This is a genomic window from Streptococcus sp. SCPM-O-B-15294 (M123) (genome assembly GCF_058200455.1).
Genome location: NZ_JBYQGU010000001.1, coordinates 1 through 115343, shown reverse-complemented (window position 1 = coordinate 115343; position 115343 = coordinate 1). Strand labels below are relative to the sequence as shown.

The following is a 115343-nucleotide window of genomic DNA, read 5'->3' as shown; positions in this document are numbered from 1 at the left end:
GCTTCCTCTAAGCTTCCTGAGAAAGAATGCATGATGCCACCGCGTGGACCCACTCCTTCACTCTTGATAATGGCATAAGTGTCTTCGAGAGCATCACGCGTATGCACTACAAAAGGCAAGTCCAAATCCTTAGACAGTTGGATCTGACGACGAAAAACCTTTTCTTGAACGTCTTTTGGTGCCGTCATCCAGTGGTAGTCCAGGCCGATTTCTCCTAAGGCGACAACTTTAGGATGTTTCAACTGTTCCAGTAGGTAAGCCTCTACCTCAGGACTATAGTCGCCCGCCTCAGTGGGATGCCAACCAAGTGTGAGATAAACTTCCGGATACTGGTCGGCCAAGGCTATTGCTCGTTCGATGGTTGGTTTATCAAAGCCAACAACATTATGGGCAGTGACTCCCAGCTCTTTAGCCAGTTCTAATTCCTCTTTTTCTCTCCCTGCAAACTCTTCAACGTTGAGGTGAGTATGGGTATCAAAAATTTGCATATGGATCCTTTTCTTCGATTTTTTCTCACTCTATTATAACAGAAAGCCTAGCTGAATACACTTTTGGCAAAACAAAAACCAGTAGTCTCGAGTTTCTACTGGTTTTTAGTTTTTTATCTGAATTACGCAGCCAAAACTTTGCGTCCTTTACGACGACGAGCTGCCAATACGCGACGACCGTTTTTAGTTGCCATACGGTGACGGAAACCATGTTTGCGCGCACGACGAAGTTTACTTGGTTGATAAGTACGTTTCACGATGAATACCTCCTCATAGATTTTGTATTCGTTTAGCCGGCTATAATGTGATCAGTTACTAAACATACTTTACTATTCTATCTGATTCACGCCTGTTTGTCAATAGCTATGAAAAATTTGTTGGGTCTGGTTCAATGATACCGCTTTTATTGGGCTTCTCTTTCTATCCTTTAACGAGTCGCTTCATAGTAAGGAAGCAAGCTAGCCATTCCTTTTTTTAATTCCTCAAGAATGGCATCTCGACTCGTCGCTTGCGATAGATTGACATCGACTTTTACCAAGACCTTTCGGACCTGGCCAGTTTCCACACCTTTTTGAAGTCTCAGGCGATTGGCTTCTGTCCCTTGGAATCGTTGACTGACACCTTCTATTTGCGCGAAGTAATAGATCGGTGAAGAAACCGGAAGATTTAAAACGCGGTTCTGCTTTTGTAGACTCTCCTCATCCTTCTTGCGTTCGATAAAACTTACTTCCAGGGACACACCAAAGTCCTTCGCATCTCCATAAAGTCGCAAGGCAAACATCGGATCCGTGATCTCTCCCTCTCCTTGGAGATAAGCCCAAAAATGAGGGCGAAGAATTTGAGCTTGATTCATCCACTGACTGGTCCGATCTTGTTTTAAATGCGGAAAGAGCTTCTGAAAATCGCTGACCAAACGGGTGAATTCCTGCCGAGCTTCTTGCCCTAACTCGCGATACCCAACCATTCGCTCTGCTTCCTCACCAGCTTTAGCAGGAGCCAGGTACTTGATCCCCTGACAATTCAAAAAGTCTCTCATCTTACTATACATTTTGGTCTTCCTTTCTCAGACAGAAAAGGAGAGAGCAAGCTTTCACTCCTCTCTCCCTTTAGCATTTTCCTTTTTAGACGGCAGATTAACCTTCAATATCGACGACAACGTAACGATTTGGTTCTTCTCCTTCAGAATAGCTGGTGACTCCATCCATTTTTGATACAATGCGGTGGATGATCTTGCGTTCGCTATTAGACATTGGATCTGTATGTTGCGCTCGACCTTCTTCTAGAGCACGACTTGCCAATTTTTGCGCATAGCTTTGAAGGACTTCTGCACGGTGTTCAACATAATCATTAACGTTGATCGCAATGTAGAAATTCTTAGAATACTGATTGTAAAGGTAGTTCTGTGCCAACAATTGAAGGGCCTTGAGAACTTTCCCGTGGTAACCAATGACACGGCCTGGCTCATTGGTATCAATCTGCATATTGATGGTGCGACGGTTGTAGCTACTTGAGATGCTAGCTTCGACATCCATTTCATCAATAACGGTTTGAACATAGGCAGTGACATCAGAGACAACCTTTTCAATGTCATAGCTTTCTTCTACTTCAATGCCCAAGTCAGCAAAATCAGACGTTTGGCGGGTCTCGGTCTCAGCTTCTTTAAGACTTGAATCGAGAATTTCTCCATGACCTTGTTCTTCAAGAATGGTTTCAGGAGCCTTCTCATGCTTGAGAATCTCAGCCTTCACCTCTTCAGAAACTTCTTGGCCTTCTTCTTCAACTTTTTTAATCGCTGCTACCACGCGCCCCAAATCAACAGTCTCTTCACTGACACTCTTGACAGGTTCGTTTTGAGCATTAATTTCCTCAGGAACTCCCTTAACAGCTTGTTGATTGGCTTTTGTCACTGTAGTCTCTGCAATCGGTTCGATGTCTACCACAGCTGGCTTCTTACCAAAGAGACCGAGGAACCCTTTCTTTTCACGAGAAACGACAGTAATATGTGCTTTCATGCGCGGGATATCTAATTCTTTCAAACCATTTTGAATGGCTTCTTCAACATTGACTCCTGTATATTGGACCATCTGTCAAACTCCTTCTTAGTTTTTCTTTTTCTGTGCTTTGTTAAATGCACGTCGTTTTTGTTTTTCTAGATCTTTGATTGCCTGTTGCTCTGCTTCACGCGCCGCAATAATCTTAAATGGATTGTTCAACAGGTAAGTTTGCCCAACTTGGTAAGCATTGGAAACTACCCAGTAGAGAGCAACCCCGCTGGCTGAGTACATAGCGAAGAAGAAAATCATCACGGGCATCGCATACATCATGGCTGTCATTCCACCATTTTTTTCTGGCATGGCTTTGTTGCTCAACCAGGTACTAAAGAAAGTGAAGACGGCTGCCAAAACTGGCAAAATAAAGGTTGGGTCTGTTGCACTCATATCCAACCAAAGAAAATGACCGACTTTTAGGAATTCTACCCGACTCAAGGCTTGGAACAAGGCCATCAAGACTGGCATTTGTACAAGCAATGGCAAGAAGGCAGAGGAAGTCTTGACACCTTTTTCTTTGTAGAGGGCCCGCATTTCTTCTGACATGCGAGTGCGGCTTTCCAAATCCTTCCCAGGATACTTGGCCTGGATTTCTTTTACAAGTGGCTGAATCTCCTGCATTTTGCGTGAGGAGGTCATTTGGTATTGGAAAACTGGCAAGAGAATGGTCCGAATCAAGAGAGTGAAGAGGATAATCCCGACTCCGATGTTTCCTCCGATAGAAAGGAAACGAATGACTTCTGCAAAGAAGTAAACGAATTTTTCCCAAACTCCTGATGATTGGGAAGTCACTTCAGACGTTCCACAGGCTGTTAATAATAGGAGGGCCCCTCCGAGTAAGCTAGCTACTTTTAGTTTCTTTTTCACGTAATTACCTTTCCTGACGATAGACTTGCGCTAATTTTAATACATGGACTAGATTTTTTTCGACCTGATCAAAATCCAGTTCTTCAACTCCCTTTCGAGCAATCACAACAAAATCATCTGCTACAAGATGATCCTGGTGCTTCATTAAAACATGACGAATCAAGCGCTTGATTCGGTTGCGTGTCACAGCATTTCCTAGTTTTTTACTCACGGATAAGCCGACACGGAAATGGGGCTGCTCTTGTGGCAAACGGTAGATGACAAATTTTCTATTTGCACAATTCTTGCCGCTTTTAAAAATGGCATTGAAATCTTTTTCTCGCTTGACACGATAGCTTTTTCTCAAACTCCCACTCCCTCTTTTAAATTTATTCTATTATACCATAATTTCAAAAAAAACCAACGACCTTATGGCCCTTGGTTTGAAGCCTCCACCAGTGCCGTCAAAACGACTAGGAGAAGTGATGCTGGATGGTTGATAAGACGATGGGTAAGCTATAAATAAAGTTCAAGCCGATATGAGCAAGGATAGGATAATACAAGGAGCCCGTCTTTTCATTCAATAATCCAAACATCAGGGCGGGGATGGTATAGATCAAAAAACTCAAAACAGTAAAGGGATGGTGAAGGAATTGAAGTCCACTATAGATAAGAGCTGGCGCCCATACACTTGCATAGAAGGGCCATTTTTTAAAATAGGCTTGGACGAGCGCTCCACGAAAGATCAATTCCACGGTCATCGGTCGGATGATGACCACTAGGATAAAAAGGATGAAAGATCCTAAGGCTTCCAAGGTCACCGGAAAAGAGTGATAAATAGCTAGACGTCCTTTGGTGAACCCACTGAGAAAATAGTCCAGCCAGTAGATGGCACAGCTGGAGAATATAGTTGCGTAGATAGCGGGAAGGAATTGTTTCTTCTTCGCCCACTGAAAGACCGTACGTGGACTATACTTCTTTACCAATGAAAAAACAAGCATCAAATAACCTGCCTCTAAAAAGAGAAGGGTCCAAAAATAGCTAAGGGCTTGGCCGACTTGGTTGCTGACTAGTTGGGCCAACTCGCGAAATTGCGGCCGAACTAAGATATAGAAGACCAGTAGTAAAAGTGGATAAAAGAGCTTGGCCTTTGTCTTTATAAATTTCATACATTCCTTTCGAGGGAGATTAAAAATGATTTATTGCATCTTACCATAATCATTCCTAGGATTCAATTAGAAAGCGAACCAAAAAAGGTCGAGACAACCGTCTCTGACCTCTAGTTTCTATTGGAATGCTCGTTCTCCCCTTTTCTGTAAGTCACAAAGCCTACAAGCACAGACACAAGAATGGCTAGACACAGAATGGTCTCTAACCAGACAAGGGGCCTTAACAGAGAACTGTGCAATAAACCTTGGGCCATTTTCAGGGAAGTAGCTGTGATGACTGTGGGAAAGGTTAAGGCTGAAAAGGCTGGTTGAAACCCTTCTTTTATCATTCTGGGCAGACGCGTTAAAACGAAGAAATAAAAAGCTTGAGAGAGACCGATCATGATATATAAGAGCCAAACCGGCAGACTAGCTCCACCAAGACGAACGAGGGCCGCTAACAGAAGAGAAAAGGGGGCACAATAAATGCCTTCTTGCCCCAATAAGTGGCTCGGTAAAGGGGTAGTTTTCAATCCCTGATAGATTAGCGGGTAAAGAATCAAGGTTAAGACAAAGCCAAACCCGAGAGTCAGATAGGCCAACTCAACCACCCCTACCACTGGATAGGTCAAGGCTGCCACAGCAATCCCTACATAAAGGACGGTCCAACTAGGGGTGGCATTGGCTCTTGGTTTTGCAAAAATATGGGTCTTGGTAAAGTAGAAAATTAAGCTACAATCTAAAAGGAAAGCAGACCACCAAACTGTCTGGGCAAGTCCTCCAAATGTAGGAAACAGTCGTAAGAGATAAGTCGATAGAATCATCCCAGCCATAGGGAAGGTCGCCATCCCAGATAGAAGGGCCGGTTCTTGTAGTTCGATCTTGGTTTCTGACCAGTAGATCAGATGGTGACATAAAAAGAAAACCCATAGGATCAAACCCGTCAAACTGAAGAAATGAGCCAGAACTGGGAAGGTATCAGACAGAAGGTTTCCAGCCCCTGCTAAACCTAACAGGCAGCCTGAAAATGCTAAAGGAATCTTTTTCATCTTGATCTCCAATCATTTTATCGCTTTCAGTATACCATAAAAGAGAAGGAAGCATATCAAAAAAAGAAGTAGGCATAAAAGCTACTTCTCATTTCCTTATTGTTTAGCTCAACTCCATCATGTCACGCACAAGCTTTTTCGGTTACGCGTAGGGTTGCAATTCTGGGTTGATGGGTGTGTTTGCTAGGTTATTGGCATAGTTACAGAGACTAGCTAGACTCACACCTAGCACCACATCCAAAGCATTTTGGTGACTATAACCTGCTTCCAAAAATTCAGCTAAGGCTTCATCCCCAACGCGCCCCTTGGTATTGATCACTGCTAGGGTGAATTTAGCCAAGGTGTCCAGTTTCGGATCAGTTTCGATTGGAGTACGATTGCGCAGAGCTTGAAGAAGGTCATCGTTCATTTGGATTTGCTTGATCGAAAACGCTGTATGACCTGCCACACAGAAGGCACAACCATTGGTCACCGCTGCAGTGATTTGGACCACTTCACGTTCAACTGGTGTCAAACTGTTGCGGCGGTTAATCGCACCGACTGTACGATAAGCTTCCAAAGCTGTCGGTGCATTAGCTAAAAGACCGATGAGATTCGGAATGTAGCCGTTATTATCTTTTTGGACGGTTTCAAGAACCTCTTTTACCTCTTCTGGTGCTGTCTCAACTGTATGAATCTGGAATGTTGTCATAAATGTACCTCTTTTTTCTCTTGGTGACACTTAGTCTATCATAGAAATGGAAGCTTGAAAAATATATATTTCATATAACTTCCATAAAAAATAGTTATCACCAGGAAGAAAAGATTGAGACGTGACAATCCCACTTCTGTTCCCATTCAAAGCCGCTACTTCAAGAAGAAGGTCCTTCCTATCCTTCTAAACCCGTGCAAAGAGCAGATAGATAAACAAGATTAAAAAGAAGAGGACACTAACGATCAGCGTCGCTAGCTTGATCCCTCGACGGGCTAGCCAATAGCTTGGTTTCCCTAGGTTACTGGTCGCATCTGTTGACAGCGATTGTTGTTGACGAGGTTGAAACATCACCAACAAGATTAGACTGATCGATAAAAGAAAAATCAGCACAACAAATAGCATTTCCATCTTAGCCTCCAAAAACTCGGAAAAGGGTAAGCAACACCCCCAACAAGATAACGAAACCGATGACAACATTTAAAGTCAGGTTGACGGTTTCTGAGCGCGTTGCTTTCTCTTTTTCTGCGGATCGTCGCTTCAGCGCATTCATCCGTCCTTCTACTTCTTTATAGAACAAGTCCTTCTTCTGATCAGACATCTCTATCACCTATCCCTTCTTGGAATCTCGAACGGAACTCTGCCTGTTCGATCGCATTAGACTGTGCAATTTGATTTGAAACTGCGTGTCGGTAGTTCTCTATTGATTGATAAACTTCCTTGATGCGTGCCACGAGTTCGTCTTTTTCTCCTTGCCTAAAGACATTTTCTTGAGCAAGATAAGGCGGGTCATGTAAGGTCTGTTCAAAGCCTAGGATCAGCTGTTGGTGCTCAAAGGCCTTACGAACAATTCCCTGTACCTCCCCAAAATGATTGATATCTAGATAGATACTGGATTGGTGAAGGAGCTCCTTGATCCGTTTCTGGCTAATATTCTGATACAAGACCAAATTGGGGTAGCGGACCAGAGACATGAGTTCTGGTGACATTTCTGTCACAGCAGCAACTCGGAAGGTCACATCCGGTAAGTGCTCTAACAAATAAGGCAAGGCTTCAATCTGATCTGAATTTGTTAATACAAAAGCATCCTTGCGAATATCGTCTTTGACAGCAAAATCATAGATATAACCAAGAGGGGCAAAACAATCCTTTTGCTCTGGTGATACCAACTCTAGGGCACGGCGATAGGTCTCCCTTTGAGGGATGAAAATCTTCTTCGTCCGTATCTCTGGACTATTAAGGATCAGTTGCATATTGCCTGGCAGACTATCCTGTAATGTCTCTTGCCAAACCAAGACATCCCGGCCTACCAGTCCCATTTTGCCAAGTTGCAAACTCAAAGCAAAAGACTGAGCCAGCGTATTAAAGAGCACTTGATCCAGAGCAAATCCTCGGTATTGGACATAAAAGACATAGAAATCTAGTCGATTTTTGAAAATCCGCATGGGCTCATGATCCAGCGTCAAAATCAGATCACCTGTTTGATGATTTTCTGTTAGGCGCTCCATCTCTTCTTCAAAGTAGGTGGTTAACAAAGGATTGCCCTGACCATCACAAGTGGTCACCGCTATTTTTCGACCGTATTGATCATAGTGATCCACTGCGCTTACTTGTCCCTCTTGATGGAACCACTCTACCCGTTCGACGATTCGTTTATGAGTAGTATCTTGGTAATAGATGCGTGCTTTTTCTTGGCCGTAGTAGGAAATCCGTCCACCAGATGCATCACCAGTGATTTCCCAAAAATCAGGGACTAAAATTTCGTTAAAGAAGCGCCCCCGTTTTTCACCTGTTGGTCGACCTAAAAAGTAAAGAAAAGGCGACTCTACTCCATCAGGTAAAAAGCCATTCGGTTCCAAGACGATCGTTGGATGCATGTAACCTGCTCTTTGTAAAGAATAGAGCAGATCTTGGCTTTCACGCGAAAACCGATCAAATACGTTCAGCATGGGTCACCTCCTCAATCAATTGAGACCAAGCTTTTTCAACCTTACTGGTTAGAAAATCTTCTGCACGCGCATAAGATGCTTGACGCATGGATGGCATCTTTTGGCTCTGGTATAGCAAGCAGATCATTTCAGCAAAGGACCTCGCTATCCTATCCACAACCTGGTCTGGTTCAGTCGGAAGCAGGTAGCCATTTCCCCCATCTCTAACAAAGTTCTGATTGCCATAAGGCACATCAAAGCCAATGATCGGAAGACCAGAACCAATGGCCTCCATCAAGGTCAGGCCAAAGCCTTCACTGGTAGAAGCCGAAAGGTAGACTTCATAATCTTTGTAAATATCGGTCAAGTCCATATGGCCTTTGAGCTGGATATAGTCCGTCGCTCCTAACTCTTCAATTAGTGATTGCAACTTACCTTCCTCTCCGCCTTTTCCATAAATATCAAAAGAAAGGGACGGTAGCTCTTTTTTTGCTTCGACAACTGCTCGAACTAACCAGTCGATGTGTTTTTCTGTCGCCAGACGCGAAGCAGTCATCAGAGAAAAAGGTTTACGAGAGTCGTTTTGCGGTAGACTGGCGAGACTTCCTACCGGAATGGTGTAAATAACAGGAGCATGAGGGGTATATTTGGCAAACTGCGCTGCTAAAACTTCCTTTTGCCGATCGGTTGCGACAATAAAGAAGTCCACCTTGTCCGCATTGGTAAATTGGTAATCGTAATAATTGTTCCACAAAATATATTGATCATCGGTATGATTGACACTATAGTGCTCCGCATGGACCACGACTCCTAGACAAGCTTTTTGGGCCTCTTCAAAAATAGGTTGGCCGATGTCAGTCTCCCGATCCAAAATCACCAGATCTTGTTTGGTCAAGTTGAGACTTTGCATGAAGTAGCGGATCAATTCCTGCCGACCCAGGAGATAACGATCTGGAAAACGGTAAATCTCCTGACCATCTGCCAACTGCATCCGATAGGCCACACTTCCATCTTCATTGTAGAAACGTCGTTCAATCAAGTTGGCTTGATTATTTTTAGGGATAAAGTACTCTGTACAGTAGCGAGTATAGGAAAAATAGTCTTTTCTGACTAGAATCCCTCTGGAAACATACTCACAGCGCTCTACATAAGGACTCTTTTCGTCCCGAAGATAGCAGGTCAAAAAACTGTCTTGGTCTTCATAGAAATAGCGCTTCACCTTCCCCGTGGTCTCTTCTCGCGTTAGCTTCCCAGCGAACCCAGCCAGGACTTGATCCACCGTATAAGTGGTTGGCGCAATTTTGATATCCGTAAAATGGGTGTAGAGCCATATGATTTCATGGTCTTTAAATCCAATATTCCCTGTTAAGTGTTGAATATTGTCTGCTAATATCATATCCATAAAAATAAATTTTGCAGGTTCTTGGATCTGTCTTAGCAACTTGGCCCGATAGGCTTGTGCATACTCGACGCCACTGCTGGCCCATCCAATCCCAAGATTGATATTGTATACTGTCATAAATCCTCTTTTATGGGAAATACAGGACAATTTCCCCTTTTGTATTGATTTCTACTCGACTGAGTAAGAGATTGCGAACCATCTGCTCTTTTGCCAAAGCCTTCATCCGATCAAAAGATAAAGAGGCTTCTTGGTAAAATTCGACCAGTGGATTCTTTTGACTGGCGTACTGACCAGACAAGGCCACCCGTAATTGTTGCAAATAATCCACTTGTTCCACCCAATTTTCGTCAATAGCTTTTAAGAGCACCATCCGTTGAAACTGAGCAATTACCTCATCGGATTCCAGCCTTTGATATTTAGCAAGCAACTCCGAGCGGGCTAGCTCCCAGAGGAAATCCTCTTTTGCCTGCCTGGAAGGAAAGGCTTGATGGATCTGAGCAGGATTAACCTGATAACTGATATGATCTAAAATATAGTGATAGAAGGCAATCGGGTCTTGATACTTCTTATTTTTAGCCACTTGGGCAAACACTTCCCGAGCAATTTTCTCGATTAATCCATCCAAACGTCTGTCCAGCCTGATCAACCGATCCCGTTCCTTATAAACCAAATCGCGTTGAATATTCATACTCTCTGCGAACTCCAAGGTCAATCGACGACTAGTTTGCGCAGCACTTTCACTCGCATCCTGAGCTTGAGCGACGATGCGTTGGTATTTCCTCCGGGTTAGAGGTTTGGCTTTTCGAAGTCGATCCTCTACGTCGTAATCTTGACACCTATCTTGGATCCAGTTTGGCCCCCAGTGTTTGATTAAATCATCCTCCAGAGAGACAAAAAACTTGGTTTTTCCAGGATCTCCTTGACGTCCTGATCGTCCTCGAATCTGGAGATCTATCCGGCGATTCATCATCCGCTCCGTCCCGACGACAACCAAACCACCTAAGGCAGCTACACCCTGCCCTAATTTGATATCTGTCCCCCGACCTGCCATCGAGGTCGCAACGGTCACTGCACCTTTTTGCCCAGATTCAGCAATGATCTGTGCTTCACGAGAAGCCTTATTGGCATTCAACAGATTATGGGGAATTCCTTCACGAAGGAGAAGGTTTGAATACAAGACAGACATCTCAACCGAGCCGGCAAAGATCAAAATCGGGTTTCCCTTTGCATGGACTTCTTTGATGTAGGCCATAGAAGCATAGACTTTTTCTGGCAAGGTCTGGTATATCTCATCTGGAAGATCCTGCCTAACCCGTTTTCGATTGGTTGGAATCTGAATCACTGACATGGCATAGGTCTCCAAAAATTCAGCTTCTGCAACCTTCCCGGTTCCCGTCATACCGCCAAGTTTTTGAAACATCTTGAATAAATTTTGGTAAGTAATCGAAGCCATGGCCCGTGTCTCTGGTGTCAATGAAAGTCCTTCCTTAGCTTCAAGAGCCTGATGAAGTCCCCCTTGAAGACGAGTCAATTCCATCAGACGCCCCGTTGCTTGATCCAAAAGTACAAGCTCCTGTTCTCCTTTTTTATTCGAACGGACGACATAGTCCTTGTCCCTTTTATAGTGTTGATGTGCTTGTAAAGCCAGACTAATATGGCGGACAAGATCACGGTGCTCAGGATCATACAAATGCTGCAGGGATAGAAAAGCCTCGGCTGCTTTTACACCTTTTGGGGTCAACCACACCTGTTTCTTGTCCCCGTCGGCCTTGTACTCTTCACCTTCTTTGAAGGTTCGGATCAAGGTGTCTACAATCCCATATAGATTGGACTGCACGCGAGGAGAGCCCGAAATCACTAAGGGTGTCTGAGCACTATCCAATAAGATAGAATCGATTTCATCTACAATCGCATAGTTTAAATTTGCCAGGAATTGGCCATCAACAGAGGCGCTTAAATTTTCTGAAAGATAATCAAACCCCAAGCTGCTATTGGTGGTATAGACAATGTCAGATTGATAGAGCGACCGCTTCTTAGCTGGGGAGAGTTCGCCCTCAGTATCTTGAAGTGGAACTCCAACTGTCAAACCTAGAAAACGATAAATCTTACCCATTTCTTCCGCATCACGAGTTGCCAGGTAAGTATTGGGGGTAATCACCATAACCCCCTTCCCTTCTATTGCATTCAGGTAGGCGGGCATGGTTGCCGTTAGGGTCTTTCCTTCCCCGGTTTCCATCTCTGCAATATTTCCTTGGTGGAGGACGATCGCTCCCATGACTTGAACATCGTAAGGAAACATCCCCAAGACTCTCTGAGAGACTTCTCTCACGACTGCATAAGCTTCTGCTAGCAAATCGTCTAGTGACTCTCCTTGTCGGAAACGGCGGCGGAATTCCTCTGTCTTTTCTTGTAACTGCTGGTCTGTCAACTGGGACATCCGATCTTTCCAGCTATTCACCTCATTTAAGATCTTTTTTATTTTTTTCAATTTTATAGAATCCACTGGGTCCTCATTTACTATCCATCTGCTTGATCTATATCAGAATAACTCATTGTTCAGACGAAATTGGTGAAATTGTGAAATAGCGAAAGGTAAACTCTTGCATCCCTGCACTGAGGAGACGCACTTGGTAAGAATAGGCTTGCTCTGGATATACCAACTTAACTTGCCCTTCTGTACTGACCTGCCGGTCCACTATCTTGCCAAAACGATCCTGGCAAACAACTTCTAGCATAACCGTATGAGCAGGCCTAGAAGTCATCTGAACTTCAACTACATAGGTCCGGCCTCTCTGTAAAAGTGGCAGACTGGGTGCCATCCGATCCTCCCCATAGCTTGTGAGGGATTTCCAACTTTTTAAGACTTGACCAGAAGGCATCAAAGGATTCGTAAATCGAATCTGATCTTCTGCTAGTCTTTCTATCACAGACCCCCACAAATAATCAACTGAAGAGATCGGCCCCCAATAAAGGTGACGATCTTTTTGCTTTCTCATCCTAATCATCCACTTCTTCCAAAATCTCTTTCCATGATTTCTTTGTATTGGGTCAAGAACCACTCAATGATAGACTCCGTTGCATCATTGTGGCGACCCGGGCGACTTGAACTAATGATCCGAATAGGCTGGTGATAAAGAGCTTCTAAAATATCCGAATAAGCCTTCTGGTCGTAGTCATCGTCTCTCATATAAGCCAAGGCTAAGAGGGTATCCTTTAACTCTGCCTGATGAAATCGATCCCAAAAACGCTTGTTCAAGGCCTCTATCCCTTCACTTGACACTCGACCAAGAAGCAATTGCATCATATCGAGCGAGGTTCCAAATTCATCTGGCCGTTTAAACTTCAGATTGGCAGCTACATCCCCAAGGTTGACAATCGGTTTCCCAACCAAAATCGCATGAGGTGAGTAAGAGGCTCCATAGTAGAGAGCTCCATAAGTGCCCATCGATAGACCTGAAAAGTTCAATTCTTTGGGACCAAATCCTAAGGATTGAAGATGGTGATCAATAAAATCCTGAATCTTCTTTTCCAACTCTGGAGATCCTAGATAGAAGCATCCCCCCTCTAGACGTGGATCCGAAAAGAGAATAAAGGGCGCTCCCATATTTTTCATCATGCTAAAGCCTTCAAAGCCCTCTGCAGGACGATAACCGGAGAAATAGACATTCAGTGGTGGCTTCAGGTCTCCTGGATGGAAATAAGCAAAAATTTCCTGACGCTTGCTGTCTCTGAGAGTCTGCGAACCAAGAGCAATTTCTCCAAAAGGACCATGGGAGAAGCGCTTGTGCAAAGCACCGATTATGAGTCGCCCCTGGCCCTTCGCTTCTAGTGAAAAGGATAGGTAATAACGATCGGGCTCGTCAATCAGAACCGGCCTTTCCAAATCTGCTTCTGAATAAACAAGCTCCTTCACTAAAGATCCCAAGGTCCCACTCTGGAAAAATTGGACCCGCAACTGGATCTGGCAGTCTGGCGTTTTCTCGTACTCTAGCCATAGATCCCTAGGAAGGCCCCCATCATACGAATAGGTGTTGACCCACTGGGCTATGGGAGTATATTCTTCTCCATATGAGCCCTCTAACTCCAAAAAGTGTTTCCCTCTGACCGTTTGACTGCCTGCAAAGTCAGCTCTAACTCGTAACTCTCTGACACTAAAGGCATCCCCATACTGGCCGTCATAAAGGAAACGATGAAGTTGATAGAGAAAGGGAGCCTTATCGGAAAAATCCCAAGCCTTAGCCTGAACTAGGTGCATCAAATGATCCAGTTCTTCTGTAACTGACTCTTGATCATATACTTGATCATAAAAAACAGTGTAGGGCTGAAAGAGACTCAGCTCTTCTTTGAAGCTCAATAACCTCTCAGGATGATCCAGCACCAAGGCCTTAAACTGCTTGATGCCTTGCTCCGCCATGTAGTCCTCTATCTGTAAAGGAGTTTGGATAGAAAAATAATGCCAGTTCAGACCTTCTGGGATTGTCACTTCTTCCTGCCAATTTGTAGGTCCAATTTGAAGAATATGACCTGTTTCCAACTTCCTGTCCATCCTAGTCTTTCATCCATCCTTCCCATTTGGCGATCAAGCGCTGGCCTGTGTATTCTTGGATCTTTTCGACGGAATAAATCAGCGCTTCATTCCATGGTTTCAGATCTCTAAGGAAATAGTCTATCGCTGTTTCTAGCTCTTCCTCCATCTCCCCCAAGACATATCCATTTTTTAAATGGTCTACATACTCCGTATGGGTACGATTGATCTGAGGAATTCCTGCCGAAATGCCTGCAATTTGTGTATACAGATCGGGTTCCTCACTTACGTCTACTATTAAGCGAGTCTGTTCTAATTCTTTGATGATATCATTCTCGTTAAAGAAATTTCGAACCTTATAACGATCTAACTTCTTTTCAAAGAGAGAGGCATCTTCGAGGAGGTGGTTTTCTCCCAGTTCTCGAGAATCAACCTGACCCCCTAGAGAAGCTATCCCCATCTTGCTTGCCAAGTCTTCTAACTGATGATCTAGTGTCGCTACTGTTTCATCAGAAGCATTGTAAATCGCGAAAACGACCTCAAACAAGGGATTTTTCGCTAAGATTTCAAACATTTTCTGTAAAACGGATTGAGAGGGGAGATCCTTTTCATCCAGGTGGAAAAAGATTTTCGACTCCTTCCTCTCCTGACTGCTTCCCAATCTCAGCCGTGAATCAAAGGACGTCAGGCAATGGATCTTAGAAGCAAGACTTGGAGCAAGACCAAGCAAGTCCTGTTTCGTTTTTTCACTATCCGTTATCACCAAATCAACCTCTTTTAAAGAAAAATGAAGCGACGAATCTTCTTGAGATAAGGGCTGGCGTTGTCCATAAAAAGAAAGAACCTTTGAAACACCTAGTCCCACTTGTTGGACAAAGGGGAGATTGGCTGGATGGGCTGCAATCACCAGACGATCTTGATCCGGAACCAGGACTCCTAGGTTGGCTTTCATTTTTTCAGCAATCACTTCTCCCATGTCCGGGTAGGTTTCTCGTTTAAACTGCTTCTGAAAGGCTTCATTGACAAAGACCATGTGGCTAGCATCTGTCAATAACTCTCTCAAGACCCAGTCTCCTTCGGGGGTTAGATAGTCTTGGAAATAGGGACTTCCCTCTTTGTAGTAAATAACACTGGAAATAAAGCCTCGGTCATCCAGATACTGCACATAAACCGTTTCCTTATCCTTTACCCGTCTCACTGAGAGGATATTCCCGTCTACCCCCAGATCGATACTAGCAATCTCCTGGCCGCGACAGAACGCCACTATTTGAAAGGGCGTATAAGTAAAGCTTGTCTGAGCAGGCCATTCCAAATCCTCGACCTGAATCGGGAGCATCTCTTGATGAGGGGAAATCCCCTGAATGTGATCAAAAATCGACAGATAGTCTGTTTCTAACAAATCTTGTCGATGGAAGTCATAACGCAATTGCGGGCAATAGTGCGGAATCACTAATTTCCGCTCCACTCCCGCTTCCTGGAAGACCCGAAGCTGGTGAATAGTCTCATCAAATTCAATCGTAGCTTGCGTCCAATACCAAGGCGTCATCCTACTGTGCCAAATCCGCTCACTGCCATACCAGGCTGGTATAAAGTAATACATAACAACTCCTAAAACAATCTTGTATAGCCTTGATTCACGCGAAGTGCTCGAACTTCCTCTCGGATGGTCGACATCATCCCAACAAACATGAGAAAACTCCCTGGAATCATAGCCAAACGTAGAAGTCCTCTATCCCAAAGCAGAAGGAGGAAAGGCAACACTGTAAACAGAATTAAATAAAGTGTCCCAAAAACTGTTAGGCGAAAGACAATTCGATTGATGTACCGACGTGTCTCTTCTCCAGGATAAACGAAATCAATATACTCTGAGTTTTTCATCATCTTGTCGGCAATTTCTTCCCCATTGACCGTCACAAAGGCAAAAGCAAAGGACAAAATTGCTATCATCAGACCGTAGAGCAGGATCCACGCTGGCGCTCCTATTACCAACTCCTTGGCGATACTGGCAGCCCATGAAGCACGGGGATTGATAGCTTGAACCAGCAAAAAGATATACTGCGGGATAGAAACCAAGGTCATGGCATACATAAAGGGCATACCCCCAGCTGGATTGAGCTTGACCTCTAAAAAGGTGTGAGGTTTCAAACTATTATGAATCCCCAGCTTATTCACAGGGATCCGATAGCGAGCATTCTCGATGCATACGACCATGAAAATAAATGCTAACAAGAGAGGCACTAGAAACAGGAGGCTGTATGCTGAACCCCCACTCTTTGACAAGGTTTCAAGGACATCCTCTGGCAAGTACAGGAGCATCCCCGCCATCATGATCACAATAGAATTCCCCAATCCTAGAGCCGTATTTAAATCAGCTAACCAGACCAAGAAAAAGGTTCCTGCAATCATTATCAAGGCATTGAGCGAGACAACTAGAAGGGGGCTCAGATCTGTTTGTAAGGGGAGATAAAGAGAGATGGCCAGAGATTGAACAAGAGCCAGAGCAAGTGTCAGGTACATCTTTCGTCGCTCCACAAGGTCCGAACTGGTCCTCTCCAGGTTATGACGTTTAGATACCGTAAACAACCGCCACAAAATCATGGAAGACATCCAGGGAGAAAGTCCAAGAGCGAAGATGGACATGCCACGAAGGTTCCCACCCATGATAGCACTCGTCAACTCCAGCCCCCTTGTAGCACCTTCATTCACATTTAGAACCTTCGCTAGGTCTACAAAGGGCAAGGTGATTTTACTTCCTAAAACATAAACAAAAACGAATAGGATTGTCCAAAATAATCGTTTCCTAACTCCAGATTGTTTCATCATATCCTGCTCTTCTACTCCCCCTTCTTTCGAATGCTTATCCTAACTAAGTCCTCTCATCAAATTTGACCATTTCACCTAAACGATCTCTGATCTATAAGAGAAAAAAAGTTCTTCAGAAGATGATCTGAAGAACCACTATTCATCTAGCTTTTCTCCATTCATTATACCATATTTCACTAGGCTTTTCACCCGACATTCTCAAAGAAAACCGACAAATCCTCTCATGGATCTGCCGGTATATCAGAAGAATCGAAAGAAGCAAATTTTCAATTTAAGAAAGATGATTGTATTTACTTTTTACGATGGAAAAATGAGGCCAAGCCTGCAAAGAAAGCTACTACAAGCGTGATGAACAGCTCACGTGACGTCACTCCTAGAGAGTCCGACGTCGATTTTGCTTCAGAGACAGAAGCAGCCGATTTCTCACCAGAGGAGCTCATCTGAGGAGTCGCTTGACTTTGTGAATGGGATTGGCTTGCTGAGCTAGAGGTAGAACGACTCGTTGAAAGAGAAGTCGATTCTGAGGAGAGTTGGCTTGCTTTGGATGAAACAAGTGTGCTCGCTGGCTCCTGTAGACTCGCCGAAGCAGACCCGTACACCACTGTAGATTCGTTTACCGCATTTGAAGCCAAGGCAGAAGCGGATGACCAATTTGATGCCTGTGACATAGAATGAGTAGACGAAGTCGATCTATCTGTCGAAGTCGAAGACTGATCAGAAGTACTCGTTTGATGCGATGCTGAAGCCAATTTAGAGGCTTGTTTGTTTGAAGCTGATTCTGATGCGCTTGCTGAAACAGATGCTGAATTCAAGACCGATTCAGATACGCTTGCTGACGCACTTGTCGATGTTGAAACGTAAACGCTGATTGATTCAGAAATCAACTCAGATACAGATGTAGACTGAAGTTCAGAAGATTTCATTTGAGCTACAGATGCTGAAGCGCTGGTTGAAACAGATGCTGAATTCAAGACCGATTCAGATACGCTTGCTGACGCACTTATCGATGTTGAAACGGAAACGCTGATTGATTCAGAAGTCAATTCAGACACTGATGCAGACTGAAGCTCAGAAGATTCAATTTGAGCTACAGATTCTGATATGCTGGTCGATGTTGACTCAGAGACACTGTTTGAAACATACTCGGAATTCAAGACTGATTCTGACACGCTTGCTGAAACTGACTCAGAGACCGAAGCGGACGCCAACTTAGATGCTTGTTTACTTGAGATTGATTCAGATCTACTTACTGAAACGGACTCGGAACTCAAGACAGATTCTGATGCGCTACTTGAAACTGATTCAGAAGTTAAGACTGATTCTGATACGCTTGCCGAAATCGACGCACTTGCTTCTGAAGCACTTATCGATGATGAAGTTGACACGCTAATTGATTCCGAAATCAACTCAGATACTGAAGCGGATTGAAGTTCAGAAGATTTCATTTGAGCTACAGATTCAGATGCACTGATTGAAACAGACTCGGAATTCAAGACTGATTCTGATGCACTTGCTGACGCGGAAACGGATGCCGAAGTCAACTCAGACACTGATGCAGACTGAAGCTCAGAAGATTCCATTTGAGCTACAGATTCTGATATGCTGGTTGAAACTGACTTTGATGTTGATGTCGACTCCAACTCAGAGGCTTGCTTGCGAGAAGCAGATTCCGATGCACTTGCTGAAACAGATGCAGAATTCAAAACAGACTCTGAACTACTTACTGATAGCGACTCACTAGTTGACACTGAATCAATCGTTGATGTTGACTCTAACTCAGAAACTTGCTTGCTTGAAGCTGATTCTGATGCGCTACTTGAAACTGATACAGAGGTTAAGACTGATTCTGATGTTGAAGCAGACGCCAATTCAGAAACTTGCGTGCGTGAGGTCAACTCAGAGACACTGTTTGAAACAGACTCGGAATTCAGAACCGATTCCGACGTACTTGTTGAAGCTGAAACGGAAACACTAGTTGATTTAGAAGTCAACTCAGACACGGAGGCTGATTCAAGTTCAGACGACTCCATTTGAGCCACAGATGCTGAAGTGCTGGTTGAAACTGATTCTGAGGCTGAAGCTGAAACACTAGTTGATTCAGAACTCAACTCTGATGTTTGCTTACTTGAGGCAGACTCAGAAGCACTTGCTGAAACCGATGTAGAATTCAATTCCGATTCGGATGCGCTGACTGAAATCAATGTACTTGTTTCTGACACACTTGTCGAAGCCGAAGTTGAAACGCTTGTTGATTTCGAAGTTAACTCAGACACTGAGGCAGATTGAAGTTCAGAAGATTCCATACGAGCTACAGATTCTGATGTGCTAGTTGAGACTGATTCAGACGCCAAAGCGGACGCCAACTCAGAAGCTTGTTTACTTGAGATTGATTCAGATCTACTTACTGAAACGGACTCGGAACTCAAGACGGATTCTGAAGCGCTACTTGAAACTGACTCAGAAGTTAAGACTGATTTAGATAGGCTTGCCGAAATCGACGTACTTGCTTCTGAAGCACTTATCGATGATGAAGTTGACACACTAGTTGATTCCGAAATCAACTCAGATACTGAAGCGGATTGAAGTTCAGAAGATTTCATTTGAGCTACAGATTCTGAAGTACTTGCCGACGTTGATGCAACCAATTCAGATGCAGACAAGGAATTACTCAAGGATTCGGAAACTGACTTCTCTGAAGCAGATAAAGAGTTGCTTGCTGAAGCCGAAACAGATACTTCTGATGCTGATAACGATGCGCTTGTCGATGCGGAAGAAATCGATTCTGATACAGACAAGGAGCCGCTCAAGGATTCGGAAGATAACTTCTCTGATGCTGACAATGAACTGCTTGCTGAAGCTGAAACAATTGACTCTGATACAGACAAGGAGCTACTCAATGATTCGGAAACTGACTTCTCTGAAGCAGATAAAGAACCGCTTGCTGAAGCTGAAACTGATACTTCTGAGGCTGATAACGAAGCACTTGTCGATGCTGAAGTAATTGACTCTGATACAGACAAGGAGCCGCTCAAGGATTCAGATGCAGACTTCTCTGAAGCTGACAGAGAAACACTTAACGATTCTGAAACGACTACTTCTGATGCTGATAACGATGCGCTTGTCGAAGCAGAAGAAATCGACTCTGATACAGACAAGGAGCCGCTCAAGGATTCAGATGCAGACTTCTCTGAAGCTGACAGAGAAACACTTAACGATTCTGAAACGACTACTTCTGATTCTGATAACGATGCGCTTGTCGAAGCTGATGAGATTGACTCCGACACAGACAAGGAACCACTCAAGGATTCAGAAACGGATTTCTCTGAAGCTGACAACGAACTACTTGCTGAAGTAGAAACAATCGATTCTGATACAGACAAGGATGCACTTACCGACGCTGAGGCTGAGACCTCTGAATCATTCTGCAAATCAGACTGAGAAGAAGATAATGATTGAGATTCACGTACCTGTGAAATCAATAGACTATCTGATACTGAATCGCTACTTGACATCGACTCAGATAATGACCTTGATTGACGATCCGATAGAGAAACAGCTGCAGACAGAGATTGAGACTCTGAAGCAACTACTGATGAGTTGCTTTCTGAGTACGAACGACTATCTTGTGCTGATATCGAATGAGAAGAGGAATAATTGAGTGATTGAGATGCCAATTCAGAAGCATTCATTCTTCGATAATAGTAATTCACACTCTTCGATGGCGAGTAGCTAACTCCGGTCGAAACTGTATGATAAAACTTAGAAAATCCATCAGCGCCTTGCAGAGATGCATCATCTCCCACAATATGGCTACCACTCGACTGCCCTTGAGCTTCTGGGGCGGAAGTATACGGTTTTCGGAAAGAATATTCTTTACCCGTTTTTTCATCCGTATAGCTTACCTTTTCTTTCAAGGAGAACCAACCTGAGATCTTTAACTTAAAGTTTTTTCCATCCGAAAACTCAGGAGTAACTGTAAGAGAATAATCTTCTTTCTTACTTTTTACCTCTCGCGTCTCAAGATGTTCAAAGGTTTCATTCCAATGATCATGTCTAAAGGCCTTTTCATACACCAAGGTATAATTTGCAAGGTCGAATACAGTTCCGTTATCACTTTTCCGGTAATACCATTGTTTAGAAGGATCTAAGACATAATATTTTAAGGTGTAATCACCATTTGGGCTCGTCACTTCTCGGACAAGCTTAATATAGTGGTCTCTTGCCCCTCCTCTATAGGATTCGACAGTCTGTTTCCCAACTTCACTAAGATCAAAGACGCCAGACATTTTATTCTGATGATAGTCTACTAGCGGAACTTGAACAAAACCATCCAATTGTCGAGCAGCTGAAGCTGTGTACTCCTGACCTTCAATACCAACCTGGGCATAAGAGGCCAAAACAGTTTCCCTACCATTCGGGACGTAAGCTCCTTGCCGGAACTCACCCTTGTCGCGAATGAGCTTGTAATAGGTGACATGTTCAGCACTTCGTGATGGAACAATGGCTGATACTATCGATGGTGCATAAAGACCTACATTTTTAGGTTCTACCACATCATAAAGCTGTTGAATCATAAATTTAGGAGTCTGGTAGCTCACACTTTGCATCCGTATAACTCCAGGTTTCCCATCATCATAAATTGAGTAAAAGACCCTGTATTGGCGGTTTGTATCTGAACCAACTAATTCCTTTGGTAAATCAAATTCAACTACACTATTTGCTTTAACTGTTTGAGCATAAACCTCCGTACCACTAGACTTTTTAACCAAGCGGAAGTATACGTCGACACCTTTAGGAGTCGTTGAACCAATCGAGCTACGATCGACGGATAAGGTTGCATAATAATCTAGAGGATCCGGCTTCACTCGATTAACGAAATCCCAAATAGCAAAGGTATAACGCGTCACATCATGGGTTTCAGACAGAGACTTAAGAGTCGCAGGATCGAGATTTATTACAGATTTATCTAAATGCGGATCCTTTTCGATGTCTTCATATTCCAAAGCAGGGTCTTTTACGCTAGCCCCATTTCGATCATCCAAATTAGGAGTGATATTGGACAACTCTTTAGAATCCGTAACGATTTCATAAATCGGTGCCAACTGAGCTGCAATGGCAGGTTTGCCGTTTACACTGCTATTCCCCACAAAACCTGATGCTTTCAGAGCAAGCATCATTTCATCAACAGACTCATTTAACCGTTGACGCTGCTCCACATATGCTTGCGTCGCAACATTTTCATGAAGCAACTGAGTACTGGTTGACAATTCTGTTTGCACCTTAGCGATCGCAACCGAGAGAGCTGCTTTCTGATCCGCATCTGTAAGGTTTGAGGCATAGTTCTCGGCCATCTGGGTCAATAAGGTCGCCTCTGACAGATTCTGTTCCAGACCAACTTTATCCGTTGCTCCTAGCACCCTTTCGGTCGTTTCCACGCTTGACTCTGATGTCGTCGCAGCTTCTGAGGTAGATTCGCTCAGAGACACAGCAAGGCTCTCAGAACCGTGCTCGCTTAAAGAGACAGAAGCACTTGTCGATTCTAGGCCTGCTTCTGACATTGATCCAGCTTCAGAGACAGAACCAATCACTAAGCTATGGGCCTCTGCTAAGGTTTCTTTCTGTAATTCAGAGGTTGTCACCACATCAGCACTTGCTTCATCCGCATAAGCTGTATTGATAATAGTGGTGGCGCCAACAGCTGCTCCCGTCGCCAATAAGCCTTTCAGTACGAATTGACTTGTAGAACGGATCCCATCCCGCTCCTTCTCTGACTTCGTTATGACTGTTGTTTCTACTTCTCCACGAACAATTTTAAATAAACCTAAGGTAGAATTTTCAGAACGAACCCAGTGCTTCCCAGACTTGATTAATTTAAAACGAGTCGTTCGGTCCATCTCCCTAACTTTTCCATTCAAACGTTTAAAAAACATGAATATCCCCTCAACATTATAGTCATTAAATATTATACATTATTACTATACATATTCAAGTAATTTGATGTAGATAACAATTCCATTTTCAAAAAAATTCCTCCCCAAAAGCAATTGAGTTTTATTTTCCTAAAATCCATAAAATCTAGTAGGGTAAAACAGAAAAAAGAACCTCAAAATGAGATTCTTTTGTAAACACGCTGAAAACTAGATGGCTGTTTTCTCATAGAGAAACGTCATTATTCTTCCTTTTCTTTTTTACGGCGCCCCAATGCAGTTAAGCCTATAAAAGATGCTAGGGTACCCAATACGGTTAAACTTGCAGAGCCCTTTTCACCAGTTGCTGGAAGAACTGCTTTCGATGAGCTTTCTTTGTTGGATAAGGACTGGGCGATCAATCCTGAAGTCCCATCAGATTGGACTTCGCTTGTTGAATCCAAACCTGAAAGAGACTGAGAATGACGGATTGACTCTGAGTGACTTTGCGAGTCAAATGAGGACTCAGGGCGGGTTTCACTTGTTGAGATTGAACCGCTCAGGGATCCCGATGACGACTCGGTTAGACTGACTGAATCAGACTGACTCTCAGACCTAGACTCCGGTGTCGAGACAGACTCGCTTGTTAGAGCAGATTGACTCAAAGAACTCGAGATAGAATCTGAATTCCTTACCGACTCGGATTGAGAAGTTGACATAGATTCACTTACGGAAATTGGGGCACTCATTAATTCAGAGACTGACTCGGATAACACGGCTGATGTCAACTGGCTAGTTGAAGAAAATTGGGAAGCTGAGACCGACTCTCTTGTAGAATCCGAGATACTCAAAGAGACTGACTCTGATTCCAACTCAGAAGTCGAAGCTGAGTCACTTGTGGAAACGGATGTACTCAAAGATTCTGAAACTGACTCGGAGATACTTTGCGATGTCGAGTGACTGACTGATTCTGAGGTTGAGATAGACTCACTGGCGGAAAGCGAAGTACTCAATGATGCTGAAATTATCTCCGAAACACTCGCCGATGTAGACTGACTAATCGAATCGGATTCAGAGGTCGAAAGAGATTCACTGGTGGAAACCGAAGTGCTCAACGATTCTGAGACTGACTCGGAGACACTTGCCGATACCAACTGACTTAACGACTCAGATTCAGAGGTAGAAACGGACTCACTTACGAAAACCGATGTGCTTAACGATTCTGAGATTGACTCGGAGGCGCTTTCCGACACCGACTGGCTGACAGATTCGGATCGAGACCTCGAAACGGACTCACTGGCGGAAACTGAAGCACTCAACGATTCTGAGACAGATTCAGAAACACTTTCTGATGCAGACTTACTTAACGACTTGGACTCAGAGGTAGAAATGGAGTCGCTTGCGGAAACCGAAGCACTCAAAGAGTCAGAAACTGACTCGGAAAAACTTACCGATACTGACTGACTAATAGATTCGGATTGAGAGGTTGAAACAGACTCACTGGCGGAAACCGAAGTACTCAAGGAGTCAGAAACTGACTCTGAAACACTTTCCGATACTGACTGGCTGACAGATTCGGATTGAGACCTCGAAACGGACTCGCTTGAGGAAACCGAAGTACTCAAAGATTCTGAAACAGACTCGGAGACGCTTGCCGATACAGACTGACTAATCGAATCGGATTCAGAGGTCGAAAGAAATTCACTGGCGGATACAGAGGTGCTTAATGATTCGGAGACACTCGCCGAGGTCGACCGACTGACTGATTCGGATTCAGAGATCAAGATAGACTCACTTGTCGAAACTGAGATACTCAACGATTCTGAGACTGACTCAGAGGTGCTCAACGATTCTGAAACTGATCCTGAAACACTTTCTGATGCGGACTGACTAATAGACTCGGATTGAGACCTAGAAACTGACTCACTGGCGGAAACCGAAGTACTCAAGGAGTCAGAAACTGACTCGGAAACACTTGCCGAGGCAGACTGGCTGACAGATTCGGATTGAGACCTAGAAACTGACTCGCTTGTGGAAACCGATGTGCTTAACGATCCTGAGATTGACTCGGAGGTACTTTCTGAAGTAGACTGACTGATCGATTCAGAGATTCTTAATGACTCCGACTCGCTGACTGATGCAGACTGACTCTCCGATACCACCTCACTGACTGATTTAGACTCACTAACAGAAACCGAAGCAGATTCCGAAAGGCTCTCTGATTCTAGAACACTCAAAGATTGAGATGCTGCTGTTGATACCGATAGACTTGTAGAGAGCGAGCTGCTTTGAGAAGCGACGATTGAGGTTGATGCACTCTCCGATTCTGAATAGCTCTCAGACAGAGACTCTGATAGCTCAGCCGATTGTGACCGCATTTGAGAAGTACTTTGCGCTTCAGATACACTCTGGGAATAACTGATCGAGAGCGACTGCGTACGAGGATCCTCTGTCAAAGGCACCTTCACAGTATTAGACGTCAAATCCTTGAAGACAACCGTAATTTCTCCAGTTGCAGAGACTGAATAGCTCTTAAAGTCTTTAGACGCTAACAGACGTGGATTGGCCGCTTTGAACTTTTCCCAAACCTGCGCTTTTTCAGACTCAGTCAGATTGGTCAAATCAGTCACCTGAGTATTAGAAGTCACTGGAGCAATCGGATTTCGGATACCATCATTTTGAGGCAAGACCTTAATGCGGAAAGAACGATCGAGAAACTGATTTCTAGCATTGGTAAAACGAACGGTTATCGTATACGTCTTCCCTGGTTCTACAACCTCTGTGCCTCCGACTTTTCCTTCGATCAACATAGGAGCAAAAGGTGATTTCAAGGTTGCATTGGGAACGAGAACCCCCTCGACCCGTTCACTGTTGGGAGCATAACCCATATAGGTGAGAATAACACCACCATTCTGCTCTCTAACAATGTACTGCAACCGAATCGGATCTGAATTATAAGCTGTGATCAGATGATTATTTGCTGGACCACTCATGACAAAAGGAGCACGAAAAGCACTGTCCGCTTCTAAGGCACTACCTGTACGCGGATCTCTCTTCCCTGATTGCTCTCTTAACACAGCATTGACCAAGCGATTCCGAACAGACTTGACCTGAAGGAGCGTCGCCTCTCCAACTTGACCCGGATTGGCTAATTGGTTGCGGATGGCCTCCAGAGCCTCTTCCGCTTCCAAAACCATCCCCTCTCCATCCTTCAATTCTTTCGCTTGCTCTATATACAAATAAAGATCTCGAGCAATACTTTGAAGCTGTTTGTCCCGAGCAGGATCTGAGACGGCTACAGACTCCTGATCCCCATTTGAAAGGACGCTAGTTTCCGCCATTGAAGTAGAGGGAACTGCTGAACTCGTCGCGGATAATGTAGTAGAAAGCGAATCACTCTGTAGCTCTGATTGAGACCACTCGCTCGTAGACAGACTGGTCGTGGACGACTGTTCCACACTGCTCAACACCAAGCTATCCTTACCTACTACGCCCACTTCCGAAGTCACTTCTGACTGTAAAGTTGGACCTGCTAGCTCGTCAGCATCCGTTGGATGCGCAATTGACGTCGCACCCATAATGGATCCAGCAGCAATCAATCCTTTTAAGGCTATGGAGCTTGGAGCATCCATACTAGAATGATTGGAAACACCTCTTTCTTTTTTAACACGCAAAAAAGAAGCATTCGAGCAGGCTACTCGAATCCAATGTTTCCCCGATTTTATTAATTTAAACCTCGTCACTCTATTCCATGTTTTTTTCAGCAAGGTAAGGATGCCCCTCTCTCCTCAAAAATTATTCTCTCTTGATTATACATGATTGAATCCTATTTTCAATCATTTTGGCTAAATCTATGCTCGATCTCAGCAAAAAAGCCATCGAATCGATGACTTTTTAAAAATGAACAGCATGTTTTTAAAAGCTGGTTCCTATTTTGCAATTTCTTCTAACATTTTTTCAATATGTTGGATGGATTTTTCACGTCCAAGCAAATAGATGGTATCTGGCAATTCAGGACCATGCATTTCTCCTGAAACGGCGATACGGATTGGCATGAAGAGGTTTTTCCCTTTGATACCTGTTTCCTTTTGGACTGCTTTTATTTGTGGGAAGATATTTTCTACCACAAACTCTTCGTCTGACATGGCTTCAAGTTTTGCTTTGAAGGCTTCAAGTACCGTTGGCACTGTTTCACCAGCCATGACTTCTCGCTCAGCTTCTGTCAATTCTGGGAAGTCTGAGAAGAAAAGGTCTGTCAATGGAACAATTTCATCCACTGACTTCATTTGTGGTTTGTAGAGTTCCACCAATTTCTCAGCCTTGTCTGTCAAACGGCCTGCTGCTTCAAGGAATGGTTTGGCCATTTCAAAGATGGTCGCAAGATCTGCATTCTTGATGTAGTCATTGCTCATCCAGTCAAGTTTCTTCTGGTCGAAGGCTGCTGGGGACTTGCTGAGGCGGTTTTCATCAAAGAGCTTGATTAGTTCTTCGCGAGAGAAGATTTCATCTTCCCCACCAGGGTTCCAACCAAGAAGAGCGATAAAGTTAAAGACTGCTTCTGGAAGGTAACCTTTCTTCCGGTAATCTTCGATGAACTGAAGGGTATTGGTGTCACGTTTAGATAACTTCTTACCTGTTTCAGAGTTGATGATCAAGGTCATGTGGCCAAATTCTGGTGCTTCCCAACCAAGCGCTTCATAAACCATGAGCTGTTTTGGTGTATTGGCAATGTGGTCGTCTCCACGGATAACGTGAGAGATTTGCATATCGTGGTCATCGATCACAACGGCAAAGTTGTAAGTTGGGTAGCCATCTTTCTTTTGGATAACCCAGTCCCCACCGATATTGCCACCTTCAAACTCGATATCGCCTTTGACCATATCATGCCACTTGTAGATACCTGACTCATTGACTGCCAAACGAACCGTTGGAATCACACCCGCTGCTTCCCGTTCTGCGATATAAGCTGCTTTTTCTTCTTCGCTCATGCCGAGGTATTCATTGATGTAGCGAGGTGTTTCACCAGCAGCTTCTTGGCGTTCACGCTCTGCTGCCAACTCTTCTTCTGTAACGTAAGACTTGTAGGCTTTCCCTTCGGCCAAGAGTTGGTCGATGTATTTTTGGTAGAGTTCCAAACGCTCAGATTGGCGGTAATTTTCATGAGTCTCTGGACTTTCATCCCAGTCCATGCCCAACCAACGAAGGTTTTCCAACTGGGAACGTTCGCCGTCTTCGACGTGGCGCTTACGGTCCGTATCTTCGATACGAATGATAAAAGTTCCACCATGGTGGCGCGCATACAAGTAGTTAAACAATGCTGTACGGGCATTTCCGATGTGTAGTAGTCCTGTTGGACTTGGTGCATAACGCACACGAATATCTTTAGTCACGTATGTTTCTCCTAATTGTTCATTGATTCTGGGCTTCTCGTCTAACTGGCCCAGGCACTTTTCACTCTATTATAGCACATCTCCAAAGGAGTAGCTTCCTAATCGAGTCGTTCTTCTAGTTCAAAATCAATTGGCAGGGTTGCTAAGAAATGCTCCAACTCCCGCTCCCAATAAAACCATTCATGTTTTCCTGGTCCATGGCTATAAGTGATATCAAAACCGAGGTCCTTCAGATGATCCACAGCTGTATTGTTGGCCTCATACAGAGCATCCTGCTCGCCACACCACGCCCATAAGACCGTCTTTTTATCTGAGTACTTCTCAGCAATGCTCTCCAAGGAATAAGGACTTGTCGTCCAATCTTCTAACTCTCCAAAGACCCCTTGCCAATAAGCCTTACTGCCAAAGTCGGTATCTGCTAGTTGACGCCCCTCAAAGCTAAGAGCACCAGAAAAGCTAGCAGCATGCGAGAAGCGATTGGTTTGAAGGGCCAGTTTAAAAGATCCATAGCCCCCCATCGATAGGCCAGCAATAAAGGTCTTCTCCCGCTTCTTAGTCATATTGGGGAAAAAGCGGGCCAAGGTCTTAGGCAATTCCTCTGCGATGGCTGTGTAGTAGGAATAACCATACTGGGTATCCGTATACCAACCATTATTGGTATTAGGCAAGACAACAATCAGATTGGTCGAGCGTAGGATCCGTTCGACATTGGTCCGTTTCAACCAAGAGTACTGATTGCCATTCATCCCATGAAGGAGATAGAGGACCGGGATATCTTGATCATCTGGATTTTCCACCCGAGACGCATCTGGGTAGAGGACGTTGATCCCCCACTCCATTGCGAGCGCTTCTGAATAGTATTCAATTTGCATTACTGCCATCTATCTTTCCTCACTATTTCTTCTTTTCCTTGACAAGAAAAAGCCGACGATCGACTTTTCCTCTTATCTTAATCCTAGCGTACTTCCATGACGACTGGCAAGATAGCTGGTCGACGTTTGGTCTGGTCAAAGAGGTACTTGGCCAAACTATCACGAACAGCACCCTTGAGCTCGCCCCAATCGAAGCTGTCCTGGGCTAAGTATTCTTCCACACTTTGGTTGACGATCTCTGCACTTTCGCGCAAGATATCGCGACTCTTCTTCACATAGATAAAGCCACGGGTGTGAACTTTTGCCTTCGAGATAATGCGTTTTTCACGACGGTTAACCGTAATAGCCACAATAAAGATACCATCTTCTGAAAGGACTTTCCGGTCACGGAGCACGACATTTCCAACATCTCCAATAGCATTCCCATCGATGAGGACATCTCCAGCAGAGACGCTACCTGCAGGAACGAAGTCACCATTGTCATATTCCATGATGGTGCCTTTTTTCGGAATGAAAATATTTTCAGGCAAAATCCCCACTTCCATCGCAAGCCGTGCATGGGCATCCAATTCGCGGTATTCCCCTTGGATTGGGAAGAGATACTTGGGACGAAGGAGGTTGATCATCAATTGAAGATCACGCGCATTTCCGTGTCCTGATACACGCAAGCTTTGAGTAATCGCTTTAACGACTCCGCCTGCTTGATAGACCATGTTTTCGACACGTGCCATAACCGCTTCTTTGGCGATAGATGGAGTTGTTACGATATAGACCAAGTCACCATCTTTGATTTCAACATAGCGGTGACGGCCAATGGACATTTTACGGAGTCCATTGATGGGCTCACCCATCCGCCCCGTTTCAAGAATAATCAATTCATGATCCTCAAAACGAGACATTTCTTTTGGCTTAATCAATATTTTTTCGTTGGCCAAAGACAGTTTATTTAAACGAATCCCTGTCCGGACAATATTTTCTACGTCAAACCCAGTCAAGACAACCCGACGTCCTGTCTCTGCAGCTGCGTCAAAGACTTGCTGGATCCGTGATAGGTTACTTGCAACAGCGGCTACAATGATACGGCCATCCCAGTCAGCAATCGTATCTAGGATTTCATCCCCAACCTCTTGCTCACTAGCCACTTGAATCTTACTATCGGCATTGGCAGAGTCACTCAAGAGAGCGAGGACGCCTTCTTGTCCAATCTCTGCCAAACGAGCAAAGTCAGTCGCATAAAACTCACTCGCTGTCTGGTCAAACTTGAAGTCTCCGGTATAGACGATATTTCCTTCAGAAGTCTTGATGACAATTCCTAAACTTTCTGGAATAGAGTGGGTTGTCTGGAAGAAGGACACAACCGTTCCTCCAAAATCAATCTCTGAGTTGGCATCGATCACATGGAAGTCATTGAACTTCTTGACACTATCATTGCTCTTGACAAAGAGCTTGGCCAACTCGATGGTCAACTCTGACCCAAATACGGGAACTTTAGCCTCCGCTAAAAGATAGGGAAGGGCTCCAATGGCATCCGCATGCCCGTGCGTTAAAAAGACTCCTGCGATACGATCGCTATTCTCAAAGAGGTAGTCCATGTTGGGAATAACGACATCGACCCCTAGTTGTTCATTTTCTGGATACTTGAGACCAGCATCCAAAACAAAAATAGAGTCATTTACTTCAGCTATGTAGAGGTTTTTCCCGTTTTCACGGACTCCACCTAAAGTAATCAACTTAATGTTACTCATGTTTTCTCCTTTATGTGATGGTTCATACTTACGGTCCTTGGCTCACCAAGTCGAATTACAGTTTTGCAAATTTCTTGCATATCTAGAACATTATACTATTTTTTCACGATTTTTTCAAAAGTCAGATCAAACAAAAGCCCTCCATCATCTGATGGAGGAACCTTTATTAAGACCAAAGACGATAGCCCAGATTGTCAACTTTGTCAAAAAGAGACCCTAATCCGTATGATAGTCATTTTTCTTATTCTCAATCACCCGTATCGCTGCCTTGATGACATGAAACTCATTAAGCAGTTCTTCTAAGTGCTGGTAATTCCGATCGCTGAGCGCCCCCTTCTTAAGGGTTTGAGACAAGCTATAAAACCGATCAACATGCTCATCAATATTGGCCAACAATTCTTTGGCTTCTTTCAACCGGTAGCGATTCAGGAGCTTGCTTTGGCTATGCTTATAGGCGAGCACATTCTCACGATGAATGTCTTGACAGACTTCCTTCTGTTCTTCATCCACCGTCAAATTGACCGCTTGGAAGCAAGTAATAAATTCCCGATTCTTCAGATCACACACAAAGACGATACCGTCCTCTGCCACGTAAGCTTCCGTATCAGGTCGTTGATCAAAACTGCTGTCAAAATGATGAAGCGAGGGCACGTGTTGATTGACCCAACGTCTCAACTGCTCTTCATCGACCCCAAATCGTTCCATTGCTCTTTCTTTAAAGTGATCGCGACAGCTATATTCATGTGCGTATGGCAATCCCACTGACCTCACCTCGACTTTCCACCACGACAGACAAAAAGACCTCCAGTCTTACGGGACTAGAGGTCTGGTCTGCTTCACTGACAAGAGGCGATTAACCATTTAGGCTAACGAAAACAACAGTTATGATTTTCATTTCTTTTCATGGTACGTTTTCACATACCAGTGGTTTTCTTTGCAATTTCTCTTTCAGTTTTGTTACAAAGTACTCAGTTGAGCATACCGAAGTTCGAAAACCATCTAAAGCTTCCACTACTATTTCCACGTATTTCAATGTCATTTAGTAAGTTAAGCAGACTTACTTGACGGCTCAACCGATTTAACATTTCCGACGTTCTGGCTTTTTTATAAAAAGCACATTCAAGTGTCAGCGAGGCAAACCTAAAACGAAGTAACCTAATGTATGAATCTATAAGGCATTGGTATCAACCCCTTCTCCCTTATCTTCACCTATAGTATACTCCTTTAATATTGGTATTGCAAGCGATTACACACTGAAACTAGTTTCTAAATTTACTCAAAGAAACGGTAGTAATCAGACAGGTCCATCTTGGCCTTTTCCTCTTGGTTCAAGTCCTGGATAATCTTTCCATCCTTCATGACAATCAAGCGATTCCCGTACTTGAGGGCATCTTCCATATGGTGGGTAATCATCAAGGCAGTCAGTCGATCCGTTTTGACAAATCGATCCGTCAGCTCCATCAAGGCCTGACTCGTCTTGGGATCGAGAGCAGCTGTATGCTCATCCAAGAGCAAGAGTTCAGGACGCTTCAGGGTAGCCATCAACAGGCTCAGAGCTTGACGTTGCCCACCAGACAAGAATTCTACCGCCGTATCGACATGCTTCTCTAAACCATTGCCAATCTGGCTTAAAACCTCTTTAAACTCGTCTTTGTACTGGGCAAGGCGACGAGGAACCAAGCCACGCTTTTCTCCTCGGAATTTTGCAATCAGGAGATTCTCGGCCACTGTCATACGAGGGGCTGTCCCCATCTTTGGATCTTGGAAGACCCGGGATAGGTATTTGGCCCGTTTTTCCGGACCATGGTGAGTAACGTCCTCTCCTTTAATCAGGACTTGACCACTGGTCAGAGGCAGGGTTCCAGCCAGGGTGTTGAAGAGGGTTGACTTCCCAGCACCATTGCCCCCAAGAATGGTGATAAAGTCATGCTCATGAATCTCCAAAGAGACATTGTCCAAAATGACTTTTTCTTCATTCAAGCCATTATTCACCACGATCGTGGCATTTTTTAATTCTACAATTGCGGTCATTTGCTGAGTTTGACTCCTTTCAGCAGTTTCTCTTTAAAGGTTGGAATCATGAGACAGATCGCCAAGATGATAGCACTAAAGATACGGATGTAGCTAGTATTGACACCGATGGCAATCACAGCCCAAATCAAGAATTGATAAATGATTGATCCAATAACAATACTGAGCAAACGTTCTGCTAAGGTCAGTTTTGAGAAAAGGACCTCTCCGATAATCAAGCTAGCCAAACCAACGACGATGACCCCGATTCCTCGAGAAGCATCTGCATAGCCTTCTTGCTGGGCCATCAAGGCACCTGACAAGGCAATAATCCCATTAGAAACCACTAACCCCATCAACTCCATCCGGCTGGTATGGATCCCAAAACTTTTAGCCATCTCAGGATTGTCCCCTGTCGCAATATAAGCTTGCCCTAATTTAGTATCTAAAAAGAAGAGCATAGCAGCAATCACCAGGGTCACAAAGATGATCCCGATGATAATCTCGTTTACGCCACTCGCGATAGGAATCATATCTTGAATTTTTGAGTAGCCAAGCAAGCCCAGGTTGGCCCGTTGCATCACAAAGAGAATGACTGAGTTACAGGAAGTCATCACCAAAATCCCCGATAACAGCGTCGGAATCTTTCCTTTGGTATAAAGAAGACCTGTAGCCAATCCAGCCAAGCATCCCGCACCAACGGCCACCAGGGTGGCTAATAAAGGATGAACCCCTTTGGTGATCAGCGTTACCGCAACGGCTCCTCCTAATGGAAAGGAGCCCTCTGTGGTCATATCTGGGAAATCCAAGATACGGAAGGTCATAAAGATCCCTAGCCCCAAAATAGCCCAGATTAAGCCTTGTGAAATAATCGAAATAAGCATATCTTTGTCCTAACTATTGTAAATATCCTCTATTGTATCATATTGCGAGACGTGATTTCAATGCTTTCAAGAAATAACAAAAAGGCCCCACTCCTTAGAGCGGGGCCTCCTTGTGGAAAACTAATCCATTTCCGATCCTAGTGCGAATCGTTGGTTTCTACCACTTGTTTAGTCTTCGTTTTTCTTGCGTCTTGCAAGACCAGCAAGTCCTACCAAACCAAGAGCAGCACCTAACAATGCAGCAGAAGCTGATTGTTCTTCACCTGTAGCAGGGAGTTGTGGTGTTGTTGGTGGTGTTGGAGGTGTAACTGGTGGTGTTGGTGGCGTTGGAGGTGTTACCGGTGGTACTGGAGGAACAACTTTGTTGTTGAACTCTTTGTCCACTGGATCTGTTACGTTAGTAACAAGAGCTTTCGCGCTACCATCACGTTTCACTTCAACAGTTACAACAGCTTTCATTGTATCATAGATAACTGTAGCATCAGTACCTTTAACTTCTTCAACTGTGTAAGTGTAAGTGCCTTCTTCACCCTTCTTGTACTCAATTGCTGAGAACTTAACGTTACCAGAAGCATCGTTTGTAACTGTTTCAATCACGTTACCATTTTGATCCTTCAAGGTGAAGCTGAACTCACCAGCTTTCAATTCACGGCCTTCAAGTCTCTTAGTAAAGTTGAACTCTACTGAGATTGGAACGTTGACGACACGTTTTTCAGTTGGTTTGTTTGGCTTGTTCACTGACTTGCTAGTTGGATCGTATTGGTGAACGATTTGAGCCGCAGTATTTTCGATGTCTACTCCACCTGCAACGTCTGCTTTAACAGTTGCTGGGATATCGAACTTGTAGTAACGTCCGAAGGCGAATTTAGTTGTATCGATGACTGGTGTATTTTCTGCATCTCCAAGTGACTTAGTCAAGTCTGCCTTAGAAGTTGCAGTGATTACTCCACCTTCAACCTTGATATCGAACTTAGCAGTGACATCTTCTCCTGTTACAGAGTCGTAAGCTTTGATGTTCGCAACGTCGATGTCTACCTTGTTTTCTTCGTAGTCATCAGAGATTCCTACTGATTGGATATTGTGAGCTTCTGTGAACTTAGTAGTATCCAACCATACTTGGTAAACAACTTTATCGCCACGTTTAACAGTCTTAGTATTGATGTTTTCTGCTTCGTTGTTATCAGTCTTATCAGCATAAGGATCTACGTTTGTATCCGCAACCTTATCAGCCAATTCTTTGTCATCATCAAGAAGCTTCGTACCAGTGATATCGAATTTCTCTGCATTCAAGATATACTTCTCTGGTTGGAACTCAGGAGTTTCAGGAGGAGTTACCTTATTGTTGAATTCTTTATCTTCTGGTTCAGTCACAACTGTTACAAGAGCTTTCGTAGCTGCGTCATGTTTCACTTCAACAGTTACAACAGCTTTCATTGTATCGTAAGCGACAGTACCATCAGTACCTTTCACTTCTTCAACTGTATACTTGTGAACGCCTTCTTCACCCTTCTTGAACTCAAGAGCTGAGAACTTAACGTTTCCTTCTGCATCGTTACTTACAGTTTCAAGAACCTTGCCTGATTCATCTTTAAGAGTAAAGCTGAATTCGTTAGCTTTAAGTTCACGACCTTCAAGTCTCTTAGTAAGGTTGAAGTTTACAGAGACTGGTACGCTGTTCACACGTTTTTCAGTTGGTTTTTCAGGTTTTTCAACTTTCTTCGTAGTTGGGTTGTAGTAGTTAACTACTTGCGCTGCAGTGTTTTCGATATCTACTCCACCAAGGACATCAGCTTTCACTGTTGTTGGAATATCGAACTTGTAGTAGCGTCCAAATGCGAATTTAGTTGTATCGATGATTTGAGTGTTATCTGCATCGCCAAGTGACTTAGTGAAGCCAGCTTTAAGGGTTGCAGTGATGACACCATTGTTTACAACGATATCGAACTTAGCAGTGACATCTTCACCTGTTACTGAGTCATAGGCTTTGATTGCAGAAGCATCAAGTTCCAATTTCGCTTCATCGTAGTCATCAGAGATAGCTACAGATTGGATATTGTCCTTGTTGTTTGCATCAAATTTAGTTGTGTCTAACCATACTTGGTAAACCAACTTATCGCCACGGTTAACTGACTTAGTATTCAAGTTTTCTTTTTCGTTGTTAGATGCATCGTCTGCATATGGGTTCGCATTTGTATCTGCGTACTTGTCTGCCAACTCTTTATCATCATCAACGAGCTTGTCACCAGTGATATCGTATTTCTCTTCAGAGACAACGTATTTCTCTGGTTGGAACTTAGGCTCTTCTGGAGGAGTTACCACGTTGTTGAACTCTTTATCAGCGATTTCGCCAACAGTTGCCACAAGAACTTTAGCTGTTCCGTCGTGTGATACCGTAACTGTTACATTCGCTTTCATTGTGTCGTATGTAACGGTTCCGTCAGTACCTTTCACTTCTTCAACTGTGTAGTTGTGAACACCTTCTTGATCTTTCTTGAACTCAAGTTTAGAGAACTTAACGTTACCAGCCGCATCGTTGCTTACAGTTTCAACAACTTCACCTGCTGCATTCTTAAGAACGAAGCTGAATTCGTTAGCTTTAAGCTCACGACCTTCCAAACGTTTCGTGAAGTTGAATTCTACTTCAACTGGTACACTGTTCACACGTTTTTCAGTTGGTTTGCTTGGTTTTTCAACTGTCTTAGAAGTTGGGTTGTAGTAGTTGACTACTTGAGCCGCAGTGTTTTCGATATCTACTCCACCTGCAACGTCTGCTTTAACAGTTGCTGGGATATCAAACTTGTAGTAACGTCCAAATTCGAATTTAGTTGTATCGATGATTTGAGTATTGTCCGCATCGCCAAGTGACTTAGTGAAGCCAGCTTTAAGGGTTGCAGTCATTACTCCACCTTCAACTGTGATGTCGAATTTATCTGTTACGTCTGCTCCTGTTACAGAGTCGTAAGCCTTGATATCAGAAGCTACTACATCAACTTTCGTTTCATCAAAGTCATCAGAGATGCCTACTGATTGAACGTTGTCTTTGTTGTTTGCGTCGAATTTAGTTGTATCCAACCATACTTGATAGTAGATCTTTTCGCCGCGTTTAACAGTCTTAGTATTGATGTTTTCTGCTTCGTTGTTAGTATCTTTGTCAACGTATGGGTTAGCATTTGTATCTGCATACTTGTCTGCCAACTCAGCATCATCATCAAGAAGCTTGTTATCAGTGATAGAGAATTTCGCTGTGTTCAATACGTATTTCTCTGGTTGGAACTTAGGCTCTTCTGGAGGAGTTACACGGTTGTTGAACTCTTTATCAGCGATTTCGCCAACAGTAGCTACAAGAACTTTAGCTGTTCCATCATGTGATACTGTGACTTTCACTGCAGCCTTCATCGTATCGTAAGTAACTGTTGCGTCTGTTCCTTTCACTTCTTCAACAGTGTAGTTGTAAACGCCTTCTTGGCCTTTCTTGAATTCAAGAGCTGAGAACTTAACGTTTCCTTCTGCATCGTTCGTTACAGTTTCAACGACTTCACCTGCTTCATTTTTAAGAACGAAGCTGAATTCGTTGGCTTGAAGTTCACGACCTTCCAAACGTTTTGTGAAGTTGAATTCCACTTCAACTGGAACGTTGTTCACACGTTTTTCAGTTGGTTTGCTTGGTTTTTCAACTTTCTTAGTCGTTGGGTTGTAGTAGTTGACTACTTGCGCCGCAGTATTTTCGATATCTACACCACCAGGAACATCAGCTTTCACTGTTGTTGGGATGTCGAACTTGTAGTAACGTCCAAATGCGAACTTAGTTGTATCGATGATTTGAGTGTTTTCTGCATCGCCAAGTGACTTAGTGAAGCCAGCTTTAAGAGTTGCAGTGATCACTCCACCTTCAACTGTGATGTCGAATTTATCGGTTACATCATCGCCAGTTACTGAATCGTAAGCTTTGATCTTAGTAGCATCAAGTTCCAATTTAGCTTCATCGTAGTCATCTGAAATTCCTACTGATTGGATATTGTCCTTGTTAGCTGCGTCGAATTGAGTTGTATCCAACCATACTTGGTAAACCAACTTATCGCCACGTTTAACAGTCTTGGTATTGATGTTTTCTGCTTCGTTGTTTGAAGTTCCATCAACATATGGATCAGTATTTGTTTCACCATATTTATCAGTCAACTCAGCATCATCATCAAGAAGTTTGTTATCAGTGATAGAGAATTTCTCTGTATTCAATACATACTTCTCTGGTTGGAACTTAGGTTCTTCCGGAGGAGTTACACGGTTGTTGAATTCTTTATCTGGAGCATCAGTAACGTTTACAACCAATACTTTAGCTGTTCCGTCGTGTGATACTGTTACAGTTACTTCTGCTTTCATTGTATCGTATGATACTGTTGCATCTGTTCCTGCGACTTCTTCAACTGTATACTTGTGAACGCCTTCTTGACCTTTCTTGAATTCAAGAGCTTTGAACTTAACGTTTCCTGCTGCATCGTTGCTTACAGTTTCAAGAGTATTACCTTCTGAATCTTTAAGTACGAAGCTGAATTCATTGGCTTTAAGCTCACGACCTTCCAAACGTTTAGTGAAGTTGAACTCTACTGGTACCGGAACGTTGTTCACACGTTTTTGAGTAGGTTTTTCTGGAGTTTCAACCTTCTTAGTTGTTGGGTTGTAGTAGTTGACTACTTGCGCTGCAGTATTTTCAATATCTACACCAGCCGCAACATCAGCTTTCACTGTTGTTGGAATGTCGAACTTGTAGTAACGTCCGAATTCGAACTTAGTTGTGTCGATAACTTGAGTATTTTCTGCATCTCCTAGTGACTTAGTGAAGCCAGCTTTAAGAGTTGCTGTAATAACTCCGTTAGTAACAGTAATATCAAACTTATCTGTTACTTCAGCACCTGTTACTGAATCGTAAGCTTTGATCTTAGTAGCATCAAGTTCCAATTTCGCTTCATCGTAGTCATCTGAGATTCCTACAGATTGGATGTTTTCTTTGTTAGTTGCTGAGAATTTAGTTGTATCCAACCATACTTGGTAAACCAACTTATCTCCACGGTTAACAGTCTTGGTATTGATGTTTTCTGCTTCGTTGTTGGTATCTTTGTCAGCATATGGGTTTGCATTTGTATCTGCATACTCATCTGTCAACTCATCATCGTCATCAACGAGTTTCGAACCAGTGATATCGAATTGTTCTTTGTTAAGAACGAATTTCTCTGGTTGGAACTTAGGTTCAGTTGGAGGTGTTACTACGTTGTTGAACTCTTTATCAGCGATTTCGCCAAGCTTAGCTACTAAAATTTTAGCTGTACCTTTGTGTTCAACAGTGATAGTTACAGTTGCTTTCATTGTGTCGTATGTCACAGTAGCATCTGTACCTGCAACCTCTTCAACAGTGTAGTTGTGAACGCCTTCTTCACCCTTCTTGAATGTAAGAGCTGAGAATTTCACATTACCATCTTTATCGTTGGTTACAGTTTCAAGAGTTTTTCCTTCTGAATCTTTCAATACAAAGCTGAATTCGTTAGCTTTCAATTCGCGTCCTTCTAGACGTTTAGTGAAGTTGAATTCTACTTCAACTGGTACGTTGTTTACACGTTTTTCAGTTGGTTTGCTTGGTTTTTCAACAGTCTTGCTTACTGGGTTGTAGTAGTTAACTACTTGAGCCGCAGTATTTTCGATGTCTACTCCGCCTGCAACGTCAGCTTTAACAGTTGCTGGGATATCAAATTTGTAGTAACGTTCAAATGCAAATTTAGTTGTGTCAATGATTTGAGTGTTTTCTGCATCACCCAATGACTTCGTGAAGCCATCTTTAAGAGTTGCAGTCATCACACCATTTTCAACTTTAATGTCGAATTTGTTTGTTACATCCTCACCAGTTACTGAATCGTAGGCTTTAATTTCAGAAGCAACGACATCAACTTTTGTTTCATCGAAGTCATCAGTGATTCCTACTGATTGAACGTTTTCTTTGTTAGTTGCTGAGAATTTAGTTGTATCCAACCATACTTGATAGTAGATCTTATCTCCGCGGTTAACAGTCTTGGTATTGATATTTGCTGCTTCGTTGTTGTTTGTTTTATCAACATATGGATCAGTATTTGTTTCACCATATTTATCAGTCAACTCAGCATCATCATCAAGAAGTTTGTTATCAGTGATTGAGTATTTCGCTTCATTCAATACATACTTCTCTGGTTGGAACTTAGGTTCTGTTGGAGGAGTTACTGTATTGTTGAACTCTTTATCAGCTGGTTCAGTTAGGTTAGCAATCAATGCTTTCGCTGTACCGTCGTGTGATACTGTTACAGTTACTTCTGCCTTCATTGTATCGTAAGTGACAGTTGCGTCTGTACCTTTCACCTCTGTTACAGAGTAAGTGTAAGTACCTTCTTGACCCTTCTTGTACTTAAGGGCTGTAACTTTTTCACCAGCTTTATTTGTGTACTCTACTGGAGAGAATTTAATCTTACCAGCTGCATCGTTGGTTGCAGTCGCAATCGCAACATTATCACTGTCTTTCAACTCGAATGTAAATTCGCCAGCTTTAAGCTCACGACCTTCCAAACGTTTTGTGAAGTTGAATTCTACAGTGATTGGGACACTGTTCACACGTTTTTGAGTTGGTTTTTCTGGAGTTTCTACAGATTTGCTTACTGGGTTGTATACGTGAACGATTTGGTTAGCTTTGTTTTCGATGTCTACTCCACCTGCTACTGAATCTTTAACAGTTGCTGGGATATCGAATTTGTAGTAGCGACCAAATGCAAATTTAGTTGTGTCGATAACTTGAGTATTTTCTGCATCACCTAAAGATTTGTTCATTGATGCTTTAGATGTTGCAGTAATGACACCATTTTCAACCTTAATGTCGAATTTAGCTGTCACATCTTCACCAGTTACGCTGTCATAAGCTTTGATGTCACCAACGTTAACAGTCAATTTCTCTGCATCGTATGTATCAGAGATACCTACAGATTGGATGTTGTTCTTGTCAGTGAAGTTCTTAGTATCCAACCATACTTGGTAAACTAATTTTTCACCGCGTTCAACAGTCTTGGTATTGATGTTTTCTGCTTCGTTGTTAGCAGTTTTGTCAGCATATGGGTTTGCATTTGTATCTGCATACTCATCTGTCAACTCATCATCGTCGTCAACGAGTTTTGTACCAGTGATGTCAAATTTTTCTTTATTAAGAACGAATTTTTCTGGTTGGAACTCAGGAGTCTCTGGAGGAGTGATCTTGTTGTTGAACTCTTTATCCTCTGTTCCATCAGTAGCGTTACCGTTCGCATCTACCCCACCTGTTGATGATACGTTGGTTACAGTTGTAAGAGCATGACCGTTCTTAGCAACTTCAACAGTGATCGTTGCTTTCATCGTGTCATACGTCATACCTACTTCTTTGGTTGCAGGGATTACTTCTTCTACAGTATAAGTATGAGTACCTACTTTAGTGTTGTCAAATGAAATTTCTGTAAAGGTTACAGTTCCATCTTTTTTGTTGGCAACCGTTTCAACTTCTTGACCGTTTGCATCTTTAAGGATGAACTTGAATTCGCCATCTTTAAGCTCACGTCCAGCCAATTTCTTAGTGAAGTCAAATTTCACTTTAACAGGAGCTACAACATAGTTGTTGAAGATCTTATCATCAGCACTTGCGCTAAATCCGCCTTCAGCACTGTATTTAACAGTTGCTTGCAAGTCACCTTTAGAATTCTCAGTTACAGTAACTGTCATGGTAACAGTCATTGCATCGTAGTCAACGTTTGTATCAGAACCCTTTTGTTCAGTGATCTTGTATTTATAAGTACCAGCTTTGTTAAAAGTAAGCTTGCTGAATGTCGCTTTGCCGTCCTTGTTAGTAACAGTTTCTTCGTGTTTATCAGGACTGCTACTATCTTCTGTTAACTTGAATGTGAACTCGCCATCTGTTAAGACACGTCCATCTAATTGTTTTTCAACTTCTGGAGTTACCTCAACTGGCTCTTGTTTAACATAGTAGTAAATTGGTTGTTTATATGGTGTTAGTGAGTTTAATAAGTCAACATTTACACCAATACCAGGAACTCCACGTTCTAACTGTGAATTTGGTGAAGAGTGACCAATACCATCCCCTAAGAATGGTACAAATACTGTTTTCTTAGGTGTATATCCTGCTGCAGTTTGGAAACCAAAATCAACTTCTACTCCATTAGGATGATTAACACCGTCAGTACCAGTGAAAGCAATTGTGTTAAGAGGTGATTTCTTAACTACTAAATCTTCTTTATTGTAATCACCTGGTTTAATCGGTTTAGTTTCTGCTAGTAACATATATCCATCTGTGCTTAATGTACCATCAGAACGTTTGCTTTGTTGTTTTGGATCTAGTAAGTAAACTCGAACTACTACGGTTCCATCTTCACCTACGATTTCTTTAATACGTTTAATACCATAACGGTCCGCATCCATGAATTTAGTACCAACTGTATAAGGACGGCTTACAAAACCTGATTTATCGTTCGCATCAGCTGTTTGATACAATTTATAGCCATCGAATTGACGCTCTCCAGATGCTGTAAAGCTTTGGCCTTCCATAGCTTTAAGAGTGTATCTAGCTAAGTCTACTTCATTACCATTTGGTACGTAGTCTTGAACAGTTTTATCTGTTTTATTAGCGTTAAATGTTGGGTTATTTTTATCAACTACTCTATAGTAAGTTGTTTTGTCAACTGACACTGGAATTTTAGCGTTAGTTTCAGTAATTGAACGCCCATTGTAAGCTGGTTCTACAACGTTAATAATATCTGTTGATCTACGAGCAGCATAAACAGCATCGTATAATTTTTGCTCATCTGGAGTAAGGTTATGTCCAGAAGCTACAAAAGCTTGGATATGAGCACCAACTTCATACTGCAATTGAATAAATGGTTGGTTAGTTTTCCCAGGTCCAGCACCTTCTCCTTTATCGTATTCAACTTGCCAAGTTAATTCTCCATTAGACGCTGCTGTAGTAGTCGTGAATTTTTGAACACCACTAGATGCATTAACAGTTCTAGTTTCTACTACATTACCAGTAGTTTTATCAATTAATTCTACTATAGTTTCTGTAGATTCATCAAATCTCTTGTACGCACGTGTATAATAATTTCTACCATAACGTTCATTAAACTTAGTAAGATCTACGATACTGTATGTATACCAATCTCCTTCTTTTCTTGCGTACCCAGCTGGTACAGGTTGAGAACTTACAGTTGCTCCATTAGGATTTGTAATGGTTGGATCTACTGTTTCACCATCTTTTAAGTAAGTGCTTACGCTTACTGGGTTAGTATTGTGATCTGCAGAAACTGCTTCATTAGTAACAGCACGACGTCCACGTACGCGTGGTTTATTTGATTCAGCTGTTGCTGGTTTTGCTTCAGTTGCTGGTTTTGCTTCTTCAGCTTTTTCTGCTGGTTTAGCAGCTTCTTCAGCAGTAACACCTGCTTCAGCTGTTGCTGGTTTTGCTTCCTCAGCTTTTTCTGAAGTTGCAGTTGGAGTTTCCGTTGTTGCTTTAGCTTCAGTTGCTAAAGTAGAGTTTGAGAGATCCACTTTAGGTGCTGTTGCTCCCTCAGCATATGTCCCAGTTGGAGCTGTAGTCGCAGTATCTTGCGCCGCTTGAGTCGACTCAGGTTGAACGCTTGCTACTGTTTCCTTGTTTGTGTCAGTAGGCGCAATAGAGTCATCCGCAGCTACTGTCGGAGCTCCTACAGCAAAAAGCGCTGTCCCAAGTAATACAGAACAAACGCCAACGCTATACTTTCGCAAAGAAAAGCGCTGACGTCTATTAAACATTTCCTTCATTTATTTGTATCTCCTTTTTCATATTTATATTCTTTGATACATAACAAATATTACCAGACTTGTTGACCACCGTCAACTAAATATATCAGAGTTGTTACTTATCCTCAAACTTTCTGAATATTCAGACGAGGATTCCCTCTATTTTTTAACATTTTTTTACTTTTTTTCCCATTTAGTCCATTTTTTTATCATACGTTTTTTGACACTTTTTGTTCTTAATAATATAGAAAAAAGTTGAGACTGAAGTCTCAACTTTTTTAACAAATCATTTACTTACTGGGAACCTTAAGAATGCTCCTCTTTCCATCTTTTTCTAATAACGACGAGACTCACAACTGCGACAATAGACAGTAGGGCACCGATAAAACTTCCTCTGGTTTTGAAGACAAACTCGACCTGATGTTTCCCTTTGGTGATTGGGAAAGATAGGAAGCTATTCCAGGCTCTTTCGGTCGTGACAGCTTGACCATCCACTTTTACCTGCCAGCCGGCACTGTATGGGATGGAGGTCATCATGACATTACTATCATCTGTAATGGTGACATCCCCCTCGATATGAGTATTGCTGAACTTGGTCACCTTCAGACCTTGTTCCTTGCGCTTCTCAAGTACTTCTTGGATCTGATCCAGCTCGGCTCGATAGACACCCGCCTGGCTCATGTCGATGGTATCTGTTCTAAAGCGGAACTCAATCACCGACTCTTGATTTTCGGTCATGTCCGTCAATTGCCAGATTTGTCTTTGAGTAAAGGTCTTGGTGTTTGGCAACCATTTGTTGTTGACCAGGACAGAGTAATCTTGCTTAGGAATCAAAGACGCTGGCACAAAGAAGTAATAGGTATTGTTGGAACGTGGAATGACCTTATAGCGGATAATACCTTCCTTAGAAGAATCTGCCCGTCGATAGATGGCCTCTCCTGTCTCCTTGTTGACCTTTTCTTCTATCAAATTCTCTGTTTCAATCCCAGTAAAGGCCAAGGGTTTGAAATACTCTACATAATCGCCCGTATTCTTTTGATGGCCTTCCATCGAGTTGAGGATAATGTTTTGGTTGGCAAAAGCATTATTGGCCCCAAACTGAATGTTCTTCACGAGGGAATTAGTCCCATAGGCCAAAGGGAAGGAATGAGGGTTTTTATAGACGACAAAGCGGTTGTCTTCGTAGACCTTCTCTGTGTAGTAACGCCCCATGTCAAAGCGGTTGGTAAAGCGATAGAAATACATCTTTTCTGGATGAGCTTCCATCTCTTTCGGATCGAACTCCTTGGCATGCATGTAATAGCGAACACCGTACAAAGCATCCGTCAAAGGCGTCCCATTGGTATACTCTGTGGCTGCATTGACCCCCAGATCCCCCATGTAGGCAAAGTGGTCCATGGTCGACCGTTCTAAGCTCGAGCTGAAGGTGCTTAAGCCCGGATAAGATACCAAGGATGGAACTGTTCGAGAATAGGCAAAGTCGGTCGCAATCCGGTAAAATTTCTCATCTGCATCTGCCTGGACTTTGTCCGTCACACGCTTGACCGATACAGCAGCATCTGCAAACTTATGGACACTGTCATAGCCTAAGGTCACCTGAGAAAGATAGGCATTGTAGCCCAGCTCAAAGAAGGTCAAGGCTGATAAGATCACGACGGACAAGCGAGACCATTTTTGGTTCAAGACCAGAAGGACAAGCAAGTACATCAAAACGGTAATCCCAACCTGGGATAACAAATAGCCTGCTTTTAAAAGGATGAGGGCAAGGACAAGGAAACCGGCCGTCCAGCCAATCCGAGTAAGCTTTTCTTTCTGGCTCTTCTTGGACTTGTCCCAATAGCTATAAAAGCCATAGGAGGCAACAACCAGAAGGGCCAACAAATGAAGGGCGGTAAAGCGGGTGATGTAACGGGATACACCAGACGGTTGAAGCTTGGCAATGAAGCTATAGTTCTGCGAATAGACATAGACAACTGCCAACGCTAACACCAGACCAATCACTAGGTTGGCGATACGTGAAAGCACAATTTTTTCTTTCATCGCTTGATAGGCTAGAATGAGCATAAAGAAAGAGAATAGCCAAGAGAAGCGGAAAAAGAAACCAGCTGGGTTTTGCCCCATATGCCAAATCTTGCTGACAAATTCATTGACAAAGGAAATAAAGAAGACAAGGGTGACCAGACCAGCAGCCCACTTCTTGACTCTGACAACTTTTTTCGACAAGAAATAGGAGACAAAGCCTAGTAGCCCCAAGGCTCCAATATAGATATTGGGAAGATTTGGCCCTGCAGACCAGCCTGAGGTGTTATCAAAGCCACCCACAACTAGCTTAGCAAACATATCCAATGGGTTAATTTGGAAGGCCAATGAGAAGGTCATCCCGCCTCCGACCTGGCCCTTACTTTCAATGAGGTTGAAGAAGACCGGCAAGAGGATGACAGAGGCTAGTGCAATCCCGATAATCGAATAGATCACTGCCTGCAAGAGGGGAAGACTGACGTTTCTAATTTTCTTCTTCCAATCTCCTTCGACCATCAGCTTTGGCGATACATAATAGCAAGCATACAAGGCGATGAAAATGGAGATCATATAGCCCATATAAAATTGGAGCAAGACCGTCAAGCCTAAGGCAAAGGCATAGCGATAAGGAGCGCCTCCATCCAGTAGTTCTTCTAGGTAGACGATGACGATGGGAAGCATGATCATGGCATCATAAAAAATGACATTCATCTGATAAGACACCAGCATCCCAGACAAGGCATAAGCCGTCGCAAAGAGGGGCACCAGCCATTTCCTAGACTCCAAGCCCTTATACCGCTTGATCAAGAGGAAGGCAAAGGCCATCCCAATAGCTCCGTAACGAAGCCAAATGGTCAAGAAGACCGCAAACCCAAAGTACTTGAGGGGTGTCAAAATATAGATGATATTAAAAGGACTCATCAAATAGTAGCCGAGTACCCCTATCATATCTCCCCCCAGAGACTTGGTAAAGGAATAGCTCAAACTAGATAAATCTCCGGAGAGCACGGCATGTTTCAACAAGCCAAAGAAGCTGATGTATTGTTGACCAAAGTCAACAGCCATCAAGCTTTTGTCTCCAAATGGAAAAGTCCCCATAAAAGCCCAAACGACCAACATGATGGCCATTGGGAGCATGGCGCTAAAAGCATACAGCAAGCTCTTGGGATTTCTCTTCCAAAGTTCTTGCCAAGGCTTGGTCCAGACAAACATTTTTCTATCTCCTATCTTCCTTATCCGATGGTATCTTCTTTAGCCTTTTCAATATTGGTGTCTTCAATAATGAAATGAGGGCGACGCTTCACTTCGTAATAAATCTTCCCGATATATTCTCCAAGAATTCCGATAAAGATTAGCTGCACCCCACTAAAGAGAATGATGGCCGCAATGGTGGTGAAATACCCACTCACATAATCCCCCGGAGCAAAGATATACTTCATCAATTCAAAAGCCAAGTAAAGAATAGCCAAGCCCAGACAGATAAAGCCAAATTGGATACAAACGCGAAGAGGGCGGTCGTTAAAGGAAATAATCCCTTGAATGGCATAGTTCATGGATTTCTTGAAGCCAAACTTACTCTTTCCAGCCTTACGAAGTTCATTTTTATAGGGGATGACTTTCTCCTTGAAGCCAATCCATTCGTACAGACCTTTATTAAATCGGTTGTATTCCGGCATGGATACAAAGGCGTTGATAGCCTTGCGACTAAGAAGTCTGAGCTCGGATTTCCCATCCGTCAAATGGACATCCATCGATCGGTTAGATAGGAAGTAAAAGAGACGAGCAAAGGTACTACCCACAAAGGATTCACCGTCACGAGTCCGCTGGCCACTGACGATATCGTAGCCTTCCTTGTAGGCCTCCAAAAAGAGCGGGATGAGATAGGGCGGATGTTGCAAATCACCATCCATGACCATGACCGCATCTCCCGTCGCATACTTAAATCCAGCCAAGATGCCGCTCTCCCGGCCGAAGTTTCGACTAAAGCGAATATATTTGACCCGATTATTGTCTCTGGCAATCCCTTCGATCAGCTCAAAGGTTCGGTCATTGCTCCCATCATCAATATAAAGGATTTCATAATCCGAAAGATCTTTCCCAAGCATGTCTTCCAGCTGGGCCGAAATAGCTGCATGCGTCTGAGCTAGTACTAATTCCTCATTGAGTAGTGTAATGAGTATTGATAATTTCATCCCTTTTCTCCATCTAGATATCTCCCAAAAAAGAGAGAGCTTTCGCTCTCTCCATCATACGGAAACTCTTTGTTTATTTATTAGAAATTTTACGTTTTAACACGATCGCACCGATGAGGACAATGACTCCTGAAATTACAAGACCAGTTGCCACGACTTCACCTGTACTTGGAAGAAGTTTCTTACGACCACCACCTGTACCGCCACCTGGTGTTGACTCAGTCGTGTCACCGGTGGTTGGCCCACCAGGAGTTGTTGTAGTGGTTGGTCCTTCAGTTGTCGTTGTGGTTGTGGTGGTTGTTGAATCCTCTGTTGTCGTTGACGTAGTTGAAGGCTCCTCCGTTGTCGTGGTTGACGTGGTCGTTGGTGCCACAGTTGTCGTCGTTGACGTAGTTGAAGGTTCCTCAGTCGTCGTGGTCGACGTTGTTGTAGGCTCCTCAGTCGTCGTTGTTGACGTGGTCGTTGGTGCCACAGTTGTCGTCGTTGTAGTGGTTGTTCGATCCCCACTACCGCTACCTGAAGCAGTTTCCAAACGTGTCAAGGCGTTGACTGAGCGAGACTTGTCAAAGTTGCTAGCTGACCATTCTAGGACGTTGGCCACTTTACTTCCTTCAGGAAGTGCTGACTTCAACTCTGTTGTGTACTCAATGTACATAGCCCAGTTCCAGTTATCCCCAAAATTAATCGTGAATCCTGTGATGCCGCCATCAGCATTTCTGGTAAACTCGGCTTTGTTCGTGAAGTTATCAATTGGTTCCAACTTAAGAAGAGCTGCCTCATTCGGAATCTTCTCTGGTTGAGTCGCATAACGAACTGCACGTAGAGAACCTTCTACTAAGACTTGTCCGCTGTCGCTGAAGTCATCCTTGATGACCATGTTGTTCAACTTGTCTTGAACCGCATTCAAGACAATGCGCCATTTAATCCGGTTAGGATTTTCTGGATCTTGGTAACCATACTTCATTTCATAGTCACCAGCTTCACCATCGTCCTTGTTGTAGTTCAATGTGAAGTTAGTGCTACCAAATGTAAAGTAGTAAGTTCCCGTCTTTGGCAGGTTTGCCGCATTTGGACGGACGTTGTACTTCAAGGTCATTACCTTATCTTTGTAATTCTCAGTGAAATAGTCTGTAAAGGTAATGGTCACCTTTTGCGTACTTGGATCTGTCACTGCATTCGCAATTACTTCACCATTTTCATGTACAATTGGAAACTCAAGCTTGGTCACCAGACCTAGTTCTTTTGGAAGATCTAGAACCAATGTGTCACCAGCATTGATCTGCTGTGAGTCAGGGAAACTAATCTCGTTTGTCGCCTCCATCGTTTGACCAGTAGTGATCTTCGTGTCGGCAGTTAACGGTTGGTTATCAACCTTAATTTCAGTTTTTATCGTATAACTGGTTACTTCAGTCGCAAAGACTGTCGTAAAAACTGTCAAGGATAAAACTAAAAGACTCATAAATGCTAAAACTCGCTTCACGCGTGCTTTTGTGGTCTGCATATTATGCTCCTTTATAAATTATTTGATTATTATTGTAACATATCTGTTTATAAATGCAAGATTTTTTAATGTTTTTTCACTAATTGTTCAGTTTTTTGTCAATCCGATTTTATAGGAGAGCCAAAGCCTCTCAAACACTGAAACAAAGGCCATCGACAGCCTTTCAATTTCAAAATAAAAATTATCTTAACGTTCATTTTTTCATTAAATTTTCACAAACTTTTCCCGGCTTTTTAGATGTCATTTTCATCACTTCGAGAATAAAAGAAAACAACCTATATAAAAAGGCAGTAGCTACTATATACTACTGCCTCTATAATTGTTCATTATGAAAAAATATCGCACAGCATATGTTTATTGCTGCTGATCAAACAGACGAGGGAACCACTTCTTTTACTTCGTCTTCTCTAAAATATAAACGTGAGAGGACGAATACTGACTCTCCCGGTATCCTAAAGCTTCGTAACTCACCAGCAATTGATTGTATTCTTCGTTTTGATCCTTTTGAGATTGAGGAATCACAATATAATCAATTGTCGGATCCGCCTTCTTATCATTGTGATAGAAAATATCAAAGAGTTTTTTATGTCCTCTAAGAGACGGCGTATAGGCTCCCTCAGCTAGGACTGAAGCATCCTCTGGCAAACTTCCTAAAGTCTTTTGGATTTCATCAAACATGTCTTTATTTTGACGGTAATAGCCGATATTAAAGGACCAATTATTAGTAAAGTGGTGTAGAAGACTACCAGAAAAAATAATTCCTACTATCACGATAGCTACCGCTATTTTTTCCTGTAGGATGTTAGTTTCCTTAAGATCCTCTAATGCTAGAAGCGTCATGATGAAAACTAAAGCACCACTTCCATAGCTATATTGGAAACCAATATCATACTGATAGGGCCAATTAGGCAGTAGGTTAATCACTATCAGTGGAATCAAGAGGAAATAAGTCGACCAACGACGTTGGAGCAAGCCTAAGAAGCACACCGGAGCAAACATTAAAAATAAATACCCTAATCTTTTGGCAGTCAGTAGCGTACTAATGACATAGCCTGGATGGAAGAATAGATTCTTAATCACCATTAACATCCCGCTTTCTCCATTAAGCAAGAATGCGTCGAATCGTGATACCATTCCCCCCTCACCATAGGCGCTCAGAAGGTACATGGCAAAAATGAAATAAGCGATTGGCAAGACAATCTCTGTAAAGAGAAGCCATCTTTTTGTCTGTTTGGATAAATCAAATCGTTTTTGGAAAAGGAAGTACAAGCCCATGCTCAGTACATAAATGAAGGCATCCTCTTTTACCAACAATAGCAAGATGGTAGCTAGTAGGATCTTCCATTTTTGTTCCGAAATAATGAAATAAAATACCCAAAAGACCAGTGGGACTAAAAAGCAATTTTCATGCAGATGGAATCCCCCTGCCGTTGTCATCACCGGCAACAACACAAACCATAGGAGGGTCAAGGTATTTGTAAGAGCAGAAAACTTCAATTTGCGAAGGATCAATCTCAAAGGGATAATCCCTGAAAAGACTACGATCAGTTGTAAAATTTCTAAAGTCTCCACATATGGGAAAAGCTTATAGAATGGCAACATTAGATAAAAAATCGGTGAAATATGGACGGCAAAATGAGAGAGTACTCTATCTCTTTCTAAGGTCGTTATCGGAGTCAAATCGTGATTCATCCGTTCAAACATTTGAGAAAAGATCCCAATATCAAACGATGACAACTCATTTGTCTTCACTTTGTAAACCACTACAACAGAAAGATAAAGGACGTAGATCAGAACAAGCGAAAACACGATTGTTTGAACGATTTTTTTATGTCCCTCCAAGTAGTTATATATCGGAAATTTGAAATAAAGAATAATAAACGCAACTGAGATAATGGAGGCAATAGCAACCGGCCAGATGATTGAAAGAAATCGGGTGCTGGAAAGATCAATAGCATGAAAGCCAAGTGCTTGATCTTGAAAATTCGAGCTTCCTAAGGTTAGTAAACGCGGTGTGGCTAGCAAGATGACCGATACATACAAATAGGATGACTTTTCTTTGTTAAACATCCCCCCTATAAACAAAATTAGAGCCAAAAGAATCAAGCCCAGCGATAAAAAGAAGGACATACTCTTATAAATAGCTACGAGGAGAGTCACACAAGAAAGAATGATGGTGATACTACGTATATCTGACTTCATCAACTTGTCATGTAAACAAATTAAGGCACCTCCCACAATAAAAAAGATTCCCATTTTTAATACGGACAAGGGGGCGAGTGTCAAAAACAGATCCTGTGAGGCCACACTCAACAAGTCTACCAATAACATTGTCAAATAGGCACTGATACCGCACATGATAGCATATTCCGTTTTCGCAAACAAATCGCTAAAAACTTTTTTCATCATAAAATCCCTCCAACTGATATTTTATCATAATTTTATACTTCAAACCTAGTTTGGACTAATATTTTTGTAACCTCTCTAACCATTTGATGCCTTATGTTTTCAACCCCTATCAATTTTCAGTTTCGTCTTTGCAAACAAAAACCGTTAGCCGAAAAGCTAACGATTTACGTTAATCTATCACCTCAGTGATCAATCCTGTATCGACATCATAGACAGCTCCTGAGATAATGACATCATCTGGAATCAGCGGCGATGCTTTTAAGAGAGCGACATCCTCCCGGACGCTCTCGTAGATATCCTGAAAGGGTAGGAAGTCTTGGTCTCCAACATCAACTCCCAGTTCCTTCTTCAGATGCTGACGGAAGCCTTCATTCTCAAAGGTTTGCGCTCCACAGTCTGTGTGGTGCAAGACGACGATTTCTCGAGTCCCCATCTGTTGCTGTGAGATGACCAAGGAACGAATCATGTCCTCTGTCACGCGCCCTCCTGCATTCCGCAAAATATGGGCATCCCCCAGAGCAAGCCCCAGTGCTGGTGCCACGTGAAGACGAGAGTCCATACAGGTCACAATGGCCACTTGCGTTTTCGGTTTGATCGGAAGATGGAGGTCGCCGTGCAATTCAACATAGGCTTGATTGGCTTTTAAAAAATTCTCAAAGTAGGACATTCGGAACTTCCTTTCTGGTTGGTAAAATAGTTTGAACACCAAATTATTTACACTCTATCTTACCATCTTTTTCCCAGATTGTCAGTTGTCAGCCTACATGAAAAAGGAGAGCAAAAGCAAACCGACTTCTACACTCCTTTCTTATCTTATGATCGTCTTGGTAAATAACGATTCAGCAAGCCAGCAAAGGTCTGAAGGTTGAGACTTTGAACATAGACCTCACCAGTCCCTCTGAAGGTATTGACAACACCCTCACCTGTTCCGATGGATTGCCAGAAACCATTTTCCAAATGGATATTATAATCCAAAGACTGGCTCCAAGCAACGACATGGGCATTATCGATGGTGATTTCTTGATTGTTTAGCTCGATTTTTTTAATTGAGCCGTAGGCATTCACCAAGAGGGTCCCTTGACCTTGGGTCGTCATGACGAAGAATCCACCCTGACCACCAAAGAGAGCCTTACCAATCGATTGGGTTTCCATTGTATAGAAAGCTGAACCATCCAGTGCAAGGAAGGCACCATCGTTCAATCGATACTGCTTTTCGCCCAAGTAGAGTGGCACCACCTGACCTGGTGAGTCGGGTGCCAATGCTAGGTAAGCATTATTAGACTGGGCAAATACCTGAGTGATAAAGGTACTTTCACCCGAAACCATTGACCGTCCAACTGCTTTCACAAAGCGTCCCACACCAGAGCCACTCGCATTTAATTTGGTGTTGAGGGTCACATTAGGCGTATGGTAGACCATACTCCCCCGTTGAATATAGACAGTTTCACCTTGATTGAGAGACAGCTCGACCAAAGGGAACTGCACATTGTTATCTGTAAAAAATTGCAAAATAAGTACCCCCCTATGTTTAGTAAGTATAGAAAAAGTATAGCACAGGAAAAACCTTTTTGCAAACGATTCCAAGATCTGGTTAAGAAAAGACTTTTTTCAGAACTTCCCCTACCGTGGAGACTGCTATCACTTGAATGCCATCTGGGATCGCGATCCCTTGGAGAGAATTTTTAGGTGCATAAATCTTAGTGAAGCCTAGTTTAGCTGCTTCATTGATCCGTTGCTCGATCCGAGTCACTCGGCGAATCTCACCGGTCAAGCCAATCTCACCGATAAAGGCCTCTTGCGGATTGGTTGGAAGCTCCTTGTAGCTAGAAGCAATGGCCACCGCTACGGCTAGGTCAATGGCTGGTTCGTCGAGTTTGACACCACCGGCCGACTTGAGATAGGCATCCTGATTTTGAAGAAGGAGCCCGCAACGTTTCTCTAACACAGCCATAATGAGGCTGACCCGATTAAAGTCAAGACCCGTTGTCGTCCGCTTTGCATTTCCAAATACAGTCGGTGTCACCAAGGCTTGAACTTCCGCCAGGATTGGTCTGCTGCCTTCCATGGTGACGACAATGGCAGAGCCAGTCGCCCCATCCAAGCGTTCTTCTAGAAAGACCTGGCTGGGATTAAGGACCTCAACCAGACCGCCTGACTGCATCTCGAAAATCCCAATCTCATTGGTCGAGCCAAAGCGGTTCTTGACCGCTCTCAGGATCCGGAAGGTATGGTGGCGCTCGCCCTCAAAGTAGAGCACCGTATCCACCATGTGTTCCAGCATCCGCGGACCTGCCAAGGTTCCTTCCTTGGTCACATGCCCTACGATAAAGATAGCGATGTTATTGGTCTTGGCCAGCTGCATGAGCTCAGCTGTCACCTCACGCACCTGAGAAACAGACCCCTGCACCCCTGAAATCTCAGGAGACATAATGGTCTGAATCGAGTCGATGATGAGGAAGTTAGGCTGGATGCGCTCCACTTCTGCCCGCACGCTCTGCATATTGGTCTCGGCATAGAGATAAAACTCACTGTCGATATCCCCCAAGCGCTCTGCACGAAGTTTGATCTGCTGGGCTGATTCCTCTCCACTAACATAGAGAACCGTTCCCACTTGAGACAACTGGGTCGACACTTGAAGGAGAAGGGTTGATTTCCCGATCCCTGGATCCCCACCGATGAGAACGAGACTTCCTGGTACCACACCTCCACCAAGGACGCGGTTGAATTCCTCCATCTCCGTCTTGGTCCGGTGAACATTGATAGAGGTCACGTCCGCCAATTTCATGGGTTTGGTCTTTTCACCCGTCAAGGATACCCGTGCATTCTTGACCTCTGCAACCTCAACCTCCTCAACAAAAGAAGACCAAGAACCACAGTTAGGACAGCGCCCTAGGTATTTGGGTGAATTGTAGGCACAATTTTGACAAATAAATGTCGTTTTTTTCTTAGCGATAAGATACCTCTTTCTAAATCTCTATCTCACACTCAATAACTTGGCAAAAATCAATGGTTTCATTTGGCACAAACTGGCGCATGAGCATTCCGTGAGTTACAATGATAATAGTTTTATAATTTCTATATTTTTCCAAAGCTGTTAAAAAACGATGACGCATCTCTAGATCAGTTTCATAGCGATAAGGAGAATCTTCAGATAAAGCTCCTTGATGTTTTAGATAATATTCATGAGCTACCAATACACTAGTTAAATCAGAGTTAGTGCCATCTATGTCTGGACGCCACTCATGAAAAAACGGCTCCACAAATAAGCCCAATCCTGTTTCAACTGCTATATAATGTGCTGTTTCTAAAGCCCTCGTCACAGACGATGAAATAATAATCTCTGCCTTTCCAAAACATGCAGTTTTAGCAACTTCTTTTGCCAGACTGCGACCTTTTCCTGTCAATGGTGCTAAATCACGACCAAAACCACTATAGAGTTGCGGATTTTCAAGTTTATCAAGCATACTATAATCTGGCTCCCCATGACGGACAAAAATAATTTTCATATTAAGATCCCCATAAAACTATCCAATCTTGATTCCGCAATCTTGCCACTGCTTCAGTGTTTTAGAGAATTTCTTCTGGTTGGCAACTCCGACAGCAGACAAATCGACAGAAACCTGATAATTCTCCTTGACAGCTGCCAAAACGGAAGCCTTGACACAGCCATTGCCATCTACCCCTATAAATTCTATGCTTTTAGCACCATTTCCCTCTAAAAAATCTTTTAAATCTGGATTAGTAAAGCAAGAAGCCCGACGCTTCTCAAAGATACGAGAAGATACAAGCAGCAAGCCGGTCGCAAATTTCTTCTTTCTGTCTTTTCTCTCCCAGAAAAAACGATTGAGAATATAGATAACTCGGTCGCTGGGATAGGTAGCAATTTTGTCATTTACAGCTGCAGTCAGTTCTTCATGATATGCTTTTCCTACAGCAACATAATCTGACTGCATGTCTACAACTAATAAATAGTCTGCCATTTTATTCCTCTATTTCCCAGTTGATCCAAAACCACCAGTTCGAACACCGTCAGCTTCATCTCCATCTGCGATTAAAAATGGTGCAAAGACAGCCTGAACCACACGTTCCCCTACAACTTTCTTATAGCCTTGACAATTCTCCGGAGTAAATGATTGAAAATCTTTATAACTCATTACTTTCTACTTCTTTCTATAAATCAAGCTCACACTCAATCACTTGGCAAAAATCAATCTTCTCATTTGCTACAAACTGCCGTATCAGCATTCGATGGGCTACAACTACCACAGTTTGATGTTCCCGATACTTAGCCATGCAATCTAGAAAACGAGACTTCATCTCTACAGCTGTCTCATATTGAACAGGAGAATTTGGGAGCAACTCCCCATTATTTTCTAAAAATAGTCTTCTAGCTTCTTCAAATCTATCTATGCCACTTTCATAGACCTGCCATTCATGCAATAATGGCTCCACTCTCAAAGGAAGCCCAGTAGCACAAGATACATAAGAAGCCGTTTCTAATGCTCGCGTCACTGCAGAAGACACCAGTATATCAGCTGAGCCAAACAAAGGATTTTTGCAAAGTTCCTGAGCTTGTTGTCTTCCTTTCACCGATAAAGGAGCCAAGTCTATCCCAAATCCCGTATAAGAACGCTTCTCTAACTCACGGTAATCTGGCTCTCCATGACGTACAAAGATAATCTTCATCTTAGTGCCCTGTCGATCCAAATCCGCCAGTACGAACTCCGTCTGCCTCATCTCCATCTGCGATTAAAAACGGTGCAAAAACAGCCTGAACCACACGTTCGCCGACTTCAAGAACCACTTCCTGGTCGGTAATGTTTTTCATCTGAGCAAAGATATGGCCTTCATTTCCAGGGTTTCCATAGTAGTCACCATCAATGACACCAACAGAGTTAATCAAGACTAGACCTTTTTTGCGAGGATTAGAGGAACGGTCATAGAGGTAGAGAACCTCTGTCGGTTGCATATAAGCCTTGACTCCTGTTGGCACGAGGACAATCTCTCCTGGCGCAATCACCGTGCGTTCTGCAACCTTCAAGTCGTAGCCAGCCGCATGGGCTGTCTCCCGTTTTGGAAGCAAGTCTTGATTGGTATAGGTTGATACAAGTTCAAATCCACGAATTTTTGTCATCATAATTCCTCTTTCATTCTAAATAGTTTCTATCTCTTCTATTATACCATCACTTTGGCCTAGCGTCTCCCCTATACTACTATTCGTATTTTTTCTGACAAACACACAAAGCCCCCTCAAAGGAGGAGACTTTTGCAGGAGATTATATGAAAAAAGTAAACTGTATCAAACAAAGTTAGGAGGTCTTTGTTGATGAGACTAGTTTACCTCTTTCTCCTTAAAAAATCCTAAAGAGTTTACAATTCTTGTAAAAGATAGCGAAAAAGTTCGAGATTGCCTTTTTCTTCTTTGACCAGAAACTCTGGATGCCATTGCAAGCCGATGATGCGATGACCATCCACCGCTTCGATGGCTTCAATGGTCTGATCGCGAGGGTCAATGGCTGTCACTCGAAAGTTGGGCGCCAAGTCCTTAATACTTTGGCGATGAACAGAATTGATCTGGCTGGCTTGTCCAAAGAGACGCTCCACCACACTACCTTTTTTGGTCTCAATCGAATGAGAAGTGCCAAAAGGAAGCCCTTGCCAGTGCCCTTCCACTTCTTGATGGAGAGTCCCACCGAAGGCAACATTGACGAGCTGAACTCCTCGGCAGATAGCTAGGACAGGCTTGTTTTGACGAACTGCTTCTTTTAACAAGGCCAATTCAAATTGATCGCGCTCGAGATTGTAGTCATCACTCTCGATAGCGATCTCTTCTCCATAAAAGCTAGGATGGACATTTTGCCCCCCGCTGAGGATAAGCTTGTCCACTGTCTCGATATAATCTTTGGCAAAAGACGGATCTCCCACTGGGATAACCATAGGAAGGCCACCTACTTGCTTAATGGTTTCCGCAAACTTACAAGATACAGACGAATGGATATTTTTCCCATCTGGATCCACTGCACATAGATTGGCAGATACTCCAACAATCGTTCTACACATGACCTTCCCTCCTTTGATATTTCTATTCCCTATTTTATCATCCCACTTCAAGAGCGTCTAATATGTATTTTTTAAGGGCTTGATAAATATTTTTTATCACCTATAGACAAAAAACAGGCTTGTCTAGCGAGGCTAGAACAAAACCTGTTTTAATGATTAATTTTCACGCTTTTTGTAAACCAAGGCGCTTCCAGCTACTGCCAAAGCAAGTCCTGCAGCTACTAGTCCTTCACTCATTGATTGACCAGTAGAAGGAAGAGATTTCTTACCTTCTCCCTTAGGAGGGTTGTTTGGAGTTTTCTCATTGACAACATTTCCTTTGTCTAGAACCAAATCCTTCGCTGCTTCAAAATCTGTTGCTGAGATCTTGATTGGAGCATCTAACAGTTGGTAACCTTTCGGTGCTGTCAATTCTTTCACTACATAGTCCTTAGCTTCAAAGCCTACAAAGCTTACAAGACCATTAGCATCTGAAGTTGCTGTCGCTTGACCTTCGCCGTAAGGGTTGGCAACTGGAGTTGTACCATCCTTTTCGAATAGGCCGAAGACCGCACCTTCCAAAGTTTTGCCTTCACCATCAACCTTGTGAAGTTGGATAGTGTAAAGTTTAGCTTCTGGCATGTCATTAACTGGTGGTGTTGGTGGGATAGCAGTAAATGGTTTATTCACCACACTACCCTTATCAACTACCAAGTCTGCAGCAGCATTCAATTCTGACGCAGAAACTGTGATTGAAATCGTTGACAATTGGTAACCTTCTGGTGCTGTCAATTCTTTCACCACATAGTCCTTCGCTGCAAAGCCTACAAAGCTGACAAGACCGTTGGCATCTGAGGTTGCTGTCGCTTGACCCTCACCATATGGGTTGGCAACTGGAGTTGTACCATCTGCTTCAAAGAGGCTGAAGACAGCTCCTGCTAGAGCTTTGTTTTCTGCATTGACCTTATGAAGTTGGATGGTGTAGAGTTTCACTTCTGGCTTCTCAACAACTGGTGGTGTTGGTGGGATGGCAGTGAATGGTTTATTGACTACTTTACCTCGATCAAACACTTGATCAGTTGAAGCAATCAATTGACTAGATGAAACAGTAGTTGCTTCTTCAGAAAGTTGGTAGCCTTCTGGAGCAGTGATTTCTTTCACTACATAATCTTTGGCTACAAGTCCTGTAAAGGTAACGAGACCATTAGCATCTGAGGTCGCTGTCGCTTGACCTTCGCCATATGGGTTGGCAACTGGAGTTGTACCATCCTTTTCGAATAGTCCGAAGACAGCTCCTGCCAAGACTTGACCTTCATTGTTGACTTTATGTAATTGAATACTGTAAACAGTCACTTCTGGTTTTTCAACAACTGGTGGTGTTGGTGGGATTTCGGCAAATGGTTTGTTCACCACATTTCCTTTATCCACTACCAATTCTGTCGCAGCTGTCAATTCAGCTTCAGAAACAGCGATTGAAGCAGTAGAAAGTTGGTAACCTTCTGGTGCTGTCAATTCTTTCACTACATAATTCTTCGCTGCAAAACCTACAAAGTTGACAAGACCGTTGGCATCTGAGGTTGCTGTCGCTTGGCCTTCACCGTAAGGGTTGGCAACTGCTGTCACACCATCTGCTTCAAAGAGGCCGAAGACAGCTCCTGCTAGAGCTTGACCTTCACCATTGACCTTGTGAAGTTGGATGGTATAAAGCTTAGCTTCTGGTTTGTCAACAGTCGGTGGTGTTGGTGGGATTTCACTTGTCACAAAAGTATTGATAAATGATTTCTTTTCACCATATGCCACTGTAGCATTGATGGTATTGCTTGCTTCATCTTTCGTAACCGTTACTGTCACTTCGATGCTGGCATGGTCGTAAGTCATTCCTTTTTCTTGAGATGTAGGGATCACTTCCTTAATCGTGTAGTGGAACGTTTTTCCTGCATCTTCTTGTGAATAAGAAATTTCATCAAAGGCTACGGAACCATCTGCAGCATTTTGTTTTGTTTGAAGGACTTTTCCAGCTTCATCCAACAAAGTAAAGCTGAATTCGCCATCCTTCAAGGCACGGCCTTCCAAAATCTTGCTGGCTGAAATCTGAGCTTTTGCTGGACTTGGAGCTGAGTAAGTATTTGCAAAGACCTTGCTTTCTGGATAGACAACTGTTGCTTTTAGGTTATCTCCATCTTTTGTTACCTTAACGGTTACTTGTTTTTCGGTTGTATCGTATGTGATACCTGGGGTAGTCCCCTTGACTTCCTTCACAGTGTATGTATGTTCACCTTCTGCTGTGTAAGAAATGGATTCAAAGGTTACTTTGCCAGATTTGTTGGTGACAGTTTGAAGTTTGTTAGTACCTTCGTACAATTCAAAGCTAAACTCACCGTCTACCAAGTCACGACCTGTCAACTCTTTTGTCAACTCAATTGTTGCTGTCGTTGCGTTTGGTGTGAAGGCATTGGTAAATGTTTTGCTTTCTGGATAGATGACTTCTGCCTTCAAGGCATCTCCATCACGAGTGACTTTAACAGTCACTTGTTTTTCAGAAGCATCGTAAGTAATCGTAGCATTGTTACCTTTTACTTCCTTCACAGTATAAGTATGTTCACCTTCTGCTGTGTAAGAAATGGATTCAAAGCTTACTTTACCAGCTTTGTTGGTAACAGTTTGAAGCTTGTTAGTACCCTCGTACAATTCAAAGCTAAACTCGCCGTCTACCAAGTCACGACCTGTAAGGGCCTTATCTAATTCAATCACCGCACTGGTTGGTGTCGGTTCTTTAACAATTTTCTTGTTTGTAACTTTTTTAAGAGCTGTTTTCGTTGTTCCAAAATCTTCTGCTTTGACTTCAATTGGAGTTGCATCCAATTCATATCCTTCTGGAGCTTTTGTTTCAACCAATTGGTAAGCTGTATTCAACAAGCCACCAATGCTTGCTTCTCCGTTTGCGTTGGTCGTCAACTTACCGACAACGGCACCTGTTGCAACACGGATAACGTTAAATTCAGCACCTGCTAGAGCAGTGTTTTCATCCTGACTATCAACTTTTTTGAGGTTGATGGAGAAGGTATAACCTTGTGCTTCCCCACCAGCAGTTTGATAAACGAATGGGTTGCTCTTAGTTTCAACAACTTTTTGAGCATTTAAGGTTACATTGTTGAGGAACTTCTCACCATTTGCAGGGGTATAAGGAATCTTCACCTTATAGACAATCGAGTAACCTTCGCCTTGGGCTACATTTCCCAAGCTGACTTTGAAACTCTTCTTATCTGCTCCAAACTCAACTGGCAAAGAGGCAACCTGCCCATTTTTCAAATCTAATTTATGCGAACTGTTAACGACCCAATTCCCTTTTTTAATCACAAAGGAATCTTCTACATAGCTCATTCCTTCTGTTTGCAATTGGTCAGATACAACTGCTTCTGTTAAAGCCGCATTCGCTGCATTGACACGCACTTCATATTGACGTGTGATGCTACCATCTGCTAAGGTTTCTGTTCCCCAGCTAACCTTGTCCAAGGTCTTTTCAGCATTCCCTGGGTCAACTACAAAGTCAACTTTTCCTACAGGGACAGGATTGTTATCCACATTCAAGGTGATTGGCACCTTGCTTGGAGATTCGGTTGCAGGCTCAACCCGAACTGCAAAGAACATGCTTCCTGAAATATTTGATTTCGTTTCCACATAATTTTCATAAGTCAGGGTGATGGTTTTGTTGGCAGCATTAATGACTGCTTTCGCAACCACTGACTGACCATCTGGACTCATGACATCAAATGTCTGATCTGAGATGAATTTTAAATTCTGAGGGAGGGTAATGACCGCTTGATCCCCAGATTTGACCTCCTGCGGAACATTGAAAGTTAGATCAACTTTAATGTCCGTGTACTGGTCCACGGGTGACTTAGCAGGTGTGATCGTTTTACTTGTAATTTGGATCTTTCCTGTTGCGCCATCAGCATGGGCCGACCGAATTTTGGACAAACCAAAGACACTAGCTAAAACTAATACTAAGGTCAGTATTATTTTTAAGCTCTTTTTCATCATAAACTCCTTTTTCTTTTTTGTTTCTCCTATATATCACTAGCTAGAGTAATATACGAAAGGAATTTTACCATATTCAACATATAAATGCAAGAATAATTTACTAAAATTCCCAACATTTTTTCAGTTATCATATTATTTGCTTTTCCTATGAAATTCAGCTAGATTCCAAAGCTTTTTTCTCTATAGTATGGTAAAATAGAAATGAAATCTTCACGAAGGAGAATACTATGGATAAACAAACCGTTGCGGTCATCGGTCCTGGTTCTTGGGGAACTGCCCTTTCTCAAGTCCTCCACGACAATGACCATGAAGTACGGATCTGGGGAAACGTCCCAGAACAAATCGACGAAATCAATCAAGAACATACCAACAAACGCTACTTTAAGGATGTCGTTCTGGATCCAGGGATTAAGGCTTACCACAACTTGGATGAAGCCCTTTCTGGAGCAGATGCGGTCCTCTTTGTCGTCCCAACCAAGGTGACACGACTCGTTGCCAAGCAAGTAGCTGAACTCTTGGACCATCCTGTCAAGGTCATGCATGCGTCCAAAGGATTAGAACCAAACAGTCACAAACGGATTTCTCAAATCTTAGAAGAGGAAATCCCTGCTTCTCTACGTAGCGAGATTGTGGTCGTGTCTGGTCCAAGTCACGCTGAAGAAACCATTGTTCGCGATATCACTCTAATCACAGCAGCTTCTAAGGATTTAGAAACAGCTCGCTACGTTCAAGAGCTCTTCAGCAACCACTACTTCCGCCTCTATACCAACACAGATGTGATCGGAGTAGAGACAGCCGGTGCCCTTAAAAACATCATTGCCGTCGGAGCTGGGGCCCTCCACGGGCTTGGATTCGGAGACAATGCCAAGGCTGCCATCATCACGCGCGGCCTAGCTGAAATTACCCGTCTAGGAGTGAAACTTGGGGCTAGCCCATTGACCTATAGTGGACTATCGGGAGTTGGAGACCTGATCGTGACAGGGACTTCAATTCACTCTCGGAACTGGCGAGCTGGGGATGCCCTCGGTCGTGGTGAAAAATTAGAAGATATCGAAGCCAACATGGGCATGATCATCGAAGGGATTTCCACCACTAAGGCCGCCTACGAACTGGCCCAAGAGCTTGACGTCTATATGCCGATCACACAAGCCATCTACCAAGTGATTTATGAAGGGCAAGACATTCGTGAAGCCATTAACTTCATGATGAACAATGAATTTAAAGAAGAAAATGAGTGGAACTAAGGGATTGTTCCTTACCAATCAGATTAACAACCAATTATTCTTTAGTTAGAAAGGAATTATTATGACAAAAGTTAGAAAAGCAGTCATTCCTGCGGCTGGACTTGGAACGCGTTTCCTACCTGCAACCAAAGCCCTGGCCAAAGAAATGTTGCCAATCGTGGATAAGCCAACCATCCAATTCATCGTTGAAGAAGCCCTTAAGGCTGGCATCGAAGATATTCTCGTTGTCACTGGTAAGTCAAAACGTTCGATCGAAGACCACTTCGACTCAAACTTCGAACTTGAGTATAACCTCAAGGAAAAAGGAAAAAATGATCTGTTGAAACTGGTTGATGAAACTACCAGGATGCGCCTCCACTTCATTCGTCAAAAACATCCGCGTGGCCTTGGAGATGCTGTCCTTCAGGCCAAGGCCTTCGTTGGGAATGAACCTTTCGTCGTAATGCTGGGCGATGACCTCATGGATATCACAGATGATACAGCTACTACTCTCACCAAGCAATTGATGAATGACTATGACGAAACACATGCTTCAACCATTGCCGTCATGAAAGTTCCCCATGAAGAGGTTTCTGCCTATGGAGTCATTGCTCCTCAAGGGGAAGGCATCAACGGACTGTATAGCGTTGAAACCTTTGTCGAAAAACCGGCACCTGAAGAAGCACCAAGTGACCTTGCCATTATCGGTCGTTACTTGCTGACTCCAGAGATCTTCCAAATCTTGGAAAACCAAAAACCAGGCGCTGGAAATGAAATCCAATTGACCGATGCCATTGATACCTTAAACAAGACCCAACGAGTATTTGCCCGCGAATTTAAGGGCAGACGCTACGATGTAGGGGACAAGTTTGGTTTCATGAAAACATCTATTGATTATGCCTTGAAACACCCACAGGTTAAAGATGATCTCAAACAATACATCATCAACCTTGGAAAACAATTAGAAGAAACCGGGAAAGTGACTGAGGAGTAAAAAATACTCGACCTGACTTTTCAACTATAAAGCAAAAAGACCGGACTAAATGTCCGGCCTCTTTTTCTTTCTTAAAAAGTTATTCTTTAAGCTTTATTCTGTTTGCGTTTTTCTACATAGAAGGCAAATCCAAGGGCACTAATCAAGACACCGCCGATGATACCAACCATCGAAATGGTTTGTCCAGTAGATGGCAATTTCTTGCTTTCTGTTTTTTCTTCTACCTTAGCTGCTGTTTTGTAGACAACTCCATAAGATGAGAAGTGATTGGTTGTGAAGGTTACCTTGCTCTTGTCTTCATTCAAGCTGAACTGGTAGGTCTCAACCTTGCCATCTTCTCCAATGCCTACAACAGATTCTACTTCTTTCTTAGGATCCACTGGCATCGTCACCACAGTTGGGCTAAATTGATGAACAGGGCCATTTTGATTTGACAACTGAATGTCGTAAATCTGATAGTCTTTACCTTTGAGGGCTTGGACATCTTTCAATACAGAAGCTGCCAAATTAAAGCCACCTTGGGCAAAGTCTGGGTTTTGTAGGGTGATTCCAGTAACAGGATCTACTAAAATGTAGGAATTCGTAGGAAGAACTGGACGATTGTTTGTAGTTGGAGCAGGGACAATCGTAGTTGATGTGTTTACATCCTTGTTTGGCTTAGTACTTGGTTGAGTCGGCTTGGTTTCGTTCTTGCTTGGCTCAGTACTTGGCTCAGTTGGTTGAGTTGCATCCTTGCTTGGTTCAGTCGTTGTAGTTGTGGTTTCATCCTTGCTTGGCTCGGTACTTGGCTCAGTTGGTTGAGTCTCATCCTTGCTTGGCTCAGTACTTGGAGCTGTTGTTGTAGTTGCATCTGTGCTTGGCTCGGTACTTGAAGCTGTTGTTGTAGTTGCATCTGTGCTTGGCTCGGTACTTGGAGCTGTTGTTGTAGTTACGTCAGTGCTTGGCTCAGTACTTGGAGCGGTTGTTGTAGTTGCATCCGTGCTTGGCTCGGTACTTGGAGCTGTTGTCGTAGTTGCGTCAGTGCTTGGCTCAGTACTTGGAGCAGTTGTTGTAGTTGCGTCCGTTGGTTCCTTGTAATTATCTGGAAGAGATGCCCGATACGGATCATCTGTTCTACCCGCTTCTTTCAAGGTTGCTGAAAGCTCTGCTTCGTATTGTTTAAATTGTTTGAAAAGACGCTCAGAACGCGCAATTGCTTCAGCAGTTACTTGGTCCTCTGCCCCTTTTGCAGCCGCTTCATCAGCTTTCAAGGCAGCGTATTTTGCATCGCTCACTTTTTGTTCGATAATGAGCTGTTCTTCTAGTGCTTTCCAGTGATTTTGGATCGATTTTCCAAAGAGATCTTGGTTATTGATGGCCATTTGGTCAATGTGCCAAACTGTCCAATACCATGAATTTGGATCATAAGTAGCTGTTTGAGGTTTAAAAGCTTCGTAAGTATCTTTTACATTTCCATAGAATGGAACATAAGGGGTATTCCGCGAAGGTCCCATGCCGAGCCATACAGTTCCACCAAATGATTTTGGAAGATTTGGATTGATTTGATAGACATGGGCATCAATCACATTTTCATTTCCTAAGGCATACTTGTATTGGTCTTTACGAACAGTATCGTTGCTACCATCGTCACCTTGTTTCTTAACACCGATTTGATCATCTGGTACAAAGCGTCCATTCAAGTGTTCAAAACGGTTCCGTTGCAAGGCAAAAGCATCTTCCAAGGTGTATTTTTTGTTTGGATCAGTTGGTGAACGGAAGAGCTCATACTCATCATCCTCATAAGTGACTTTAGAGTCTGGATCTAGTAAGGTGATGCCCGCATAGGTCCGTGAGCGGTCTCCTTCAGCATATTTTTCTGGTCCATAAGATTTAGCAATATGGAAATTGCCATCTTTATCGGTCTTGTAGTTGCCAGATTCCTTGGCTACTTTTTCTACATCTTTAGAGGCGATGACATTTTCAGTGTCATTCAAATCAACATGACCTAGGTAGTAGGTATTTGCAAAGACTGCGTATTTATCTTCTGGCACCTTCACCGCTACATATTGGTGACCAGAAAGAATTTCCATGTACCAAGTTTCATTTTGGTCTGCAAAGACGACCACATTCCCTTCTGCTGATCCTTTTTCTTCGATGACTTTAGCCAGTAATTCAACCCCTTCACGGGCAGTTTTCACACGTGGCAAGATGACATCTAGCATTGCAGCTTCTGGTAAGCCATTCTCTTTCAAAGGATCTGTTGACAAGACCTTCTTATTTGGGATCGCCGTTACTGTCGCAGTCATGGATACACCGGCTTCATTAAAACCGTGTTCCCCGAAAGCCCCATTGCTACCGTCACCACGAGCAGAGTCATAAGTAGCTGTGTATTTCATTTCATTGGCTGCATGCGGGTAGGTGAATCCGTTGGATTCATCCTCGATTTGATCTCCCTCATTATAGGTCTTGGCATCGACAACAACATAGTTTTTGTTGTGTTTTCCACCATTTGGATAATAAGGATAGTCCTCAGTCCGGCCAAACAGGGTCGTTCCATCCTTGGTCAACTGGCGACCAATGATAAATCCACAGCAGGCCTGAACGGCTTGAATTGGTAGGAGTAAGAACGTCATCGCTACCAAAGCTAGTTTAAACAACCATTTCTTCATCGCAAATCTCCTTTTTGCTTATTTTATGTCCTCAAGCGGTTTTTGGACACAAGTAGGTTTTATATACCATCAGTCTACTCCTTTTCAATCAACATTGCAAGCGCTTTCTTTTCACATTTTTATTCATTTATTTGTGATATTTTTAGCTTTCTCTATCGTTTTTGAGAAATATATACAAAAAAACTGAGACTTCACTCAGTTTTCAGATAATTTACAAATATGCTACAAATCAAAAAAGGGATGAAAGATAAAGGGCCAAGCATAAAGAAGGATGGCACCAGCTGTATAAAGGGCCAAGGCTCCCCAGCGCCAGCTTTTTTTCACACTATCTTGCTCACCATAGACGGGAAAGACAAAGGCTAGAATCCCTCCTCCCACCAGGCCTCCTAGGTGACCGGCTAGACTGATCCCCGGCATGAAGCTAAAGAGGATATTGATCAGAATCAAGGCAGTGTAACGTTGGCCCAGATAGCGAATATAGGGACTTCGAGCGATGAAGCGTAAACTGACAATGGCAGCAAAGAGTCCAGCTAGGGCTGTAGAAGCACCTGCTGCGACGACTTCTGGAGAAAAAACCAATACAAAAAGGTTGCCCATTAAGCCGGATAAGAGGTAGAGGGCTAAAAAGGCCTTCGAGCCAAATAGATCTTCTGCGATTCTTCCGATAAAATAGAGGGTAACCATGTTTAAAACAAAGTGCTGCAAGCCAACATGAACAAACATGGCAGCAAGCAAACGCCAGCTTTGTCTTGGGTCCACCTGGATTTCATCTCCTAAGACACCTCCAAAATCGTAGACAGTTTGGACCGATTCATAGTCAAAGCCACGAAGCAATAACATGGATAGAAAAACGCCGGTTGTTAACAGAAGCAGGCTACTGGTCACCGGGTATTTCTTATCAAATAGTTGATTCATCCACAAGAACCTCCTGTACTGGAATATCATGAGGGGCAGGTTCAAAGTCTACTTCCTGGCAGGCATAGATGGTGCTGACAGTCGCTCCGTCGAAATCTGCCAAATAGCGATCATAATAGCCTCCTCCATAACCCAGACGGTAGCCATTCTTTTGAAAGGCCACTCCAGGAACATGGATCAAATCAATCTCCGACTGATCTATTGCTTGAGCCCCATCCTCTGGTTCCAAGAGACCAAAGGCTGTTGGTTTCAATTTCTGCGGATCATAGACTGCAAATTCCATGCGCCCTTTTGGATAGGTCTTTGGGATGACGACCTGTTTGCCATCTTCTAGAGCTGTATCAATGAGAAAACTTGTATCCACTTCATGCGGGAAGGACAAATAGGTCGCAATCACGCTTGCTGCTTTGTAAGCTGGTAAAGAGCGCAACCGCTGGATCAAGGCTTGATCAGCCTTTCGCTTGTTCTCCGGCTCCAAGCCTTTCATCTTCTTCAATATACTTTTTCGAATACTTGCTTTCATTTCCATCTCTCTTTATTGGTTGGCTTTCATTTTTAAGAAAGGACTAATGGCTTTGACACCAAGGTGCAGGACTTCTTCCTTAGGACTCATCTGAGGGTGATGGAGGGCATAAGGGCTGTCCACTCCCAACCAGAACATGACTCCATCCACTTTTGACAAGAGATAACCAAAATCTTCTCCGGTCATGGCGGGTAGGATATCAATCAAGGTGACATCTTCTGCTTGATCAAAGAAAGTCATCAATTCATCTGCCAAGTCTGGATTGTTTTCCACCGGCAAATAGCCCCCTTGCTTGAGTTCCAACTCTAGGTCCATATCAAAAGCATCTGCAACCCCTCTCGCAATCGTCTCGAGTCGCTTCTGGGTCAAGAGGTTCATTTCCATGGTCAGGGTCCGGATGGTCCCATGCAGAAAGGCCGTCTCTGCAATGACGTTATTGGTCGTCCCCGCATGCATGGAACCGAAGGTCACAACTGCCCCCTCGATAGGATCGACATTACGGCTGACAATGGTTTGAACCTGAGTGACAAAATAGCTAGCAGCGACCAAGGCATCCTTGGCTTCATGGGGGAAGGCGGCGTGTCCACCTTTTCCTTTAAAGGTCAGCTTCACTTCACAGGTCCCTGCAAAGAGCGTCCCCCGATTGGTCGCAATCTCGCCTACCTTTAAGTCTGGACGGACATGAAGACCGTAGAATTGATCAGGCAACCAGTCCCCAAAGGCCCCATCCTCATACATGAGCATCCCTCCAGCTTCATTTTCCTCGGCTGGTTGAAAGAGGAACAAGAGATTGTTCTTCGGTTGTACTTGGACCAGTTGCTCCAGCAAACCCAAAGCTAAGGTCATATGAATATCATGGCCACAGGCATGCATCCGACCTTCGTGACGAGAGGCAAAGTCAAGGCCAGTTTGCTCGATAATGGGCAGTCCATCGATATCGGTCCGCCAGCCAATGGTCTTTTCTGGATCGGATCCCTTCAAAAAGACTAAGATCCCTGTCCGCCAGGTCCGCTGCTCGACGAACTCTTTTCCCTCGGTGATTTCTGCGATGCGCTCCAAGAGATAGGCTTGTGTTTTAAATTCTTCTAGTCCAATTTCCGGGATTTGATGCAGGTCTCGCCGAATTTTTACTAAATCAAGTGTCATATCCATCTTCCTTTTTTGAGAAGAAGCCGAGGTATCCCCCAGCTTCCTTTTCTTATTCTTCTATTAAAGGTTACGCAAGGCATCCTCAAGTGCTGTTTTTTGTTGCGTCTGTTCGTCAATCGTCTTGATCACGCGCGCAGGCACACCTGCTACCACTACATTTTCAGGCACATCTTGGGTAACAATCGCACCCGCTGCTACGACAGAGCCATTGCCAACTTGCACCCCTTCGATGACGACGGCATTGGCACCCACCAAGACGTTATCCCCGATACGAACTGGTTCTGCAGAGGCTGGCTCAATGACACCTGCAAGGACTGCTCCTGCTCCGATGTGGCTGTTTTTACCAACCGTTGCACGGCCACCAAGAATAGCTCCCATATCGATCATGGTCCCCGCACCAATTTCAGCACCGATATTGATGACAGCCCCCATCATGATCACCGCATTGTCTTCAATGGTCACCTGGTCTCGAATAATTGCACCTGGTTCAATCCGAGCATTCAAGTAACGCTTGTCCAGCAAAGGCACCGCTGAATTGCGACCATCTTGCTCTACGATATAGTCTTTGTTTTCTGTTAAGTTGGCAAGAAGGGGCTCAATCTCTTTCCAGTCTCCAAATAGGACATTGCCTAGTTTTACAACGGATGCCGGAAGCTCTCCCGTCAATTCCCCTTCGAAGGTTACTTTTACATTGGTTGTCTTTTCTGCATTGCCGATAAAGGCGATAATCTCTTGTGCAGTCATTTTTTGTGCAGTCATGTCAGTACCTCTTGTTCTTTGTAGTCAGTCCTCTAGGAAGACAAGCTCCTTTTGAACTCTTTGATTTTACTATTATAGCATAATTTTAAGAGTCCTTTAAATCACTGGCAGACGAAGTAATCTTAAGATCCTAATGTATCTTTGTACTATCTCCCAAAATCATGCTATGGTTTCTTTTTTACAGCTATTCCTTTTAGATACCACTGCTCAGAGTTTTCCTCGAAATTTAGGGAAACTAGTTCATTATCTACTGTTGAATAGGAGAGGGTGCAGGAGTATACTTTCTGAGAAGATGAGATTGAAAAATGCGTGACTTCAGGAGTTCCCATTTGAGAAATAACGTCATGAATTTCCTGTCCATCTTGAGAAAAGAGAGCTCTAAATTCTTCTGTTGTTTTGGTTGGTTCTTCCAAAGATGTAGCGTAATATCCCATATAGATATTAGTGACCCTATACTTATCGTCATGCCCCAATAGATTAAAACTGACATTTCCACGATTATCCGGTAGTTCATATTGTAAAGTGATTCCCCGATTATCTGCATTTACATCAGAAAAATAGCCTCGTTTAGCTTTTCCATACTGATTCACAAGTTCTTCTGCCGTCACATTGGATAATTTATTTTTTCGACTGAGAACCAATAACTCGTCTAAATTAAAGTCACGAATCCCATTATCCCCATCTATATAGGGGGAATTGTCGGCAGTCAATTGTCCTGATTTCTTATCTGACTCACTTTTCTCTCTCTTTGTTGAGCTAGAAGATTCTGAGGGTTGGCTAGAGGAGGCAGATGATGAGCTAGCGGATGTCGAACTGAAAGAATGACGGTCCTGTTTCTTACTTACTGGAGTATCCTGCTCTGTCTTTTGGGAAGATTGACTCACATAACCAATGACCCCAATGATAAAACTAAAGAGGAGAACCATCCCCACTCCAGCTGCTAGAAGCGAACCAACACGGGGCAAGCCCGCTCCGCGAAAAGCATCCTCACGGACACTCCTCTTCACTCCTTTTTGATAACTCCGAAGACTGGGACTTTCAAAAGCTTCTCCTTCAGGCCCACGATCTGAAAAGACTTCAGACACTTCCCGATTCCTACTTGGGAACCTAGACCATTCTCTTTGAATCTGTCTACCTTTTTCCATTCCATTTTCCCTTCTTTTTACTTAACTTTGTTTCTTAGGATCTAGTTGACTCTTACGCAACAAGGAATAGGAACCGTCTACCTGTTCCAGCTCCAATAAATACGTTTTTCCCTTCTCATCCTGATAGGATAGTTGAAAACCTTCCTGATCAGGCCCAATCTGGCGTCGGACGAAGGATTGTAAGCCCTGATAACTGCCTAACAGTTTCTTCAGATCTATCTTTTCTCCAGGTTCTAAGCTCTGGTAAACTTTTTCTGAAAAAGCTTTTTTCCCCTCCCGGTCTAGATTGGCTAGACTGGCGTCGATTTCTTCTAGCAGATACCTCCCATCAGCCCCCTTGCTAAAAAGCAAACGGATGGAGGCTCCCTTTCCCCTATCGTCCCATCGATAGAGCAGGGAGAGACTGGGTTGCTTGCTTGCTGTAGATTGAAAGAGGACTTTTTCTTGGGGATGCCCCATCTCCTTCAGAAGGGTCTCCAGGCGACTTCCAGTCTGCTTCAGGCTACCGTTTTGGTTCTTTATCGATAGAGAAAAATGCTTAATTTGTTCCAAGGTCCATAGCGAATCCTTTTTTCCATTCGTTTCTTTTAAGAGTCGCTCCCCTTGAAATTCTTTTGCTTTAAAAGTTGATAAATTCTTTATTTCATTTCTGGCTGTAGAACTTTTCGGTGGATGACTAAGGACCTCTAACCCCATCCCTAGGAGGAGCGCTAGCAGCAGGAGACCAGGAATTGTTAACTTCTTGATGACTATATCCATTTACTCCTCCTTATTCGACCTTGACTAGATGATAGCGCGCATCTTTTTGGGCTTGCAAAGTGAGAAAGACGAGCCCCTCTTGTGCACGGTAGGTCAGGACCAAAACTGTCTTGCCGTCCTTATAATTCAAAAGCAATGATTGTGGCAAGCCTACCTTTTGTAGAATGTCTTCTAGTTTCATGCCTGTTTTCTCTTTCCCATTCGTAAGACTGGTCAGAGTTGCCTTTTTCAGCTCTTTACTTTCCAGATGGTCCTTAGAAGTTGGTTGATAGCCCTGAATAGCTGTTAGATAGTAGCCGTCCTTCATATGGGTAAATTCAAATTGGTATCTATCTCGACCATCTTGCGTCGTTCCATAGCTTAGACGAAGGAGCTGCGTTGTAGCTTTTGACTCAAGCCGAGCTTGCTTGGCTCCTCCTAATTTTTTGACCAGGGTCTCTGGTGTCGTCCCCTTGGTGTTTGGCTCACCAGTCGCATCACCTATTTTAAACTCCAGCAATTCCTCCAAATGCACCCCAACTTCTGGGTGATCTGATTTCGCCAGGAAGTCTTGCAGATAAGCTTCTTCCTGATGAAAGGTCACTTGCTGGTCTGGATTTAGCTGTTCTTGTGGCCTCCCAAAAGTAGCAAGACCATAGCCTAAGCCCAGCATTGCGAGGATTCCGAAAATAATCCCTCTTTTTTTGATGAAAGCGAGGAGGGGCTTCAGATATTTTCTTGTTATTTCCTTTACATTATCCATTCTGCGATCGTATCTGTATCCCTTTCCGTCCAACTATTCACACCTGTTTCCTTTAGCAACATATCCTACTATACCATAAATAGCCAGTCCTCGCTAGAATAGAGAAGAGAGTGGGACAGAAATCGGTAATTCGTTAGAATTCGATTTCGTCGTCCCACCTCCGCACAGTTGAGTAGGGCTGTAAAAGCTGATGAAATCAGCGTGGTAGAGCCCACTCAACCACTGCGTATTGCTCGACAATCCAAAAATAATTGAGAGGCTAGGACTTTTGTCCCAGCCTCTTTTTCTAGCTTTAGGAAAGTTGAACTTCTCTCTTCCTCCTACCATTGCGAGGCAGGAAAGTGACCAATCTTAGTCGTCACCTTTTTTAGCAAGAAGGAAATCGCCATCTGATTGTTTCACAAACGTCAACTTATATTGGTCTGTCGTTGAAGATTTAAAATAAATTGTCATGGTAGTCACAATATCATGTGTTTTGTAGTCTTCATCTGCAGACAAAGAGAGATTATAAATGGTATTATCTTTCAACACTTCCTTGTAAGAAACGCCATCCTTACCAGTTTTGGAATCTCCAACTTTGAGCTTGTCATAGTAAGATGAGGTCATAAAATCGTCCTCAGCTTCTTTATAATTTCCTGTATAATAGAGATCCTTTAAATAATAGGTATCTCCCTCTTTCTTAAAGGTCAATCTCATATCACGAACGGTATGGTATTGAGAATAGGTATCATCCTGATCTTCTTCTAACTCGCCCCACTCTAAATCAATGAGATCTCTTCTAAATGAACCTTGCAAAGCTTTTCCGTGTCCATCTACAACATCTTCAATGGATGTTCCCAAATCTGGAGTTTCGTATGTACCAAAGTCGAGGTCAGCCAAATCTGTAATGTTCCAAGAAAAATCCGTATCCTCTGGATCAATATATTTTCCAGACTGATCACGCTTTGATGTCCCTGCATCAGCTTTCGGATGAAGGGCAGGAGAGGAACTTTTAGCACTATTAGCTGCACCCATAGAATGACCGAGGAAGAGACCGATAATGACTCCTAAGACCGCAAAGCCACTAATACAAGCAATTAACAGACCTTTCCCTGGCTTCTTTTGATCACCAGTTTCTGGCACACCAAATGGTGCCTGTGATTGATTCGTATTCATCTTTCATCTATCTCCTCTATATTAAAAACGTTCTGGACCAATGTATAAGAAGTCCCCATCTGGTTGTGCTAAGAAACGCAATGTCTTATAATCGTCATCCACTTTAAGGTTAATCTTTGCAACCACTCGAGTAGAGTCATACTCTTCTCCATCAGCAGTGATTTTTGTCTCAGTACCGATTTGAACATTTGTTTTATGTTTCTTCAAAACTTCTAACAGAGAGGTTCCACCTTTACCAGTTTCCTTATCCCCTTTTTTCAGATCCTTGAATTCTTTAGAACTCATCTCACGATCTGCAGAAGTGTCTTCGTCCTCATCGTCTTCATCGTCTTCGTTGGCGTAGACTTCTTCCAAGTTAAAGGCTTCTACAGATTTCAAATAATAGTTGCCATCCACTTTTTCAAATCGGAAATAAATATTTTGGTGAGAGGCGTTCTTTGCACGATCCCAAGTAAGAGTCATGCCTTTCTTTTCATAATCGACACTGGTAGCCAATCCATAGGTATCAACAATCTGATCAGCAGTCAAGCCATATCCGTCCTTGTTGCTGTAACTTAATGCAGCAAGGTCTTTGAGGGTCCAAGTAAAGACAACCTCATCTTTTTCTGTAATGAAGCTGTTCTTTGTCTTCTTAGCTTCTTCGCTGGCACGATCTAATCGTTTGGTACGTTTGGCATCTTCTTGAGGTTTAGCTGAATGTCCCCAGAAATAGCCAGCTCCGCCACCAATCAAGCCACCAAGGAAGAGGGCAAGAATAGAAAAGACGATAAATTTAGTCCATCCACGCTTCGGTTTTGGCTGAACATTCCATTGGGATTGGAAGTCTTGAGGATTCCCTTGTTGGTAGAAAGGATTGTTTTCTACCTGAGGAGCTTGATTTTGGAAATATTGTTCCTGTCCTCCAGCTTGTGGCCCTTCTACTGGAGAAGCCTGTTGAAAGGCTTGCGCTCCTGGTGCCCCAAATGGCTCATAAGCTGTCTGGCCATTTTGTGCTCCAAAAGGTTCTTGAACAGTCTGCCCTCCTTGTGCTCCAAAAGGTTCTTGGACGGTTTGACCAGTTTGGGCTTCAAGAGGTGGTTGAACAGTTTGTTCTTCTTGCGCTCCAAAAGGTTCTTGAACAGCTTGCCCCTCTTGTGTTCCAAAAGGTTCTTGAACAGTTTGTCCCTCTTGTGTTCCAAAAGGTGTCTTGTCTTCTGTTGTCATAATCTCTCCTTTACTAACAACCTGCGCCCGTCATCCTCCCCACTTTTTGTGACCATAGTTTGACGTGCAAAGTATAAATATAGTAGTTCTACTATATCATAAAACAGTCTATTTTTCCACCTCATTCTGAGATATTGAAAGCGATTAAAAAACGACCTCTTGCGAGATCGTTTTGTCTATTGATTAAAGACGAGCGTTGAGTTCTGCTCCAAGTTCTTCAAATCCTGGTTTACCAAGAAGGGCAAACATATTTTTCTTGTAGGCTTCAACACCTGGTTGGTCAAATGGGTTGATCGCGTTCAAGTAACCTGAAAGGGCGATGGCCAATTCGAAGAAGTAGATGGCATAACCAAGAGTGAAGGCATCTTGCTCAGGAAGAGTTACGTACATGTTTGGCACGTCACCGTCAGTGTGGGCAAGAAGAACACCGTCAGTTGCTTTTTTGTTTACGAAGTCAACGTCTTTTCCTTGGAGGTAACCAAGTCCATCAAGGTCTTCTTCCAATGTAGGGATGATCACGTTCTTACGTGGTTTGTCCACACGGACAACTGTTTCAAACATGATACGAGTTCCTTCTTGGATAAACTGACCCAATGAGTGCAAGTCTGTTGAGAAGTTAGCTGAAGTTGGGTAGATCCCTTTTTGGTCTTTTCCTTCTGTTCAGGCACCCCTTGTGGATCCATCTGCTGGGAATTCCCTTGCACTGACTGGCTAGTTTGATTGACTTGCCAATCAACCACTGCGTCATCTATTTTTTCTAATTTAGACCCAGAAGCCTGGACTTTTTGTCCAAGCTCTGAATCAATTTTTTAGACTTTTATTTTTCTAAATTGCTTGATTTTAAATTTTGTTATGGTCAAGCAGTTTCGAAAATCTGAATGGTAGAGTCCTTTTCAATTACTACTGCTTGGTCTGCCGCAACATGGAGAGTCCCCGGCAGGCTGCCCTCTTTTGAACCATCAAAAGAAATCGTGATATGGCCCAGTCCAGTTAAATTTTTTTCTACTACATTTCCTACGGCAGTAATCGAATATTCCTGACTATCTACCACCAGCTTTCCACCTTCTAGTATTGCACCTAGAAGATTTTTGTTATCGATTTTAAAACAATACTCTGCTAAGTCTTCCGGAGCTTCTTCTCCAAACAAAATGAGCATATTGGCATCTTGAATCATATTCTGAGCTTCAGGCCCCACTTGAATTACTTTAGCTTCAAAAATTTTCTTCATCTAATTCCTATTCATCCTTTCTCAAATCTGTCATAAACTTATGCTTATAGATAAGTTTAACATAATAGTTGCTATGTTTACGTGCATCTATCAAAAGTTTACTGATAAAGGCCAATACTAGCTATCCAAGCTACTAGCACCCGCGGAACACCATTGAGAAAGCGTGAATAAAGCACAGAAGGGACACCAACCTCAACTGTTTCAGCCTTGGCTTCAGATAGACCGAGTGCTACAGGAATGAAATCACAACCGTTTTGAGTGTTGATAGCAAATATAGCTGGCAGAGCCATTTGGGGCGGAATAGTCCCTTTGCCGATTTCAACTCCAATTAAGGTTCCAATAATCTGACTGATAACAGCTCCGGGGCCTAACAAAGGAGATAGGAATGGCAAGGAACAGATAAAGCCAATCAAAATGAGTCCCCAGATGTTCCCAGCTAGGGGAACCATTAATTTTGCCAGCCAATTTCCAACACCTGAACCTTGAATAACCCCAATCAGCAAGGAAACAAAGGCCATGAAAGGAATGATCGTGTTGAGCATTGTTTGGATGGCTTCACGAGCAGCCTGGTTGAAAGTCGCAACGACCTTCCCAGCGCCCATCCCAATTCTTGCTACAATACTTGTTTCAGCTTTTTGCTCTGTAATTTTTTTACTAGTATCGTAAGTTGGCTTTTCTGTTACCACAGTTGTCGCTTTTTCGTCTTCATTAGCAGCAGAAATTTGATTAAGGCCAACTGCTGACACATAGATTTCCTCGGTTATATATTGAGCTAGAGGCCCACTTTTCCCTGTAGCGACAATATTTATTGTAGGGATCCCCTTTTTAGGATAAATACCACAGCGAAGAGTACCGCCACAATCCACGATTGCTAAAGCAATTTCCTCATCTGGGATAGAAGTTTTAAACCCATTAACAGCTTCCATACCGGTCAAATCAGCAATTTTATCTACAATATCTGGCTTTTCTCCTCCGCCAGTGATATAGATGAATTTATGCTTAGCTTCACTAGGTGTAATGACCAAAGGTCCTCCGAAACCGCCATTTCCTTTAACAACTTTTATACTCTTATATGACATAATTTCACTCTTTCTATAAATCAAATGTTTTACTCAAGGTAACACCTTGCTGTTTTGCTACATAAGCAGTTGTAAAATCGGTCACCCAACCGCCTACAAAGTTCATGACAAGCCCAACAAGCATGTAACGAATGGCTAAGTCCATTTGACTTAAACCTAAAGTTTGAATTCCTGTTGCAATTCCCATCCATACAAACAATTCCCCAGGATTGATATGCGGAAATACACCATTTGAAGTGTGGCAGAACTGCATCTGAGCTGCTACAAAACTAGGTTTATAATATTCTGGTAAGAAACGTCCCATACTGATTGCCATCGGATTCCCCAGCATAAAGGCTGAAATGAAAGGTAAAATCATATACCGGCTAACAGGATTTTTGGCAGAAATCTTAGCCAGGGAATTGACCTTCTCTTCTCCCAAGAAAGCGATAAGGGTATTCATTGCAATCAATAGCATTAAGACAAGCGGTACAATATTTGTCATCCAGCTAATAAAGGTTTCTCCACCTAATTGGAAGAGTTTCATAAAACTCTCTGCAAAATTTGTAATGTGATTCATAAGGAACTCCCTTTCTTATTTTTTTTAAATAACTGTTTAATAGATAATTGTAAGTAATTCGCATAAAAGCCGAATCCCAGAAAAGAATCAGATGAACTTGTCTCTTTCTCAATACCTGCCTCATGCCAAAGATAGACTTTTCTAGCATCTTCTATGGCTGATTGCATCAACTTATTTTCTTTTCTCACAAGAGGATTATACTTGTCAAAATAATGGATGTCTTCTCCAACATAATCGTCCATATTTTGAAAACGTGCTAAGATTGTGACTCCTTGCATTTTGCTAGCTTTAAGAACCCGACCGTTTTCATCAACCGCGAACATGACAATCGTACCGGATTTGATTCTTCCGGACTTCCTGCCAATCGCTACGCGCCCCAGTCTTCGGAGCATCGTATAGGTCTTATTGAAGTCTTTGAGTTGCTGCCAGCCGAGGAACATTTGAAATATATAAGCTGCCATGATAAATACAGCGAAAATTATTAGCGAATTCATTAAAATACTCCTTTGCTCTTAGAAAATGATAGAAACTCTGTCTCTGTTTCTACAGCCCTCAATGCTTCTTTTAGAGAAGGCTCTCCTGCAATTCGAAAAATGTCGTCATACAATTCCAGCAATTCACTCTCCATTTTGCTTTCAATTTCTGAGGGAATGGCGACTAGAAAGATAAATTCAATCCAATCATCTCCTTTTTGATAGGGCTCTTCTAGCTTTCCAAACATTAAAATAGTCTTTGCATAACCCTGGTTAATTGTATGGGGGAAGGCAATTCCTCCACCAAAAATGGTTGATTGTTTTTTATCCCTATCAATTATCCGATTTCTAAAACCTTCATCAATCATCTGAAGTTTCTCTAACTCTGCAACCATATTTAGCAAGTATTGCTGATAGGTTTTTTGGGGAGTCAAACGAAGAAAACGTAAGCTGACTGTTTCTAGATTTTTTTGATGAAAAGCATTGGCCCTCTGCCATTCTTCCTGCAGCCATTGATCATCAAAAAGATGATTAACTTGAATGACTGGAGATTTAGAATCTTTATATTTTAGAGGAACTGTCGTAAAAATCGCGAAATAGTCCTGATTCAAATCCAGATTAAAATCCTCTTCAGAATACTGAGTAATGTCTACATCATTTCCAAGAATTCGTCTGAGTTGCTGAATAATCATCGCAGCAGTTCCTCTTCCTGTTGTGCAAACTACAGCTATCTGCTTGCGAGAACCATTTACAACAGAGTTTTGCTTTCTTAAAATCATTTCAAAATACAAAGCCAGATATCCGATTTCAGATAATTCCAATTCAGAACCAAAAATTGCAGATAGTTCTTCTCCAGCAATTTTCGCCATTTCAAAAGCAAAAGGATATTGAGTTTGAACCTCGCCATGGAATATATCATTAGCTTGCACATGGAAAATCAGTCGATTGATTAAGGAGCCTAGATGAGACTTGATTTCTTCAAATAATTCTTCATCATCAAAGTTAACCAACATTGTTTCTTTGACTTTCTTGACAATCCCTTGAAAAATGTTTGCAAGCTGTTCAGATTGATAAGACGGCTTGCTTAAAGTGTCAATAAAACGGATATTAAACGGAAAACACAAAAAGTCTATCTCAAACTGACTGAGGGAAATCTTATAAGTCATCTCAATATGATAGATTAATTTTTCAACCAAAGGTGTCTCTGTTAAATCATTCCTATAGTAAGGAATAGGGCAACTCAACACCCTAGATGCATGAATACGCTCCACCATAATTGAAATTGTCTTTCGAAGGAGTTCCTTTGTTTCTTTCGGGATTTTATACTCCTGGAGTAGCGTCTCCAGAAAAGAAGATGTTGCCTCGGTGAGTGTCTTTCCTTCAAAGTAAGGGGCCACTTGGTGAATATAGAGCAAGCGCAAATTCAGCTCGGACCCCAAGACCTCCAGCCCACGGTTGGGCTTTCCTGAAATAGTGATAGAGTAACTCTCTGCCAAAGATTTTACTTGTTTTAAATCCTTATTAAGGGTACTTCTACTAACACCTGCTTCCTCAGCCAAGTCGTCAATAAGAAGAGGGGAGGTTGACTCAATTAAACGTTTTAGTAAATAGGCAATTCTTTTACTGGAAGAATTGAAGTCACTCTCCCGTTTTAAACTACCAGATAAAATCCTTTCCAACTCAGTATAGTCATACACCTCTAACATTAACTGATCATCTTGTGAGATAATCTGGATACTCGGAGCCAAAACATCATTTAATTGTTGGATACTCTTTTGCAAGGTTTGCATACTAATATCCAGCTCTGAGCGCATATCTACCAAGGAATAAGTTGGCTGTGAGACCATTTTTTCTAAAATATTATACCATCGATTTACTATGGTCAACTCTCTTCCTCACCTTCATTTTTTTAACCGCGAGTTTTCCCTCCGGCAATATTTGTAGTGACTCCAGTTATATAGCTAGAACGGTCTGAAATATAGAATGCTACAAGGTCAGCTACTTCCCGTAGTTTACCACTTCGTCCCAAAGGAGTTGTTGAAGTTGAAGCATAACCAGCTCGAATATCTTCTACCGTCTTTCCACGGGTATAAGCAAGAGCTTCCTCATAAGAAAGAGTTCGAAGTCCCGTAGCTTCCATAATTCCTGGAGCAATTCCAACCACACGTACACCATGCTTACCCAGCTCTTTTGCCCATGAACGAGTGTAACTATAGACTGCTGCTTTTGTGGCAGCATAGGCACTTTGTCCTTCAGAACCTTCCAAGCCTGCTTCTGAAGCCATGTTCACAATTACACCTTTTCCATTTTTCACTAAAATACGTCCCACTGCCTGACTAACCAGATACAAACCTTTTTGATTAATCATCGTTACTTTTTCGAACGTCTCATCGTCCAATTCGTAAGGACCTTTAGGATTTTCTGCATCGATTAATAATCTAGGGATATTAATCCCTGCATTATTGACCACTGCATCAATATTGCCAAATCTTTCAACTATTTTGGCAACACCCTCTTCTACTTCAGAGCGAGAAGTTACATCAACTTTTACAAATAATAGATTTGGATGACGCAAATCGTTGTCGCTAAGATCGAAATTCGCTACGTTGACACCTAATTCCAGCAATTCTTCAACGATTGCCTTACCGATCCCAGATGACGCGCCAGTCACAAGAACTGTTTTGCCTTTTATGTTTAACCAATCATTCATTTTGATACCTCTCAAATTTTATTTACAAGGCAATTATACAGCGCTTTCATAAATGAATTAAGACACTCTTTTTTACACAGTTCAAAAAAATAATAAACTAATTAAGAGGCTTGTACTAAAAAATCCACAAGAAATGAACTTGTGGATCTCTTTTTATACTCTAAATGAACTCAAGGCATATAAGAATCAAAGGCGTGCATTCAACTCAGCACCCAGCTCTTCAAAGCCTGGTTTTCCAAGAAGGGCAAACATGTTTTTCTTATAAGCCTCAACTCCAGGCTGGTCAAATGGATTGATACCATTCAGGTAGCCAGAAAGAGCAATAGCCAACTCAAAGAAGTAAATAGTGTAGCCCAAAGTGAACTCATCTTGCTCAGGCAGTGTCACAAACATATTTGGAACTCCACCATCAGTGTGTGCTAACAGCACTCCATCTGTAGCTTTTTTATTGACAAAGTCAACATCTTTTCCTTGCAAGTAGCCAAGACCGTCCAAGTCTTCTGCCAATTCAGGAATCAGCACATTTTTGCGAGGTTTATCTACACGTACAACTGTTTCAAAGAGGATACGGGTACCTTCCTGGATAAATTGTCCCAGAGAGTGCAAGTCTGTTGAGAAGTTGGCTGAAGTTGGGTAAATCCCTTTTTGGTCTTTCCCTTCTGACTCACCAGCCAGTTGCTTCCACCACTCAGAGAAGTATTGTAGAGATGGTTCATAGTTAGCTAAAACTTCTGTCAGATAACCTTTACGGTACAAGATATTGCGTACAACTGCATATTGATATGCTTCATTTTCAGCCAACTTATCAGAAGCATAAGCCTTGCGAGCAGCATTTGCTCCTTCCATTAACTTGCTGATATCAGCCCCTGCAGCTGCGATTGGCAAGAGTCCCACTGCTGTCAATACTGTAAAACGACCACCTACACTATCAGGCACTACAAAAGTATCCCAGCCATTAGCATCTGCTTCAACCTTAACTGCACCTTTAGCGCGGTCTGTAGTTGCATAAATCCGTTTATTTGCTTCTTCCTGACCATACTTCTTAACCAAGAGTTCTTTGAAGACACGGAAAGCAATAGCAGGCTCTGTAGTCGTTCCTGACTTAGAAATAACGTTGACAGAGAAATCTTTGTCTGATACATAGTCTACCAAATCAGCCAAATAGCTTGAAGAAATAGAATTTCCAGCATAGAGGATTTGAGGTGCCTTGCGTTCTTCCTTGCTTTGTAGATTTACAAAAGAATTATTCAAGAAATCAATAGCTGCACGAGCTCCTAAATAGGAACCACCAATACCGATTACGATCAATACCTCACTATCAGATTGGATTTTAGCAGCAGCCTTTTGAATACGAGCAAATTCATCTTTGTCATATTCTTCAGGCAAGTTCAACCAGCCAGTCATTTCTGCCCCAGGACCTGTACCATTTCGCAGAGCAGAATCTGCAGCAGTCACTTGAGGCTGCATATAATCTAGTTCATGTGGTGCTACAAATTTATCTAACACCTTTGAGTAGTCAAATTTAATATGTGACATGTTTATCCTCCAATTGTTCTTTTCTTTTATGATAACGCTTTAAGAAAAAATAAGCAAGTGCTTTCGCTATTTTAAAACGTTTACATTTGTATTCTATACTATTTTTCTAAATAAGCTAACCTTAGGACATAACCGAGAGCAATCGTTTGCGTAAGTCAACAAATTTTAGGCCTATTTAGGCCTATTGAGAAGAACAATTTTGATTGACAAGAAAACAAATATGCTTCTTAAGATTGGATGTCAGCTGAATTCATTTCAGGTCCGTTCAAACTAGATTCGCTGCTCCAATATTCATCTGCACCTTTTAGGCTTGACTCATCAAGAGCAATAGAAAAAGAGCACACAGCTCACTTCGCTTAGGGCTGCTGGATTCCTCCCCTGACCCGCTTCACGCAGAACTGTTGCTCCGATAGGTATTATATCATAAATTGTGGATTTTGCAAAGGTCTGGTTTTTATTCTTGTGTTTCGGCCTTAGCTGCGAGCTTGGCTTGTTTTTTTCGTTCTCGACCTTGGCGGAAGAAGGTCTGCATGATGGCTGCACATTCTGCTTCCAAGATTCCTGTTTCCACTTCCACCCGGTGATTGAGGCGCTCATCTGTCAAAATGTCGTAGAGACTTCCTGCTCCGCCAAACTTCTGATTGGTCGCCCCGTAAATCACCTGGGGAATCCGAGCTAGACCAATGGCACCACTACACATGACACAGGGTTCAATGGTCACAAACAGAGTCGTATCCAGCAAACGCCAGCTCTCTTCATGCTGATTGGCTTCCTCGATCGCCATGATTTCCGCATGCATGACCGCCCGCTGCAGCTCCTCACGCGCATTATGTCCACGCCCGATAATCTGACCATCCTTGACCAAGACACAGCCAATCGGTATTTCATCATTGGCGAGGGCAATCTCCGCCTCCTTCAGGGCTTCCCTCATAAACATCGCTTTTTCCTCTATCGTGTAGTCCATCTCTTCCTTCTTCCTTTTAGTTTCTTTGTTCATTATACCATAGGCAGCTTACGACTCACAAAAAAAGCCGCCGATTGGGCGACTCTTATGGGAGATTATTATGAAAAAGTTTAGGAGGTTTAAACAAAGTTAGGAGGTCTTTGTTTATGATCTTAGTATATCTCAGAGGTCTTAAAGTAAGCTTAAGTAGCAAAAGAGAGTGGGACAGAAATCGGTCATTCGTTAGAATTCGATTTCGTCGTCCCACCTCCGCACAGTTGAGTAGGGCTGTAAAAGCTGATGAAATCAGCATAGTAGAGTCCACTCAACCACTGCGTCTTGCTTGACAATCCAAAAATAATTGAGAGGCTAGGATTTTTGTCCCAGCCTCTTTTAAATTATTTACTTGACCAGACACTTTCAAGGATATTGGTTTGGTCACGATCTGGTCCGACTGAGAAGGTTGAAATGCGCACACCAACCAATTCGCCGATCCGGCGCACATAGTTGCGGGCATTTTCTGGAAGCTCGTCCAAGTGGCGAACACCGGTGATGTCTTCTGACCAACCTGGCAATTCTTCATAGATTGGTTTGCAACGTTTGAGTTGCTCCAAGCTTGCTGGGTAGTGGTCGATGCGTTCCCCATCCAAGTCGTAGGCTACACAGATTTTCACCGTATCCAAGCCTGATAGAACGTCGATCGAGTTCAAGCTAAGGTTGGTAATTCCTGAGACACGACGGCTATGGCGCATGACAACTGAGTCAAACCAACCGACACGACGTGGACGACCGGTTGTTGTCCCATACTCATGACCGACTTCACGAATCCGATCACCCACTTCATCAAAGAGCTCCGTAGGGAATGGTCCGTCACCGACACGGCTGGTATAGGCTTTACATACACCGACAACCTTGTCGATCTTGCTTGGACCGACACCTGATCCGATGGTCACCCCACCTGCAACAGGGTTTGATGAAGTAACAAATGGATAAGTTCCTTGGTCGATATCCAACATAACCCCTTGGGCTCCTTCAAAGAGCACGCGCTTGCCGTTATCCAAAGCATCGTTCAAGATGACAGAAGTATCGGTTACATATTGCTTGATTTGTTGACCATATTCATAGTATTCTTCGAAGATATCGTCAAATGAAAGAGGCTCTGCATCATAGAGTTTGGTAAATTGACGGTTCTTTTCTTCCAAGTTGATGCGAAGGCGTTCTGCGAAGACGTCGCGGTCCAAAAGGTCCGCAATCCGGATTCCCACACGCGCAGCCTTATCCATGTAGGCTGGGCCAATCCCTTTAATCGTCGTTCCGATCTTGTTTTCGCCTTTAGACTCTTCTTGGAGACGGTCCAATTCGATGTGGTAAGGAAGGATGACATGGGCACGGTCAGAGATGCGAAGGCTGTCCGTTGATACCCCTTCTTCATGGAGATAAGCCAACTCTTTGACTAATGACTTAGGATTGACTACCACGCCGTTTCCGATGACAGAGATCTTTTCAGGGAAGAAGATACCAGAAGGAATCAAGTGCAACTTGAACTTTTTGCCGTCGATCACGATGGTGTGACCAGCATTGTCCCCACCTTGGTAACGAGCAATGACTTCTGCATTGGCTGATAGGAAGTCTGTAATCTTCCCTTTTCCTTCATCTCCCCACTGGGTTCCTACAACAACTACTGATGTCATATCTTTGTCTGAGCTATATAGCTCGTCCTTTCTTGAAAAGCAGGCAGGAATCTCACCTGCGATTATGTTTTATACCTCATTATATGAAAAATTTGACAATTTTTCAAGGAGGGTTCATCATTTCATTTGTTTTTTCTCTTATGTAGACGAATTACATTTTTACAAAATCTGTATTTTCTGAATTTTAGTACTTAATTAAAAATAAAAGTTCGGAATTTTTGTAAAATCGTAGCGGAAATTTGTTTTCTTTTTCCGTTTGTAATAGACTAAAATTACTACCATAGGACGGTGAAACGATGACGATTAATCAATTACTGCAGAAACTGGATACATCAAGCCCTATTCTCCAAGCGACCTTTGGTCTGGAGAGGGAAAATCTGCGAGTGACAACTGATGGACACTTAGCTCAAACTGCTCATCCGAGTCAGCTTGGTTCCCGCAATTTCCACCCGACCATCCAAACAGACTTCAGCGAACAACAACTGGAACTAATTACACCTATTGCTCACTCGACTAAGGAAGCGCGGCGCTTACTGGGAGCTATCAGCGATGTGGCAGGCCGCTCAATTGACCAGAGTGAATGCCTGTGGCCTCTGTCCATGCCACCGCAGCTGACTGAAGAAGATATTATCATCGCCCGTCTGGAAAACGAATACGAACGCCACTACCGAGAGGGTTTAGCGAAAAAATATGGCAAAAAACTACAGGCCATCTCTGGCATCCACTACAACATGGAGCTAGGGAAAGATCTGGTCGCTGCTCTCTTTCAAGTCAGCTCCTATCATTTACTAAAGGACTTTAAAAATGACCTCTATCTCAAACTGGCTCGAAACTTTCTGCGTTTCCGATGGCTCTTAACCTATCTCTACGGTGCTGCTCCTCTGGCAGAAGCCGGTTTCTACAGTCAGGAATACCCGCAGCCTATCCGCTCTTTTCGCAACAGCGACTATGGCTATGTCAATGACGAGAATATTCAGGTGTCCTACACTTCTTTGGAGCAATATGTAACCGATATTGAAAACTACGTTCAGTCTGGCGAGCTCAGTGCTGAAAAAGAATTTTACTCAGCCGTTCGCTTCCGTGGACAGAAGCACAATCGCGCCTATCTGGAGCAGGGTATCACCTATCTGGAATTCCGCTGCTTCGATCTCAATCCTTTTGACCATTCGGGCATTAGCCAAGAGACCTTAGATACTGTCCATCTCTTTTTACTGGGCCTGCTCTGGCTAGATGATGTAGAAAATGTTGATGCAGTATTAAAAGCTGCCCATGATTTGAACCAGAAAATTGCTTGTAGCCACCCGCTGACTGCCCTGCCAGATGAGGCAGACAGCTCAGCCCTTCTCCAAGCCATGGAAGAGCTCATCCAGCATTTTGAACTGCCAACTTACTATCAAACTTTGCTGGACCAGATGAGAGAGGCTCTCTTACATCCTCAGCTGACACTGTCAGGACAGCTCCTGCCCCATATCCAGCAAGATTCCTTAACAGCTTTTGGTCTAGAAAAAGCAGAAGAATACCACCGCTATGCCTGGACTGCTCCTTATGCCCTCAAAGGCTACGAAAATATGGAGCTGTCCACCCAGATGTTGCTCTTTGATGCTATTCAAAAGGGGCTGAATGTCGAAATTTTAGATGAAACGGACCAATTTCTCAAGCTTTGGCATGGTAGTCATGTAGAATATGTCAAGAACGGCAATATGACCTCCAAGGATAACTATGTCATCCCTTTGGCCATGGCCAATAAAACAGTCACCAAAAAGATTTTGGCAGCAGCTGACTTTCCCGTTCCGGCTGGAGCAGAATTTTCTTCTTTAGAAGAGGGACTGGCCTACTACCCTTTGATTAAGAACCGAGAAATTGTTGTCAAACCCAAGTCAACCAACTTCGGACTGGGCATCTCTATCTTCCAAGAGCCAGCTAGCCTGGAAGCTTATCACAAGGCTCTGGAGATTGCTTTTTCAGAAGATGTTGCCGTCTTAGTGGAGGAATTTATCGCTGGAACGGAGTACCGCTTCTTTGTCTTAGACGGACAATGCCAAGCAGTCCTCTTGCGAGTGGCGGCCAATGTCGTCGGAGACGGTCAGCATACCGTGAGAGAATTGATTGCCATCAAAAATGACAATCCTCTGCGGGGCCGAGATCATCGTTCACCGCTTGAAATCATTGAACTGGGGGACATTGAACTGCTCATGCTGGACCAGCAAGGCTATGGAGCAGATGATATCCTGCCTGCTGGAGTCAAGGTTGACTTGCGGCGCAATTCCAACATTTCTACTGGCGGAGACTCGATTGATGTCACAGACAGCATGCACCCATCTTATAGGGAACTCGCTGCGGACATGGCAAAGGCTATGGGAGCCTGGGCCTGTGGCGTTGATCTCATCATCCCTGACAGCTCTGCTATTTCCACAAAGGAAAATCCCAACTGTACCTGCATCGAGCTCAACTTCAATCCTTCTATGTATATGCACACCTATTGTGCTGAGGGGCCGGGACAAAGCATTACTCCGAAAATACTAGCTAAACTTTTCCCAGAAATGGACCTATAAAGTAAGAAAACGCAGAAGATGTCTCTGCGTTTTTGTTTTGTAACCGAGGTAGAGTTTTAGATGATAACCTAAAAAGATTAAGCATGGTCCTCCTACAAGTTTAAAATAGCAAGTCATTTGCTGTAAAATCATCCTCTAACAAGCAAATTTCAAACCTCTCCTGCATATAGCAGAGGAAATCTTCCCTTTTTCCTAAAAAGAATCATAGGTCGCGAATACAAGGCTAGTATCATCTGAACAAGTTCCAGCCAGTTACTGTTGGCTTCCATAGCCCACCATCTCAACCGCTTTAAAACTGCCTCGGGTTAAAAATTCATACGGAACCCCTAATGCATCAGCTACCGCCAAACCATAGACTGCCGTTTTCAAAGATTGGTTCATGCTAGCCTCCTTTGTTTTATTATACTATTTTTGGTCTTAAAATTCTTCCTAATCCCCAAAAACAAGCGCAGGCCCGCGCTTGTTTTTCTATTTTATGCTAAAATAGAAGCTATGGACAAAATTATTAAAACTATCTCAGAAAGTGGCTCCTTCCGTGCCTTTGTACTAGACAGTACAGAGACCGTGCGAGCAGCCCAAGAATACCATCAGACACAAGCAAGCTCAACTGTGGCCCTCGGTCGGACCCTGATCGCAAGTCAAATTCTCGCCGCCAATGAAAAGGGCAACACCAAGATAACGGTGAAAATCCTCGGTACTAGCTCACTTGGTGCTATCATCACTGTGGCAGATACTCAAGGAAACGTCAAAGGCTACGTGCAAAATCCTGGTGTGGATATCAAGAAAACAGCGACCGGTGAAGTCGTGGTCGGACCATTTGTCGGAAACGGGGAATTCCTAGTGATTACCGACTACGGCACAGGCAATCCTTATCATTCCATGACACCTCTCGTCACTGGAGAAATCGGTGAAGACCTAGCTTATTACTTGACTGAAAGCCAACAAACTCCATCTGCAGTGGGGCTCAATGTCCTTCTTGATGAAGAAGACAAGGTCAAGGTTGCCGGTGGTTTCTTGGTGCAGGTCTTGCCAAATGCCAAGGAAGAAGAAATTGCCCGCTTTGAAAAACGTATCCAAGAAATGCCGGCCATTTCTACCCTTTTAGCCTCTGACGACCATATTGAAGCCCTTCTTACTGCCATCTATGGCGAAGATCACTACAAACGTCTCTCTGAAGAAGAGATCCGCTTCCAATGTGACTGTAGCAAGGAACGCTTCATGGATGCCTTGGCTAGCTTGCCAGCCAAAGACCTTCAAGAAATGAAGGACGAGGACCAGGGAGCAGAAATTGTTTGCCAATTCTGTCAGACGGCTTATCACTTTGATAAAAACGACTTGGAGGAACTCATTCGTGACAAATCTTAATACACCTTTTATGATTGGGAATGTCGAGATCCCAAACCGGACGGTCCTTGCACCTATGGCCGGTGTGACCAACTCAGCCTTCCGCACGATTGCTAAAGAACTCGGGGCAGGGCTTGTAGTCATGGAAATGGTCTCTGATAAAGGAATCCAATACAATAACGAAAAGACCCTGCATATGCTCCATATTGATGAAGGTGAAAATCCTGTATCGATTCAGCTCTTTGGTAGCGATGAGGACAGCCTGGCACGCGCAGCTGAATTTATCCAAGAAAATACCAAGACCGATATCGTCGATATCAACATGGGCTGCCCAGTTAATAAAATCGTCAAGAACGAGGCGGGTGCCATGTGGCTCAAGGACCCAGACAAGATCTACTCTATCATTAACAAGGTTCAATCCGTCCTTGATATCCCCCTCACTGTTAAAATGCGGACAGGTTGGTCTGACCCTTCTCTAGCAGTTGAGAATGCCCTCGCAGCTGAAGCTGCAGGTGTCTCCGCCCTTGCCATGCACGGACGGACCCGGGAGCAAATGTATACGGGTCATGCGGATCTTGAGATCCTTCACAAGGTTGCACAAGCACTGACCAAGATTCCATTTATCGCCAACGGAGATATCCGGACGGTGCAAGACGCCAAACAACGGATCGAAGAAGTCGGTGCCGATGCGGTCATGATCGGCCGTGCTGCTATGGGGAATCCTTACCTCTTCAATCAAATCAACCACTACTTTGAAACAGGAGAAATCCTGCCTGATTTGACTTTTGAAGACAAGATGAAGATTGCTTACGAACATTTGAAACGCTTGATCGATCTCAAAGGTGAGCACATTGCCGTTCGCGAATTCCGCGGCTTAGCTCCTCACTACCTCCGAGGAACCTCAGGCGCAGCCAAACTCCGCGGAGCCATCTCGCAAGCTAGCACTCTAGCTGAGATTGAAGAACTTCTTCAATTAGAAAAAGCTTAATGACAAAAAGAGAGTGGGACAGAAATCGGTAATTCGTTAGGATTCGATTTCGTCGTCCCACCTCCGCACAGTTGAGTAGAGCTGTAAAAGCTGATGAAATCAGCATAGTAGAGCCCACTCAACCACTGCGTCTTGCTCGACAATCCAAAAACAATTGAGAGGCTAGGACTTTTGTCCCAGCCTCTTTTGTATCTTATTGATCCGCTTGAGATTCGCTTTCTTTCCAGCGATAGGTCTTGCGTGGTTTTTTCTTAGGTACCCGTTTGACACCTACTTCTTCTACGTAAGAGCCATAGGTCACAAGGAAATTATTGGTCAAAATTTCTTTATCTGGATGGATCAGATTCACCAACTCGGTTGCTTCGTATACGGTGAAAGGCTCTTCTAGGAGATGGAGGAAGGTTGGATTCCAAGCCAAGCGCCCTTGGATACGCTTGATCGATTCTTGGACAATCTCATAGTGGTCAAAGGCGAAATCTTCAGCTGTCAAAACACGGCCATCTAGAGAACATTCCCCTTGTTTGAAGTCCACATCAAGGAAAAGAACTTCTTTGGCATCATCTCCAGCTCGGACCAGATTGACGGCCTCCGCAGGCAAATAGACCAGGTGGGCGATGGTGATGACCCAGCCCCGTGGGTCCCGACCAGGAGTCGAAACGGTCATTAACTGCTCGACCTTTTGAGGGGTCAACTCTAGTCCAACTTCTTCTTGAACTTCGCGGATACAAGCCTGGATAGCATCCTCGTGCTTTTGCAAGAATCCTCCAACCAAGGCGACCCGGTGCTGACAAGGGTGGGTTTTCCGGCGAATCACCAAGAGTTTCAAACGCCCCTCCACAAAGCAGTAGGCCACCATATCGGTAGTTACACTTGGATTTTCATAGGTGGGATGATCTTGCTCCTTATACCAACGGAGGAATTCTTCCTCGCTGACGACCGTCTCGTAGTATTCCTTTTCGTTCATCCCTTCCGGAATGCTGCTTGTTGCCATCTAAGCAACCTCCTTTTTCACTGCTTTACTCCATTGGTACCAACCAACCAAGCTATTGAGGGTGTAGACCCAATACATTCCCTGAATATGGATGCTTTCTCCCCACCAGAGGTAGATACTGAAGAGGTTGGTCGCAATCCAGAAAATCCACTGTTCACGATAAAGACCTGTCATGAGAAGTTGACCGACTCCATTGGTCGCATCTGTCACACTATCACGGAAAGGTCGTGCACTGTGGATGCTTTTATAGGCATAGCCCATCCCGATCCAAATCAGAGCTGTTAGAACCAAATACTTGATCCATTCCATTATGGTTAATTTCTTGGCTTCAAAGTGAGATTCTTCTGCCCCTCCTTGGTCATTGATCCGATTCGACAACCAGACATAGAGGCCGATTGGTTGCATCACGAAGAAGTATAGGGTTGTCAGAACTTCTCCATAGAAGTTTTTGTTCAAGGCTAGGATGAGGTAAATCGCTGAGTTCACTGCTCCAAAGAGATAGTTACTAGCCCTACCTTCTGCTACTAGTATCACACAAACGATTCCTGTCCAGGAGGCAAAGAGCCCTAACCAATCGTGACTTGCTTCCTGATTGGTAAACTCTAGGACAAAGGGCACGCTAGACAAAGCAATCAGATACAGCCATTGTGTCAGAGTGCGACCTGCAAATAGGTCTTGCCAAAGGAGTTTCATAATCCCTACGAAGCCACGTTTGCCAGCTTCTCGATGGACATTTTTTAAATGCTCCCCAAATGTTTGAATTTTTTCTTGTAGTCGTTTCATGCTGTTTCTCCTTTAATCAGCTTGATAAATCGTATCGATGACACGCTTTGCTTCTTCGTAATTCCCCAAGTAGTCTTGCCCGAGATAGGCTGTTGGGATATCTGCGAGGTATTGGTGGCGGAGGTGATCCAGGTGATTTGAAAAACTGTTGCGAATTTCATCATCTGCCATGGTCATATCGCGGAAGCCATCATTGACATAGGATCCAATGGGTTGGACAAATAAGATCAAATCCCATTTTTCCTTAGCGAGGATACTGACAAAGAGATTGTCAAAAGTATCCGTCATACTGGTCTCTTGGCCTTCTACTTCCATATAGTAGTCGTAATAGCCCTTGGTCACTAGCGAATTGGTATCCGCAATGACCAGTCCACGATTGGCACTACTGTCGATTAATTTTGAGGTTTGATCGTATTGTCCGAGCAGGAGATAATAATAGTCTTTGGGGGTCAGTTCATCATCCCGTACATTGTTTCTGATCTGGTACTCGCGAGCATATTCTAAGCTCACTGGTGCATCATAGAAGCGGGCCAAATCTTTTGCCAAAGTCGTCTTCCCATTACTAGCACTCCCCATAATGAGGACCTTTTTGGTAAACTGACGACGGAAGGGTTGCGCAATGTATTTCCAATACTTGCTGGGATTTTCCCGGATGAGGGTTCCTGAGATGCCAAACTGACGCTCCTGTAAGTGCGCTTGAAAGCCTCTCGCTTCAAGTTCCTCTTGATACGTCTTTTCCCCAACATAGAAGATGAGCTCTTCTCTCTCAGCATCATATTGAATGGTTTCTAAGGCTGTTTTCAACCAAGGCTCCCATCCTAAAGGATAGCGGGGAAGTTCTGTCTCGTCTAATTTATAAATTTGGGTGAGTTCATCATTTGAAAAACCTTCTCGAATATAGCGAAAACGTTTCTGCAAAGGAAGGCCAACTTCTTCTCCTCGGTCACCTTTGTAACCAGAGACAATCACACAAACGCGGTCACATTGGCGTTTTGCCCGTTGAATTAAATCAATATGACCTTGATGAAGGGGGGCAAACGTTCCAAATACTACTGCCACTTTTTCTTTCATCTAACTGGCTCCTTTATCATAATGTCAAAACATGTTTTGCTTATGATTTTATTATAAACTATAATTTCAATCTGTCAATACTTTTTTATAAAAAAATATATTTTTATAAAATAAAAATTAAAAAGACTCAACTCTGTATGTTATTATACAGAATTGAGCCTCTGATTTCAATCTTTTTTTTAATTTTCTCAGTAGGGAGCCATTATTCCCGAACCAAGGCATGCGCATGGCCATTTTCTGTCACTTGAACACTTGCCACTTGGCCATCTTGACCGACAACTATATCCAAGCTAGCTGCAGATCCATCTTGGGAGGAAATCAAACCAGCATGGTAATGACCTTGATCCAAGTTGTATTCATAGCTTCCAATTGTATAGCCCACTGCATCGCCACCAGGAGTTTGAATGGTTACTTGTCCACCTTGTCCGATGCTTACGCCTGTATCGCGACCGTCGGTCCAACTACCTATTGCTCCTGAATAATCCCCTGAGGCATAGCTCAAGACACCTTTATAGCGTGGGTTCTCTGTCTTAGAGGCTTGTTCTTTTGCAGTCGTGCGACCTTCCTCCAAGCTAGGACGTTTTTGTTTTTCTGGTGCTGGGGTCACTGCTGCATGTGTTTCTTTGGAAGGAGTTGGAACCAGGCCTTGACTGGCTTCTGGAACTCTTGGTGTCACTGGAGTTGATGGATTTTCTTGGCTCGCTTGTGTTTCGCTCGAAGCGATGGCAGGAGATTGTGCAACTTCTGTGCTTTGTGTGGTTTTGCTTGCGGTCTTTTTCTCTTCTTTTTTACTAGTAGAGCTTTGTTTCACTTGCGCAATTTTACTAGTTGAAGATGGACTGGTTTCCTTGTTCTTTTCTGATCCACATCCGCTTAAGAGAAGAGCAGCTGTTAGAGCAAGGGTAGATAGACTAAACAAGGTTCCTTTCGTTTTCATGGCAATACCTCTCTTTTGTAACATTTGTTACATTTTGTAATATGATTGTAACATTCATCTATAGGGAAGTCAAGAGGATTTGCAAGTCTTATAAAAAATAGAAACTAGTTTCAAAAAAAGAGTGAACAAATGGAGCCCTACTCCAAGCATTCACTCTTTTTCTTATTGATAAACTTCTTGATAAAATTCGATGGTATCTCCATCTTGGACAGTAGTTTCTGCTGCCCCTTTTGGTGCCATCTCTCCATTAATCTTGTACATCCAATAGAGCCCCTTGCTTTCATCCTGGGCTACGCCATCGATCGAGGTGATGAGACCACTCTTTTCCTCGATTTTGTAGTTAGCTTTCAGGACTTCCATCAGGTTGGCTTTTTCAGCAACCTTTAAGGTCTTGCTTTGAGCTTCTTGCCCTTCAGGGGCGATACTGACCGTAATGGTAATTTGTTTTTCTTTGGCTACTTGTGAGCTAGAAGCTGAGCTTTCCGTAGTCGATGGTGTGCTTTGTCCGCAACTGACCAATACAAGAGCTGCTAGGACAGCAAAGAAACTATAAAGTGTTTTTTTCATAATACAATCTCCTAAATACTATATAAAGTAGAGGGTAAAAACAGGTGGTGGAAAGGGCGTGGGCCAGGTTAAAGCTAAAGCCATTCACCAGCGCATAGGTCCACCAGGGCATGTGGTAGAGAATAGCATAAAGACTGTCAATCAGCACCCCGTAGAGAAAGGATAAGATACCGACTACTAGGGTTTGGACTTGCAAAGACAAGTGACGGTAAAGCCCCCGCCAAAGAGTCAAAAGGAGGCCAAAGGCCAGTATCTGAGCGAGCACCACTGGGCTCATCCCCAAGAGAAAAGCCGAGGTAAACATGGTGACTGCCATCACCAAACAGGCAAATTGCCAGTCTTCAAATAGCACCAGTAAAAAGAAAATGGCACTAATGGGTTGGACATTGGGCAAGAAGGCAAAGGCTTGTCTCAGCACCACACAGAGGGCTGCTAAGAGGGTGATTCGGGTCAAGCGTTTGAGAGGCACTGCATATCCTCCTAGTCAATCGTGAAGTTAAGCTGACCAGACTTGACACCTACCTTGAGGGTTTGCCCTTCAGCCACTTCTCCTCTCAAGAGGATCTCTGCCAAGTAGTCTTCCACCTGAGTCTGGATGGTCCGGCGCAAAGGACGCGCTCCCATCTCTGGATCATATCCATGAGTCGCCAGCCATTTAAGAGCAGACGCTTGGAATTTCAGAGTAATACCCTTCTCTGATAGAGATTGAACTAGCGGTTTCACCATAATCTTGACAATCTCATGCATTTGGTCACTGGTCAAGCTATGGAAGACAACCTTCTCATCGATCCGATTGATAAACTCTGGTCGATAGGTCTTCTTCAACTCTTCAAAGATGCGTTTCTCCATATTGGCCTGGTCAAAGCGAATATCCTTAGCTCCAAAGCCAACCGTCTTATCATCTCGTAAAGCGGTAGCTCCCAAGTTTGAGGTCATGATAATAATGGTATTGGAGAAATCTACCTTGCGTCCCTTGCTGTCGGTCAAGACACCGTCATCCAAGACTTGCAAGAGAACGTTAAAGATATCTGGATGGGCTTTTTCCACCTCATCAAACAAGAGGACTGAATAAGGTTTGTTGCGGACTTTTTCCGTCAACTCGCCCCCTTCTTCATAACCGACATAGCCTGGAGGGGCACCGTTGAGACGACTGGCCGCAAATTTCTCCATGTATTCACTCATATCAAAGCGGATCAAAGCGGACTCGTCATCAAAGAGGACTTCAGCCAGCGCCTTCGCGAGCTCGGTTTTTCCGACCCCAGTCGGACCGAGGAAGAGGAAGGAGCCAATTGGCCGTTTGTGAGACCGAATTCCCGACTGATTGCGACGAATCGCTCGGCTGATACTTGAGACAGCCTGATCCTGACCGATCACGCGCTTATGAAGTTCTGCTTCTAATTCAAGGTATTTCTTAGCTGCTGTTTGGGTTAGTTTCTCCACAGGAATGCCTGACAATTGACTGAGCGTCTTCAGGATATCCTCTTCCTTGACTTCTAGCTGGTAGCCTTTTGGACTGGCATCTTCTTTTAGCAACTGAGCAACTTTTTTCCACTGCCCCTTGAGCAAGGCTTGATCGGCAGCTGTCAAGTCGGACTGAAGACCGGCTTGAGGCCCCTTGTTTTGCACCGTCGCTGCCGCTTCATCCAAGAGGTCAATGGCGGAGTCAGGTAAGAGGCGACTGGTCAAATAACGATTGGCATAAACAACAGCTGTCTCAATAGCCGCATCCGTAATATGAACACGGTGGTGACGTTCATAGGTCTTCTTGAGCCCTTGCAAAATCGCAATGCTATCTGCAACAGAGGGTTGCTCAATCAAGACCTTAGCAAAGCGGCGTGAAAGAGCGGCATCTTTTTCAATGTGTTTTTGGTATTCTTCTTGCGTAGTGGCTCCTACGGTCCGTAGGGTCCCGCGAGCCAAGGCCGGCTTCAAGATATTGGCCGCATCCAAGGTGGAGTCAATCCCAGAGCCAGAGCCCATAATGGTATGGAGCTCATCAATGAAGAGGATGACATGGCCATCTTCTTCAATATCATTGATGATGTTGTTCATCCGCTCTTCAAAATCTCCACGGAACCGCGTCCCTGCGACAACATTCATCAAGTCCAATTCTAGGACCCGCATTTTAGCCAGTTCCGTCGGGACATCTCCGCTGGCAATCCGTTGAGCCAAGCCCAAGGCTAGAGCGGTCTTTCCGACACCGGCATCCCCGACCAGGACTGGGTTATTTTTCGTTTTGCGGCTCAAAATCTGAATCATCCGCGAGATTTCTTGCCCCCGACCAATCACCGGTTCCAAACTGCCATTGCGAGCCATTTCTGTCAAATCTCGGGTGTAGTCTTCCAAACCACCGCTGGTAGAGGCTGGCATGCCCATCATATTTCCCATGGTTTGACGATTGGGTTGCTGGGCCCGATAGAGCGAACGAATGGCCTTGACAGCTTCCTTGTCCCAACCTGCTCGTTGTTCTAAGCTCTTCCGAAGCTCGACGATTTTAATGCCCTCTTCCTGATCATCATAGCGGAAGCCGACATACTCCAATACTTGAGAAGCCAAGGTTCCCCGCTCTAGTAATAGCGCCAAGAGGACATGCTCTGTTCCAAGACTTTTGGCATGGACTGCCTGGGCAATCTCTTGGGAACGTTTCATGATTTCTTCGACACGGAAAGAAAAAGGAAATACCTCATAGCGGCCATCCCGTTGGTAGACTTGACCCGTAATGTGCTCCGCTGCATCTTGAAAATCATCAATCTGCATAGGATAGTCACTTAAGACGGAACCAGCTACACTATAGGGATTATTTGCCAGGGCTACTAGGATATGCCAGGTATCTAGCGTTTGAGACTCAAAATGACCCGCCAAGATTTGAGCGGCTTCAATCGTTTCTAATAGGGCTTTTGAATAGTTCATAAGGAGATTACATTCCCTTTCTATCGACTTGTTGGATAATTTTTCGTAGGATATTGGCTCGTAAGCGATGGGCTTCACTTCCCAGAACCTCGTCTGTCGTCATCACTGACAAAAGCTCTGCCTCTCTCTTTGTAAGGAGTTTTTCTTCAAATAGCATTTGAAGGATATCGCCAAAAACAGTCTGACTGATTTGTTCTCCGATGCTTGCGCCAAGCTCTTTTAGCATCTGGTGTTGGTCTGAAAATTGGACCTTGCCAATCCGGATATAACCGCCACCTCCACGCTTGCTCTCTACGATATAGCCTCGACTTTCGGTGAAGCGGGTCTTGATCACATAATTGATTTGACTAGGAACAACTTGGAAAACATCCGCTAATTCGCTTCTCTTGAGCTCTGCGATGCCTGCTTGAGCCAGTAGCGACTTGATATAGGCCTCAATGCTATCTGATGTATTTTTACTTGCCATGATGCTCCTTTCTAACCTTTTCATTCTAGATAAGCTCTCTGCTTTTCAGAGGATCAAAAATGGTCTCATCATCCATGATGTCATTATTGACCTTATCTGACTATTATACAATTTTTACGCCTGTAAATAAAGCAAAGACTACGTCGAGATAGAAACTGAAGACCCCTTGTTGGTAGCCAGAAGGAGGCCAAAAAAGAGGCTAGCCGTTGCTAACCTCTTGTAATAGGGACTTTAGGATTTCCGACGAGCGTATTTCACTCTTCCGCCCAAGAAGCCTAAGCCCAGTAGTCCGATCCAGGCTAAGAAACTTGCCTTCTCTGATCCTGTCTGTGGCAGTTTTTCTTGGGACTGCACAGGGGCCGGAGTTACTGCTTCTACCTCAGGAGAAAGAGGAGTCTCTTTCGAAGCCGTCGGTTTCAAAATTGGAGCAATTCCACTTTCTTTTTTGTCTTCTGGAGGAAGGAGCGGTTTCGTTTCTTGTGAGTCTTCACTAGGACTTGTTGCTAGCGGCACATCCGGAATAATAGGAGCTTCTTCCGCTTCCTTCGTTCCGACTTCTGTGATCTGGTCCTGGGCCTCCACTTCGACGAAGGCATCGACTTCTGTCCGAATTTCTTTGCCTTCTTCTTGTCGGACCTCGATCAATTTCAATCGGCGTCCGACCTTCCCAGATTGAAGGATCCGGCTTTCGCCCTTGGCCAAGTCCTTGTTCTCACGTGTTTGACTCTCAAATGGAATCTCCTCTGCTTCGATGAGAAGTTCTGGTTTTTCAAGAATCAAATCCCGAACACCTTCTTCTGGTCGTGTCTGCGTCAGCGGTTCATAATTGTGAGCATCTCCTAAGATGGTTTCAAGGGCTTCGACTTGATTCACTGCAGCAACCAAATCTGGGCGCTCTTGATCCAACAACTGAGTCAAGTCCGTCAATTGTCCTTGAACCGTCGGTTTGAGCTCTGCTTTCAAACGATCGAGAGAAGTAGCCTTGATCTTTTCTACTCCTTCTCTGATGATCTGTTGCAACTCTTCTTGACTGAGCAACTGGCTATCTTTCCCTGATAGGATAAATCGGTCTACCTGGATGGCTCTGGATGACTGAGGGTCATTGAGAGCTGGATCCAGATGCAGGCGTAGCTGGTGGTAGCCTTTTGCTAGGCCTTGCAGATTGACCAAACTCTGGTCGAGTTTGCGTTGGTCTCCATAGCCACTGAAATAATGATCGCCTTCGATCTCATAATCATGGCCACGCCCTTCTTCGAAGGCCATTTCTTTTCCATCTAGAGTGACGCTGTAGAGACCATGGCTTGGGTCGACCACTCCTCGAACCTCCACACCTGTTCCCTTAAAGGTGATGGTCACTTCAATGTGTTTCTTGCCTTCCTCATCGGTCACTTGGTTAAAGCTAGACCAAGATTCTGTGCCATTTGAAAAGTCTTTGTTGTCCGTCTCATGGTGCCAACCTTGGCTATAGTGCAGTTTCGGATCTTGGTCATCTACTTCTTTGCGATTTTCTGGCAACTGGTCCTCGTTCATTACTTGGACTGTCAGTTCTGGAATAAAGCCGACTAGACTTCCTTGATCTGGATGCAACAATTTGACCTTAAAGTCATAGACATCGGTCGCTTTTCCTGCAAAATCAAGAGTTGGAACTTGGACTGTTTTTTCCGTCTCTCCATCTGCGAACTCAAGGGTGACGTTGGTATCTTTGTAGACCTTGCCATGAACCCCTGTTCCTGGTTCTGTGATTAATTTGAGACTGGCACTTCCTTTAGAGCCACCTTTTCTCTTGACAACGACTTGCGCTGGGTCGCCTTTCTTAACAGCTAGGGTTGGCTGAGCAAACTCAAAGAGACCCTTTTCTTGGTTATTGAGGGCATAAATCCCTTCCGTTGCGATCGCATCTCCCTTGCTATTGACCAAGGTCAAGGTATGGGAGCCTGCTGCCAAGTCCGGTGTTTCATAGACCTTTTGGCTGCGTTTGCGGCTTGGGCTTTTGGTATTGACCGTCGCTAGCTTTTGGCCATCGACATAGACATCCATTTCCCCATGACCAGGGTCGACAGTTGCGACCACATAGGCCTTGGTGCCTTCAAACTGATAGGTCACAGAAGCTCCCTTTTCCTTGGTCCACATAGAGGTGCCTCGGACGCCTTCTCCCTCTTCATTCCATTGGCTATTAGCTCGGTCAGCAGTCCGGTCAGAATGATAAGTCAAACCAAGCGGGTAACCATCGGTTTCTTCGATGCTAGCTGGGGTCTTATAGACAGAGACTCCGTTCAAGATTGGAGTAGCTTGGGCATCGGTGATGGACACCCGGATATAGCGACTATCAACTGGTTGCCCTTTGATCAAACGGCGGTATCCTACGGTTGAACCAGCCCCAAAAGGAACCCATTGACCATTCACAGCCACATCAATGGTGAAGCCAGAAATCCGTTGGCCTTTCTCGATCGTTTCCTTGAGCTCTACCACATCAAAGTGTTGCTCTTTTCCAAGATCGAGAACAAAAGAGCCGGTCTTAGCATCATCTGATGGTGCCCAACTGGTCTTTTCATCGCCATCTGTCAAATGGCTGGCCTTGTAGAGAGAGTTGCGTCGTGTCGAGTCAGCTTCTACCAAAGCTCCTGCCGCATAGTTCACACTGTAGAGTTGGTCCAAGGTCTGGCGTAATTCTTTCAAACGGGCCACATCGGCATCCGCAAATTTTCCGTCTTGATTCGGTGGAATATTGAGCAAGAGTGGAGTTCCACGGCCGACCGATTTGAAGTAAATGTCCATCAATTCGCGCAAGGACTTAGGCTCTTGGTTGTCATGGTAGAACCAGCCGGAGCGAATAGAAACATCCGCTTCTCCCACTGAGTATTGCTTCCCTTCTGGATCTCCGTGATTGAGGTAACTATTGGATGGATTGTTGCGGATCTTATCTGGATTGACCTTATGCCAAACTGGATCTCCAGCAATTCCCTTTTCATTTCCGATCCAACGAACATTGGTGGGCTCAGCTGAGAAGATGGCAATATCCCCTTGGGCCTTACGAATGGCATCAAACCACTTGTCGAAGGTATAGGTGACTTTTTGAGCCCCATCGCCACGCGCTCCATCCATCCAGACTTCTACGAACTTGCCCTTGTTTCCATATTTTGGATCTTCAAGGATTTCTTTGAGCTGGTTGAGATAGTATTCGTTGTATTGGTCCTCTGTATCCACATGGTAGAGTGGGCTGTGAGCATCCCAAGGCGAGAGGTAGACCCCCATATCCATGTCATACTTGCTGGCAGAAGCAGAAACCTCGGCTAGGATATCGCCTTTTCCTTCCTTCCAACCGCTTTTAGCAATGGTATGGTCGGTGTATTTAGAAGGGTACAAGAGGAAGCCATCGTGGTGCTTGACGACCATGATCGTCCGTTTGAAGCCCGCGTCTTTCAGAGTTTTGATCCACTGATCGGTATCCAGATGCTCTGGATAGAAATAATAAGGGTCTTCTTGTCCATCTCCCCACTCACGATCGTAGTAGGTATTCATCCCAAAGTGGATGAAAGCTGCTAGTTCTTCGCGGTGGTATTGCATTTGGGCCTTGCTTGGAAGCGGACCATAGTCTGCAATCTCAGGCTCCTCATCTGGAGAAGTGGCTGGTTGGCTTGTTTCTGTCCCTTGACTGACTGCGCGGTTTTCTTTCTCACTCGTTACGGGTGAGGAATTCTCTGATTCTTCTTGGTGCTCTTTCACAGCTTTTTCCTCCTTTCCTTGATCCCCTGCATTGCTCGTTTCAACCCGTTCTTCACGTGGTTCACTATTCTCAACTTGTTCCTCTGCGTAACTGGTAGTCACTCCTAAAAAACAGGTCGCTACAACTACCGAGCAGACGCCTACTGAGAGTTTACGTATGCCAAATCGATTTCTCTTTTCAAATAATCTTTTTCCCATATTCTATTCCTTTATGTCACCAGGTAAAGAGGGTGGGACTTCCCCATCCTCCTTTTTTTACCTGTGAACTTTTCACCGTTTTTTGCTAGTTTCTCTAGCTGTTTTACTTGGCCTTATTGGCTCTTTTTTTCTGATCGTCCAGCACAGCACTGGCAAGGCCCGCTGCTAAGATTCCAGCAACGAGGCTTGCGACGCTTTCGTCTGATCCTGTATTTGGTAAAGTCCCTTCGGAAACTGGAGCAGCTGAAACTGCTGGCGCTTGAACTGTTTTCTCGACTTCCTTCCCTGCTGCATCTGTCCCTTCCTGACGCACTGCTTTGACCTCAAGAGATGCTTGAGGAGTTGAGGTAGCTACTGGTCCTTCTGAGCCATGAGGATGTTCTGGGTTCGGAAGCGGTTGTGGTTCTGGTTGTGGCTGAGGCTGTGGCTCTGGTTGTGGAGTGTCTGGAAGCACTTCTTTCGTGCCCACCTCCGTGATTTCTGCCACTGGATCTAGCTCTACAAAGGCATCTAGTTCCTTCTGGCTTTCCACACCATTTTCTTGAGAGACTTCCACCAAGCGCAATTTGCGCCCTTTTTGACCTTCTTGAACCACACGTTTCTCACCTTTTGGAAGATCCGCATTTGGACGTTCTAAGCGTTCAAAGTCCATCTCTTCTGGCTCAATCACCAACTCTGGTTTGGTATGGACCAGATTCTTAACCCCTTCTTCAGGAATGGCTGAGCCTGTAGGTGCTTTTCCGGATAGAGAAAGTTGATATACTTTTTCGAGCTTGCCATCTTCTGAGACAACCTTGACAAGAACCGGAGCATTGGCACTTTTAGCATCGATGACCGTAACGGCTGTTCCATTCTTGCCTTGTGCTGAAACGATTGGACGTTCTCCCTCATACTCTAGATGATAATCTGTCACATCTGGTTTAAAACCTTCTAGGTCTTTGCCATTCACTTGGATCGTAACATCAGTTGTTGCCTGGGCCTCTTCTGTTGGGGCATAGGCGCTCAATTCAATGATTCCAATTCCTTTAAGATTTTCATCACGGACCATTCTTAAACGGATGGCTTTCGTTCTGGTTTCGTTGAAGCTGAGGTTAGAGATATAACCAGGCTCAAAGGCATAATCCAAGCTATAAGGAATTTCTTCCCAGTTTGAGGCTTGGTTAAATGGATGATCTGGAAGATTTTTCAAATTGCCGTAATCATCTGGGACATCAAAGTCTGGACCAATATAGCGTTCAAGAACAGTTTTCGTTGGCAGGCCTGTTTCCTGATCTGCAAAGAAGTCGACCGCTACTTTATTGACCAAACGCTCTGTTACTTGACCATTTTTCTTGAAGATGAGACCAGCAAACACTTCAGTTTGATCCGGTTCTCTCTTCCAGTTGGTCCAGCGATAGTATTCGTTGTAGCCACCATCATTGATGTAATCGATATAGTCGATTTGATTTGGATCGAGATCGTTGGTTTCACTAGCAAATGCTCTGGTATCCTCTGCATTGTAGTCACGGTTCACAGAGAGGATTTCTCCTGTCTTTTCGGACACCCGGACGGTCAGCTGAGCTGTCAGATCATAGCCGAGGACTTTTCCTTCTAACGTGAAGCTGCCTTCATGAGACAGCGCACCAGCTGGGATAGCCTGCCAGTCCACCGTAAGTTCCTTGCGTTCGTAACCTGTGTCCCCTTTGAAGTAGACACCTACTGTAGATGGTAGAACTAGATCTTGACCGACTTTCACAAAACGTCTGCCTGCTTCTACTGCTACTGGAGCAGCTTGTTTCAGTTTTTCTGCATCACTTGTGAGATGGAGGCGGTATTCTTGTAAGATAGTACCATCTTCTGCTTTATGGATGACACGGATTGGCTCACCTTCATGGACGCTTGGCACAACCGTTGCAAGACCGTGATGGCTAGCTGTCGCTTCCACTTGTGGATAAGCCCGATCACGCGCATCGATGTAGTAATCTGTCACACTTGGATTTACTCCTGGTAAAACCTCACCGTTGACACGAATGGTCACCTGGCTCTTTTCTTCTGCCGCAACCTTATTGGCAAATACCTGAATCTCTGAAATAGAGCTTCCACGTTTGCCTTCTGGTGTCTTCATGCGGATCCGAACGGCATAGGTGTCGACTTTATCAAAACTGAAATGATTCATCTTGCCAGCTGCTACCGGTTCTTCAACGGTTAGGTTGCTGACTTCTTTCCAGTTGGCTGGATTGTTAAATGGATGGTCTGTTTCGTCTTTGACGCGATTTGGATTGCTTGGAACAGTTGGGATTTGTTCCCCTGTATAGTACTCAATCACATATTCACTTGGAGCGCCAACGCCGTGGTCTTCGTGGAAACCAACATGGAGGTTGTCCACTGCTCGCTTGGTCAAGATACCAGAATCCCCAAACAAGATACCAACAGAATCTTCCGCATTGTCACGGCCCCAGTTGGTCCAACGGTTAGCTGGAGCATCGGTAAAGGAGATGACCTTATCATTGACCTTAGCAACTGGATCCGCATCGTTAGAGTCACTTGCAAAGGCGAGTGGCAAGACTGATCCTGTCCATTGCTCTGCTACATTGGCTCCCTTGACTGTGGTGCTAGAAACACGAATATGAAGACGGGTTGGAAGGTTGGTTCCTTCTACACGGCCTGCTATGACAACTTCTCCTTCTTGGGCCAAGAGTTGCGGATCGACTGCATCCCAGGCCACCTTGGCAGCATAGGTCTTGCCATTGGAGTGATAAGTCCGCACGCTTTCTGGAAGGGCTGGTTTTTCACCAACTGGCGTTGTCGTGCTGACTTCTTCTACAGCGATAATGCCTTCAACGGTGACTTGAGCTTGGGCTTCTTTTTCCACACCCTCTACATGACCTGTGACTGTAAAGCTATGGTAATCCTTGACTTGATCTGCTGTCACGGCATCCCAGGTCACACGTTTTTCTTTCGGGAATCCCTTGTCATACTCGACCAGGACTGTCTCTGGAAGAGCTGGCAAAACATTTCGATCCGTACTAATCCGTACAGGACGCACCTTGACAACCGTCTTTTCTTCAGGATTTGGCGTGATGGTAAAGGTTAATTCCCCTGTTTTTCCTTGGAAGTTGGCTTCTAAATGAACCAATCCTGCTTCCCTTAGTTCCAATCCTTTCTTGCTTGCGACTGCTTTTCCTTGGCTACCAGCTGTTGTTGCCACATCGATTTGATCTGCTTGGAGGCTAGCCACACTGCCATCTTGGTAATGAGCAATGACTTCAAGTGGCACCGTTTGATCTTCCTTGAGTTCTTGCCCTTCTGGCAGACGCAATTCTAGGCGCTGGATCTGTGGACTTTCTTCTTGGAATTGTACCACATAGGTCTGTACTGCTCCCGTATCCTTAGCAGTTACAAAGATTTGAGCTTTCAAACCATTTTCACGGCTAGCTTGTAAGACTGTCACTTGGGCATTTTCTGCACTTGCTGTGACTTGACCAGGCTCTTGCCCATAAGCCAATGGGCGGAAAATAGTATGGTTGCCACTACCAAATTTTGGAAGAGCTACTCCATCTAGTTGCACGGTTGGTTTCTTAGCCTTGGCTACATCTCCTCCTGCAACCACTAGAGTCGCTTGGACGGCTTCCCCATTGCCTAGGAGTCCTGTCGCTTTCAAGCGTGCTCCTGGTGTGGACAACTGATCTTCTTGACCAGCTTCCAAGGTCCATTGATCAACTTCATAGCTAACTGTCCGGCCATCTGTGAAGACCAATTGCACAGTCTTATCCACTGTCGCTAGATCTGCTCCCTGTGGGATTTGTTTGATGACTGGAAGAACTTGCTCCACACCGATCACATCGACCAGAGCTTCGACCGTCCGTCCTTGAATATGACCGGTCACACGGACTTGGCCAGCACGACTATAGTCTGCCACATCCCATTCAACGGCTTCTTCTTGAGCCTTGCCATCGCTATAAACAACAGATACGTGACTTGGAAGTTCAGGATTTTGTCCCAAGTACACTTGAGTCCGAACCGGTTCGACTCCCAAGACAGAGCGTTCTTCCTGGTCCTTCTTCCCAGTAAAGAGGCTGACTTGGTCTGACTGCAAGCGGTCTGAGTCTGCGTACAGGGTAAAGGCACCTGCTTGCTCCGTTGATTTGACAATGACCACCCCTTTGCCGTTAAAGGCTCGACGTTGCCATGAGCCATCTTCCTGTGCTTTGTAGCGTTCACGGCTGGCTTGTTCCCCGTTGTCGACACCGACAATTTGGCCTTGCCCATGCAGATGGAAATGCACCAAGTTATTGGCAGTTGGAACCACACGGCCTGCTTCATCGACGATTTCGTAGGTAATATAGGTCAAATCTTTGCCGTCCGCTGCAATCGCGTGTTCTTCTTTCAACAAACGGACACCGGCTGGCTTCCCAGCTGTTTCAATCTGATCGCGGGCAATCACTTCTCCTGCTTCGTTGCGGGCAATAGCTTCCACCTTACCTGGCACATAAGGAACCAACCACTCTAGATAGAGTTCATCCGGATTTGCCCCTTCTTGGTAAGTCCGGCCATCTGCTGTGGTCTTCTTGGTAAAGGTCTTGACCCCTTGTGATTCCCCATTGACAATCAATTCCACACTGTGGGCATTGGAGAAGGCACGAACAGGAATCCGACCTTCTTCATCCATGACACGATTGGCTAATTCTGGATTGTCCCAGTTCCAATGTGGCAAGAGATGGACCATTGGATGTTTCTCAGCTGACAACCATTGACTTTGGTAAAGGTAAAAATCATTCTTTGGAAGGCCGGCAGTATCGACAATACCGAAATAAGAACTTTTCACAGGTGTATCATTTTGGTTGTGCCATGGGGTTGGCTCACCGATATAATCGGTACCTGTCCAGATAAATTGACCTGCATAGCCGGCATGATCGCGGTCGAAGGTCCAAGAGGCTGTCGCTGTCCGACCCCAACCAACCCGGTCATTGCCGTAGTCTGATTGTTCATAATGCCGGTCTTCTTGGTTGCTACCGACCCATTCTCTTTCAGGGTGGTAGTATGAACCCCGTGTCCGCGTTGCAGAAGAGGTTTCTGATCCATAAATGAGCCAGTTTGGATGTTTAGCGCGTAGGCTTTCATAGTTGCCCTCTGAATAGTTAAATCCAACCGCATCGAGCTCTGCGGCTACCTTTTCATGGCCTCCTGAACCATCACCAAAGCGGAATTTATCAGCTCCCATGGTGACATAGCGGGTTGCATCCACTTCCTTGATGGTCTTGACGAGACGACGAACGGTTGCGACAGACTTATCCGATCCATCTGCTTCACCGACTTCGTTACCGATTGACCACATCACAATAGAAGGATTGTTCTTACCTCGCTCTACCATGGTCCGAAGGTCATAGTCAGACCACTTATCCCCTTTTCGAGCTTCTGGATGTGTTGCATCCTTTTCAAAGAATCGACCATAATCGTATTGTTTCTTGCCACCATACCAGGTATCAAAGGCTTCTTCTTGGACCATCAAGCCCAACTCAGCCGCAATTTGCAAGGTTTGTTCACTCGCTGGGTTGTGGGTCGTCCGGATGGCATTGACCCCCATGTCCTTCATCTGTTTGAGACGGCGGTATTCAGCCTTGTAATTTTCCTCAGCTCCGAGGGCCCCATGATCATGGTGAAGGGAAACACCGTGGAATTTCGTAGCCGCTCCGTTAAGGAAGAAGCCACCTTCTGGTGTCCAGTTGAGATAGCGATAACCAAAGCGTTCCTTTTGCACATCGACCAATTGCGAATCCCGATAGACCCGTGTATACAGAGTATAAAGGGCTGGGTTATTGGTTTTGACATCCCAGAGGGTTGGTTTTTCAACATGAAGGGTATGAGACAGGTTGATCTCTTGACCAGCCAAAACGGATTGCACTTCACTGCGCACCTTTTCACTGACCACTTGACCATTTTGATCGACGATTTCGTATTCCGCATAAATACTATGGGCTTGATCATCTTGGTTGACAATACGACTCTTCACAAGAGTATCGACTGCCCCATTCTGTTGTTCTTCTAATTTTGGACTGGTGATAGTAGTCCCATACTTAGCCACATGAACCTTGTCCGTCACACTGAGTTTGACATCACGATAAATCCCACTCCCAGAATACCAACGACTACTTGGTTGTTGGTTGATCACATGAACCGCGATGGTGTTTTCACTTCCATCCGCATTCAAATAAGGGGTAATATCATAAGAAAAAGCATTGTAGCCATTTGGATAATGACCCACAAATTGTCCGTTGACATAGACTTTGGAATCCATGTAAACTCCACCAAATTCCAAGCGGACTTTCTTATCTAGATCTTTATCATCCAAGCGGAAGGTCTTACGATACCAAGCATCCCCACCGTTTAATTGTCCCCCTTCATTTTGAGCCGGAGAATTGTGATCGAAGTCAAAGAAGATTGACCAATCGTGTGGCAAATCTAATTTTTTCCAGTTTTTGACATCCACCTGGCGACCTTCTGCACCAGGAGCAGCATTCAACTTGAAATACCAGTCCTTGTTAAAGTCTCGTTCGCGATCTTGCACCATGTCCTCCGCTACTTGTTTTTGATCCTTGGTAGCCTCTTCAGTAGCCCCAGCAGAACGTTCACTTGTTTGAGGTTCCACCTGTGGCTTTTCGATTTCGCTCTCATTTCTTTCAGGAGTAATCACAGCAGGCGCCTCTAAAGTTGTTGAAGCTTTATCACTTGTCCCAACCTCTCCATTCGTCACCTCTGACGCTTCCCTTGTAGCTGTCATCTCCTCTTCTGTTACAGCTCTTCCTTCTTCTTCAGCTAAGACAGATGGAGCTCCAAAAAAAGAGACACCGATTAATACAGAACAAGCTCCAACCGCGAGCTTGCGAATACTAAATACACTGCGCTTTTCAAAAAAAGACTTTCCCATATTTAACCTCCTCTTGGGATTTTTAACAATGTAAGCGCTTTCTAAAATGCGTTTGCAAAAAAAAGAAACTCTACATTTTAACTATACCAAAAGTTGAAGCTTAAACAAGAGAGCTAGCTAAGAATATATAGTTTGTACTGAAAGAACTATACTTTGTCGAACTGATTTTTATTAGCAAAAATAGCCTTATCTGGAGAATTAATCTATACTAACAGTTCTTTCATATACGAGAACTTGAGAAAAGAATCGTAAGAATGATCCCAATTTAATATAAAGGATTCGAGCCCCCTCTATTTCCATGCCTTCAAAAGAAATTCTACTGTTTGAAATAGTTGTCATTCTAGCAGAGATAAGGTAGAATGAAAAGGATGAATTGAAAGGATGACACATGAACTACATTATTACTTTTTTAATCTCCATGATTCCTCTGGTAGAACTTCGTGGAGCCGTTCCCTACGCCATCTCTAGCGGAATTCCTCTTTGGCAAGCCCTCCTGATTGGGGTCATTGGCAATATGCTTCCTGTTCCTATTATTTTCTTTTTCGCTCGCCATATCCTGGAGTGGGGTAAAGAAAAGCCTCTTATCGGGAATTTCTTTACTTGGTGTCTCAACAAGGGCCATCGTGGAGGACAAAAACTAGAAGAAGCTGCAGGGGATAAGGGAATCTTTTGGGCCCTACTCCTATTCGTCGGCATTCCCTTGCCAGGAACTGGAGCTTGGACTGGAACCCTCGCCGCCTCTATTCTAGATTGGGACTTCAAACGGAGTGTTCTTGCTGTCATGCTGGGGGTTGTCCTAGCAGGCCTCATTATGGGATTTCTCTCACTCCTTTTTGGATTAGATACCTTTGCGCATTAAGAATAAAAATAAAAGCATGGTATCTGATTAGGAAATACCTTCTTCGATCCTTTCCTTATGTGAGTACGGACGTCAGCGAACTTCTACGAAGTTCCATGACTAAATCAAGATACAAAGGGCGTCTGCGGATAAAGTCAAAATAGGAAGTTTGACGATGAAACTTTAGATTCTAGGAAAACTTATCTTTTTGACACAATCCGCAGCCCGTGTTCAATTTGTTTTGAACCCATTCGCTTTTCAAATTTTAGGCTCATGCTAAAACAGTTCCCCGAACTGTTTTACTCCCAAAACTCCCGAGTGCTTGAAACAGCAATGTTTCAAGCACTTTTCTCACGGCGGAAAGTCTCAGTATGTATTTGAATTAATTTTCAATCAGAATATCTCCGTTATTTTATGAATTATAAATTTCTAATAGTTAGAAAATGCCTTAAACAAATGTCTTAGGTACCTTCCTTACAAAAAAAAGAGGTTTCCATCGAAACCTCTTATTTTTTATTCTTAGTTGTTAAGAGCTGCTGCCATTGTAGCTGCAACTTCTGCTTCAAAGTCATTTGAAGCTTTTTCAATACCTTCACCAACTTCAAAGCGAACGAATTCAACAACTGAAGCATTTACTGATTCAAGGTAAGCTTCCACTGTCTTGCTGTCATCCATGATGTAAACTTGTGCAAGAAGAGTGTAGGCTTGGTCAACTTTTGTGTTGTCCAAGAAGAAGCGATCCATTTTACCTGGGATGATTTTATCCCAGATTTTTTCTGGTTTACCTTCAGCTGCCAATTCAGCTTTGATGTCTTCTTCAGCTTGAGCAACCACTTCGTCAGTCAATTGAGCTTTAGAACCATACTTCAAGTGTGGAAGAGCTGGTTTACCAACCATTGCACGGCTTTCGTTGTCTTGGTCGATCACGTGGTTCAATTGTGCCAACTCATCTTTCACGAATTGCTCATCCAATTCTTTGTATGAAAGAACAGTTGGTTTCATTGCAGCGATGTGCATTGAGATTTGTTTAGCAAGTGCTTCGTCTCCACCTTCGATCACAGAGATAACACCGATACGTCCACCGTTGTGTTGGTAAGCACCGAAGTGTTGTGCATCTGTTTTTTCAAGCAAAGCAAAACGACGGAATGAGATTTTTTCTCCGATTGTAGCAGTTGCAGATACGTATGCTGCTTCAAGAGTTTCACCTGAAGGCATTGTCAAAGCAAGAGCTTCTTCGTTGTTAGCTGGTTTACCTTCAGCGATGACTTTCGCTGTTGCGTTTACCAATTCAACGAATTGAGCGTTTTTCGCAACGAAGTCAGTTTCAGCATTTACTTCAACTACTGCTGCAACGTTACCGTTCACATAAACACCAGTCAAACCTTCAGCGGCAACACGGTCAGCTTTCTTAGCTGCCTTAGCCATACCTTTTTCGCGAAGCAATTCGATTGCTTTTTCGATGTCACCTTCAACCTCAACCAAGGCTTTCTTAGCGTCCATGACACCAGCACCAGATTTTTCACGCAACTCTTTAACAAGTTTAGCTGTAATTTCTGCCATTTTGATTCTCCTATATTTTTTTAAAAATAGGAGAGCCGGGCTAAGCCCCGCCCTCCTAGGTAATTACGATTGTGATAATTAAGCGTTGTCGCCTTCTACAACTTCAACGATTTCTTCGATTGAATCTGCTTGAGTTTCAGTTGCTGCCAATTCAGCTTCAACTGATGCAACTGCATCTTCACCTTGACGTCCTTCGATAACAGCGTCAGCCATTTTCGCAGTGATCAATTTAACAGCGCGGATCGCATCATCGTTAGCTGGGATGATTACATCGATATCGTCTGGGTCAGTGTTTGTGTCGACCATCGCTACAACTGGGATACCCAATTTCTTAGCTTCTTTAACAGCGATTTGCTCTTTGTGTGGGTCAACAACGTACATTACGTCTGGGATACGAGGCATATCTTCGATACCACCCAAGAATTTTTCAAGACGAGCGCGTTGTTTGTTAAGAAGTGCAACTTCTTTCTTAGGAAGAACGTCGAAGATTCCTTCTTCTTCCATGCGTTTGATTTCTTTCAAACGAGCGATACGTTTTTGGATTGTTCCCCAGTTAGTAAGGGTACCACCCAACCAACGGTGGTTGATGTAGTATTGACCTGAACGAACAGCTTCTTCAGCAACAGCTTCAGCAGCTTGTTTCTTAGTACCAACAAACAATACAACTGCGTCGTTTGCAGCAGCTTCACGCATGAAGTCATATGCTTGGTCAGCGTATTTTACAGTTTGTTGCAAGTCGATAACGTGGATTCCGTTACGCTCAGTGAAGATGTACTTAGCCATCTTAGGGTTCCAGCGACGAGTTTGGTGACCGAAGTGTACACCAGCCTCAAGAAGTTGTTTCATTGAAATTACTGCCATGAGTAAATTCTCCTTTTTGTTTTTTTCTCCTCTCCCAGACGTCAGCTTGCAACACGACCACAAGGGCAACGGTGCCACAATGGTTCCAGGATGAGTATTTATTGCTTTACGCAACTTTATCAGTATAGCAGATTTAGAAGCTTTTTGCAAGTCATTTGAGAGAAATTCCTAGACTTTCCTGCTTTTCTTCAGGGCTCTCCCTCCTTCCTTTATGTTTTTCTGCACGATTCTCATTCTTTCCCTTTTATAAGCCTTTTGTCCGAAAATTTTTCTTGACCTTATCTGATTTTTAAGATAAAATAGAATATGTTGTGGCGGTATAGCCAAGTGGTAAGGCACGGCTCTGCAAAAGCTTGATCGTCGGTTCAAATCCGTCTACCGCCTTCACAAACCAGTATCAATGAGCCCAGCAATGGGCTTTTTTGATACCATCACTTGATTGGACTGCATCTGCGCTCCTTTGCGAGCGATCCTGTTCTCCACTCATGAAAGGAAAAGATGATAATGAAAAAAGTTACCTTATATGCTCTCAGCATCCTCTCGTTGGCCATGCTGGCTGCCTGCCAACCGGCTGCACCAGAGACTCACCAAAGAAAACCTCTTGTGAGCAGTTCTAAAAAAAGCTCTAAGAATTCTAAGAGTTCTTATTCTAAAAAATCAAGTAGCAAAAAGGATTTTTCATCAGGCTTAGATAAGGATGATTCTTATAGCTCTTCAGACTCTAACACCCGCGAGGATCCTAACTATACAATGAGCTTGATGGACCAAGGGGAATCACTTGAGGCTATCGGGGATATCCCTGAAATGCCAAAATGGGCTGCCTTCAAAGAGATTAAAGTGGAAATTCTCGTTGGGAATGAAGCCCTTGCTCCTACCACAAAAGATGAAGCCATCAGCAAGTTAGGTCCTACTGATTCCACTTCTGATAATAGTGGTTACTGGCATGGGGAGGGCAGTGGTATCATGATTAGTTTTAATGAAAAAGGCCAAGCTACTAACAAAATTGCCACCTTGCCTAACTCTAAAAAGGTTACGAATCTCAAGGATATTCAACCTGGAATGACAGCTAAAGAAGTCATTGAAAAACACGGCCGTCCAGAAACTGTTTTCGTCTTTGGCTACGCGACTATCTTTACTTGGAAAGGGGAAGACGGGAAGGACTACTCTGTCGGTTTTGACAAAGAAAAAGTCTTCCAAGTCTCTGAACCTGCATAAAAATCCCTTCTCAACAAACACAAATCCTCCAAGACCAGCGTCTTGGAGGATTTCTTTCTATCTAGGGGAAGACCCCTTTTCATTTCTTACAATTCTGCGATTTGATTGAGGTTGACTTCTGCCACAGTGTCATTTCCAAACATGGTGATAATCATTTTCACCTTGTTGTTATCGATTTCTGTGATCTTACCTGTGTAATCTGCAAAGGCACCATCGATAATGCGTACAGTATCTCCCACCTTCACATCAATATTGAAATCTTGAACTGTTTGTCCCATCGAAATCAAGATGTTGCGAATCTCGTCTTCCAAAAGTGGAGTTGGTTTTGAACGGTTCCCGTGAGATCCCACAAATCCAGTAACGTTTGGTGTGTTCCGAACGACAAACCAAGCTTCATCGGTCATGACCATTTCTACCAAGACATAACCCGGGAAGCGATTTTCTTCGATTTCTTTTGTTTTCCCGTTCTTCTCGATTTGCACAGTTTGAGTAGGGATTTCTACACGCAAGATGTTTTCCAACATGTTATATGTTTGTGCGCGTTGAAGAAGGTTTTCCTTCACTTTGTTTTCATATCCTGAGTAGGTCTGTAGGACAAACCAGCCTTTGTCAAAACTATCCATTTTTGTTTCCTTTCTTATCTACCAGAAGGGGATCGTTTGATCACGATACTAAAAAAAGCCTTCTGGCTCTTGTTTTCCTAGCTCCATTATAACATAAAACCGGAGAAAGCAAAGAAGTTTCTCTTGTTTTTCTTCCTCAAGGCAAGAAAAAAAGCATCCACATGGGACGCAGATTTGTTTCTTTTTTAGAACATATCGATCAGCTTCAAAATACCTTTAGCCACTACTTGGTCAAACAAATAAATCAAGACCACGAAGAAAGCTGTGTACTCAATCACAGAGATAAAGTTTTTCCATCTTTCTTTACGAGTAGGCCAAGTCGTGTTTTTCAGCAAGACAAAAATATCTTTAAAAAATTTCACAACAATCTCCTATCTGGTTTCTTTATGAATTGTATATTTGCTACAATGTTTACAAAACTTGTTAACTTCTAGACGTTTTGGTTTTGGCGTCGCACTCAACTTGATTGAGTAGTTGCGTGACCCACAAACCGTACACGCTAGACTTGCTTTTTTTAATGCCATAACGCCTCCATTCACACCATTATAGCAAGTTTTCCACTTTTTGACAAGTTCTTCTGCTCTCTGGGAGCGCATTTTGTTTGGCTTTTCTCCACGATTTGGTACAATATAGAGAATAAAGGAGAAATTATGAAAAGCGATCATCTGAAAGAAAGTAAAAATATTGAAGACCGTCGCGGACAGAGCGGCGGAAGCTACTCATCCGGCCGATCTGGTGGAAATTTAGGGGGCGGTCTTTTACAGATCCTCCTCTCGCCTGGAAGTTTTAAGAGCAAACTCATCTTGATCCTGGTCCTCATCTTTTTGAGCGGCGGAGCTGGACTAAGTGGGCTCTTTGACCAAGGGCAGACCACGCAGAACTATAACTCAGGACAAGTCACGCGCCAAAGCAACACCCAGGTCAGTGACGGAGATAGCAAATTCGTCAGTCAAGTCCTTGGGACTACTGAGGATTTCTGGGGGGAAACCTTCCAAAATGAAGGCCGGACCTATCACAAGCCAACCTTGGTTTTCTATACCGGTCAAACTCGAACTGGCTGTGGTGTGGGGCAAGCATCTGCCGGCCCCTTCTATTGTCCGACAGACCAAAAGATCTATTTAGACATCAGCTTCTACAAAGAGTTGACCACCAAATACAAGGCTAGCGGAGATTTTGCCATGGCTTATGTCATTGCTCACGAAGTCGGCCACCATATCCAAAACGAATTGGGGACTCTTCAGAGTTACCAAAAAGCCATCCGAGGGAAAAGCGAGACAGAAAAAAATGCCCTCAATGTCCGTTTGGAACTTCAAGCTGACTACTATGCGGGTATGTGGGCTCGCTACATTGAAGAGCAAGGCCTCATGGAGACAGGTGATATCGAAGAAGCGCTCAATGCGGCCCATGCCGTGGGAGATGATACCCTTCAAGAACAAGCCTATGGCTACTCCGTCCCTGATAGCTTCACCCACGGGACTTCTGAACAACGCATGCGCTGGTTCAAACGTGGTTACCAATACGGGGACTTTGAACACGGAGATACCTTCAGCGTCTCTGACGAAGACTTATAATGAAATTAAAAACAAAAGCCTTTCAGATCATC

At 43.7% G+C, this 115343-nt stretch carries 83 protein-coding genes, 1 tRNA gene, 1 other RNA gene and 2 pseudogenes (1 of these 87 running past the window's edge); 9 read left to right on the top strand and 78 right to left on the bottom strand.

What is annotated here, in order from left to right:
* From AC3E8G_RS00435 to AC3E8G_RS00235, 41 genes and pseudogenes are all read right to left on the bottom strand, one after another.
* Window positions 1–488: the 5' portion of a TatD family hydrolase gene (locus AC3E8G_RS00435; protein ID WP_490676752.1), read on the bottom strand. Its footprint begins 283 nt before the window's first position; 488 of the gene's 771 nt are visible here — the first part of the coding sequence; it begins with the start codon at window positions 486–488; the stop codon falls past the left edge of the window.
* 122 nt (window positions 489–610) lie between these two features.
* Window positions 611–745, bottom strand: coding sequence for a 50S ribosomal protein L34 (rpmH, locus tag AC3E8G_RS00430; RefSeq protein WP_003003086.1), 135 nt, complete (start codon window positions 743–745; stop codon window positions 611–613).
* A gap of 170 nt (window positions 746–915) precedes the next feature.
* Window positions 916–1536 carry an HI_0552 family protein gene (locus AC3E8G_RS00425; RefSeq protein ID WP_414286327.1) on the bottom strand — a complete coding sequence of 207 codons (621 nt, stop codon included), beginning with the start codon at window positions 1534–1536 and terminating at the stop codon, window positions 916–918.
* A gap of 85 nt (window positions 1537–1621) precedes the next feature.
* Window positions 1622–2572 (bottom strand): RNA-binding cell elongation regulator Jag/EloR, encoded by a 951-nt coding sequence (jag, locus tag AC3E8G_RS00420; RefSeq protein WP_414286326.1) that lies wholly within the window; start codon window positions 2570–2572, stop codon window positions 1622–1624.
* A gap of 15 nt (window positions 2573–2587) precedes the next feature.
* On the bottom strand, window positions 2588–3403 hold the full coding sequence (locus AC3E8G_RS00415) for a YidC/Oxa1 family membrane protein insertase (protein WP_048715693.1): 816 nt from the start codon (window positions 3401–3403) through the stop codon (window positions 2588–2590).
* Between the two features lie 4 nt (window positions 3404–3407).
* Window positions 3408–3749 (bottom strand): ribonuclease P protein component, encoded by a 342-nt coding sequence (rnpA, locus tag AC3E8G_RS00410; protein ID WP_048690882.1) that lies wholly within the window; start codon window positions 3747–3749, stop codon window positions 3408–3410.
* Window positions 3750–3855: 106 nt separating this feature from the next.
* Window positions 3856–4551 (bottom strand): CPBP family intramembrane glutamic endopeptidase, encoded by a 696-nt coding sequence (locus AC3E8G_RS00405; protein WP_414286325.1) that lies wholly within the window; start codon window positions 4549–4551, stop codon window positions 3856–3858.
* Between the two features lie 110 nt (window positions 4552–4661).
* Window positions 4662–5579 carry a TDT family transporter gene (locus tag AC3E8G_RS00400; protein ID WP_490676751.1) on the bottom strand — a complete coding sequence of 306 codons (918 nt, stop codon included), beginning with the start codon at window positions 5577–5579 and terminating at the stop codon, window positions 4662–4664.
* Window positions 5580–5721: 142 nt separating this feature from the next.
* Window positions 5722–6270 (bottom strand): carboxymuconolactone decarboxylase family protein, encoded by a 549-nt coding sequence (locus AC3E8G_RS00395; RefSeq protein ID WP_023024535.1) that lies wholly within the window; start codon window positions 6268–6270, stop codon window positions 5722–5724.
* A gap of 186 nt (window positions 6271–6456) precedes the next feature.
* Window positions 6457–6681, bottom strand: coding sequence for an accessory Sec system protein Asp5 (asp5, locus tag AC3E8G_RS00390; RefSeq protein WP_233331762.1), 225 nt, complete (start codon window positions 6679–6681; stop codon window positions 6457–6459).
* Between the two features lies 1 nt (window position 6682).
* A complete protein-coding gene (gene asp4, locus AC3E8G_RS00385) occupies window positions 6683–6871 on the bottom strand; it encodes an accessory Sec system protein Asp4 (protein ID WP_233331763.1) in 189 nt (62 codons plus the stop codon).
* The gene (gene gtfB / locus AC3E8G_RS00380) at window positions 6864–8219 is read right to left on the bottom strand and encodes an accessory Sec system glycosylation chaperone GtfB (RefSeq protein WP_233331764.1); all 1356 of its coding nucleotides are present in this window, start codon (window positions 8217–8219) and stop codon (window positions 6864–6866) included. Before gtfB ends, asp4 begins: the two co-directional genes overlap by 8 nt.
* Entirely contained in the window at window positions 8203–9717 is a 1515-nt protein-coding gene (gene gtfA, locus AC3E8G_RS00375) for an accessory Sec system glycosyltransferase GtfA (RefSeq protein ID WP_490676750.1), read from the bottom strand. The genes gtfB and gtfA overlap by 17 nt, the downstream gene beginning before the upstream one ends.
* 10 nt (window positions 9718–9727) lie before the next feature.
* The gene (gene secA2, locus AC3E8G_RS00370) at window positions 9728–12103 is read right to left on the bottom strand and encodes an accessory Sec system translocase SecA2 (protein WP_490676749.1); all 2376 of its coding nucleotides are present in this window, start codon (window positions 12101–12103) and stop codon (window positions 9728–9730) included.
* A 46-nt stretch (window positions 12104–12149) separates the two neighbouring features.
* Window positions 12150–12596: an accessory Sec system protein Asp3 gene (asp3, locus tag AC3E8G_RS00365; RefSeq protein WP_229046241.1), complete on the bottom strand. Its 447-nt coding sequence runs from the start codon at window positions 12594–12596 to the stop codon at window positions 12150–12152.
* Window positions 12597–12601: 5 nt separating this feature from the next.
* The gene (gene asp2 / locus AC3E8G_RS00360; protein WP_490676748.1) at window positions 12602–14146 is read right to left on the bottom strand and encodes an accessory Sec system protein Asp2; all 1545 of its coding nucleotides are present in this window, start codon (window positions 14144–14146) and stop codon (window positions 12602–12604) included.
* Window position 14147: 1 nt separating this feature from the next.
* On the bottom strand, window positions 14148–15725 hold the full coding sequence (gene asp1 / locus AC3E8G_RS00355; protein WP_490676747.1) for an accessory Sec system protein Asp1: 1578 nt from the start codon (window positions 15723–15725) through the stop codon (window positions 14148–14150).
* Between the two features lie 8 nt (window positions 15726–15733).
* Window positions 15734–16948, bottom strand: a complete 1215-nt coding sequence (secY2, locus tag AC3E8G_RS00350) for an accessory Sec system protein translocase subunit SecY2 (RefSeq protein WP_490676746.1) — start codon at window positions 16946–16948, stop codon at window positions 15734–15736.
* 290 nt (window positions 16949–17238) lie between these two features.
* On the bottom strand, window positions 17239–22878 hold the full coding sequence (locus AC3E8G_RS00345; protein WP_490676745.1) for an accessory Sec-dependent serine-rich glycoprotein adhesin: 5640 nt from the start codon (window positions 22876–22878) through the stop codon (window positions 17239–17241).
* A gap of 239 nt (window positions 22879–23117) precedes the next feature.
* On the bottom strand, window positions 23118–26597 hold the full coding sequence (locus AC3E8G_RS00340) for an LPXTG cell wall anchor domain-containing protein (RefSeq protein WP_490676744.1): 3480 nt from the start codon (window positions 26595–26597) through the stop codon (window positions 23118–23120).
* A 186-nt stretch (window positions 26598–26783) separates the two neighbouring features.
* Window positions 26784–28244, bottom strand: coding sequence for a glutamate--tRNA ligase (gltX, locus tag AC3E8G_RS00335; protein WP_414286318.1), 1461 nt, complete (start codon window positions 28242–28244; stop codon window positions 26784–26786).
* Between the two features lie 98 nt (window positions 28245–28342).
* Window positions 28343–29125: an alpha/beta hydrolase gene (locus tag AC3E8G_RS00330; RefSeq protein WP_414286317.1), complete on the bottom strand. Its 783-nt coding sequence runs from the start codon at window positions 29123–29125 to the stop codon at window positions 28343–28345.
* A 74-nt stretch (window positions 29126–29199) separates the two neighbouring features.
* A complete protein-coding gene (locus tag AC3E8G_RS00325) occupies window positions 29200–30861 on the bottom strand; it encodes a ribonuclease J (protein WP_490676743.1) in 1662 nt (553 codons plus the stop codon).
* Between the two features lie 216 nt (window positions 30862–31077).
* The gene (locus AC3E8G_RS00320) at window positions 31078–31566 is read right to left on the bottom strand and encodes a hypothetical protein (protein ID WP_129822527.1); all 489 of its coding nucleotides are present in this window, start codon (window positions 31564–31566) and stop codon (window positions 31078–31080) included.
* Between the two features lie 567 nt (window positions 31567–32133).
* The gene (locus tag AC3E8G_RS00315) at window positions 32134–32892 is read right to left on the bottom strand and encodes an ABC transporter ATP-binding protein (protein WP_490676742.1); all 759 of its coding nucleotides are present in this window, start codon (window positions 32890–32892) and stop codon (window positions 32134–32136) included.
* Window positions 32889–33755, bottom strand: coding sequence for an ABC transporter permease (locus AC3E8G_RS00310; RefSeq protein ID WP_023024568.1), 867 nt, complete (start codon window positions 33753–33755; stop codon window positions 32889–32891). Before AC3E8G_RS00310 ends, AC3E8G_RS00315 begins: the two co-directional genes overlap by 4 nt.
* 168 nt (window positions 33756–33923) lie before the next feature.
* Window positions 33924–43595 (bottom strand): SspB-related isopeptide-forming adhesin, encoded by a 9672-nt coding sequence (locus AC3E8G_RS00305; RefSeq protein ID WP_490676741.1) that lies wholly within the window; start codon window positions 43593–43595, stop codon window positions 33924–33926.
* 285 nt (window positions 43596–43880) lie between these two features.
* A complete protein-coding gene (gene pgfM1 / locus AC3E8G_RS00300) occupies window positions 43881–46805 on the bottom strand; it encodes a glycosyltransferase PgfM1 (RefSeq protein WP_490676740.1) in 2925 nt (974 codons plus the stop codon).
* Between the two features lie 20 nt (window positions 46806–46825).
* Window positions 46826–47785, bottom strand: a complete 960-nt coding sequence (gene pgfS / locus AC3E8G_RS00295; protein ID WP_490676739.1) for a glycosyltransferase PgfS — start codon at window positions 47783–47785, stop codon at window positions 46826–46828.
* A gap of 73 nt (window positions 47786–47858) precedes the next feature.
* Window positions 47859–49286 carry an Ig-like domain-containing protein gene (locus AC3E8G_RS00290; RefSeq protein WP_490676738.1) on the bottom strand — a complete coding sequence of 476 codons (1428 nt, stop codon included), beginning with the start codon at window positions 49284–49286 and terminating at the stop codon, window positions 47859–47861.
* A 393-nt stretch (window positions 49287–49679) separates the two neighbouring features.
* A complete protein-coding gene (locus AC3E8G_RS00285; protein ID WP_229039008.1) occupies window positions 49680–51695 on the bottom strand; it encodes a DUF2079 domain-containing protein in 2016 nt (671 codons plus the stop codon).
* Between the two features lie 169 nt (window positions 51696–51864).
* Window positions 51865–52362 carry a beta-class carbonic anhydrase gene (locus tag AC3E8G_RS00280; RefSeq protein ID WP_023027328.1) on the bottom strand — a complete coding sequence of 166 codons (498 nt, stop codon included), beginning with the start codon at window positions 52360–52362 and terminating at the stop codon, window positions 51865–51867.
* Window positions 52363–52508: 146 nt separating this feature from the next.
* The gene (locus tag AC3E8G_RS00275) at window positions 52509–53204 is read right to left on the bottom strand and encodes a TIGR00266 family protein (RefSeq protein ID WP_023027329.1); all 696 of its coding nucleotides are present in this window, start codon (window positions 53202–53204) and stop codon (window positions 52509–52511) included.
* Window positions 53205–53286: 82 nt separating this feature from the next.
* Entirely contained in the window at window positions 53287–54648 is a 1362-nt protein-coding gene (gene radA, locus AC3E8G_RS00270; protein ID WP_414257143.1) for a DNA repair protein RadA, read from the bottom strand.
* A 13-nt stretch (window positions 54649–54661) separates the two neighbouring features.
* Entirely contained in the window at window positions 54662–55201 is a 540-nt protein-coding gene (locus tag AC3E8G_RS00265; protein ID WP_120701522.1) for a histidine phosphatase family protein, read from the bottom strand.
* 18 nt (window positions 55202–55219) lie between these two features.
* Complete coding sequence (locus tag AC3E8G_RS00260) at window positions 55220–55675, bottom strand: isochorismatase family protein (protein ID WP_120701521.1); 456 nt, start codon at window positions 55673–55675, stop codon at window positions 55220–55222.
* 9 nt (window positions 55676–55684) lie between these two features.
* Window positions 55685–55789: pseudogene (locus AC3E8G_RS00255) on the bottom strand (dUTP diphosphatase); the annotation flags it as partial.
* 76 nt (window positions 55790–55865) lie between these two features.
* Window positions 55866–56432: a histidine phosphatase family protein gene (locus AC3E8G_RS00250; RefSeq protein ID WP_306474995.1), complete on the bottom strand. Its 567-nt coding sequence runs from the start codon at window positions 56430–56432 to the stop codon at window positions 55866–55868.
* Complete coding sequence (locus AC3E8G_RS00245; protein WP_042361437.1) at window positions 56383–56829, bottom strand: dUTP diphosphatase; 447 nt, start codon at window positions 56827–56829, stop codon at window positions 56383–56385. Before AC3E8G_RS00245 ends, AC3E8G_RS00250 begins: the two co-directional genes overlap by 50 nt.
* Window positions 56830–57065: 236 nt before the next feature.
* The gene (locus AC3E8G_RS00240) at window positions 57066–57755 is read right to left on the bottom strand and encodes a gamma-glutamyl-gamma-aminobutyrate hydrolase family protein (protein WP_048716619.1); all 690 of its coding nucleotides are present in this window, start codon (window positions 57753–57755) and stop codon (window positions 57066–57068) included.
* Between the two features lie 156 nt (window positions 57756–57911).
* Window positions 57912–61772 (bottom strand): SpaA isopeptide-forming pilin-related protein, encoded by a 3861-nt coding sequence (locus AC3E8G_RS00235; protein ID WP_490676737.1) that lies wholly within the window; start codon window positions 61770–61772, stop codon window positions 57912–57914.
* Between the two features lie 230 nt (window positions 61773–62002).
* Here AC3E8G_RS00235 and AC3E8G_RS00230 point away from each other — a divergent pair, with 230 nt between their 5' ends.
* The gene (locus tag AC3E8G_RS00230; protein WP_414286312.1) at window positions 62003–63019 is read left to right on the top strand and encodes an NAD(P)H-dependent glycerol-3-phosphate dehydrogenase; all 1017 of its coding nucleotides are present in this window, start codon (window positions 62003–62005) and stop codon (window positions 63017–63019) included.
* 61 nt (window positions 63020–63080) lie between these two features.
* Window positions 63081–63992, top strand: coding sequence for a UTP--glucose-1-phosphate uridylyltransferase GalU (gene galU / locus AC3E8G_RS00225; protein ID WP_490676736.1), 912 nt, complete (start codon window positions 63081–63083; stop codon window positions 63990–63992).
* Window positions 63993–64078: 86 nt separating this feature from the next.
* Here galU and AC3E8G_RS00220 read toward each other — a convergent pair whose 3' ends face one another.
* The 21 genes and pseudogenes from AC3E8G_RS00220 to AC3E8G_RS00120 form a co-directional block, all read right to left on the bottom strand.
* Window positions 64079–66640, bottom strand: coding sequence for a C69 family dipeptidase (locus AC3E8G_RS00220; protein ID WP_490676735.1), 2562 nt, complete (start codon window positions 66638–66640; stop codon window positions 64079–64081).
* A gap of 222 nt (window positions 66641–66862) precedes the next feature.
* On the bottom strand, window positions 66863–67555 hold the full coding sequence (locus AC3E8G_RS00215; protein WP_414286309.1) for a rhomboid family intramembrane serine protease: 693 nt from the start codon (window positions 67553–67555) through the stop codon (window positions 66863–66865).
* Window positions 67539–68078 (bottom strand): 5-formyltetrahydrofolate cyclo-ligase, encoded by a 540-nt coding sequence (locus AC3E8G_RS00210; protein WP_414286308.1) that lies wholly within the window; start codon window positions 68076–68078, stop codon window positions 67539–67541. The genes AC3E8G_RS00215 and AC3E8G_RS00210 overlap by 17 nt, the downstream gene beginning before the upstream one ends.
* Before the next feature lie 12 nt (window positions 68079–68090).
* Complete coding sequence (locus tag AC3E8G_RS00205) at window positions 68091–69224, bottom strand: N-acetyldiaminopimelate deacetylase (protein WP_490676734.1); 1134 nt, start codon at window positions 69222–69224, stop codon at window positions 68091–68093.
* 63 nt (window positions 69225–69287) lie between these two features.
* A complete protein-coding gene (dapD, locus tag AC3E8G_RS00200; protein WP_490676733.1) occupies window positions 69288–69986 on the bottom strand; it encodes a 2,3,4,5-tetrahydropyridine-2,6-dicarboxylate N-acetyltransferase in 699 nt (232 codons plus the stop codon).
* A gap of 164 nt (window positions 69987–70150) precedes the next feature.
* Complete coding sequence (locus AC3E8G_RS00195) at window positions 70151–71131, bottom strand: hypothetical protein (RefSeq protein ID WP_414286306.1); 981 nt, start codon at window positions 71129–71131, stop codon at window positions 70151–70153.
* A 21-nt stretch (window positions 71132–71152) separates the two neighbouring features.
* Window positions 71153–71890: a hypothetical protein gene (locus AC3E8G_RS00190; RefSeq protein ID WP_154857145.1), complete on the bottom strand. Its 738-nt coding sequence runs from the start codon at window positions 71888–71890 to the stop codon at window positions 71153–71155.
* Between the two features lie 10 nt (window positions 71891–71900).
* Entirely contained in the window at window positions 71901–72632 is a 732-nt protein-coding gene (locus AC3E8G_RS00185; protein ID WP_154857143.1) for a hypothetical protein, read from the bottom strand.
* A 351-nt stretch (window positions 72633–72983) separates the two neighbouring features.
* Window positions 72984–73787 (bottom strand): hypothetical protein, encoded by an 804-nt coding sequence (locus AC3E8G_RS00180; protein WP_154857141.1) that lies wholly within the window; start codon window positions 73785–73787, stop codon window positions 72984–72986.
* 21 nt (window positions 73788–73808) lie between these two features.
* Window positions 73809–74990 (bottom strand): hypothetical protein, encoded by a 1182-nt coding sequence (locus tag AC3E8G_RS00175; protein WP_414286303.1) that lies wholly within the window; start codon window positions 74988–74990, stop codon window positions 73809–73811.
* Window positions 74991–75173: 183 nt separating this feature from the next.
* Window positions 75174–75650 (bottom strand): annotated as a pseudogene (locus AC3E8G_RS00170) (phosphoglucose isomerase-related protein); the annotation flags it as partial.
* 196 nt (window positions 75651–75846) lie between these two features.
* Window positions 75847–76218, bottom strand: a complete 372-nt coding sequence (locus AC3E8G_RS00165) for a PTS glucitol/sorbitol transporter subunit IIA (protein ID WP_008808177.1) — start codon at window positions 76216–76218, stop codon at window positions 75847–75849.
* A 98-nt stretch (window positions 76219–76316) separates the two neighbouring features.
* Complete coding sequence (gene srlE / locus AC3E8G_RS00160) at window positions 76317–77297, bottom strand: PTS glucitol/sorbitol transporter subunit IIB (RefSeq protein WP_038804194.1); 981 nt, start codon at window positions 77295–77297, stop codon at window positions 76317–76319.
* 13 nt (window positions 77298–77310) lie between these two features.
* Window positions 77311–77856: a PTS glucitol/sorbitol transporter subunit IIC gene (gene srlA, locus AC3E8G_RS00155; RefSeq protein WP_001015684.1), complete on the bottom strand. Its 546-nt coding sequence runs from the start codon at window positions 77854–77856 to the stop codon at window positions 77311–77313.
* Window positions 77853–78350 carry a transcriptional regulator GutM gene (locus AC3E8G_RS00150; RefSeq protein WP_153225703.1) on the bottom strand — a complete coding sequence of 166 codons (498 nt, stop codon included), beginning with the start codon at window positions 78348–78350 and terminating at the stop codon, window positions 77853–77855. Before AC3E8G_RS00150 ends, srlA begins: the two co-directional genes overlap by 4 nt.
* Complete coding sequence (locus AC3E8G_RS00145; RefSeq protein ID WP_080639548.1) at window positions 78350–80176, bottom strand: BglG family transcription antiterminator; 1827 nt, start codon at window positions 80174–80176, stop codon at window positions 78350–78352. Before AC3E8G_RS00145 ends, AC3E8G_RS00150 begins: the two co-directional genes overlap by 1 nt.
* 62 nt (window positions 80177–80238) lie before the next feature.
* Window positions 80239–81039, bottom strand: coding sequence for an SDR family oxidoreductase (locus AC3E8G_RS00140; RefSeq protein WP_001000837.1), 801 nt, complete (start codon window positions 81037–81039; stop codon window positions 80239–80241).
* A 186-nt stretch (window positions 81040–81225) separates the two neighbouring features.
* Complete coding sequence (locus tag AC3E8G_RS00135; RefSeq protein ID WP_008808173.1) at window positions 81226–82575, bottom strand: glucose-6-phosphate isomerase; 1350 nt, start codon at window positions 82573–82575, stop codon at window positions 81226–81228.
* 327 nt (window positions 82576–82902) lie between these two features.
* Window positions 82903–82988, bottom strand: an RNA gene (ffs, locus tag AC3E8G_RS00130) — signal recognition particle sRNA small type.
* Window positions 82989–83029: 41 nt separating this feature from the next.
* Window positions 83030–83539, bottom strand: coding sequence for a tRNA adenosine(34) deaminase TadA (tadA, locus tag AC3E8G_RS00125; protein WP_195327022.1), 510 nt, complete (start codon window positions 83537–83539; stop codon window positions 83030–83032).
* A gap of 377 nt (window positions 83540–83916) precedes the next feature.
* Window positions 83917–85209: an adenylosuccinate synthase gene (locus tag AC3E8G_RS00120; protein WP_490676732.1), complete on the bottom strand. Its 1293-nt coding sequence runs from the start codon at window positions 85207–85209 to the stop codon at window positions 83917–83919.
* A 296-nt stretch (window positions 85210–85505) separates the two neighbouring features.
* On the opposite strand from AC3E8G_RS00120, the gene gshAB reads away from it, so the two are divergent.
* A complete protein-coding gene (gene gshAB / locus AC3E8G_RS00115; protein ID WP_154857133.1) occupies window positions 85506–87761 on the top strand; it encodes a bifunctional glutamate--cysteine ligase GshA/glutathione synthetase GshB in 2256 nt (751 codons plus the stop codon).
* Between the two features lie 252 nt (window positions 87762–88013).
* Here the strand turns inward: gshAB and AC3E8G_RS00110 are convergent, their stop codons facing one another.
* Entirely contained in the window at window positions 88014–88142 is a 129-nt protein-coding gene (locus AC3E8G_RS00110; RefSeq protein WP_006595453.1) for a hypothetical protein, read from the bottom strand.
* A 111-nt stretch (window positions 88143–88253) separates the two neighbouring features.
* Here AC3E8G_RS00110 and hslO point away from each other — a divergent pair, with 111 nt between their 5' ends.
* Both hslO and dusB read left to right on the top strand, forming a co-directional pair.
* On the top strand, window positions 88254–89126 hold the full coding sequence (gene hslO / locus AC3E8G_RS00105; RefSeq protein ID WP_006597306.1) for an Hsp33 family molecular chaperone HslO: 873 nt from the start codon (window positions 88254–88256) through the stop codon (window positions 89124–89126).
* Window positions 89113–90093, top strand: a complete 981-nt coding sequence (gene dusB / locus AC3E8G_RS00100) for a tRNA dihydrouridine synthase DusB (protein WP_414286300.1) — start codon at window positions 89113–89115, stop codon at window positions 90091–90093. The genes hslO and dusB overlap by 14 nt, the downstream gene beginning before the upstream one ends.
* Window positions 90094–90286: 193 nt before the next feature.
* Here dusB and AC3E8G_RS00095 read toward each other — a convergent pair whose 3' ends face one another.
* The 10 genes from AC3E8G_RS00095 to AC3E8G_RS00050 form a co-directional block, all read right to left on the bottom strand.
* Window positions 90287–91084 (bottom strand): NUDIX domain-containing protein, encoded by a 798-nt coding sequence (locus tag AC3E8G_RS00095; protein WP_048690738.1) that lies wholly within the window; start codon window positions 91082–91084, stop codon window positions 90287–90289.
* The gene (pnuC, locus tag AC3E8G_RS00090) at window positions 91085–91867 is read right to left on the bottom strand and encodes a nicotinamide riboside transporter PnuC (protein ID WP_490676731.1); all 783 of its coding nucleotides are present in this window, start codon (window positions 91865–91867) and stop codon (window positions 91085–91087) included.
* Between the two features lie 12 nt (window positions 91868–91879).
* Window positions 91880–92938, bottom strand: coding sequence for an AAA family ATPase (locus AC3E8G_RS00085; protein WP_048690743.1), 1059 nt, complete (start codon window positions 92936–92938; stop codon window positions 91880–91882).
* A 202-nt stretch (window positions 92939–93140) separates the two neighbouring features.
* Entirely contained in the window at window positions 93141–93875 is a 735-nt protein-coding gene (locus AC3E8G_RS00080) for a hypothetical protein (protein WP_490676730.1), read from the bottom strand.
* 162 nt (window positions 93876–94037) lie between these two features.
* On the bottom strand, window positions 94038–94442 hold the full coding sequence (locus AC3E8G_RS00075; RefSeq protein WP_061564464.1) for a DUF4430 domain-containing protein: 405 nt from the start codon (window positions 94440–94442) through the stop codon (window positions 94038–94040).
* Window positions 94423–94911 carry an ECF transporter S component gene (locus tag AC3E8G_RS00070; RefSeq protein ID WP_490676729.1) on the bottom strand — a complete coding sequence of 163 codons (489 nt, stop codon included), beginning with the start codon at window positions 94909–94911 and terminating at the stop codon, window positions 94423–94425. Before AC3E8G_RS00070 ends, AC3E8G_RS00075 begins: the two co-directional genes overlap by 20 nt.
* A gap of 11 nt (window positions 94912–94922) precedes the next feature.
* A complete protein-coding gene (locus AC3E8G_RS00065; RefSeq protein WP_490676728.1) occupies window positions 94923–97352 on the bottom strand; it encodes an ATP-dependent Clp protease ATP-binding subunit in 2430 nt (809 codons plus the stop codon).
* Window positions 97353–97359: 7 nt separating this feature from the next.
* Window positions 97360–97818, bottom strand: coding sequence for a CtsR family transcriptional regulator (locus AC3E8G_RS00060; RefSeq protein WP_048690753.1), 459 nt, complete (start codon window positions 97816–97818; stop codon window positions 97360–97362).
* 231 nt (window positions 97819–98049) lie between these two features.
* Window positions 98050–101739 carry an alpha-L-fucosidase gene (locus AC3E8G_RS00055; protein WP_490676727.1) on the bottom strand — a complete coding sequence of 1230 codons (3690 nt, stop codon included), beginning with the start codon at window positions 101737–101739 and terminating at the stop codon, window positions 98050–98052.
* 103 nt (window positions 101740–101842) lie between these two features.
* Window positions 101843–108643, bottom strand: a complete 6801-nt coding sequence (locus AC3E8G_RS00050; protein ID WP_490676726.1) for an Ig-like domain-containing protein — start codon at window positions 108641–108643, stop codon at window positions 101843–101845.
* 388 nt (window positions 108644–109031) lie between these two features.
* Here AC3E8G_RS00050 and AC3E8G_RS00045 point away from each other — a divergent pair, with 388 nt between their 5' ends.
* Complete coding sequence (locus AC3E8G_RS00045) at window positions 109032–109502, top strand: COG2426 family protein (protein WP_490676725.1); 471 nt, start codon at window positions 109032–109034, stop codon at window positions 109500–109502.
* A 498-nt stretch (window positions 109503–110000) separates the two neighbouring features.
* Here AC3E8G_RS00045 and tsf read toward each other — a convergent pair whose 3' ends face one another.
* Together tsf and rpsB are read right to left on the bottom strand one after the other, a co-directional pair.
* On the bottom strand, window positions 110001–111041 hold the full coding sequence (tsf, locus tag AC3E8G_RS00040; protein ID WP_023024647.1) for a translation elongation factor Ts: 1041 nt from the start codon (window positions 111039–111041) through the stop codon (window positions 110001–110003).
* Between the two features lie 78 nt (window positions 111042–111119).
* Window positions 111120–111902, bottom strand: coding sequence for a 30S ribosomal protein S2 (gene rpsB / locus AC3E8G_RS00035; RefSeq protein WP_048716695.1), 783 nt, complete (start codon window positions 111900–111902; stop codon window positions 111120–111122).
* 313 nt (window positions 111903–112215) lie between these two features.
* On the opposite strand from rpsB, the gene AC3E8G_RS00030 reads away from it, so the two are divergent.
* Both AC3E8G_RS00030 and AC3E8G_RS00025 read left to right on the top strand, forming a co-directional pair.
* Window positions 112216–112286 (top strand) — tRNA-Cys (locus AC3E8G_RS00030).
* A 120-nt stretch (window positions 112287–112406) separates the two neighbouring features.
* A complete protein-coding gene (locus tag AC3E8G_RS00025; protein WP_490676724.1) occupies window positions 112407–113117 on the top strand; it encodes a hypothetical protein in 711 nt (236 codons plus the stop codon).
* Between the two features lie 86 nt (window positions 113118–113203).
* Here AC3E8G_RS00025 and nusG read toward each other — a convergent pair whose 3' ends face one another.
* The 3 genes from nusG to rpmG form a co-directional block, all read right to left on the bottom strand.
* Window positions 113204–113740, bottom strand: a complete 537-nt coding sequence (gene nusG / locus AC3E8G_RS00020) for a transcription termination/antitermination protein NusG (RefSeq protein WP_006595435.1) — start codon at window positions 113738–113740, stop codon at window positions 113204–113206.
* A 185-nt stretch (window positions 113741–113925) separates the two neighbouring features.
* The gene (secE, locus tag AC3E8G_RS00015; protein WP_048716699.1) at window positions 113926–114102 is read right to left on the bottom strand and encodes a preprotein translocase subunit SecE; all 177 of its coding nucleotides are present in this window, start codon (window positions 114100–114102) and stop codon (window positions 113926–113928) included.
* 9 nt (window positions 114103–114111) lie between these two features.
* On the bottom strand, window positions 114112–114264 hold the full coding sequence (rpmG, locus tag AC3E8G_RS00010) for a 50S ribosomal protein L33 (protein ID WP_006595433.1): 153 nt from the start codon (window positions 114262–114264) through the stop codon (window positions 114112–114114).
* Between the two features lie 126 nt (window positions 114265–114390).
* On the opposite strand from rpmG, the gene ypfJ reads away from it, so the two are divergent.
* Window positions 114391–115311, top strand: a complete 921-nt coding sequence (gene ypfJ, locus AC3E8G_RS00005) for a KPN_02809 family neutral zinc metallopeptidase (RefSeq protein ID WP_490676723.1) — start codon at window positions 114391–114393, stop codon at window positions 115309–115311.
* Window positions 115312–115343 lie beyond the last annotated feature (32 nt).

What these genes read in the sequence shown, in the direction of transcription:
- AC3E8G_RS00205 (WP_490676734.1), bottom strand. Translation starts at nt 69,224, where the DNA reads ATGACACTTGATTTAGTAAAAATTCGGCGAGACCTGCATCAAATCCCG.
- AC3E8G_RS00305 (WP_490676741.1), bottom strand. Translation starts at nt 43,595, where the DNA reads ATGAAGGAAATGTTTAATAGACGTCAGCGCTTTTCTTTGCGAAAGTAT.
- secY2 (WP_490676746.1), bottom strand. Translation starts at nt 16,948, where the DNA reads ATGATGAAACAATCTGGAGTTAGGAAACGATTATTTTGGACAATCCTA.
- AC3E8G_RS00235 (WP_490676737.1), bottom strand. Translation starts at nt 61,772, where the DNA reads ATGAAAAAGAGCTTAAAAATAATACTGACCTTAGTATTAGTTTTAGCT.
- AC3E8G_RS00195 (WP_414286306.1), bottom strand. Translation starts at nt 71,131, where the DNA reads ATGGAAAAAGGTAGACAGATTCAAAGAGAATGGTCTAGGTTCCCAAGT.
- AC3E8G_RS00315 (WP_490676742.1), bottom strand. Translation starts at nt 32,892, where the DNA reads ATGACCGCAATTGTAGAATTAAAAAATGCCACGATCGTGGTGAATAAT.
- AC3E8G_RS00290 (WP_490676738.1), bottom strand. Translation starts at nt 49,286, where the DNA reads ATGCAGACCACAAAAGCACGCGTGAAGCGAGTTTTAGCATTTATGAGT.
- AC3E8G_RS00150 (WP_153225703.1), bottom strand. Translation starts at nt 78,350, where the DNA reads ATGAATTCGCTAATAATTTTCGCTGTATTTATCATGGCAGCTTATATA.
- ypfJ (WP_490676723.1), top strand. Translation starts at nt 114,391, where the DNA reads ATGAAAAGCGATCATCTGAAAGAAAGTAAAAATATTGAAGACCGTCGC.
- AC3E8G_RS00320 (WP_129822527.1), bottom strand. Translation starts at nt 31,566, where the DNA reads ATGGAACGATTTGGGGTCGATGAAGAGCAGTTGAGACGTTGGGTCAAT.
- AC3E8G_RS00325 (WP_490676743.1), bottom strand. Translation starts at nt 30,861, where the DNA reads ATGAGTAACATTAAGTTGATTACTTTAGGTGGAGTCCGTGAAAACGGG.
- jag (WP_414286326.1), bottom strand. Translation starts at nt 2,572, where the DNA reads ATGGTCCAATATACAGGAGTCAATGTTGAAGAAGCCATTCAAAATGGT.
- AC3E8G_RS00280 (WP_023027328.1), bottom strand. Translation starts at nt 52,362, where the DNA reads ATGTCCTACTTTGAGAATTTTTTAAAAGCCAATCAAGCCTATGTTGAA.
- AC3E8G_RS00180 (WP_154857141.1), bottom strand. Translation starts at nt 73,787, where the DNA reads ATGAATACGAATCAATCACAGGCACCATTTGGTGTGCCAGAAACTGGT.
- asp2 (WP_490676748.1), bottom strand. Translation starts at nt 14,146, where the DNA reads ATGGACAGGAAGTTGGAAACAGGTCATATTCTTCAAATTGGACCTACA.
- pgfS (WP_490676739.1), bottom strand. Translation starts at nt 47,785, where the DNA reads ATGAAATTATCAATACTCATTACACTACTCAATGAGGAATTAGTACTA.
- AC3E8G_RS00080 (WP_490676730.1), bottom strand. Translation starts at nt 93,875, where the DNA reads ATGAAAACGAAAGGAACCTTGTTTAGTCTATCTACCCTTGCTCTAACA.
- AC3E8G_RS00210 (WP_414286308.1), bottom strand. Translation starts at nt 68,078, where the DNA reads ATGAAAGCAAGTATTCGAAAAAGTATATTGAAGAAGATGAAAGGCTTG.
- AC3E8G_RS00075 (WP_061564464.1), bottom strand. Translation starts at nt 94,442, where the DNA reads ATGAAAAAAACACTTTATAGTTTCTTTGCTGTCCTAGCAGCTCTTGTA.
- AC3E8G_RS00240 (WP_048716619.1), bottom strand. Translation starts at nt 57,755, where the DNA reads ATGTGTAGAACGATTGTTGGAGTATCTGCCAATCTATGTGCAGTGGAT.
- AC3E8G_RS00220 (WP_490676735.1), bottom strand. Translation starts at nt 66,640, where the DNA reads ATGAAGAAATGGTTGTTTAAACTAGCTTTGGTAGCGATGACGTTCTTA.
- AC3E8G_RS00230 (WP_414286312.1), top strand. Translation starts at nt 62,003, where the DNA reads ATGGATAAACAAACCGTTGCGGTCATCGGTCCTGGTTCTTGGGGAACT.
- hslO (WP_006597306.1), top strand. Translation starts at nt 88,254, where the DNA reads ATGGACAAAATTATTAAAACTATCTCAGAAAGTGGCTCCTTCCGTGCC.
- AC3E8G_RS00265 (WP_120701522.1), bottom strand. Translation starts at nt 55,201, where the DNA reads ATGAAAATTATTTTTGTCCGTCATGGGGAGCCAGATTATAGTATGCTT.
- srlA (WP_001015684.1), bottom strand. Translation starts at nt 77,856, where the DNA reads ATGAATCACATTACAAATTTTGCAGAGAGTTTTATGAAACTCTTCCAA.
- AC3E8G_RS00250 (WP_306474995.1), bottom strand. Translation starts at nt 56,432, where the DNA reads ATGAGGCAGACGGAGTTCGTACTGGCGGATTTGGATCGACAGGGCACT.
- asp4 (WP_233331763.1), bottom strand. Translation starts at nt 6,871, where the DNA reads ATGTCTGATCAGAAGAAGGACTTGTTCTATAAAGAAGTAGAAGGACGG.
- AC3E8G_RS00395 (WP_023024535.1), bottom strand. Translation starts at nt 6,270, where the DNA reads ATGACAACATTCCAGATTCATACAGTTGAGACAGCACCAGAAGAGGTA.
- AC3E8G_RS00120 (WP_490676732.1), bottom strand. Translation starts at nt 85,209, where the DNA reads ATGACATCAGTAGTTGTTGTAGGAACCCAGTGGGGAGATGAAGGAAAA.
- AC3E8G_RS00245 (WP_042361437.1), bottom strand. Translation starts at nt 56,829, where the DNA reads ATGACAAAAATTCGTGGATTTGAACTTGTATCAACCTATACCAATCAA.
- AC3E8G_RS00400 (WP_490676751.1), bottom strand. Translation starts at nt 5,579, where the DNA reads ATGAAAAAGATTCCTTTAGCATTTTCAGGCTGCCTGTTAGGTTTAGCA.
- AC3E8G_RS00165 (WP_008808177.1), bottom strand. Translation starts at nt 76,218, where the DNA reads ATGAAGAAAATTTTTGAAGCTAAAGTAATTCAAGTGGGGCCTGAAGCT.
- AC3E8G_RS00050 (WP_490676726.1), bottom strand. Translation starts at nt 108,643, where the DNA reads ATGGGAAAGTCTTTTTTTGAAAAGCGCAGTGTATTTAGTATTCGCAAG.
- AC3E8G_RS00140 (WP_001000837.1), bottom strand. Translation starts at nt 81,039, where the DNA reads ATGAATGATTGGTTAAACATAAAAGGCAAAACAGTTCTTGTGACTGGC.
- asp5 (WP_233331762.1), bottom strand. Translation starts at nt 6,681, where the DNA reads ATGGAAATGCTATTTGTTGTGCTGATTTTTCTTTTATCGATCAGTCTA.
- dapD (WP_490676733.1), bottom strand. Translation starts at nt 69,986, where the DNA reads ATGACTGCACAAAAAATGACTGCACAAGAGATTATCGCCTTTATCGGC.
- AC3E8G_RS00190 (WP_154857145.1), bottom strand. Translation starts at nt 71,890, where the DNA reads ATGGATATAGTCATCAAGAAGTTAACAATTCCTGGTCTCCTGCTGCTA.
- AC3E8G_RS00055 (WP_490676727.1), bottom strand. Translation starts at nt 101,739, where the DNA reads ATGGGAAAAAGATTATTTGAAAAGAGAAATCGATTTGGCATACGTAAA.
- AC3E8G_RS00425 (WP_414286327.1), bottom strand. Translation starts at nt 1,536, where the DNA reads ATGTATAGTAAGATGAGAGACTTTTTGAATTGTCAGGGGATCAAGTAC.
- AC3E8G_RS00310 (WP_023024568.1), bottom strand. Translation starts at nt 33,755, where the DNA reads ATGCTTATTTCGATTATTTCACAAGGCTTAATCTGGGCTATTTTGGGG.
- nusG (WP_006595435.1), bottom strand. Translation starts at nt 113,740, where the DNA reads ATGGATAGTTTTGACAAAGGCTGGTTTGTCCTACAGACCTACTCAGGA.
- AC3E8G_RS00025 (WP_490676724.1), top strand. Translation starts at nt 112,407, where the DNA reads ATGAAAAAAGTTACCTTATATGCTCTCAGCATCCTCTCGTTGGCCATG.
- AC3E8G_RS00260 (WP_120701521.1), bottom strand. Translation starts at nt 55,675, where the DNA reads ATGGCAGACTATTTATTAGTTGTAGACATGCAGTCAGATTATGTTGCT.
- gtfB (WP_233331764.1), bottom strand. Translation starts at nt 8,219, where the DNA reads ATGCTGAACGTATTTGATCGGTTTTCGCGTGAAAGCCAAGATCTGCTC.
- AC3E8G_RS00045 (WP_490676725.1), top strand. Translation starts at nt 109,032, where the DNA reads ATGAACTACATTATTACTTTTTTAATCTCCATGATTCCTCTGGTAGAA.
- asp1 (WP_490676747.1), bottom strand. Translation starts at nt 15,725, where the DNA reads ATGTATTACTTTATACCAGCCTGGTATGGCAGTGAGCGGATTTGGCAC.
- AC3E8G_RS00285 (WP_229039008.1), bottom strand. Translation starts at nt 51,695, where the DNA reads ATGATGAAAAAAGTTTTTAGCGATTTGTTTGCGAAAACGGAATATGCT.
- rpsB (WP_048716695.1), bottom strand. Translation starts at nt 111,902, where the DNA reads ATGGCAGTAATTTCAATGAAACAACTTCTTGAGGCTGGTGTACACTTC.
- AC3E8G_RS00060 (WP_048690753.1), bottom strand. Translation starts at nt 97,818, where the DNA reads ATGGCAAGTAAAAATACATCAGATAGCATTGAGGCCTATATCAAGTCG.
- gtfA (WP_490676750.1), bottom strand. Translation starts at nt 9,717, where the DNA reads ATGACAGTATACAATATCAATCTTGGGATTGGATGGGCCAGCAGTGGC.
- rpmG (WP_006595433.1), bottom strand. Translation starts at nt 114,264, where the DNA reads ATGGCATTAAAAAAAGCAAGTCTAGCGTGTACGGTTTGTGGGTCACGC.
- gshAB (WP_154857133.1), top strand. Translation starts at nt 85,506, where the DNA reads ATGACGATTAATCAATTACTGCAGAAACTGGATACATCAAGCCCTATT.
- AC3E8G_RS00085 (WP_048690743.1), bottom strand. Translation starts at nt 92,938, where the DNA reads ATGAAAGAAAAAGTGGCAGTAGTATTTGGAACGTTTGCCCCCCTTCAT.
- AC3E8G_RS00135 (WP_008808173.1), bottom strand. Translation starts at nt 82,575, where the DNA reads ATGTCACATATTAAATTTGACTACTCAAAGGTGTTAGATAAATTTGTA.
- AC3E8G_RS00110 (WP_006595453.1), bottom strand. Translation starts at nt 88,142, where the DNA reads ATGAACCAATCTTTGAAAACGGCAGTCTATGGTTTGGCGGTAGCTGAT.
- tadA (WP_195327022.1), bottom strand. Translation starts at nt 83,539, where the DNA reads ATGGACTACACGATAGAGGAAAAAGCGATGTTTATGAGGGAAGCCCTG.
- AC3E8G_RS00095 (WP_048690738.1), bottom strand. Translation starts at nt 91,084, where the DNA reads ATGGCAACAAGCAGCATTCCGGAAGGGATGAACGAAAAGGAATACTAC.
- asp3 (WP_229046241.1), bottom strand. Translation starts at nt 12,596, where the DNA reads ATGAGAAAGCAAAAAGATCGTCACCTTTATTGGGGGCCGATCTCTTCA.
- AC3E8G_RS00345 (WP_490676745.1), bottom strand. Translation starts at nt 22,878, where the DNA reads ATGTTTTTTAAACGTTTGAATGGAAAAGTTAGGGAGATGGACCGAACG.
- AC3E8G_RS00145 (WP_080639548.1), bottom strand. Translation starts at nt 80,176, where the DNA reads ATGGTCTCACAGCCAACTTATTCCTTGGTAGATATGCGCTCAGAGCTG.
- pgfM1 (WP_490676740.1), bottom strand. Translation starts at nt 46,805, where the DNA reads ATGTTTGTCTGGACCAAGCCTTGGCAAGAACTTTGGAAGAGAAATCCC.
- AC3E8G_RS00175 (WP_414286303.1), bottom strand. Translation starts at nt 74,990, where the DNA reads ATGACAACAGAAGACAAGACACCTTTTGGAACACAAGAGGGACAAACT.
- AC3E8G_RS00330 (WP_414286317.1), bottom strand. Translation starts at nt 29,125, where the DNA reads ATGGCAGTAATGCAAATTGAATACTATTCAGAAGCGCTCGCAATGGAG.
- AC3E8G_RS00185 (WP_154857143.1), bottom strand. Translation starts at nt 72,632, where the DNA reads ATGGATAATGTAAAGGAAATAACAAGAAAATATCTGAAGCCCCTCCTC.
- srlE (WP_038804194.1), bottom strand. Translation starts at nt 77,297, where the DNA reads ATGTCATATAAGAGTATAAAAGTTGTTAAAGGAAATGGCGGTTTCGGA.
- tsf (WP_023024647.1), bottom strand. Translation starts at nt 111,041, where the DNA reads ATGGCAGAAATTACAGCTAAACTTGTTAAAGAGTTGCGTGAAAAATCT.
- pnuC (WP_490676731.1), bottom strand. Translation starts at nt 91,867, where the DNA reads ATGAAACGACTACAAGAAAAAATTCAAACATTTGGGGAGCATTTAAAA.
- AC3E8G_RS00405 (WP_414286325.1), bottom strand. Translation starts at nt 4,551, where the DNA reads ATGAAATTTATAAAGACAAAGGCCAAGCTCTTTTATCCACTTTTACTA.
- AC3E8G_RS00215 (WP_414286309.1), bottom strand. Translation starts at nt 67,555, where the DNA reads ATGAATCAACTATTTGATAAGAAATACCCGGTGACCAGTAGCCTGCTT.
- AC3E8G_RS00065 (WP_490676728.1), bottom strand. Translation starts at nt 97,352, where the DNA reads ATGAACTATTCAAAAGCCCTATTAGAAACGATTGAAGCCGCTCAAATC.
- galU (WP_490676736.1), top strand. Translation starts at nt 63,081, where the DNA reads ATGACAAAAGTTAGAAAAGCAGTCATTCCTGCGGCTGGACTTGGAACG.